Here is a 115,343-nt window from a genome sequence, read left to right on the forward strand (position 1 = left end):
GGCGTATTCCATTGTTACCGACCATTATAAGCCCAACCCGGACCGTTTAAAGGACTTTTTGAGCACGCCGCGGGCGAATGGCTACCAATCCCTGCACTCCACGGTGATGAGCAAGAGCGGCCAATGGGTGGAGGTGCAGATCCGCACCTCGCGCATGGACGAGATCGCCGAGAAGGGTTACGCCGCGCACTGGAAGTACAAGGGAAATGATACCAAGGTGAAAGGTAATATCGAAACCTGGATCACCCAGGTGCGGGAAACATTGGAGAATGGATTTGGGGACAAAACGGCCGCTATCGAGTTTCTGGACGAGTTTCGCAGCAACCTTTTCAATGAGGAGGTATTTGTATTTACCCCAAAAGGCGAGCTGAAAGTATTGCAGGCAGGTTCAACTGCGCTGGACTTTGCATTTGACATTCACTCCGAAGTAGGCGCGCATTGCATGGCCGCCAAAGTGGGCGGTATCCTAGTGCCGATCAGCTATGTGCTAAACAATGGCGATCAGATCGAGATCATCACGTCCGGCAAGCAGAAGCCGAACGAGGATTGGCTGCGCATTGTGGTCACTTCCAAAGCCCGGGCGCGGATCAAGGATTTTCTGAAAGAGGAAAACCGCCGGTACGAAACGGATGGGCGCCAGTTAGTGGAGAAAAAGTTGAAAATACTGGGCGTGGACGCCACCGCGGAGGTAATGAACCAGCTCCGGGCGTTTTTTGAATGCAAAACGACGACGGATTTCTTTTACCGCATCGGCAAAGGCTACATTCCCATCGACGACCTCAAACGCTTCAAGCGCGACCGCGATGCGAAGGAGAAAAAGGCCGCCGAGAACGGCGCAGCGAGCAATACACCGCCCGCAGCCGGCAGCGATGGCAAAACGCTGACCAAATATTTGAAACAAATCCACGGCGACCGTGCAGATAATGACATGCTGCTCATCGGCGACGATATGGATAAAATAGATTACAAGCTAGCTCAGTGCTGCAACCCGATCGCCGGTGACGACGTGTTCGGCTTCGTAACCATCAACGAAGGCATTAAAATACACCGCACCACCTGCCCCAATGCGGCCGAGCTGATGTCCAAGCACGGCAACCGCATTATCAAGGCCAAATGGTCGGGTAAGGAAGAGGCGTTCCTGGCGGGGCTGTACCTTTCAGGCACCGATCGCGTCGGCCTGGTGAACGATGTCACGCGGATAATTTCCAACGAGCTGCACATCAATATGCGCGGGCTCACGATCGATACGAAAGACGGCGTTTTCAACGGCGATATCAAACTTTATGTGCAGGATACGAGGCACCTGGACATCCTGATCGCCAAGCTGGAACAGGTGGAAGGCGTGTACAATGTGCAGCGTTTCGACACCAACCTGGGCGGCAAGTGACCATTTTGAACCATTGCCGCTCCAATATGTTATTGAATTGGTAATTAATGAGGTAGCAGCACTAAGCTTGCGAATGTGAGAGTGATTTAAGTAAAAAAGCGTATTTTCGCGCAAGATTATCAGAGATATGCCACAAGCCAGCAAACCAAATTTCGAGGCCGCTAAGAAAATATTAACGGCTTACCTGGAAAATAAGGGACTTCGTAAAACGCCCGAGCGCTTTGCGATTTTGGAGGAGATTTACACCCGGGAAGATCATTTCGATGTAGATGAGCTGTACATCAGCATGAAGAACAAGCGCTACCGCGTAAGCCGTGCCACCGTTTATAACACGCTCGACGTGCTCGTGGATTGCGACCTGGTTACCAAGCATCAGTTCGGCAAAAACCTGGCGCAATTCGAAAAATCGTACGGTAACAAGCAGCACGACCATTTGATTTGTACAGATTGTCATAAAGTAATGGAATTCTGCGATCCGCGTATCCAGTCGATCCAGAACATGGTAGGGGAAATGCTGAATTTCAGCGTCATGCACCACTCGCTTATTTTCTACGGAAACTGCAATAAGGAAAATTGCCAGAACCGCACCGATGCACCGCGGGAAACCGCCGTTTTCGAAGACAGATAATTATCACGATCAGGCCCGGTAATGCACCCATTACCGGGCCACTTACACCATATAAGTTTCAGTAATCCAATATTTGAATGAAAGTTGACGTACTACTTGGTCTTCAATGGGGAGACGAGGGAAAAGGAAAAATTGTGGATGTCCTGGCGCCGCGCTATCAGGTTGTAGCCCGTTTTCAGGGTGGCCCTAATGCCGGACACACATTGGAGTTCGACGGTATCAAACACGTGCTGCACCAGATTCCGTCGGGGATTTTCCGCAGCGATATCCAGAATATCATCGGAAACGGCGTCGTGCTCGACCCGGTTGTTTTCAAAAGAGAAATTGAAGGCCTTGCGAAATACAACCTCGACCTGATCAGCAACCTGTTCGTGTCGAAAAAAGCTTCGCTGATCGTCCCTACCCACGCCCTGCTCGACGCCGCTTATGAGCGTTCGAAAGGTGATTCCAAGATCGGCTCAACTTTGCGCGGAATCGGTCCTGCTTACCAGGATAAAGTTGCCCGCCTCGGCTTGCGTGTAGGAGATATTCTTTCTCCGAATTTTGCAGCCAAATACAAAAAACTCGTTGATGCCCACAAGGTTATCCTCGATTTCTATTCGTTCGATTACTCGGAGACATTGCCGGCGGCAGAGGGAAAATTTACGGATGCCATCGAATTCATGAAGCAATTTACGCTCGTGAACAGCGAATATCTCGTAAACGACGCATTGACAGAAGGTAAAACCGTGCTCGCGGAAGGCGCGCAAGGCTCATTGCTCGACATCGATTTCGGTTCATACCCATTCGTAACCAGCTCTACCACCATGACTGCCGGTGCTTCTACCGGATTGGGCATTGCGCCGCGTCAGATTGGGGAGGTGTTTGGTATTTTCAAAGCTTACTGCACGCGTGTGGGAAGCGGTCCGTTCCCGACTGAATTGCATGATGAAACCGGTGAACAGATCCGTCAGGAAGGCCGCGAGTTCGGTGCTACTACCGGTCGTCCGCGCCGTACCGGCTGGCTCGATCTGCCTGCATTGAAATACGCAATCATGATCAACGGCGTAACGCAGCTGATTATGATGAAAGTAGACGTGCTGACCATTTTTGATAACATTAAAGTGTGTACCCACTACCGCCTCGCGGATGGTACGCTCACCGACCAACTGCCTTACGACCTTTGCGACGAGGCTGTTGAACCGGTTTACAAGGATTTCAAAGGCTGGCAAACTTCCCTGGACGGCGTTCGTGATTTCGACGCAATCCCAGCGGAACTGAATGCCTACGTGAAGTTTCTCGAAGAGGAATTGAACCTGCCAATCACATTCATTTCAACCGGTCCAGACCGCGAAGCGCTCATCAGCCGGGAAGCGGCTGCCGCGCAAGCTTAGGGGGAAATCCAGAATAATGGTACTGTCAGCCTGAGCGGAGTCGAAGGCGTCCACGCAAGACGCCTTCGACTCCGCTCAGGCTGACAGTCGTTTTAAGACAACAAGTTCAAAACATCCTCCCGCGTCAGCGATTTAATAAACCCTTCCTCGCTCGAAATCAGATCATCCGCCAGCTGCTTTTTGGAGCGCTGCAATGCGAGGATTTTCTCTTCCACGGAGTTTTTAGTAATAAACTTATAAGTGAATACCGTCCGGTCCTGGCCAATGCGATGCGCGCGGTCCACGGCCTGCGCTTCGATGGCCGGGTTCCACCACGGATCGAGGATGAAAACGTAGTCTGCCGCGGTGAGGTTAAGGCCTAAGCCGCCGGCTTTGAGGGATATGAGGAAAATCTTGATATTTTCGTCGTTCTGAAACGATTCTACCTGCTCCTGCCGGTCACGCGTGGCGCCGTCGAGGTAGGCATAGTTGATCTCCTTTTCATCGAGGTAATGCCGGAAAAGGTCGAGGTGTTTAATGTATTGGCTGAAAATCAATATCTTATGATCTTCGCTCATGACCGTTTGCAGCTTGTAAAGGACGTCCTCGAACTTGCCCGAGTCGTGTGCATATTCCGGATCAACCATGACCGGGTGGTTGGCAAGCTGCCGCAGCCGGGTAAGGCCCTGTAACACCACCAGCTGGGATTTGGACATACCTTCCGAATCGATGCTTTGCAGGATGAGGTTGCGGTAATAGGCCTTTGCCTCTTCGTACGCTTTTTCCTGCTCGCCCGACATGTCACAGTATTGAATGCTCTCCACTTTCTCGGGAAGATCCGTCGCAACCTGCGATTTTAACCTCCTCAATATGAATGGCTTGATGAGATTGTAGAGTCTCTTCGTTTTCTCCTCGTCGCCTTTCTTTTCGATCGGAACCTGAAATTCATCCCTGAAAAACGTCTGACTGCCCAGTAATCCCGGGTTTACGAACGACATTTGCGACCAGAGATCGAGTGTGTTGTTTTCAATGGGCGTGCCCGTCAAAACAAGCCTGTGGGCCGAATTGAGCCGTCTTACAGCTTTGGTGATGATCGACGACGGGTTTTTAATCGCCTGCGATTCGTCGAGGATCACATAATTGAACCGGTAATCCTCCATGAGGTCGATATCCAGCCTGATAATGCCGTAGGAGGTCAAAATGAGGTCGTAGTGATCAAACTGCGCCGTGTCCTTCTCGCGGTTCGTGCCGGTGTACAAGAGCACGCGCAGGTCGGGTGTGAATTTGCTCGCTTCGAGCTGCCAATTATAAAGCAGTGAAGTAGGCATGATGAGGATCGACGGGCGATCGGCGCCACCTTCCTTTTCCGATTGCAGCAAAGCGAGCGTTTGTACCGTTTTTCCCAAACCCATATCATCGGCCAGACAGCCGCCAAACCGGTATTGTTTCAAAAAGCGGAGCCAGTCATAACCCGTTTTCTGGTAAGGGCGCAAGATGCCCTGGAAATGATGGGGGGCCTCTGCGGGCTCTATTTGCTGGAAATTGCGAAGGTTTTCGAGCTTCCGGCTGATCACCGCTGTCGCCAGATTGTCCTCTTTTAACTCCTGAACCAATGCGAGATGATGCATGCGCAGGCGCAGCTGGTCGTCGTCGTCGTGGCTGCTTTCCGTGAATGAAAAGAACTCCGAATATTTGGTAAACCACCATTCCGGAATGACGGCTATTTCACCGCTGGGAAGCAGAAATTCCTTTTTCCGGTTCAGAATGTAGTTGCGAAGCTGAATAAAAGGAATCTCAAATTCGCCGAACCGCACTTTGGCATTGATATCGAACCAATCGCGGCCTTCCTGGATCGAAATATCTAGTGACGAATAGCCGAGGAAATAACGTTTGGCATCGGCGGTGTTTTGCCGGACGCTGATTCCGCTCGCATCGAGCGCGATCGCATTGCCTTGCAGCCAGCCGAATGCCTCCGATTTCGGCATCTGGACCTTCCCGTTACGGATATTAAGGCCCATGTCTTTCAAAGTCCGGACATGCTGGCCTTCGGTTTCGATATTTCTTTTAACCTTATTGAAAAAATACTCATTGCCCCTCTTTTCCATGTGCACGCTCGAAGCGTGCGCGAAGCTGTCGTAATGGAAAGAAAAGCCGGCATATTGGAACGAGAGCTCGAATGTAACGTCGTTGTCTTCTTCTTCGAGCACTTCCACGTCCTCGCTGTCCTGGAAAAGCACGGTCGATTTTTTAGGGTTCGCCGTTGAATATTCGGAGATCGTAAGGATCGTTTTGGGGACCGACGACACGTTTCTGATCTCAAACCCGCGGGCTACCACATCATAGGAAGCAATGAGCGGCGCCACAAAGCGGCCATAATACTGCTCCTCGACCTGCCCGGGAATGGCGATAAACTTCTTCGCCAGAAATGGTTTGATCTTCTTGCCGTCCACATTGCCTTCGAAGTGGTACAAATGGCCGTCCAGCACGAGCCAGGCGGGATCTTCGCAGATCAGGAATGCATTTTTGTACTGGAAATCCAGCTTCTGCATTTTGTGGCGGATCGTCGGGAAGTAATGCGTATTATCCTCATTCCGGATGAAATGGAAGCGGATGGTCGCCTTTTCGGGCTCCCAGCTAACGGGCTTCCACAGCGGGTTGCCATCGTTACCCATGATGAAAATCTCTTTCCCATCCAGCCTTTCCAGAATGCGCGATTTGCAGTTTTCGAGGTAGCCGGCGATCGTCTCCTGAACGGCCTTGTCGCCTTTTTGCGGGTCATACACTTTCAGGAAGAAATCGACCGCATTCAGTTTTTTGGGATTATATTTTTTCAAAACGGCATCCTGCTGGATGTCGTCGATGAGCTTAACGAGTTCAAAATCCCGGGTATCGAGCCCGGACCGGAACTCTTTGATATTTTTGGAAGAAATATTTTGAATCTGAAACGAAAAGTCGCCCTGGCTGGTCAGCTGTACCACAAAGGCTTCGAAGATATACCCCAGATACTCATGGTTAAGAATTGAATAGACAATTTTAAACGGCTCTGCGGGAGAAACTTTCATTATGGTATCGTTGGCTGAGATTCGTGTTGATGCCGAAAGAGCCCTCGCGGAAATGAGCAGGGAACTTTCCATTTGGGAAACTTCAAATATAAATTAAATGGGGCCGAAAAGAAAGGGGCATTTGGCCGTTTCCTAAAAAATGTTGTAGAATAAATTGGATTTTCGAGGGGCGAAGATGTTGCCCGGGCGGCCTGTTTAAATCAAATGCCTCTCACCGCGAAGTAAGAGGCATGGGTACCGGGGACGGGAATCGAACCCGTACGGGCGTTTCGGCCCACAGGATTTTAAGTCCTGCGTGTCTACCAGTTCCACCACCCCGGCAAGGCCAGGTACCAGTACCAGTGAAGAGAAAAAAAGCACCGTCTCCGGTGCTTTGCTCTCTCTGAGCGAAAGACGGGGTTCGAACCCGCGACCTCGACCTTGGCAAGGTCGCGCTCTACCAGCTGAGCTACTTTCGCGTATTTTTTGTCTAACCGTTTCCGATTATTGTGGTGCAAATGTAGGGACGTCTCCTATTTGACGCAAGTTTTTGGGGAAAATATTTTCACAAAAAATCTCGGCAAAACATTAACAAATTGTAAATCAATCGGTCGGGCGCTGAAAAAAAATTAATGCAAAAGTGCTTCCGGGTGCGGATAGGGGATATTCTGATTCAACGCCTGTTCGTCAGTGCTGAATTTGCGTAATGTTCGCATCATTTACCGTCCGTCCGATTTCACCTTTCCACATCATATTTTGCTTACCTTTGCCTCCTTTAAGCCGTTGACGCCGGGAACCGCCGGCATGGCCCGGTTTTAGTATGAGCTCGGCCCGTCTGTTCAAACCTAAATTAGCTTGTTCATGTTTTCTAACGAAGTGCTGTTTTTTGGAGGTTTTATTCTGGTAATCAGCGTAATGCTGTTGCTCGACCTCGGGGTTTTCAACAAAAAGGACCACGTGGTCAAGTTTGGAGAAGCAGCCGCCTGGACTGTCGCCTGGATAGCGCTGGCTTTGGCGTTTTACCTGATCATTAATACACATGGCGACCTCGTACACGGAATGGACAGTTACGCGGAGCTGGAAATCATAAAAAATAAATATGCCCCTCATCTGAAGCTGGTGCCCGGGGATTTCGCGGAAAGCCTCGAAATCTACCGGAAAAACATGTCGCTCGAATTCATTACCGGCTATTTGCTGGAATATGCGCTGTCGGTCGACAATATATTTGTGATTATCCTCATCTTCTCGTCGTTCGGTGTAAGGCCCAAGTATTTCAAAAAAGTGCTTTTCTGGGGCGTTTTGGGTGCTATTGTGATGCGGTTTGTGTTCATCTTCGTCGGTTCGGCGCTAATGCAGCGTTTCGAATGGATCATTTACATCTTCGGACTTTTGCTCGTTTACCAGGGTGGCAAGATATTCTTCGAAGGCGGGGAAGAAGAGAAGATCGATCCTGCGAAACACCCCGTCGTGAAGTTCGCTTCCAAATACCTGCCCGTGTTCCCGCGCTACGTGCGTGAGCATTTCTTTGTGCTGAAAAAGGGCAAATGGATGGTAACGCCGCTGTTTGTAGTGGTGTTGATCGTCGAGTTTACCGACCTCATTTTCGCGGTCGACTCCGTGCCAGCGGTTTTTTCGGTGACCAAAGATCCCTACGTGGTATTCTTCTCCAATATCTTCGCCATCATGGGCTTGCGGTCGATGTTCTTCTTCCTGAGCAATATCATGGGGCTTTTCCGCTTCCTTAAATACGGCCTCGGTGTGCTGTTGGTCTTTATCGGAGGCAAAATGCTGGCGCATCATTACCTCGAAACCATCGGGTTCAAAACGGTGTATTCGCTGTACGTGATCCTGGGTATCCTCGCGGTGAGCATTCTGGCGTCGGTTATTATTCCGGAAAAAAAGGAGGTGGGAGACGAGGTGTTATCCAATAGTTAGGCGTCAGGCAGCGTTTTGAGTACCTATGAGCCGGATTCTTAAAGCCTATCTAAAACGACTTACCAACCTCAGTACCCGCAACAAGTCGCTGTTACTTACAGCCTTGTCCGCCGAACAATTCCTGGATTTTCACGACACCGATTTCCTGCTGTCGAAGCCGTCGGTCGACGTCCTGAAACAGGTAGTTTCGGGCAAAGGCCGGGTTGCCTTGTGCGACATGGCCGATCCGCGGTTCGAGAAAGTGAACGAAACCAGCCGGCGTTTGCGCAAAATAGTGCGCACGGAGCGGTTTATCGAAGAAGAAAGGGGCTCGCGCGACTTATATGTAGGGTACCCGTTTATCAAAGGCAAGCTGTCGGACGGCACGCCCATTCACGCGCCATTACTGTTTTTCCCGGTAACGTTGCGCCTCGACCGCGAGCAATGGTGCCTCTTTGAGCGCGACGATAGCAGTGTGGCGCTAAACCAGAGCTTTGCGCTGGCCTACGGGCATTTCAACGAAACCAAAATTCCGGACGAAGTGCTGGAAAAGTCGTTCGAGGATTTCCCGGACGACTTCCTCGAATTCCGGACGCAGCTCTATGAATGGCTGAAAACGACGCCTTTCAAAATCAACTTCAATCAGCAGCTTTTTGAGGATAAGCTCGTTGCATTCTCCGCTGAGAAAAGCGCAGACATTGCAGCTAATGAACGCAATGGCGAGCTGAAACTCTATCCCGAGGCTGTTCTCGGCATATTCCCACAAGCTGGATCATACCTCGTTCCCGATTATAACCGGCTGCTGGATTTGGCTGATGATCCGCATTTCAACATTCCGCTGGTCGGTTTCGAGGCCTATCATGCCAGTGAAAGCGGTCCGCAGGAGCCGGCAGGTGACGTGCGGCCGACCAGGGAGGAGGATATGCTCACGCCTTTCGCGATCGACGAGTCGCAGGAGGAAATTATGCTGGCGGTGAAATCGGGACGGTCGGTGGTTGTGCAGGGGCCGCCGGGGAGTGGAAAATCACAGCTGATTTGTAATCTGATCGCCGATTTCGCTTCCAAAGGCAAGCGTGTGCTGCTGGTGTGCCAAAAACGGGCGGCGCTGGATGTCGTTTACCAACGTCTGGCCACGACCGGCATGAAGGATTTTACCGGACTCATCCATGACTTCAAAAACGACCGGTCGGCATTGTATGCGCAAATCGCCTCCCAAATCGAAAAGGTTGAGGCGTACCGGCAGCAGAATTACAGCCTCGACTCGGTTTTTCTCGAACGACAATTTACCCAGGAAAGCCGGGCAATTGATAAAACGGTGTCCGAACTCGACAGTTTTCGGGCTGCATTGTTTGATGAAAACGAATGCGGGGTGAGTATCAAAGAGCTGTACCTCACCAGCGACGCGCAGGCTCCTCACGCGGACCTGCGACCGTACTACCGTCATTTTCGGATAGATGGTTGGGACGGTTTCAAGCGGCATTTGAAAACCTATTCCGACTATGCTTTCCTGATCCGCCCCGGCCATCCGTGGCGGACGCGCCGGAGCTTTGCGGCATTCGGGATTGCGGAGCTGCGGACAATGGAGAATATGCTTTCAGAATGGCCGGCCGCAATGGAGAAGCAGCGCCTTGTATTTGAAGCATTGTCGGGGCAACCTTTTTCCAAAGCATACCTGTCGAATCGCAAGCAGATTAGCGAGCGCCTGGCCGACATTACCGATCTGCTTACAGAAGAAACGTCGTGGAAGCTGGTTGAAAAATATGTTGATTCTCCCATTCAACCGCACGAACGGCTGGCATTGGTACGGCAGGCGGTGGATGCTTTGGAGGGATTCATTAATGAAGAAGGCATTGAAATGTCCTTGCCGGTAGATCAGCTGGGTGCTTTTGGGATCATGCTCAAAAAGTCGCTCGAAACAAAGCAATCTGCGGTTTCAGGGTTTTTCTGGGATGTTTTCAGCAAAGAGAAGAAAGAAATCGAGCGGGTGGCATCGGCCAATGGCCTCACTGTTTCCCTCGACCACTTAATGCGGCTCGAAGCGCGTTTGCGCAATCGTACCCAACTCGAATCTTGGCTGCGGAATGCCAGTGTGGGTTTTGAATCAGCGCTTATCGATGATTTTTCGGCCAACCGCGCTGAGGCATACCTCTCTTTTTTCCGTTCGGCAGAACGCGCGGCGGATGCGGTTGCACGTATGGATGCGGGCATTTGGAAAGTGGTTTTTCATGAAACCGTCCGAAAGAGCGGCCAGCTAACAGATTTTGCAAACACCATTCAAAATCTGGCGCAATGGTTGCAAGTGTGGGACAGAATGGAAAAAGCGATGCTGTCCTACCTGTTGCCGGAGCAGATTACTGCGCTGGTGGACGATCCGGCGTACAGCGGCATCTTGCTCGATTCGCTGCGGAATGACTTCGATTCACTGGCCGATATGGACCGGCTTTGGGAAGAAATGTCGGAAACACAGCGCGGCGCTACGCAGGCTACGCTTGCCAAGTGCGGAGAGCTAGGCTTCTCCCAGTCGCAGCAAGCCGTTGATTTGTTTGAAAATAGCATCAAACTGGCCTGGATCGAGCATATTGAAACCAAATATCCCGCATTGCGCTCCGTTACGTCGCTCAAAATGCAGCAATGGGAGAGCCAAATTCAGGGTAGCATTACCCTGAAACAAAAGCTGAGCGCCGACATCTCGAATATCAAACTGCGGGAAGCGACCTATGAAGACGTCGAAAAAAACAGGCTCGGTAACCGGGTAACGTATCGTGAACTGGGGCACCAGGTGACGAAGAAACGCAAGATATGGCCGATCCGAAAGCTGCTTGAAAGCTATGCCGACGAGGTTTTTGCGCTCATACCGTGCTGGATGGCGTCGCCCGAAGCGGTTTCCGCCATTTTTCCGATGGAAAGCGGATTGTTTGACCTGGTGATTTTCGATGAGGCCTCGCAATGCTATGCCGAATACAGTTTGCCCGCGGCGTTCAGGGGTAAGCAATGGGTGGTTACCGGGGATAGCAGGCAGCTTTCGCCGAGCGATCTTTACCGCGTGCGGTTCGAAGATAGAACGGAAGACGAGGAATACTTCGCCGCCATTGAAATAGAATCACTGCTTGACCTCGCAGGGCAGTCGCTCGACCATTACCAGCTTACAGGCCATTATCGTAGCCTGTCGCTGGATCTGATCGATTTTTCGAATAGAAACTTTTATAAGAAAAGTCTCAAACTGCTTCCTGATTTTCATAAAGTGAACGACCGGGAACCCGGTATCGAATACATCAAAACGGAGGGTAATTGGAAAAACAATACCAATGCCGTGGAAGTGGAGGAGGTGCTGCGGCTCGTGCGCCAGCTTGGCGAAAGTGGCAAAAGTATCGGCGTGGTGACTTTCAATTTTTACCAGCAGGCCGCCATCCAGGATGCGCTGGAAAAGGAAACCACATTACCGCAGGGCCTTTTTGTGAAAAATATTGAAAACGTGCAGGGCGATGAGCGCGATGTGATCATTTTCTCGATGGGCTATGCGCCGGATGAGAAGGGCCGCATTTCAATGCAATTCGGCAGTTTGAATATGCAGGGAGGCGAAAACCGCCTGAATGTGGCAGTAACGCGCGCGCGAGAGAAGATCTACTTCATTACGAGCCTGTGGCCTTCACAGCTGCAAACCGAAAGCACAGCGAACGAGGGACCGAAGCTGCTCCGGGCGTACATGGATTATGCATTGCAAGTGTCGGAAGGCAGGTTTGTGCCGGCGCCGCTTGCTACCGGGCAATTCCGCTCGGAATGGCTGCTGAAAGAGCGGTTGGTGAAACAAAACGAAGCGTTCCGTAAGGAGCTGCCTTTCGGCGACATTACCGTAAAAGAAGAAGGGGCCTACAAGGGCTTGGTTCTGACGGACGACGATCTTTACCATTACAGCAAGTCGTCCAAAGAGCCTCACGCTTATTTGCCCCTTCTGTTGCGGATGAAAAACTGGCCGTTCAGGCGTGTTTACAGTCGCGAATATTGGTCGGGAAACCTGAAAAACGGTTTGTTATAGTTCCTTGATGCGGATGTTGCGGTAAGAAACTTTGTCGCCGTGGTCCTGCAATGCAATCTTGCCTTTGGAAGAAGCACCGAAGCCCTGCCAGGTTTTGAACTTGCTGTTTGCAACGAGTTTGTCCCATTCAGCGCCTTGTGTAGGGAATTCAACCACTTTTTTGCCGTTCAGCCAGCTTTCGCCTTTGCCGCCTTTGATCACGACTCTCGCCTTGTTCCATTCGCCCGCAGGTTTTACGGCCGAGAAGTCGGAAGGAGGGAGCATGTCGTACAATGAACCGGATTTGTGGTTACCTTCTTTACCGGCTTTCGCATCGGGGTGTTTCACATCGTCGAGCACCTGGATTTCGGGGCCGGTAGAGTAGGGGCAGCAGTATTTCTTGTCTTCTACGACGTGGTAAATGATCCCGCTGTTACCTCCTTCTGAGATTTTCCATTCGAGTTCGAGTTCAAAATCGCCGTATTCTTTATCAGTTACGAGGTCTTTGCCGCCTTTTTCAGCCAGTACCACTGCACCGTCTTCGATTTTCCATTGAGGCAGGACTTTATCTTGCTGCCAGCTGTGCCAGCCGTTCAGGCTTTTGCCGTCGAAGAGGGTTACCCACTTTCCTTTTTGCGCTTCTGCGTCATTTGAAAAAGCCAGCGCGGCCAGGGCGAGAACGGACGCTTTTCCGAAAGCCTTCCATTTTGTACAATTCATGTTTCGCTTGTTAAAGTTTTAGTCCACAATATTAAGTACTTTTTGAGTTTTCAAAGGCATATTTGGATCGAAAGTTGACGGCTCCTATTTTTGGGAGTAGCGCAAATTAATCTGACATTCTATCCACATGGCTTCTATATTTTCAAGGATCGTAGCAGGCGAGATCCCCGCCCATAAAATTGCCGAAACAGAGGATTTTCTCGCGTTTCTCGACGCATTCCCCATAACAGAAGGCCATACGCTGGTTATTCCCAAGAAGGAAATCGACTATCTGTTCGACCTCGACGACGCGCTTTATACAGGCTTGTTCCAATTTGCCAAAAGCATTGTTCCTGCGTTGGAAAAAACCGTCCCGTGCCTGCGCATTGGCGTGAGTGTGATCGGTCTGGAAGTGCCTCACGCGCACGTACATCTGCTTCCGCTGAACAGCATGGATGATGCTGATTTTACCAAAAAAATAAAAACGTCGCAGGAAGAACTTGCGACGTTGGCGGAAAAGATCAGAAGTAACCTGTAATCCCGGGCTCAGTAAAAGGAAATGTCTTTCCGGACGCCGAGCATAAAACCGTAAGTTTTCCGGTAAAGGTCGCCTATGTCGGCGGCGTAGGCGCCTTTGACGGTCAGTCCGCCCAGCACGTCCAGTTTGGATTGCATCATGATCATGCCCGAAAATTGACGGGGATCGCCCTCGAATTTTTCGAGCCATGCGCCGCTGTTTTCGGAGAAGGAGAACTTCCCTTGCCATTCTATTTTCCGGAATAATGTACCTTTCAAGCCCAGGTGAAGCATCATCACGCGGTTGTTGCTCGTGAAGTTATCGGCATAGTTGGGCCATCTCCATTTGGTTTGGGACGTAGGCGGAATGAACGGCGTGCCGATCGTCCTGTCGAAATAGCCCCAGCCATCACGCACCTGCTGGTTGTTGAAATAATTATCACGACCTCTTCTCTTACCGTCGCCGAGCACGAAATCGTCCCCGCCCTGGTCTTTGGTGTAAAGGAATTCGAGTACGGCTTCCATGATCTCAAAATTGGCGCCGTAGGAGTTTTTTCGCTTCAAACGTGCACCATAAAGTCCGTCGACGATCCCTTTCATGTAAAACAGCGAGCCGTCTTCGTACACGAATTGCTTATAAAATAAGAGGCTGTTTTCATAAGTTTCGATTTCCGCCGCGACGTCTATCGAACCCAGGTGGTTCCCGATGCGGCTCGTGCTGTCGAAATGCGTAATGTCGTCACCGCTGCCGCCGATGGCCCCTATCACAGCGTGAAAGTAGTTGGAAAGGCCGTTAGGCATTTGTCCGTTTTCACCGGCCAAAGGAATTTTCGTTTTCCCGCCCCATTGCACCTGGTGGTTGAAACCGCCGTACAATTTCAGGAGCGAATGCGGCTTTCCGATGCGGAGGTAGAATGCTTTCTGGTGGAATTTCAGTTCGCTGGTAATGGGCCTTGAGTTTTCAAAAAGTCCGTCGGAGTAGAATGCCTGGAACGATAGCCAGCCTTTGGTCAAAGGTACGGCTACAAAGCGCGTGGTACCGAGGGATATTTTTGGAATAGGCAATGCATTCCCCGACCACGCATATGAGCCCGAACCGATGGTCGAATCCGCCAATCCTACCCATTGTTTTTTCCGGCCTACAAAAAGCTCCCAATTCTTATAGCGCAAGGTAACGTGTGCCTGCGGCAGGAGGAAGTTTTGGGTTTGAACAAAATTCCCCACCGCTTCCACGCCAGCTCCTACGCGCAGCTCGTTCCGCGTTTTGTTTTCTGAAAGTGTCCAGTAATGTTCCAGGCCCACACGTGCGCTCAGATTCGGGCCGGTTTTCGGCACGATCCCAAATTGGTTGGACTGAATCCAGAACGGTGTATAGCCGTTGGTGCTGCCCATTCCCACAAATTCGGCATAATTGGTGGTGGAGTCGGAATAGATGACTGGTTCTTTGGTCTCGGATTGAGAAAAGCCAATGAAGGGCACCGTTAGTAGTATGAATAGAAGAAATCTCATAGGTGTGCCCTCATGCATGGTTTATAATGTGTATAATAGCCAATAAAAGTAAGTATAACTTTTCTATTATCATATTGCACATCCGCATCATGCATGCATTCAGATCAATCCAGGAAACCAGTTTTACGAATTCCGACGGCCAGGCCGTAGGTTTTTTGATATAGCCTCCCAATATCGGAGGATAAGGTGGAATAAACACTGCAGCCGTTCAAGATATTTACGTTTTTTTCTGCACTCAGCAATAATGATACCTGATGCTTTACGCGCTCGAATGGGCTCAGGAAAGATCCCGAGTTACGCGAGTAGGTTCCCCGGAACGAGAGTTTCAAATGCATCCAGGTTGCGGTTGCTCCTGTATGAAACGCCCAGAATCGATTATTATTCGTGAATTCTGAATTATTCCGCGGTAAATCATCACGCGTGGTGCCGGCTGCCGGAGCCAGCGGCGTGCCGATTCCCGAGCCATAATACGACCATCCGCGCTGATAAAGGTAGCTGTTGAAATAGTTGCCCCGCTCGAATATCGCAAGTCCTGAAAGCGGCGCGCTGTTGATCTGGTTGCGGGTTCCAACCACTTCCAGCAGAAATGAATGGAATGCAAAATAACTAGACCCTTTGGGAAGTGGTTTTAGCCTTTTGACGCTGATCCCGTTGAGACCATCCTCAAAATTGGTGATGCTGAACAGAGAGCCGGTTTCATAAATATTTTGTCGGTAAGCGAAGAAAAGCCAATCTTTTCCACGCCATTCCGCCCCGAGATCGACCGTCCCAAAGTGGTTTCCGATTTTCCGGTGGCCGACAGTTTTGCCGATCAGCATGTCGAGGTAGGCGTCGGACAGTTTGAGGTCGTACAGCGGATTGAGCTTATCCTCGCTACCCCACATTGCCTGGTGGTTCACGCCGAGGTAAACCTTGTAGCGGTCGGCGCGGCGTCCAATGCGCAGGTAAAGCATCTTTTGATGAAGGTAGGTGGATGGGACGCGGGGAGCGCTTCCGTAATTGATATTGCTAGCCCCGAGGTAACCATCGGAATAGGAAAACTTGAATGCGAGGATATTTCCCGTAAAATAGAGAGGCAGGTAATCCTGAATGCTGATCTGAATGCGGGGATGCGGCCTTGCATTGCCGGCTATGGCGATGGAGCCGGATGTCATGCTGGAATCCACAAGACCGGTGATCATCTTCTTCTGCCCGGCCAGGATCTCCAATTTGCCCAGTCGGGCGGCTACGTAGGCGTCGGAGATGAATGCATTGGCCGATTTGCCATAGCTGGCAACGCCTTCTATCCCGCCACTCCACTGGAAAAAACGCGGATTATGGGGATTGTAAACTTTATACAGTCCCGCATTCGCAATTCCGTAGTTCCCGTTGAGGGGAATGCTCCCGAATTGGTTGGCATGCTGCCAGAGAGGGGTCTGAGCGGTGGCGCCGGCGGCTGAGACCGACGCTTTGTAATACAATGTAGAATCCTGAGCGTGTGTGAAAGACGCGATACAACTAATGGTTAGGATCAGGAAGTTTCGAATCTTAGAGAAAGGGTGCGACATTTAAACAATAGAATAGAACATCCGTTGGTCGGCAACATTAAATCAAAGTTATCGGATAAAACCGGATTTCCTCCATCCGACCATCACGGCCATGTTGTTGGGGTAGATTTTGCCGATATCTGCTGCCAGGTTGAGGGTAATGTGGTCGTTGAGCTTCGCTGAAACGGGCCTCTCCGCCCGGAGCATGAAGGATGTTTGATGCAAGGTTTCAGTAAATGGTCTTCGATAAGTGCCGGAATTAACAGAATGCGTGGCTTTCAATGAGAAGTTCATCGAGTTCCATGAGAGGTCTGTGCCGAGGTGGTAGGCGATGAGCCTGTTATTAGGCGTGAATTGCGTACGCGACGATTGTAGTTCGCTCCTGAATGCATCCTGTGGTGCGATGAGCGGGCTGCCTAATGTTCTTCCTTTGTACGACCACCCTTGATTATACACGTAATGGTTGAAATAATCGTCCATTCCAAACGTCCCGGTTTGCAAGTCGAACACGGCACCGCCCTGATTCTTGGTGTATGCGAATTCAAACAGGATCGTGTTTAGTCTGAGACCGGTAGAGCCTGTTGGTACTCTTTTAAATCTTAGTCCACTCAGACCATCCGCAATGCTTGAAAGGTTACTCAATGAGCCGTCTTCGTAAATGGTTTGACGATACAGAAGAACATTCCATTGGGGACCTCTCCAAACGGCAGCCAAATCAATTGTTCCGAAATGATTGCCCACGCGACTTCTCTGCCAGGGTTTTCCGAAAACCACATATTCATAGGCTTCCGACCTTTTTAAGCCACCGGAAAAAATCTTGTCTTCTCCTCCCCACATCGCCTGATGATTGAAACCAGCGAATAGGTTTAACTTTCCACGTCTTCTGCCAAGTCTGAGATACAGGGATTTATGATGCAGATAAATCTCCTTGACACGCGACACATTCCCATAATGCACGCCGCCTGCTCCCAGGATGCCGTCCGAATAGGAAAATTTAAAACCCAGGAAATCCGTACCGGGAATGAGGTTTACGAAATTGGGTGTAGATATCTGAATTTTGGGGTAGGGGCGATAATTCTGTGACAAGGCGAAAGAGCCGCTTGTCAGGCTGCTATCGCCCAAACCTATCGTCTCTTTACGCTGGCCGACGCTCAATTCGACAGGACCGGCTTTTCCGGCTAAAAACAGATCGGTCATGAATGCAGTGGAACGCTTTCCGGCGATACCGATTACTTCTGCACCTCCCGACCATTGGAAAAAGCGAGGGTTATTAACATTGTAGACCCTATGAAAACTGGCTCTCCCTGTCAGAAAAGAGCCAGTAGTGGGGATTGTTCCGTGTTGATTATTTGACAACCAAAAGGGCGTTTGGGGCGTAGAAGCAGCTCCCAACATCGTGGCGGAATAGAAAAAAGTTGAATCTTGAGCGTACGTTCTGAAATAGCCTGCTATGCAAAACAATAGCACATACAAGTAAATCCTCATTCAGGGTTCTACATAAGAGGGTGTCAGTATTACCTTCCCTTTTTTCCTAGGATGACGACAGCAGTCATTAGAATGATCTTGAGCTCCAAGTATAAACTCCAATTCTTGATGTAATATAGATCATACATCAGCTTGTGCCGTGCGTCGAAAACCCCAGCACCATACGAGTACATTACCTGTGCGTAGCCGGTAATTCCGGGTTTGATGTTGTGTCTGAAATTGTAGTAAGGGATAGTCTCGTCAAATGTTTCCGTAAATACAGGTCTTTCAGGGCGTGGCCCGATCAGTGATAAATCTCTTCTGAAAATATTGATGATCTGAGGCAGCTCGTCAATGCGGGTAAGTCTCATGAAAGAGCCGTAAGGAAAAATACGGGAGTCATTCTTCTTTGAAAATGAGGCTCCGTTTTGTTCCGCATCCAAGCGCATCGATCTGAATTTGATACAATTGAAAAGCTTGTTGCGCATCCCGACGCGTTCCTGGTAGTAAAATACCGGGCCCGGAGACTGGAATTTGATGCGGAAATAGCTCAGAATCCAAAGGGGAAATGTAAAAAGGAAAAGAATAATCGAAATCGATACGTCTATGATCTTTTTCGGATACCGGACTCTTCTGCCGAAAACAGGAACAGTGAGCAGATTCGGATTAATTTCGGTAATGTCGTCTGGAATGTAGACTTTTTTGAGGTGTTTTTCGCAGAAGTCGTATACGGGAGTAATCCTTATTGACTTATTCTTTCTGACCACCAACTCGTATATCACCCTGTTACGCTTGTCGTAGACAGGATTGGTTACCAAATGGACCTTTTCGAACTTGTCGAGTAATGGCCTTACAGTGTGATTTAGCAGGTAGTCATCGTCGTCCGAATGCGGAATCAGTATGATCTCTTTGTACTTTCTTAACAGTAACGATAAATCGCGTTTTTGCAAAAAATAGTCATAACTCGTTACGATTAGAACCTCCTCAGAAACAGCTGTTTTACTAAGAAGCCGGTGAACATACCTCCGGTTAGAGACGTAGGTGTTTTTCATATGTGTGCGCAAATGTTGGAAAAATTATACAGGTAGTGTGCTCGAAAGTCACAAGTTTAAACATAAACTTTGAATAATCAAAACTATAATTCCATACCAGGTTTTGCAACATCTGCGGATTATGTCCAGACGTTGGGCTATTAGTAGCACTGATTAGCAGCTTAATAGATGCTGATAGCCAAGAGAGGGAGAGGCTTAGAGTTCTTAAAAGGAGATGCTGTTTAGGTTTCTACTTACCGAAGTCTTAATTTATTTGAAATATTTTTTATACCAACTGGCAAAGAGTTCTACACCGTGCGCTATATCCGTTTGAGACTTGTAGCCAGTTGACGCTTCCAGCTGCGTTGTATCAGCCCATGTCGACACAATATCACCGGGAACCATCGGGTGCATTTCCTTAACCGCCTCTTTCCCAAGAGATTTTTCCAGACATTGGATGAAATAAAGGAGATCTACCGGCTTCCCGTTTCCAATGTTGAAAACTTGATAGTATTCTGAGAGATCGGCACTGATTACCGATGCGATCCCATCCACAATGTCATCCACATACGTAAAGTCCCGTTTCATTTGCCCGTTGTTGAACACTTTGATAGGCCGGTCGTTCAATATGGCATCCGCAAATAGGAAAGGTGCCATATCGGGCCTGCCCCATGGGCCGTATACCGTAAAAAAACGCAGGCCGACCGTCGTGAATTTGTACAAATGACTATACGCATGTGCCATCAGCTCGTTGCTTTTTTTGGACGCCGCGTAAACGTTAATCGGGCTATCGACTTTCTGCTCAGTGGAGAACGGTTGTTCCTCATTCAGTCCATAAACGCTTGAACTGCTGGCAAAGACCAGTTTTCGAGGTGGATACTGACGGCAGCATTCCAGAATGTTAAAGAAGCCTTCTACATTTGAATTTAAGTAGGATCTCGGGTTTTCGATGCTATACCGGATACCTGCCTGTGCTGCCAGATTGACAACATAATCAAACCGATGTTCTTCAAATAGTTCAAGAAGCCGGTCCATGTTGAGCAGATCGACCCGCTGGAATGCATAGTTTCCTATACTACTGTTATATATGTTTTCCCACGGAGCTGCGAGGTCAATGTGCTTAATGCCGCATTCTTTCAAGCGGTCGATCTTGAGACTAGTGGCGTAATAGTCGTTTATATTGTCGATACCGAACACCTCATGCCCTTCGCCGATCAACTTTTTCACCAGGTAAAAGCCAATAAACCCGGCGGCACCTGTCACTAAAATTTTCATTGGGCGTATAGTTTTACAATCTCACTAAATATCTTATTCTCAGAGAATTCTGATACTGCCAACTCACGACTTGCTTTTCCCATTCCGCCCCAGGCTTCTTTGTCGGCAAGCATTTCTATTACAGCAGTCCTGATCGTTTCCACAGAGCGCGGCTGGATTAACTGTCCGTTTGTCTCCGGGATGATGGTCAGGTTGCAGCCAGGGACATCTGTGGTAATGACTGGCAATCCGCTCGCTAGGGCTTCCAGCACGCTTCTTGGGATACCTTCACGATAGTAGCTGGGGAGAATGAACACGTCGGCATTCCTGAGATGTTCGTGAATGCCGTCTTGCCTGCCAAGAAAGCGTATGATCGTACTTGTTTTGTATTGTTCGATGTACTGAGGTGTGACGCCCCGCGGGTTCTTCGTGTCGGGTTCTCCGATAATCCGTAGTTCAACTTGCGATTTAAGGTGATCCGGTAATGTCTCAAACGCTTCGACCATTTCCCGTATTCCTTTTTCCCAAATCAATCGCGTAGTACACAGAAAAACCTTCCTATCCGTTTCGTAGCGCTGACATTCCGGCTTGGGGGAGAATTTTTGAATATCCACCCCGCTGCCTTTCACGACCTTGATCTTTTTGCGGAAATACTTTTTGAACAGGAAGTCCTTGTAATCGTCCGGATTTTGAATGATGATCAGGTCGGCCCGGAGAAATTGAAAGAAAAACAGGATTTGCTGTATCCATTTCAAGAGCTTAAACTTCAAGCCCGGATTGGCAAATGCTATCCCCAGGCCCGCAATATGGAGAACAGTTTTTCGTCGCGTCAGGATATTCGCCCCGAAGTTCATCAGGTTAGGTACAAACTTGAAAGAATGCACGATGCCTGCATTGCATACGCCGGCATAATTGCGAATTTCAAATATGGCCTTGATGAGCTGTATCGGATTGGTGTTATCTCTTTCAATACTCGAATTGCGGACTTCAAACCCTTCGTTACGAATGAGGTCGGTATACTTGTCCTTGGGGAGTATGACGAAAACCTTATAGCCTTGATTTCGGAGGAAATATGCAAAAGGTAGTCTGGCTTTGTAGAAATCTTCTCCGTCATGGGCAAGAAGAAGTATATTCTTGTTGCTCATTTTAAAGGTAAGGCTAGTGGGGAAAAGCAGAATTTTTCTGCGTTGCCTGGTAAACGAAATTGCATGAACTCTACCTTAGTGTGTTGGTTTCGAAGGCGAAAATAAGCCATTCATTACTTATTTCAGCAAAATTCGTTAAGAAATATCACCCTGTGCAATGAAAAGGCCGCTCAAGAATCTGAGACGGCCTTTCGTTATCATCCTTAAATGATTTCGCCAACCTTACGGCTCCACCGTCCACGTCCCAACCATTGACACAACATGCCATGAGTTGTCTGTGGTTTTTCTAAGTACAATCCTGCTGCCCACCACGTTGCTTGCGATGTATTTAAAGTTTACTGGTGAAAGCGGGAGAATGTTGTCTGTCGAAGCAGGGAGTATCCTGACCTGGTAAGGGGAGCGTACCTCTACGATCACTTCCGGAAAATTAGGGTTCACCTTTTCCAGTTTAAGGAATCTTACAGCTGTGGATGTCTGATTGTGGTAGAGGTAGCCGTAATAGGTATAGCCTGCAAATCTGGTAAAATTGCCTATGTCCGTAGAAAAATAGCCAAGTTTGTCGGAAATGGCGACTTCCGCGTTGTGGACTATCAAATGCCGGTTTGGCGGAGCCGACGCTGCGAGCACCGGGTCGGTAATAGAGCAATTATATATTCTGGCTCCCGAGCCATTCAAATCTCTGTAACAGAATGAAGATGTAAACTTCTGTGTAGGACGGGAATCCTGGATAGTCGGACTGAAAATGTGTATGTTCCCAATGTTTGGATCGCCCGGGTCTCCGACGGCTTTGTAGATCAGGAAAGCAGCTCCGAGGTTGGGCGAAGTGCTTCCGGTCGTATTAGGATTGATTGCGATGGGATTAATAACCTGTACAATCGGTCCTCTCGAGCTCCAATTTCGTGCGTTAAAGGCGTTCCATCTGCTATTATCCCAAACAGGGTTTTTGATGATGACTGTCCCAGCCAAAGGCGCGGTGACCGACGCCGTGCCTAAACCGTAATGACTGCCATAATCATAATGATTTTCAATTGTAATGTCTACCACGCGATCGGTTCCCGATAGCGGTGCCGGGGCGATCAGGATCCCTACTCCCTGGTTGTTCCTTGTTACCGGATTGATAATGCGAATTTTTTCCAGGTAATGGTTAGGTGTGTTAGGTTCAATATCAATACCAGCACAAGGTCCTTCACCCTTTGAGTTGGTGAATGTACCGTTTTGAACAAGGATGTTCTTGCCCGAAATAATTGACAATCCCTGCCGACGGTTATTATCGGCTTTTACGTTTAGGAGGGTCACATTTTCACTAAACATGATGGCGCTTGTTGCACCAATGTAAAAGCCATCACCGCCGCCGTCGTTTGCCGAAATCCCTTCGATCGTGACATTCTTGACACCTTGCATGATGATTACATGCCGTTGCTGCCCAGATGTGTATTTTTCACGATGGTCCTTGAATGTGACATTGTTTCCTTTTATGGAGATATTTGACACTGCAATCATGTAAACCATCGGTTCGGTTATCCCTAGTGTGCCCATTCCTTCCACTACTACGTTGTCGCCAAATTCCAGCGATTTGTTCGAGAGGATTCTTATCGCCCGAATCCGGTATGATGAGGCGGATGATGGGAAGTAAAGTTTTGGATATTTGCTATTGTTCAACAAGGATTGCCATAGCGCGGTTTGATCTGTAACGCCGTCCGCTACGATACCGAACCAGTTGACGTTCACAACACCATCGTAAACCCGCTCATATCTCCTTCCACCGGGTGCGATTATGGTCATGGCTCCATCATCCGCTCCGGTTGCCGACGGATTATGTTTGAAAGTACCTTGTTTGAGATTGTCGGTGATGAAAACGACCGAAGTTGTATCTGCCGAGCCGGCTCTCAACTGAGCGATGGTTAGGTATTTGACGTACGAAGCGGCCGTTGCAAGATTGATGCGGGCAGCTGGCTCAGATTCCCCTTCGTCGACATTGAATGTAAGTCGATCAACTTCGACAAAGTTGCTTTGGTTTGTCGCACTTTTATGTCCTCTCAGCAACGCGAATGAACCTTCCGGGCCCGATGTGGTAAACTTCCCGCGTACGGTGTAGGTAACGGTACGGTTACTGGATGTCAGTTCAGCGCCAATCAGATCAGAAAATGTTCCTCCGGTTTGTTGAAAGCCTTGTGGGGCTATCAGTTTCAATCTAAACGAGTTGGAATTTTCAAAAACGTAGACCGTATTCGCAGGAATATTCATCAACTGCGCAGTTATTGTAATCTCAAACTCTTCATTTACAGATACCTGGCTAGCGTCAGTTTTAAGTTCAAACCGAATCGGGTCAATCTTGGGCGCCGTTCCTGCTTGCGTAGCGTTGGCTGCGAGCAGGAGCGTTGTTATGGCCAAATAGTGTACTAATCGTTTCATATTTAGACGGGCGTTATAGTTCTGTAAATACTACCAGTAGAAGTAGTTTTACAATACTACAAAAAAATCACAAAAAGTGTTACAAGGTAGCAATTATTTTGCTACAAATTTTCTCAAAAGCTCGTAGAATGCCCAAATATCTTACTATGAGAGTTGTAGTATCCGGTCGGATATGTGACAGTAATTGTACGGCAAGGAATGAAGTTGATGTATTACGGGAGATTACAGTATGTTGCTCAGAACGTTACGGAATGGCCCTGTGGAACTCCATTCATGGATAGAGATGAGTTTCAGATGTGTAGAATAATTACTTAAAGAAATAAAACTAGTTTTGTGCGTGAACCGTTGGAGTTGGCGGTGCGTAGCAATGGGGAGCCGCATGACACCGATGAGCGGTGACACGAGTCAATTCATGAAAGGAGTGTGAAATTCCGCTACGGGATATATTCGAAGGCAGGCAGCGTTTTGATCTTAATGCGGGGAAAGTAGTGCTTGATATAGCTCAATATGGTTTTTTGCCATTTGAAGCAAGCTGTTTCGGGACGCATGGTCAACGCCCGTCTTGATGAGTGAAGTGAGCTCTGATGAATCCATTTTAGCTATATGCTGTATTTTCGCGGAGAGAATTTTTGCGTCCCCTGCGGGAAATACCATATCTGATGATGGTACAACGTCGTTGATACCCGGAACATCAGAACCTAAAAAGGGCCTTCCCGCTGCAAGTCCTTCCAGCGTTACACCCGACATTCCCTCGTATGCGGAGGATAGGATATTCAGATCAACAGACTTCATCAATCGGGGAACATCGCTCCGGAAGCCCAGGAAGAAAACGCGGTTATTGATGCCCTTTTCGTGAGCATATGCCTCAATAGCCTGTTTGTCCGGGCCGTCCCCGGCAATAAACAAATAGAAGTGAGCAGGTAGATAACTGAGTGCCTCAATCACCGTTTTGTGATCTTTGGGATACTGTATCCTTGCGGTCATCATCACCTTGAATGCATTGGCAGGAAGATTATATTCTTCCTGCCAAAAGGATTCCGGATATTTTTCAGCTTTGTGAAATGCATCGGTATCGACACCATTGTGGATAACTCGGACTTGCTCCGGGCGGCAAACCCGTCCGTCAAGGAAAGCCTTTACCTTTGATGAAATGGCTACTACCTGGTCATATTGCGCATAAATCCGTTTTTCCAATGGCCGAAGATACTCCTTCCCGGCGCGCTTGTTTTGCGTACTGTGTTCTGTGTAAACCAGAACCGGGTTACCAGTAGTTAACTTTGACGCCAGAGCAGTCCAGTAAAGCGATGGAAATAAATGCGCGTGGATAATATCGAACTTATTATTTTTTAAAAAGCGCGTTAGACCGACAACATGTTTTGGAGAATAAACACTGGCGTCCGATAGGCTAAAACATTCTACTCCCTGGTCAACCAATGCCTTAACATGGGAAGGCTCGGCCTGCCGCGCGGATAGTTGAAGGACCGCGATGTCAAGCCCGAGCCTTTTATACACGGGGAGTATGTTCACCAGCAATTTTTCTGCACCACCTCGGCCGAGATAGTTGATAACATGAAGGACTTTCAATGTCGTGTTAGTTGAGGGAATTTCCTTTGATGGTAACGTTTGCCTGATCTTTTAAATCCATATATCTTTTCATGACAACGGGCGCATTTGTTCTTGCAGCCACTGCCTGCTTCGGCATATTTTTGGATTGGATGGTCATCTTGTTATTAAGAATCTGCAACCCTTTAAGCATGTCATTCGGCTTGTATATGTAAATGAAGGCAAAGGTGGACCTTGGGATTTTATAGGTGGCGACCTCATCCTTGTAAATCATCGTGTTATTCTTGATCACAATGGGGCTGAATTGTCCCTTCAAACTATCGGGCTGCGCACAATCTTCGGATAAGACAACGGCCACAGAACTTTGCGTAAACTTATTCTTGTCTATCACATGCCCGCCCCAGTCACATTCAATATGGACGTTTCGGGTATAGCCACCAATCTGGTTGTTTCTAACTATCCCTTTTTCGGTATTGTGCTCAAGAACGACACCGACACGACCCATGTATTTGGTTTCTACCAGGTTGTTCAATATCACATTGTTTTCTACCAACGGCTTGTTTGCAGAGTAAAATTCAATTGCATCGCCGGAGTCGTCTTTCTTACTATATGCCCATACGTTAAAAATTTTACAATTTCGGACAACAGGTGATTCTACCCGGTTTCTTCTATCGTATTTCCGATTGTAATAATTGGCGATCATGATCCCGCGCCCGTAGAAGTTGCGAATTGTTACATTCTCAACTTTCATCGTAAGTATGTTCAAGCCCGATAATGCGTGTTGATAACTGAGCTCGGCTTTGCCAAAAAAAGGATGGGTAGGCGAGCGTGGAACATTATTGCCAATAATCTCGATATTAGAAATAGAAACGTTCACTCCCAGGCGGTTGGCCACACCCCGGAACATAAAGAAATGATGTGGCGCCCGCGTAGAATCTGTATCCTTGAAAATGGGAAGCTTCCCCTTGCTGTTTTTCAGGCCGGTCAAAGTGATTTGCGGACTGCCCGTTTTGGTGTCTATCACAACCGGAGTTAGCAGCGGGTAAACACCATATTTAAATTTCACCGTGCCCTTTCCTGCCTTAACAACCTCTTGAAGGGCCTTTGTTATGATCGGACCATAGTCCTTAACAGTATCGGAATAGGTGATTGTTTTTATTAATGTCTGGCTAAATGCCGGTGATTCAAATCCGAAGAGAACTACTACAAACGCCAACAGACGCAACAAATTGACTCGTTTCATATACTATCAGGTTTTGTTGGATATCGTTTTTGGTACAAGGCCATAACCAGACGGCGCAAAAAATGCGTTCCAGCCTGTTCAATAGACGCCAATATTTGCTTGTTTTTTAAAGTCAACAGCAATGTGTTCGGCACTATGCATTCGCTTGAATTTGTCCAGATTGGCGCATTGCTCATCATACTGTCCCACCACCGCAGGATCTCTGTGAGCAATACGGGCCACAATCGATGCCATTTCCTCAAGGTCTTTGCAAAGGAACCCAATATTCCCCACTTCACTCGATAAGTAATCGAAGAAAGGATGTTGAAGCGCCACAATCGGCCTGACGAAATCAATCACATCCATGATCGATCCGCTTGCCCTGAAAATGAATTGGTGCGGTTCATAGAAGAAAACAGCATAATCGATTTTTTGAGTTTCGCTGGTAAATGTTTCGCGCGATATGTATTCTGAGGGGTTTTCACTGATAAAGTCCTCCACCAGATCATTTTTGTACGGCTGGGCGTCCTTGTCGATCGGGCCTATTGTTACAAATCTCAGCAAGCCGTCGGCGATTTCTTTCGAAAGCATTTCGGCCAATTTATAAACCAGATGAGCATTCTTTCGGGTCGCTAAGCTGCCGACCTGACCGATATTAACAGGCGACGGTGCAGTATGGAGTGGCGCATGTGGCCTATCCGAATAAGGGTAGGGATGGTCAATTTCGATTACTTCTTCAGAATAGAGATGGCCGTCTTGCACCAGCCTTTTTTTAGAAATTTTGTTCAGTAAAATGTAACGAAGGTTTTTTGCGTGAGTTTCAATAAGTCTTTTGTAAATCGACCCCATCTTTCGTTCCCAGGAGTTATCGGCAGAATATATGAATTCTATTTCGCCGTGCATGACCAGCATTATCTCCGTGTTCTTGTAAACCTTTTTGAGATATTTAATCATCAAAAGCGACACAGGGTGGGCTTTAAATACAAAGACCTTACCTGTTTTAGACTTATTGGCATTCGCGAATATTCTGATAAATAATAGTAGGTCTGATACGGTATTCCGGGTTGTTTTAATGATTTTCCCAATCTTATCATTTCGAACAGTCTTTTTTCTGATTGGAAAAAATTGTAATCGCACCTTCTCCTGACCACCTAAAAAGTCTTTGACCCGGTCCTGGTGATCGCTCTCCGAGTAGAACACAATTTGATCTTCCGGATAGACGTTCGTCAACACTTTGAGCATAGAAGCATTAAATACGGCATGTGTGTGGTTAAGGGAATTAGCATCAATTGCATAAATCATATTAGTAGACGTATCGATACGTATTTTCAGAGAAAATCCAGATGTAAGGAACAAGCAAGCCATATGCACCTAAAATGATAGATATCATTTTGAACAGCGCATAGGTGATAATGATGATAAACCAAACCGACTTGCTCTTGACGTTAATGTATATGATGCATAGCATCAAAATTTCGAAAGTATAAAAGTAGGTAGCTGCTCTCTGTAATGTCAAAAAGTCAACTACAAAGAAAAATACGACGTTCCCGAATGTGTACAAGTTGAGAAAGCCTTTGTATTTATCCTTTGAAATGGTAAATCGTTCTTGAAAATAGAAGAAAATTGGAAGCATTACTGCCCGTTTTGCCAGGGCCGCCACTAGCCGCTGCATCTTACTCAATTCGGCCGTAGAGCCTATTTCATTTCCAATTTCAAGATAGGCCAGTGCTTTCTGATTCACTCGGTCTAATCCCACCCCCGCTGGAACCAGCCTTGTCAACAATTCTAGTATATTTTCAGAAATGCTGAATGACCCGAATATGATGGAAATGACGAGAAATACATATTTGTACCGAACGCTCCAATTTGCGTAATAAATAGGATAGGCTAGTAAAAATATGTAAGCGGTAACGTGTACTTGTGCTGCTACGATGGTGCAAATAATAAAATACCAGGCACGTCGGGTAATGATAAAATGGGTAGCAAGCACACAGAGACTAATGGCTATTGACTGCCGGACAGCCATCACATCGCCTAAGAATGTTCCCCAATAGAGTACGAGCGCAAGAAACACAGCACCAGCATATCTATAAAAAAATATCGTCTTGATGCTTACCGTAATGATCGCCAATGCCATCAAATAAAACGTGAAGCTTGCAGAAAATATCCTGAGAAACTTGACAAACTGGACATACCCAGGTTCCATTCGCAGCAGGAAGACAGGGTCGTCGGCTGTAAATCTTGTGAAGAAAGAATAATATGGTTTCCAGTCGTTACCTGTATTCCAGCGCAAACCACTTATCATTACAAATATTATGCACATCGTTATGTAAATCGCTTTCTTAATCCGTTCAGGAACGGTCACCATTTCCAGCAGGGCAATTAGTGTAAGGACACTGAATATGATGTAATAGAGCATTATTGGCGATTTATTGTAATGATTGAATTTCTATTCAAGCTTTTCTACGATTGAGAAGCTGCTTGATCTTATCTTTTCTTTCGATACCTATCAGTTTGATGATTTTGTTATTAAAAGTTATTCTGAATGCGGATTTGAACCAGCCGTAGGAAGGTATTCGTTTGTAAATGCCGTTGTTTATCTGCACGCGGCGTATTTCGCTGAGTAAGAGTCTATTGCTGGAAGTGGCACTTACCCCTTCAGTCCGCATTTGTGCAATCGTCAATGGCAGATATTCGGCATCGTTCTTGTTGAGGTAACTCAGAAGGAGGTCATAATCACCGGCAATCCGAAAGCTGGTATCGAACATCCGATTTGCAAAAAGCTGTTTTGAATGAAATGTCCCCTGATGCGAGATGTTCATTCTGATGTTTCTGCAATAATGCTTCAACTCCGACCATTCTGAGCCTATTACCTGATTCGACCCTTTTGAATAGACCCGCAATACTTTACCGTAGACCACCAAGCTCTTGGATTTCCCCAGTGCCGGCGCAGCATTGGCAAGTACGTCGTTATCGAAAAGGAAGTCGTCAGCATTGATGAACAAGAGCCAGTCCCCCGTAGCCGCACGAACACCTTTGTTCATGGCGTCGTAAATGCCTTTATCCGCCTCGCTTATCCAGTAAGAGATTTGCGATTCGTACTTCCTGATGATATTCAAGGTATTATCGGTGGACTTGCCGTCGATAACTATGTATTCAAAATTGTCGTAAGTCTGATTTATAATACTTTGAATCGTATCTTCAATGTATCTTTCACCGTTTCTTACAACAGTTATGACTGATATTTTCGGGCGATCTTGATTCATGAGGAGATCGATTGTTACTAGGAATTTAATTTTCTTTGTGTGATTTTCATGATTTTCTTCGCCATGAACGCAACACTCACATATCCATCAATGCTTTTCAATAGGTTCTGGCCATAATGGTATTTGTAAGTATTGAAAAGAATCCGCGCCTTGAATTGCTGTTTAACCTTAGTTTGGTTGTAGTAATTTTTAATAAAATACCATTTAGCCCAATCATAGTAAATTTTTAAGGTCGTGCTATTTGTTGTCGTGATAGATTCCTGGTGATGTTTGAATTTAGATAGGTATTTGTTAACGCAGGCGATGCGCGAGTACGAAGGATTCCGGGTTGATAGCAGAAAAATCAGCAAATCATTACCTGCACCGTATCTTGGGAAATTTAAATTGTCGGAATTTGGAATGTCGATCACAAGACTTTCTACAATGTCAGATTTCCGGAAAATGGCGCATCCGGGAGAGTCCGGAAAGGAGATATTGTTGATGTACAATTTCTCGTCCCGATACTTTGAAATCGAAATGGTCGTGTGTTGTTGGTAAGTGGACTTTTCCAATACCTTCCCATCGCTCGTAATCTCCTTATAACCTGTCATTACAAAAGCAACATCAGGTGCGAATACCGCCATGGTCTCCGAAAGGAAATCACTTTCAATCAGGTCGTCGGACCATAGAATTTTTACGTACTCACCCTCCGCCAGGTTAAAGCAGCGCTCCCAGTTTCTTACCGGGCCTACATTGGTTTCATTCTGAAATATTCTGACCCTTTCATCTTTTCGGGCAATTTCTTGCAGAATAGCCCACGTGTTGTCGGTACTTTGATTATCCACCACTACTACCTCAAAATTGGGGTAGGTTTGGGAAAGTGCCGATTCCAATGTTTCCGTTATCAGCTTTTCACGGTTGTAGACTGGAATTGCGATTGAAACGAGGGGGTTATTGTTCATGTTTCCTCAGTATTTTATAGCTGGTGATAGGTCCGACAAATGCAAAAAATGCAAGTGATATAACCGAGGCTAGGACTACACCATTCACACCCATTTCCATATATTTTCCCAGGAAGACCGCAAGCGGCAGGTTCAGGACCATGGCAATGATGGAGGTGACGAGTTGTTCCTTAGTGCGTGAAATACCATTCAAAAAATAGGCATATATATTATTCCAGATCGTTATGAGCGTATAAATGCCCATTAGCAACGGAAGATAGGCAGGGGTCTCAATTTTCGTCTTCATCCAAAACTCCACGATTTGATCGAAGAACAGGATGGTACCCACAATTACAACGAATACTGGAACAATCAGTGTGTTGAGCAGCCTGAGACGACCGCGTATCCAGGAATAATCCTTTTTCAGATAAGCTTCCGTATACGCCGACCAGAGCGGGGTCATTACCATCGCGAGTATGATGCTGATCATGTTGAACACCCGGAACGTGATGTTGAAATAGGTCACATGAGCAGGCCCGAATAGTCTGGTAATGATGAAGTTGCTTGTTGAGAAAATGATAATGGCCGCTACCTGAATGATAAAGAAATTCAAACCGATGTTCAGGATGCTCTTGACGTGCCTACGCTTAAAAAGTTTCGCGGAGGGCGTCAGGTAAGGCCATGTTTTGTAAATAAAAATCGAGAAGCCTAAGAATGAAACAATGTAGAGCGTCGAGTATGTGAAGGCAACCGCGCCCAGATCGCCATTGATAAATCCTGGGAAAAGGTATATTGAACCAATGAACAGCGAGCCGAAGATGATATTCGGCCACGCTGTCAGGGAGTTTTGCTGAATTGCATTTAATACCTGATTGACGAGGGCAAGAATGAACCCAAGCAATGTCGATGCTACGATCCACGAGAGTGTGATTCGCAACGTGTTGTTGGATAGTGACTTACTTGTATTAAAAATGCTTTGCCAATCTAAAAAGGGAATTACGGCTAGACATAACACCAAAACCGTCAGGATGATCGAACCCAGGCATAAGTAGGCTGTCGATACATACTCTTTGGCGGCCGATTGGTTGTTTAGTGCCAGGGATTCGGCTACCCGATTTCTCAGACCGTTACCGATACCGATATCGGAGAGGCTAAGCCAGGATACTACTGAAAGAATGGTCAACCAAATCCCGTATGACTCATTCCCAAGATGTTTGAACAATAACGGTACCTGGACCAACGAGATAAGCATAGCAATGCCTTTCGCCAGAAACGAAAAAAGAATCTGGCGGTTTATGTTCCTGCTTCGCTCACTCTGTTCGATCCGCAACAAACCGGTTAATTGCCCGAAACCCATTCTATCATTTTGTCAATACCTTCATTTTTGCTGATCAGCGGAGCCCATCCGAAACGTGAATAGGCTTTCGAAGTATCTGCAACGAAGACCTTCTGATCGCTCTGCCGCCATGGAAGTTCTTCGTATGACATTTCGACTCCCAGCTTGCCTTCAAGAATTTTAAACAATTCTAGTAGAGATAAACTGTTTTCCATTCCTCCACCAATATTAAATGCCTCTCCGACAGTTTGATCCGTGTTTGAAATGGCGGAAAAATAGCAGTTGATCAAGTCGTCGGCAAACAATAGATCGCGAACCTGTTTTCCGTTCCCGGAAATGGTAAATTTGTCCTTCAAGACACCGTTCTTGATATCGACAGCCTGCCGGACAAACCAGCCGACCCATCCCTGATCAAAGGTAGAAAATTGCCGACCTCCGAAAATAGACGAATGTCTGAAAACGATTGTTTTAAGACCAAACATTTTGGCGTAATCCAGCATGTATTGATCTGTGGCACCTTTCGAACAGCCGTAAGGTGACTGGAATTGGAGCGGAATATCTTCCTTAAAGCCGTTTTCAAAGTTCTGAGCTTCGAATCGGGTAGGGGTTTCCTGGAAATTTACCCAATCAAAATCCCCGTATACTTTATTGGTAGATGAGTAAGTTACGATGGCTTCCGGCGCATATTTACGGACCGATTCCAACAAATTGTTTCCGCCAAGGACATTGATTTCGAAATCCAGTCGCGGGTTTGCCAGAGAGGTCGTCATCGCCACCTGGCCGGCCAAATGGAACACGACATCAGGCTTGGCATCACGAATGGCAAACTCGACGTCGTTGTAAGACCGGATATCCGCATGGTAGAACTTGAAATCACCTTGTTGCCGTAGCCAGGCCAGGTTTTGCTCGGAGCCGTAGCGGAACAAGTTATCGAATACGAAAAGCTCGTCGCCTCTTTTGAGGACCTCTGCCCCAAGATTTGAACCCAAAAAGCCGCAGCCTCCGGTTATAAGATAGCGCATAGTTATAGTGTAGATATGTATTGACGGATCGTTTCTGCGATGTAGTCGTAGTGATTCTGGTTCAAACCCGGCCAAACGCCCAGCCAGAATGAATCGTTCATGACAATATCGGTATTAGTCAGGTCGCCTTCAATGCGGTGTACAATGCCCTTGTAGGCCGGCTGGCGGATAAGGTTACCTGCAAACAGCAAACGCGTTCCGATTTTTTGTTCTTCCAAATACTGCGTTAGGTCGCTTCTGTTGATTTTGCTGCCCGGCCGAATCGTGACCATAAAGCCAAACCAGCTTGGATTGCTGTGTGGCGTAGCTTCATGCAGAATGAAATGCTCTTCGAATGGCTTGAGAACGTTGTACAGAAGCTGGTGGTTAATTCTGCGCTTCTCAACAAATGCATCGGCCTTCTGCAATTGGCTCAAACCGATTGCAGCCTGCATATCAGTCACTTTAAGGTTGAAGCCGATATGTGAATACGTGTATTTGTGGTCGTAGCCAAAAGGAAGATCGCCGAGCTGCCATTCAAAACGTTTACGGCAAGTGTTGTCTTTGCCCGTTTCGCAATAGCAATCGCGCCCCCAGTCGCGGAAGCTCTCTACAATCATTTTCAATCTGGCATTGTTGATCAGTACAGCTCCGCCTTCGCCCATCGTAATGTGGTGAGCAGGGTAGAACGACACCGTTGCCAGATCCCCGAAAGTTCCCGTTTTCTGATCACGATACGTTGCGCCCAGTGAATCGCAGTCATCTTCGATAACCCACAAATTGTACTTTTTAGCAACCTCCATTACCACATCCAGGTTGAACGGGTTACCGAGCGTGTGGGCAATCATGATTGCCTTTGTCTTCGGAGAGACGGCCTGTTCAATGCGTTCTGCCTTGATATTGTAAGTAGGAATATCTATGTCGACAAATACCGGCACCGCACCATACTGGATCATTGGATTGACGGTGGTAGGAAAACCGGCCGCTACCGTGATAACCTCGTCTCCGGGCTTGATCTGCCTGTCACCTAATTTGGGTGAAGTAAGGGCATAGAATGCACAAAGGTTTGCTGAGGACCCTGAGTTGACAAGAATGGATGACTTCGAGCCGAAATATTTGGCGAACTGGTATTCAAATTTCTTTCCAAAACGTCCTGTCGTCAGCCAGCCGTCAATCATCGAATCTACGCCATATAGAAGATCCTGTTCGTCTATTACCTTACCGGTAACCGGTATGTAGCTTTCGCCGGGAATGATCTCTCTTTTGATCTTGGCCTGAATAACAGGAAGCAGTGCGTTTAACAGATTTTGATCTATATTGGCTAGCTGAGCTAATAATTGTTCCATAGTTAGTTAGTGTAATAAAATTTTACCGTGTTTCTGATCGCCTCCTGTAAGTTATAGTTTTTGAAGCCTAGAGACACGGCTTTTGTGGATGCATTGTAAAACTTGTCATTCTCTCCTGAGCGCTGCGGAATGGCACCCCAGTTCCAGAGTTCAGGGTTAAAATCGGGGATTTCCTTCGCAAAACGCTCTGCAAGGTCCCTCAGACTATGGCAAGTTCCTGAGCCAAGGTTGATGACCTGGTTCTCAATCTCCTGTAAAGGTCGGGAAGTAATTTTATGAAGTACGAATGAGGCCAGGTCGCGCACATACATATAGTCCCTGCCTTGCGAGCCATCCGAGAGATCAATGGATTGCTTATCCTTCTGAGCGTTGATTAACAGGGGAAAGAATTTCGAATTGTCTTCGCCCTCTCCAAACATGCCGAATGGGCGGAGTATTGTGAAGCGTATGCCCGGTTTGTGAAGTAGGTACTGCGAAAACATCATTTTTGAAATTCCATAGTGTGTTTTTGGTAAACAGGGGGTCTCTTCGGTTAAAGTTTCCTGCTCCAATTGATATTCAAATGCGGTCCCAACCTGAACCCAGAACACATTCGGGTGGTTCTGAGCAACATAATCGAGAAAATCCCTCTTTTTTAGATAATTAATGTCGTAAAGAAGGTGCAGGTCCTGCTGGTATTTGACTATTCCGTAACCACTCGCATCGATTACAATGTCTGGCTGTAAGTGGACCAGGTTCTCCCAGGTGTCGGGTTTAAGAATGTCGAGCCACAAATGGCCTGGCTTTTCGGAACTGGAACCTGGAATTGCTTCGATAGACTCATTTTCTCGAAAAACTTCCATCAGATTACGTCCTACAAACCCCGAAGCGCCGAGAATAATGACTTTGATCTTATCCATAACTAAATTGTGCAATCTGTTGTGTTGTCAAATCCGCCGCTTGCTCTCCTTGCTCTGTTTTCAAGTACCATTCAAGTGTGTTTTGAATGGCCACACGCGCAGTGAATTTAGGCTTCCAGCCCAGATTAGCCACTGTCTTACTGATATCTAGTTTTAATAATCCGGCTTCATGTGGCTGACCGACCAGTCCTGGTTTATCGTAAGCTCCCTTACCCCAGGCTTTCAAAGCAATGTTGACAAGCTCTTCAACGGTCAGGTTGTCTTCCGACAGCGGGCCAAAATTCCAGGCATCGGAAAATGTGGTAGGATCATCGATCAGTTTCGTGCCCAGGTGCAGGTAGCCGCCGAGCGGTTCAAGCACGTGCTGCCATGGGCGTACCGATAGCGGATTTCTAACCGACACCGGCTGATCCTGGCGCAATGCACGAATGATATCAGGTATGATCCGGTCTTTTGCCCAATCACCTCCGCCAATAACGTTTCCAGCCCTGGCGCTGGCGATGGCCTTTTGATGCGCGGAATGGCTGTTGATGTTGAAAAATGAATTTCGATAGGAACTGATAATCAGTTCAGCACATGCCTTGCTCGCGCTATACGGGTCATATCCACCCAGGCGATCATTTTCCCGGTAGGGATATTGCCATTCCTGATTTTCATAAACCTTATCAGTAGTAATGAAAATCCCGGCACAGGGCTTATCAAGGAACCGTATCGCATCGAGCACATTGGCTGTTCCAACTGCATTGACATCGAAGGTTTCTGCGGGTATTTCGTACGACAGCCTGACGAGTGGTTGCGCAGCCAGGTGGAAAACGAAATCGGGAGAGAACGAGATGATTTCATTCTTTAAACGTTCTCTATCGCGAATGTCGGCGATAACCGACTCACACATGTCATCTCCATTGATAACATTGTATAAATCGTATTCATTTTCGGGAGCAAGGGAATATCCTTTTACCTGAGCGCCCAGGGCGTGCAGCCAGGAGAGCATCCAGGCACCTTTGAATCCGGTATGGCCGGTGAGGAATACCTTTTTTCCCTTATAGTATCTTTCGAGATGTTGATAATTCATGACCTTCGTTTACCAGTTTTTCCAGGGTGCATTATTTGAACCCCAAAGATTTTCCAGCTCATGCTTATCACGCAGTGTGTCCATCGGTTTCCAGAAGCCGGTGTGTTTGTATGCCACCATGTGGCCGTCGGCGGCAATTTGTTCGAGCGGTTCTGCTTCGAATACGGTGCTGTCTCCTGTGATGTAGTTCAGTACTTCCGGCTCACAAACGAAGAAACCACCGTTGATCCAGGCACCGTCACCTTTTGGCTTTTCTAAAAACGAGTTTACCTGATTCGCCTCGCTGATGTTCAATGCTCCAAAACGACCGGACGGTTGAACTGCGGTTACAGTCAACAGCTTCTTATTTTGTCGATGGTATTCAATAAGGCCTGAAATATCTACATTACCGACACCGTCCCCGTATGTTAACAGGAATGGTTCGTTGTTGATATATTGCGCTACTCTTTTTACGCGTCCGCCCGTCATGGTTTCATAGCCGGTGTCCACCAACGTCACTTTCCAGGGTTCGGCCTGGGAGTTATGGATCACCATTTTATTCTCTATCATATCGAAAGTAACATCCGACTGATGGAGAAAATAGTTGGCAAAGTACTCTTTGATTACATAACCTTTATAGCCGAGGCAGATTACAAAATCGTTGAACCCGTGTGCTGCATAGATTTTCATGATGTGCCAGAGAATGGGTTTTCCCCCAATCTCTACCATCGGCTTGGGCCTTGAAACAGTTTCTTCTGATAATCTGGTCCCGAGACCACCCGCAAGTAAGACAACCTTCATAGATTAATATTGAGCGTTAGTGTGAAATGAAAATATGAACTGGATTAATGACGGTAGGTCAGTCCTTCATTAATATTAGATGAAATTTCTCTCTGATAATGGCGATGTAAAGCAAAGCGGCAAACACACCGAGTCCGCCAAAAATTATTGCAAATATTAACCTTCTTGGGCTGCTCGTATTGAGAGGGACCTTTGTAGTTTCCAACACTTTGAAAACCGGTTTTTCCTCTTTCACTTTTATCCGCATTTGTTCCTGTTTAAATACGAGATCGGAATAAATGGATTGTGCTAATGTGTATTCTGCTTGCAGCCTTTGTTCTTCTATTCTCGCCACATTGAGAAATGGATTGCGGTTTTTATCCCGGTAACTTTGTAATGCATATTCGGCATTCTTAAGACGTTTTTTCGCTTCCTCGGTGCGGTTTGTCAAAAAATCCAGCTGCTGATTCAATTTGGCAGTCCTGACATCCTCCACATAGTCTACCAGATAGGTTTTTGCGTCTTCCACCAGGATCGCTGCCAAAACCGGGTCGGTCAGTTCCGATTCGATGGAGATCAGGTTATTCTTTTGCTCAATCGACGCCGATACCATCCCTTTTGCTCCGGAAATCAAACCGTTCTCCTCCCTGGAATAATAGGAAACGCCGCTTCCTTTGAGATCGAGCTTAGGCCCGCCAGGTTCATTAGTCGGTTTACTGAAAGAGAAAAATGACCGAATCCTTGCGAGCAAACTTAGTGGGGCAGGTTTGGACAAATATTCTTTAAGTGTAGGATATTTTTGGCCGGATTGAGTGACGACTGGCTGCTTCAATAGGTATTCACCGAAAGACGTACTTTCCAGCACCGTAGGATAAAGATCAGGGGTAAGGTTTCCCGGACCATCAGCATTGTTGTTTACTGCCAGACTAAAAAACGACGACCGGGAGGAACTGTACTCCGGCAGTAAAACGGTTTTTGCAGTATACTTTTTTGTTTGCGTATAACTCAACAGATAACCTAAAACTGCGGCCACTGCCCCAGCAATAGCTATAAATAAAATATACTTGCGAAAGAAGGCGATGACATCAGTCAAGTGTATTTCAAATGCCGGCTCGTACTGTTCTCCCGTTTCAATTTTCTGAGACATAGTGTTACTGTGTAAAGCTAGCTGATAGTTAGAGGAATCGAATCGCGGTAATTGCCAACGTGCTGATCAACGAAATGATAGCAATCCTTTCACCAGGGCTCATTTGGCGATCAGGCCTTTCCACTTTCATTGGAATTGTAATCACAGATCCCGGTTCTACTTTCGGATAAGAGCGGAAAAACAGCAATCGCGTGGTGCGGTAAGTCCTCCCGTTTGGATAAGAGACATAAGTGCGACTTTTTCTTGCTCTTTCGGTAAACCCTCCTGCCTGGGAAATATATTCTTTGAAAGTGAAGTTTTTGTCGAAGTTGACGAGCGACGGGTTATAAACACCGCCCTGAATCCGGATGGTTTCGGACCTTTTGGGGATTACAAGTGTGTCCCCGTCGGCCAGAAGCAGATTGGCAGGGATCGAAGGCTTGTCGACAATGGCTTGGAGATCCAGGGCAACCAGTTCCTGGTTCCTGTAAAATTTAGCTCCTTTTAGATAACCCTCCTTTTTTATTCCTCCAACTTTCGGGAACAAATCGGATATTTTCTCGAAGTTGTTTCTGATCGTGTACGTACCTGGATACAATACCTCTCCAACTACCGTAACTGTTTTCTGAGCTTCATATCTCGGAGACTTTCTTACCAGAACAATGTCATACGGCAGAAGTTTGAATTTCTGGTCATTTTCATTCAGAACAAGATTATCCGCCACATCCAATGTGAAAATCCGCACGTTCTGATTTTCAGGTAAGCCAGTTGTATCATTTTTAACACGGCGGGAAACCTCAATGCGATAGGGAACCCCTCCTTCGGTGTAGCCACCAGCCTGGAATATGAGGTCAGCAATCGTGATATCTTTATAGTAGTAGTAAGCCCCGGGATTAATTACCGAGCCGCCTATGGAAAGATAAGTGAACTCACGTAGATCCTCGACCGATTTAATGGTCAGAATGTCTCCCGGTTGAAGTTGAATATCGGGGATTTCTCCGTTCAAAAGTTTCCTGAGATCGATGGCAACAAGGCCCGTTTGAGTGTCACCGCTTGCTCTTTCCAGGAGGGCACGGTTCAAAAAGGCTCTTGGCCCCGTTCCCTGGGAAATGGTGATAAGGTCTTTGACTGTCTTGGTCCTTTCGTCGAGCGGATAAATGCCCGGGCGGGTGACCGCTCCTCTTATCTCTACCTGGTTCACCACCACTTCGAGAATCCTTTTTACTTCATAAATATCGCCATTTCGAGGCTGAAAGGTCGCTACCTGCGAAGAATCAATAGAGCCGATGACAAAATTATTGCCTGTATTGCGCTGGTATTGTATAAGGTCGGTAAATGCTTCCGGCGTATAGCCCCCTGCGTAACGAAGAACATCTTTTAACGTCTCGCCAGGCTTGGCTTCAAAGATTCCTGTCTTTTTGACTGCACCATTCAGCTCTAATTTAGTTTCATAAGGGCGGATCAAAATAATGTCCTGGTCTTGCAGCGCAATGTTGTCTTGCAGATCTGCATCTACCAGAAATCGGTACAAGTCAATTTTCTTGACCAGTTTATTGTTCCTGATGACTTCAATATTGCGATACGATCCATTAATTCCAGGACCTCCGGAGACATATAATGCATTAAAAGCAGTCGATAAAGAAGAAACCGTGTAAGTTCCAGGCCGGACAGCTTCCCCAACCACCATCACACGAATGCTTCGCACATTGCCTAGCGTGATGGTCGAATATGTCCCGGAGCCGGGCCTGTTCAAAGTTGAATAAGCTTGTCTTAACCGATTTACAATCCGCTCGCTAGCCTGTTCGATGGTAAGTCCGTTGATATAAACGGGAGCCAGGTTAAGCATCTTTACGGTTCCTTCGGGACTAACTTTCATCCGGAAATTGTCGACGGAATTTCCGTAAATATCCACAACGAGCTCGTCGTCCGGTCCAAGAACGTAGTTCTTGGGAGTAGGTATCCGAAGATTCGGCTCGAAAGTCACGGTGGACCGTCCGAAAAACGACGATCCAAATGTCCGGCTCAAAATGCGGGATCTGGCATTTCTGGATGCCGTCGAATCCTTGTCGTTATTGGTCTCTTCGTCCAGCTCGTCCTGGTCGTCCTGTTCGCGGGTTTCGTCCAGTGCATCGCGGTTAGGGTCCCTTTTTGTATTGTCCTGTGAAGTTTGCTGCAAACGCCTGCGAATGGTTGAAATATCGTCGAGCGTATATCCTTTTTGCAACGCAGCCTTCTCAATATCCATATCTGACATCCCGGCGCTTTTTGCCTGGTTGTAGAATTCAACGGCCTGATTCGTGTTTACTGGGGCTGTTCCCGGGGATTGGGTGGGAGCCGTAGCAGGTGCAGTGTTTTGGGTGAAGCCTTGAAAACTGAATAAGATAAGAAACACAAAGTATATAGCAACAATGTATTGTCTGGTCATAGATGGATAATGCATGCAGTGTATTTATATAAGGCTTAAATTTTCACGAATGTCAATCTAACAAATTCCCAATATGTGGCAAAGCTACAAAAACTTCGAACAAATCAGGCTTATCGTCTCCGATCAGGATTATTGAGCGGTTTCTGCCACTTTTATCGCCAGCTCCTTCAACTGTGCATCCGAAATCGCCGAAGGTGAATCGATCATTACATCGCGGCCGGAATTGTTTTTAGGGAATGCGATGAAGTCGCGGATCGAGTCGGCGCCGCCGAAAATCGAGCAGAGACGGTCGAAACCGAAGGCGATGCCGGCGTGCGGTGGTGCGCCGAATTCAAATGCATTCATCAGGAAGCCGAATTGCTCCTGCGCCTCTTCCGCCGAGAATCCAAGGATTTCGAACATCTTACGTTGAAGTTCCTTTTCGAAAATCCGTACAGAACCGCCGCCCACTTCAACGCCGTTGATGACCATATCGTATGCATTGGCACGCACCTGACCAAGATTTTTGTCGAGCAAGTCCACGTCTTCCGGTTTCGGGCTGGTGAACGGGTGGTGCATCGCGAACCAGCGGTTTTCTTCTTCACCAAACTCCAATAGCGGGAAGTCGATCACCCATAATGCACGGTATTCATCGGGATTGCGAAGTCCCAGGCGTGAGCCTATTTCGAGGCGAAGTTCGTTGAGTTGCTTACGTGTTTTGTCGCCTTGTCCCGAAAGGATCAGCAGCAGGTCGCCCGGCTTGGCATCAAACGCCTCCACCCATTTTTTAAGCTCTTCTTCGGAGTAAAATTTGTCTACGGACGACTTGATTGAACCATCGGCATTGTAACGAACGTATACCAAACCTTTCGCACCAATTTGCGGGCGTTTGATCCAGTCGGTCAGTTCATCAACTTGCTTTCTCGTGTAACCCGCGCAGCCGGAGGCATTGATACCCACCACCAGGCCGGCATCGTCGAATACGCCGAAGCCTTTGCCGGAAGTGAGGTCGCGGTCGTCGCCTTTCAGCTCCACGAATTGCATTTCGAAACGGGTATCGGGTTTATCGGAACCGTAGAGGCGCATTGCATCGGCGTACGTCACACGCGGCACTTCCGGCAGGTCTATACCTTTTACTTTGGAGAAGAGCTCGCGGATCATGCCTTCGAAGGTGTTGAGCACGTCTTCCTGCGTCACAAACGACATTTCACAGTCGATTTGGGTGAATTCAGGCTGGCGGTCGGCGCGCAGGTCCTCGTCGCGGAAGCATTTCACGATCTGGTAGTAACGGTCGAAGCCGGCCACCATCAGCAATTGTTTGAATGTTTGCGGGGATTGCGGCAATGCGTAAAACTCGCCCGGGTTCATACGGCTCGGTACCACGAAATCGCGGGCGCCTTCCGGCGTGGATTTGATAAGTACCGGCGTTTCTACTTCTATGAAATTCAGGTTATCGAGGTAAGCGCGGGTGTAACGCGCCACCTGATGACGTAATTGCAGATTTTTGCGTACCACATTCCGGCGAAGGTCGAGGTAGCGGTATTTCATGCGGATGTCGTCGCCGCCGTCGGTCTCGTCTTCGATCAGGAACGGAGGCAGTTTCGCAGGGTTGAGAATGGTGAGTTCCGCCACGCGGATCTCGATGTCGCCGGTTGCGATTTTGTCGTTTTTGGCCAGTCGCTCGATAACCGCACCTTTGGCGGAAATGACGAATTCGCGGCCCAGCGAACGGGCAGTTTCCAACACATTTGCAGGGGTTTTGCCTTCTTCGAAAAGCAGCTGGGTGATGCCGTAACGGTCACGCAGGTCGAGCCAGATCATGCCTCCCTTGTCGCGGACGCGCTGAACCCAACCACATAATACAACGTCTTGATTTACATGTCCTAAGCTTAATTCCCCGCAGGTATGTGTACGTAACATATAACTTTTTTAATACTGAGATAATGAAAGTCGCTGATAATAAATGCGGCAAAAGTACGTATTTTTAGCAAATCTAACATGAAGTGTTTTTTATGAAAATATATGACCGCGCAGGCGGACGGGCAAGGCTGATCCTTTCTTCACTGATTTTCTGCGTAACCTTTTCATGCGGAGATCCCGAGCCGTCGCCGGGTGGGGGAGGGCTTTCGGACCAGTTCGAAACCGCTCCCGAACAGTCGCCGATCACTCCGGGCATCATCGACGAAGCATCCGGCCTGGCCGCGAGCGCAACAATGCCGGGTTACCTCTGGACAATACAGGATTCGGGCCAGCCCAACTCGCTTTACCTCATCAGCAGGGATGGAAAAACGATCAAGGAATATAACTTGCCGGGGAGCAACAACCGCGATTGGGAGGAAGTAGCGATCGGCCCCGGCCCTGAGAATGGCGTTTCCTACGCCTACATCGCGGATATCGGCAATAATAACCAGCCGATAGCTCCCACCAACACCATTTACCGCATTCCCGAAATCTCCGGAGCTGACGGCTCGTTTAGCCAGAATGCATTGCAAAAGATCACATTCAGCTATCCCGACGGCCCCCGCGATGCCGAGGCGCTGATCGTAGACCCGCAAACGAGAGATATTTTTGTGTTATCGAAAGAAATGACGGGCACCAATATCTACCGCCTGGGCTATCCGCAATCGATCACCGACGTGAGCGTGGCCGAAAAAGTGGGATCAGTACCCGGCGTGCTGCTCACCACTGCCAGCAGCATTTCCAAAGACGGCAGCGAAATCCTCGTACGCAGCTATCTGGGCGTTTATTATTGGAGAAGGAACAATGGCGAAAGCGTAACCCAGGCACTCACCCGGTCGCCCAACAAAACCTTGACGGTCGCTGCCGAACCGCAGGGAGAGGCAATCTGTTTCGAGCATGACAACAAAGGCTTTTACACTTTGAGTGAAAAAGGGAATGCCGCGAGTGTGTCACTTAATTTTTACAAAAGAAAATAATTGCAGCTACATGTCATAGGCCGCTTCCGGTTCGCCGGAAATTAAGATTTGTCGTAAAGCGGCCGTGTTTTATATGAATTCAAAAATTTTTCTGATGAGTTTGATTACAGCATCGGCATTGTCGGAGTACGGCAATACGCAGCGACTTGCCTATCCCGAAACGCGGAAACAGGCGCATTTCGATGAATATCATGGCGTGAAAGTGGCAGATCCTTACCGCTGGCTTGAAGACGACCGTTCGGAAGAAACGGCCGAATGGGTGAAAGCCCAGAATGAGGTTACATTTGGTTACCTCCGTGCCATCCCGTTCAGAGAGAAGATTATCCGGGATTTGGAAAAAGCTTACAACTATCCCAAATATTCCGCGCCGAGGAAGAAAGGCGAATATTTCTATTTCTATAAAAATGACGGCTTGCAAAATCAGGCTGTACTTTATCGCCAGAAAGGCCTCGACGGCACACCGGAGGTGGTGGTGGATCCGAACAAGCTTTCGCCCGACGGCACCACGCGGCTTACTGTTTTCAGCCTCTCCAAAGACGGTGCATATGCCGTTTTAGGATTTTCAAAAGGCGGCTCCGACTGGCAGGAATATCAGGTAATGAAAATGCAGGACCTGTCTAAGCTTTCCGAAAAGGTGGAATGGGTGAAAGTCTCAGGCGCGGCCTGGCAGGGCGACGGCTTCTATTACAGTCGCTATCCCAAGCCCGACGGCAGTGCGCTTGCGGCCAAAAACGAAAACCACCAGGTATTTTTCCACCGCATCGGCACGCCTCAGACGGACGACAAGCTGGTATTCGAAGACCCCGCAAACCCGCAGCGGTTCCATACAGTAGGCACGACCGAGGATGAGCAATACGCCATTCTGAGCGTGAGCGATCGCGGCAAGGGCAAAGATGGTAACGCGATTTGGGCGCTCAAAAACGGCGCAACCCGTTTTGTGCCGCTGCATGAAGAAATAACCGATTCGCAATTCCGGGTGATCGACAACATCGGCACCGACTTCCTTATCGAAACAAACGACCAGGCACCTAATGGCAAAGTAGTGCTCTTCAAAACGGCTGACCGGACATGGCAGCCCATTCTCCCGGAGCGCGAAGAGCCATTGGAAAACGCGGAGCTGGCCGGCGGTAAACTTTTCGCGTCGTATCTGAAAGACGTCACTACACGCACATATGTGTACAACCCGCAGGGCGTCCTGCAAAGTGAAATCGCATTGCCCGGCCTTGGCGCCGCGGCCGGTTTCGGGGGTGAGAAGGACGATGCATTCGTGTTTTACACCTTCACTTCTTTCAATTACCCTTCGACTATTTTCCGCTACGATATCGCCAGCGGGAAAAGCAGCGTATTCCGCGAGCCGGAAGTCGCATTCAAACCGTCGGATTACGAAACGAAGCAGGTTTTCTATCCAAGCAAGGACGGCACCCGCATTCCGGCATTTATAACTTATAAAAAAGGCTTGAAACTGGATGGCACCAACCCGACGATCCTCTACGGCTACGGCGGCTTCAATGTGAGCCTGCCGCCTGCGTTTAGCCCTACCCGTATCCCGTTTTTCGATCAGGGCGGGGTTTATGTCCAGGCCAACCTGCGTGGCGGCAGCGAGTACGGCGAGAAATGGCACGAGCAAGGAATGAAGCTCAAAAAGCAGAATGTGTTCGACGATTTCATCGCAGCGGCAGAATTCTTGATCCGCGAGAAATACACTTCACCTGAGCGCCTGGCCATTCAGGGTGGTTCCAATGGCGGCTTGCTTGTTGGCGCGGTGATGAACCAGCGCCCCGAGCTTTTCAAAGTGGCTTTCCCGGCGGTAGGCGTAATGGACATGCTCCGTTTTCACAAATTCACCATTGGCTGGAACTGGATCGCCGATTACGGGAGCAGCGACAATGCAGAGGAATTTAAAGTCCTGTACGGCTACTCGCCCCTGCACAATATCCGGGCAGGCGGCCATTACCCGGCAACCATGATCACCACCGCCGATCACGACGACCGCGTGGTGCCTGCGCATTCATTCAAATACGCGGCGGAGTTGCAAGCCAAAGCAGGCAATTCTTCGGCTAACCCGCTACTCATCCGGATCGATACCAACTCCGGCCACGGCGCTAGTAATACTAAAAAAGCACTTGAAACGCAGGCGGATATTTATGCGTTTTTGTTTCGGAATATGGGGCTGACGTGGAAGTGACGGGTAACCAGCTTATCACCGTTTTATGTTTAATAATTTTTGTAACCGATGTGCAATCCAATTGCACATTCGGTTACATTTACATATAAGTCTGCATAACAGAACTATCTGTCGGTCAAGGCATCCGCTCAACGTTTTTAAGGAGAAACATTCACCTTTGTATATAACGCTATGAAAAAATGTCTACTCGGGCTTTTATGCTGTTTTATCACAATTCAATCTTTCGCGCAGACGCTGGAAAACGATCGGCTAGCGTTGGTGGCGTTCTACCAGGCAACCGGCGGAGACGGCTGGTTCGACAAAACAGGCTGGGTAGTGCCGGGGAATCCGGGGGATAATCCATGTGGCTGGTACGGAGTAACGTGCGAAGGAGGGCGTGTCACCAGATTTGTGATGGAACAAAATGACCCTTACGGCGCGATACCCGCCGCAATCGGAGGGCTTACGGCCTTGAAGCACCTGGACCTCTCCGGAGCAGGAGAGGAGTTTCCGCAATTATTTGGTTTGATCCCCGCCGAGCTGGGTAACCTCACTAATCTGGAATACCTGGATCTTAGTGAAAATTACCTATTCGGTCCTAATATCGCGGTGATAGGTAATCTTACAAACCTTAAACATTTATCAATTACACCATACGAGAATATCCCCGCGAGTTTTGCCAACCTCACGAACCTGGAATATCTGCGATTGGCAGCCGATGACTACCCAATGGGTGTAAACACAGACGTAGGCCCTATCCCTTCCTTTTTCGGCACGTTCACTAAGCTGAAATCACTCATCATGCGTAATGCAGGCGCTACGGGCACGATTCCGTCCTCTTTAAGCGCACTGTCAAACCTGGAAGTGCTGGATTTGAGTAATAACGAACTAACAGGGACCATCCCCGGTGTTACCAACTTTACGAAGCTGACAAATCTGGATTTGTCGGGGAATGACCTGGAAAGTATGATCCCGGACTTGTCTGCTATTCCAATCGCTGCAAATGTGAATATTTCGAACAACAGGTTTACATTTTCGGGGATGGAAGGAAACGTCGCGTATCTCGATACATATTCTCCGCAAAAAGAGATCGAGGTTGTATCTTTCAATGGTCTGCCGCCAGTTGCAGTGTATGCACTTGCCGGAGGTACTCCCGGCAACATTTACAAGTGGTATTTCGAAAACCAATTGATTGCGACCCTTGACGGAACCAGCAATGGCCAGCTCCTGATCGCTGAAACGGGGCTATACGAAGTAGAAGTGACCAACACGCTGGTTCCCGGACTGACCTTGAAAGGCCACATTAACGTTACCAGTCTACCGGTCACCCTCGTCTCCTTCGACGGTAAATCCGAAAACAATCAGACCAAACTCACCTGGATAACTACTTCCGAAACGACCAATAAAGGCTTCGAAATCGAACGCAGCGCCGATGCAAGGAAGTTTGAAAAAATTGGATTTGTGGATGGGAATGGAAATTCGAATGAAACAAACACCTATCACTTCACCGACCTCAGTCCCCTGGCAACGGGCTACTATCGATTAAAGCAACTGGATTACGATGGGAAGTCTGAATATTCCAGAACGATTGCCGTGAAGACGCCGACGGAGCCAATCGAGATTTATCCTAACCCTGCGCAGGCGGAGCTGACGGTAGCCGGTGCTTCGCACAACGCACCCATATCAGTCTTCACCTCTACGGGCAGGCCGGTGATGGCGGATGCGAAATTGTCGGGCGGTAAATTCAATGTGCAGAGTTTGAAAGAAGGGCTCTACACGATCCGGATAGGGGATACCGTGAAGAAATTGCTAATAAAGCGGTAGGTCAGTAAGGTTATTTTCCTTTTTCATGGTCTGAATGGGTGTAGCGCCGGTTCAGACCATTTGTTTTTTATGTCAAAACTTCCAAATCTCACATTAATTCTCGATTTATTTCAACATGCAGGATACAACAGGACGGTGTGCACTGGTAAGTTTCCTAATCTTGCACATATGTTCAGAGTAGTATTAATCTGTTAAAATACTTTCAGCAAAGAAGAATTTCTTACCTCAAAATTGATAAATAATCAGGAAACAAATATGAGCAGTTCAAATGTAAGCCAGTACAGGTATGTAAGCTATTTATGGGATGAAGAGAAAGCCGCTTCCCTGGGTGATGATCAGGTGGCGCTTCTTCTTTACCGTTCAAATCTGTTGGGTGCCGATCTTCGCCTGACCAACTACGCTGGTGGAAACACGAGCTGTAAAACCATCGAAAAAGATCCGCTCACGGGCAACCCCGTGGAGGTAATGTGGATCAAGGGATCGGGCGGCGATATTGGTACTTTAACAAGAAGCGGACTGGCCGGCTTGTACGTCGACCGCCTGCATAGCCTCAAAAACATCTACCGCGGACTGGAATTTGAAGATGAGATGGTGGAACTGTTCAACCATTGCATTTACGACCTGAAATCCAAGGCACCATCTATCGACACGCCGCTGCACGGCCTGCTGCCTTTCAAGCATATCGACCACCTGCACCCCGATGCATTGATCGCCATCGCGGCATCGAAGGAGGGTGAGGCCATTACCAAAGAACTATTCAACGGTGAACTCGCGTGGGTACCCTGGCAACGCCCCGGCTTCGACCTCGGTTTGCAGCTGGAACAGGCATTGAATGATAATCCGGGCATTCGCGGGATCGTCTTGGGCGGTCACGGCTTGTTTACCTGGGGTGATACAGCTTACGAATCATACATTAACACGCTCGATACGATCGAAAGAGCGTCGGATTACCTGGCTCAGAACTATGGCAAGAGCCGCCCGGTTTTCGGTGGCGCACGCCTGGAAAGCGAGCCGAAAGAGCGCCGCGCATCTATCGCCGGCAAGTTGGCGCCTTACCTGCGCGGACTGGCTTCCGAGCAGCAAGCCATGATCGGTCACTTTACCGATGACGAGCGTGTATTGGAATTCATTGCCAGCAATGACCTTGACAAACTGGCGCCACTCGGTACCAGCTGCCCCGACCACTTCCTGCGCACAAAAATCCGTCCGCTGGTACTCGACCTGCCATTTGAGAAACTCGATGCAGCCGATTCCGAAATCCTCGAACACATCCGTCCGCAATTCGAAGCTTACCGTGCCGACTACATCGCCTACTACGAGCGCTGCAAGCATTCCAACAGTCCCGCAGTGCGTGACCCGAACCCGGTGATCATCCTTTTGCCAGGCGTGGGGATGTTCTCATTTGCAAAAGACAAGCAGACTGCGCGTGTAGCGGCTGAGTTTTATATCAATGCCATTAACGTAATGAAAGGTGCTGAGGCGATTTCTTCTTACGTATCATTGCCGGAGCAGGAAGCATTCGACATCGAGTATTGGTTGCTCGAAGAAGCGAAATTGCAGCGTATGCCGAAAGAAAAATCGGTATCCCGCAAAGTAGCATTCGTGACCGGCGGCTCGGGCGGCATTGGCAAGGCAATCGCTCAGAAATTGTTGCAGGAAGGTGCCTGCGTCGTGATTTCGGATATTGATGAAAATGCATTGGCTGAGACCAAGGCGGAATTCGATGCGAAATTCGGCAAGGACTTCTCCGATACGACCGTGGCGAATGTGCTCGACGACGAGGCGATCAAAGCGGCATTGCATGCTACCAAACTGAAATACGGTGGCGTGGATATCGTGGTAAACTGCGCAGGTCTGTCGATCTCGAAGCCATTGGCAGATACGACTATCAAAGACTGGGATATTTTGCAGGATGTGTTGGTCAAAGGCCAGTTCCTTGTATCGCAGGAGTCAGTGGCGATCATGCGCCAGCAAGGCCTGGGGGGTGATATTATCAACATCGCGAGCAAGAATGGTATCGTTTCCGGCCCGAACAATGTGGCTTACGGAACGGCCAAGGCGGCTCAGCAGCATATGTCGCGCCTTTTGGCTGCGGAACTTGGTCCGGACAAGATCCGCGTAAACGTGGTAAATCCCGACGCGGTAATCGCCGGTAGCAAAATCTGGGAAAGCGGCTGGGCTGCCGGACGTGCGAAAGCATACGGCATTAAAGTAGAAGAACTGCCCGCTTACTACGCGAAACGAACGGTACTCAATGCAGAGATCCATACGGACGACATCGCAAACGGCGTATATATTTTCGTGAGCGGCTTGCTCAACAAGAGCACCGGAAACGTGATCAATGTCGACGGAGGTGTTCCTGCGGCATTCCTTCGCTAATTATTTCAAAACAGATGTTCAATCAGACTTGGCCGGTTTTCCAACTTGCCAAGTCTTTTTAATACTATCCCGATGAAAATCGAACAATATCAAATCGACCAGCACAACGACAGCCTCTTTTCGCGGCATAACAACCAGTACATCTTCCTGCAAGAGCAGTTGGGCGAGCAGGGCATTCATGCCAAAGACATTGTAAAGCAGCTTGAAGCATTTCAGGTGGCGATCCCGAGTTGGGCATTGGGCACCGGCGGCACGCGCTTCGGCCGTTTTTCAGGTGTAGGCGAGCCGCGTTCGTTGGAAGAAAAAATCGAAGATGTGGGCCTGCTGCACGCATTGAACCGTTCAAGCGGCTCTATCTCACTGCACATTCCTTGGGACATTCCCGGCCAGGCTCAGCCCATTATCGACCTCGCCACCTCGCTGGACCTGAAATTCGACGCCGTTAATTCCAACACATTCCAGGACCAGAAAGACCAGGAGCTTTCTTACAAATTCGGCTCGCTCTCGCATGTGGACGCCAACGTGCGCAAGCAGGCGGTGGAGCATAATATCGAAGTGATCAAGCACGGCGTGAACCTGGGTTCCAAAGCCTTGTCGATCTGGCTTTCCGACGGCTCCTGCTTCCCCGGCCAGTCGAATTTTGTAAGAGCATTCCAGAACACGCTCGAATCTTTGCAGGAAATCTACGCCGCATTGCCCGACGACTGGAAGGTTTTCGTAGAATACAAAGCCTACGAGCCGAATTTCTATTCAACCGTCATTCAAGACTGGGGCAGCTCGCTGCTTTTCTGCCAGAAACTCGGCCCGAAAGCGGATGTACTCGTGGATCTGGGCCACCATTTGCCGAATGCGAACATCGAGCAGATCGTAGCGACATTGATGATGGAAGGCCGCCTCGCAGGTTTCCATTTCAATGATTCAAAGTATGGTGACGATGATCTAACGGTAGGCGCCATTCGGCCTTACCAGCTCTTCCTGATCTTCGTGGAGCTCGTGGAAGGCATGAAACGCGCCAACCGCGCCGCCGATACTTACGCATGGATGATCGATGCGAGCCATAATGTGAAAGATCCGCTGGAAGATTTGCTGCAATCGGTGGAAGCGATATTGATCGCGCAAGCCCAGGCATTGCTCGTCGATCGCAAGAAACTGGAACAGGCCCGCAACGAAAACGACGTGGTATTGGCCCAGCAAATCCTGCAAAACGCATTCCGCACCGACGTGCGCCCGCTCGTGCGCGAGGCTATGCGCCTGAGCGGCGGCTCCCTCGACCCGATTGGTTTGTACCGCCACCTGGGTGTGCGCAACGAGCTGCTCAACGAGCGCGGGAAGTTGACGGTCGCGACAGGACTTTAAGAAGATGTCAATGTCACGCTGAGCGGCCCGGTCCGCTCAGCGTGACATTCCTCAAAGCGATTTCCGTTTGATCAGCGTAAACGGGTTCTTGATCAATGCCCTTTTTCCGTCCTTGATGATTTCTGCGGCCGTTTTGCCCATTTGCTCGTGGTCGGTTGAAATAGTCGTAATACCGTCGAGCAGTATTTCTTTCAGGGGCGTTTCGTTGTAGGAAATAATGCCAATGTCCTTTCCGATAACCAGTTGCTGCTCCTTACTCTTCTTGATCAGGTTCACCAGGTCGTTTTCCTCGACCACCACATAAGCCGTATCCTTCACCGCCGCGCTGTTTTCATGGAAATCGTACATGATTTCGTGTTCAAACTCGTGCTGAATGCAGAAAATCCGGAAACCTTTGAGGATTTCTTTCGGATAGCGGATCATTGTCGGGAAAATGAGGACCAGTTTTTTGTACACTTTCAGCAAATCCACCGCCTCGTTCAGCGCGTGCACAATGTCCTTTTCAAAGTTCTGGTAAACCGATGAATGCTTTTTGGTCGTGAATTCAATGTCCTTATCGAGCAGGATCAGCTTCTCCGGCGGGATCATTTTCAATGTCTCGATCGCCTCTTCCATTTTCTCGTAGAAGTGCGGCATGATCACATAGTAATCGTATTCACCGAGGCTGTTTTTGATCAGGTTTTTGAAAATGTTGGTATTCGAATGATGAATATGGAGGTCCACATTTACATTACGGCCGATATTCTCGACGAATGCATTGTAAACCTGTTTTTTGTAGTTACTTATTTTGTTGAAAACCAGCAGGATACGTACCGATGTTTCAATATCCACGCGGTTGATAAAATAGCCCTTACCGCGGACTGAAATCAGCACGCCGTCCTTGATGAGGTGCTTGTAGGCCTTTTCGACGGTATCACGGGAAAGCAGATACTCCTCACTCAGCTGGTTAATGGAAGGGATCTTATCGCCGCGTTTCAGCTTTCCTTTACTAATCGCCTGCAAGAGCGATTTGATAATCTGCATGTACTTGGGTGCACTCTCCTTGAACTCAATGTCAAATTGTATTTCCATTCAATGCCGTGGGTTGGGGAATCAAGCTAAAAATAGCATTTTTATCTGTTTTCGACGCTTAAATCGTAAGTCTTCCTAAACAAAAAACAACCCGACAAAGAATACTACTATCCTGCCGGGTTGTTTTTATGTTAAGGCTTGTATTTATCTCGGACCTCTGCCGCTGCGCTCGCCGCCACCGCCTCCGCGGTTACCATTGTCGCCGCCGCGGTTGCCTCCGCCATTATCGCCGCCTCGGTTACCGCGGTCGTTGCTGCGCGGTTCGGGGGCGTTTCTTTCCTGGCGCTCTGCCCGCGGCGCGGGTTCATAGGAGCGGTTGCTGCGCTCCTGGCGTTCCGGCCGCTCGATGTTCGGGCGTTCTATCCGTTGTTCCGAACGGTTGGCACGTTCAGGCGCATTACCCGGGTTGTATTCGCGGTTTCGTTCGGGGCTGTTGCCCGGATTGTATTCGCGGTTACGTTGCGAGCGGTTAGGTGCTTCGTTGCGGTCACTGCGGCCTGGATTCGGCGCTTCGCTGCGATTATCGAACGGCGATGATTCACGGTTACGCTCGATTCGGTCGTTACCACGGCCATAGGGAGCGGCGTCGCGGTTACGGTCGTTGCGGCTGCTGCGCTCGTCGTACGGGTTGCGCGAGCCACGTCTCGAATTATCGCCCGGTTCAATGCGGTTGTCGTCATTGCGGTTGCTTCGGTCGGTGCGCGGGTAGCCGTTGCTGCGGCCGCCGCGGTTACCGTAGTCGTAATTGCCATTTCCGCGGTCCGCGATAATGACCCGGCCTCTGCCTCTCGGGCTGGCATCGATCGTCCGAACAGGTACGCTTCTGCGGGTTACGCGCTCGATTTCATCGCGGCGCGGGCCGAACACATAGGTGCGGTTGTCGCTGCGGTAGTAGTTGTTGATCACCACCGTGTTGTTATAATAATGCGACACACGTCGCGCAGGGGCGCAGTACGAATGCCAGCGAGGGCTGGTAATGTAACGTTGCGGCACGAATACCCACCAGAACGACGGGATGTTGATCGACACATTGATATTAACCCCCGGTCCCAGCGGTGCCCAGCCGTAGTAGCCGCCACCCGAGCGCCAGTTCACCCACGCAGGGCCCCATTCGTAGTCCGGCACCCAAAACCAGCCGTAGTAATCGTCGTAGTTCCAGCGGCCGTAGTGGAACGGCGCCCAGCCCCAGTCATATTCCGAAACCCAGGTATTACCGTACTCGGTCTGTTCCCAGTAACCGGCGGTAGAGTAAGGTTGAAAACCCCTTGGCACATCGGGAATCCAGACGGAGCCGAACTGCGGATTACGCACCCAGCGGCCATAGGGGGCGAGTTCGTCGTAAAAGGTCTCAAAAGTGACCCGGAACCCGGGTTGCGCCTCGGTTTTGTTGGATACCGAAACGCCGACGAACATCAAAATGAACAGGCCGAGTATTCTTAGTGTACGCATGGTGTCCATGGCTTTATGTTTTAATTGTTTTCCTGTTATTAAAAATCGGTTCTTGGACGTTACTTTTAGATTCTGGTTTAATGGCTCAGCCGGACATTAACACGTGTTAACAAAACTTCCATGACCCATGATCGATCCTGAAATCCTGCATGCCGAACTGGTGTTCCAGACAGCCCGGAGCGGTGGGAAGGGAGGGCAGAATGTGAATAAGGTAGAAACAAAGGTAGAACTGCGTTTTGACATTCCGAACTCGCAATTCCTGACCGGCGAGGACAAGCAAAAGCTGACCGAAAAATTATCCAACCGATTAACGAACGGTAAAGTGCTCGTATTATACCACCAGACCGAGCGCTCGCAGCTGGCCAACAAGGAAAAGGTCGTGGAGAAGTTCGACAGGCTTATCCGCCAGGCACTTATTGTTGAAAAAGACCGGAAAGCGACCAGACCTACGTTGGCTTCCAAACTCGAAAGATTGAAGGCCAAGCAGCGCAATGCGGCCATTAAGTCGATGCGCCGCAAACCTTTTGAAGAATAAACGAAAACACCTTTATGACCGCCGTCACTCCTGTTCAACCCAAGCTCAGCGCCGTTTTCACATTGCCTGTAATCGTAGCCTCGCTGGGCTATTTTGTGGATGTGTATGATCTGCTGCTTTTCAACATCGTGCGCGTGCCGAGTCTGAAAGACCTCGGGCTATCGGAAGAGGAAATCTCGCAGATCGGCGCGAACATTTATAATTGGCAGCAGGCGGGGCTGCTGATCGGCGGCTTTTTGTGGGGGATTTTGGGTGATAAACTCGGCCGGCGGTCGGTGCTTTTTGGCTCTATTCTCACCTACTCGCTTGCCAATATCGCCTGCGGATTTACACAAAACGTCGAAATCTACGCCCTTCTGCGGTTTATCGCCGGTTTCGGATTGGCGGGTGAGCTTGGTGCCGGCATTACGTTGATTGCCGAGATCCTTCCGAAAGAACTGCGTGGTTATGGTGCGTCGGTGGTGGCGAGCGTGGGCCTTGCCGGGGCGATCGCGGCATTTTTCGCCGTCAAACTGACCGACTGGCGCATGGCTTATTTCATCGGCGGCGGAATGGGGCTGATCCTGCTTGTGCTCCGCGTGAATGTGCTGGAATCCGTCGTGTTCAACAAAAGCCTCGAAAAGCGCGGCTCGAAACCCGTTCCGTGGTGGACGATATTCACGAGCTGGTCGCGATTTGTGCGTTACATGCGCTGCATGGGCATCGGGCTGCCTACGTATATGGTTATCGGTATTTACTCCACATTCGGGAATGAATTCGCGAAGGCGCTGGGCATTGCGGAGGAAGTTCAGGCGGGCACGTGCGTGCTGTACACGTACATAGGTGTGGTCACGGGCGACTTTTTCAGCGGGATACTCAGCCAATGGCTTCGTTCGCGCCGGAAGGCGATACTATGGATGATGCTGATGACCCTTGCCGGTGTGGCCTGGCTGCTTTCGGGAGGCATTCACACGGCTACCGCGCTCTACATTTGCTACATGTGGCTCGGGTTTTCGATTGGCTACATCGCCATGTTCCTCACCACAACGGCCGAGCAATTCGGCACCAACCTGCGCGCAACAGTCACGACTTCCGTTGCCAACAATGTACGCGCCACGGTGCTGCTTACATTGCCCCTGTTCCAGTTCCTGAAAAAGGACTCCGGCGTGCTGCATTCGGGCGCGATCGTGGGCGCGTTGTGCTTTTCGCTTGCATTGCTTTCGCTCTGGCGGATGGAGGAAACTTATGGCAAAGAGCTGGATTATGAAGAAAAATGAGCCATTCGGTAAGTCTTATCAGCAATTTGTCTGGGCAAATCGCCCGATTATCCCTCGGGCGTTTTGCCGAAAATTAGCTTGTCCGGTGTCGGGTATTCCAGCAATTTGGTAAAATCTACCTTCCAGAAATCAAGGTCGAGCAAATGGCCCTCGGTATCCTGAGTTAATGTGATCACTACCGGTGTGTCGTCGATATCCACATATTCGGCCTGAATGAGGTCGCCGGCGTAGCCATTTACATTGCCTCCCAAACTGATACTGCCCATTTTTCCGCCCTCATATTCGTCTACCATTTCATTCACCGGGTAGTCGATCGGGTCGAGTTCCAGTTTTTCGAGCAGGAAATGGATGAGGTCAAGTTCCTCGCCGCGGATCGGTCTGATATTACTCATTGTATTGATTTAAACTAAAATGAAAGGGCTCATGCCGCCGTTTTGCCTCGCCATTGCTCAGCTTTTTTGGCGACAAACCAGAAGGATAACGCCAGCAATGCAAAGAAAATCCCCGCATTGGTACGATCCCAGAAATATTCAAAATAGCGGGTATAAATGTTCAGCAGGAAGAAAATCAGGCACAGGTCCCGCAAAGTTTCCTGTTTGTATTGAAATGCATAATAGAGCATTGCCGCGAGTACAAGCGTAAAGCTGAGCGCCCAGAACCAGAAATGGCTTTGTTTCAATACCTTCCAGCCTTCATAATCGGCATAATTCCCAAAAATAGAAAGCGTCCAGCCAGCCACCAGAAAAAGCAGTAACCCAACAGTGTAGGTTGCCTCTTTCAAAAACGCCAGCGACCGCACCTGCCCGACCAACCACGACGAGCCCCAGATCGCCATTCCGAACACCGTCATACGCAGCGGGTAATTCATACCGAGAAACCGGAAGCTTCCACTTGACCAATAATGCGTTTGCGCGCCCCACCAGCCTGCGAGGGCAATAATGGCGCTTACCCAAAGCAGCGTCGACCGCAGGAAAACGGCAATGCCGGCATAGGCCAGCGAGGCGAGCAGCAACGGAATCGCGTAGTTTCCGGTGCCGTCCAGCAGCCCGCGCGTCCAATACGTAATCGCGATCGCGACGGTGAGGATAATGGCGATATTATACACTTCGTTGCTCGCTTTCACCTTCGAGCGATTGATGCGCCGTTTAGCCAGATACACCAGCAGGCCTGCCAGGAAAGTGAACAAAATGCCGACGATATTCTCCGAAAAGCCCCAGCGTTTGCGCAGCAATTCAATCCATTTTTCATCCAGTACCAATGCCCCAAAAGCAAGCAAGCCGCACGAAACCGCAGAAATCAATGCATAAATGGCGATTGCATCCACGTTCGCATTCCTGATGCTGTAACTCCCGCGAAGTTCCGCGGCCAGCTCCTTCGAAATGCGCGCCTCCTCCTCCCAAGACTGAATAGCCCGGTTAACGACCTCCGCTTCTTTTTTGTCGAGTTCCATTCAATTTTTTCGTGTTGATGAATTAAAATCGTGCCTGGGCGGATCAGTTGAACGCTTCTATTTTATCATCGAAGATCACTACCAGTTTGTAGTTTTCGCTCAATTCAATCGCTTCGTTCCATATTCCGGCAACGAGTGAATGGAATGCTTTCATCGTGATGTTACCGACGCGAAAATGTATCACGCGCGGCGGAGGGAGGGAAACCAGCATTCTATTGGAAAAATCTGAGTCTTTGGTAACGATCGTCATCGCACCACGCTGTGCATACGACCAGATATCCGAATCCTTCGCAGTACGTTCAATATCCAATTGATGAATATATTCCGGATTATTCCAAAATGAGAAGTAGTAAGGTAAATTGACGTCGATCAGATATTTAGGCGACATGCTTTATGTCTTTGATGAAATAATTTCGGTTCATCATCTCAATAGTAAATTCAAAGCATGCGTCTATATCCTCATTTTCAAGCGCAGGATATTGGTACAGCAATTCGTCACGTGTAGTTCCTGCAAAAAGAAACTCTAGTACAGTTTGAACCGTGATTCGCATTCCTCTTATAATCGGTTTGCCATTGCAAATGTCGGGATCAATGGCTATTCGCTCAGTGATGTAAGTCGTCATAATCAACTTTTTTCAAATATACCCAAATCATCAGGATAACAATACAGAAGGTACAATTGTCCATTTGCTGAAAAAATAAACCCCGGAATCGTGAAATCCCGGGGTTTAGCAATGCGATTCAAAACTGTCACTTTTTCAATGTTGAGAGGAACTCCACCACATCGCGGATTTCTCTTTTCGACATGATATGTCCCATCGGAGGCATGCTCGATGGCACGTTCTCACGCTTCGCAATGCGGGAAACGGCGATTTTTAGCGGTTCGGCTTCCGAGGTCTTCAGCACCAGCTCGTGCTCGTTTTCCTGCGCCAGAATGCCGGCAGCGGACGTACCGTCCTTCAATGTCAGCATCACCATTCCGAAGCCCGGTGAAAGGCGTGCGCTTGGTTCGATGAGCGCTTGAAGGAGTTGCTCGCGCGAGAGGACGTTACCGATGTTCGAAAGGTTAGGTCCTACTTCGCCGCCCTGTCCGCCGATCGAGTGGCAACGCACGCATTCCGCGGCGGAGCTCGTCAGGAAGTAGCGACGGCCGGCCTGCGCGTTTCCGCCGAACAATGCATCCTGGTAATCGGCGGCGGTGTTGCCCTGCTTGCGAAGCGGTGCAATTTTGGCGATCAATGTACTGGATTTCGTTGAATCGACAGCCTCGCCGAGGTCGAGCAGCAGGTTTTGAGGCAGTTTGTTATCCGCCATTTTACCGATCAGGCCGTTGAAAATCGGTTCGGTTTTGTCTACGGGCAGGCTACCGAGCACTTTCAGTATCTGCTGCTGCTCGCGCACGCTGCCTTTTTCGAAGATGGTGTTCGAAATGTCAGCCAATGCTTCTTTCGACATATTCACACTTCCTACCATGCCCAATGCGGCTGTGCGCACATCGGCGTCGGAGTCGCTCATTCCTTTTTTCATCACGGTTTCCATATCCGTGTATTTCAGTTCGTTCAATGCGGTGAGCATTGCTGCGCGTACTTTTGGATCGGAGCTGTCGTTCAGGATTTTGGCCAGTGTGGCGTTGTTGTCGCTTACGCCGAGGTTAGTCAGCATTTGCGCGGCGGCGATCCGGATAGCCGGTTCGTTTTCCTGCAAAATGTCTGCGACCATCGGTTTGATCTTCGCTTTCACACCTGCCGGGTCACGTTCGATCGGGCCGCGGTAGCGTCCGTCGACGCGGTCCATGAGCGATGGACTAGCCCAGGTTCCGAGCGTTGCCAGTGCTTCCGCACGCATTTCCTGATCCACGTCTTTTCTTTTCGCAAATGCAATAAGGTCGTTCAGTTGCGTTTCACCACCCACGCGCAATGCGGCATTGATAGCGCGGCGCAGCAATGGTTCGGACTTGAAGCCTTTTTCATTTAAAACTCCCGCCAATGCAGGCAATGCAGCTGGAATAGACAGGTCGTCGTTGATACCGCGGGCGGCTTCCGTTACGATGTATTCGTCCTTGTCTTTCAGGAATGCGCTGATCTGCTCGTTTTTCATGCGGCGCAGCACGAGTACGCCGGCAATCCGCAATGATTTTTCTGGGCTGCTAGCCAATGCCGCCATCGGTGCCGCATCGCCTATGCGCGAGAGCGCCAGTACGCCTGCGTGACGGATGTACACATCCTCATCATTGTTTGTTTTGATCATCTCGATCAATGGCTGCACGGCATTCTTGTCTTTTACGCGGCCGAGTGCCTGCGCAGCGAAGAATTGCACACGCGGATTTTTGCTTTTCAGCATTGGGATCAGCATCGGCGCGGCCTCGGCAATTTTAGCGTCGCCCAGCACCTTAGCCGCCTGCACGGTAATTTCTTCGTCGGAATCCTTCAACAACGTCATGAGCACATTGGCATACGACTTATCCTGCCGCGCCAGTTGTCCCATTCCCCAAATCCCGTGAATGCGGCCGAACTGATTGTTTTTTTGCTCAATGGCTTTGGTCAATACCGCTGCGCCCTTTGCGCCTCTGGAAGCGAGTTCGAACTGTGCTTTCTGGCGGATACGCATGTCTTCGTACGAAAGCAATGGCAGCAATGCATCGTCGGATTGTTTGGGATAATCCAATTGCATTAAGCGCTTCGTTTCCGTGCGGACTGCTTTCAGGTCGTTTTTCTCGTCGGTCACGTCCAGTTTCCACACGCGGCCGTAGTTTTTGGTATCCCAGCCATTGATCCAGTCGGCCACGTACAAGGCACCGTCCGGACCGAAGCGGATACCGGTCGGCAGGATACCCGTCAGGATGTTCTTCTCGCCATCCAGCACGAACGAAGCGCCTTTTGGTTTCAAACCGAATGACCAGATCGGCGAACGCGCGGGGTTACCGACGAATTCCACGAGGAAGAATTTGTTTTTCCACTCCTTACCCAATGCCGTTCCCGGGTTGTACTGCATTCCGGTTGGTCCGTTGTGGTAGTTTTGGATTGGAGGAATGATATAGGCCGCCTGACCGTCCCAGCGTGGTTTGAACAACTTTTCGTCCATCCAAACCTTGTAACTATTGTTTTTGGGATCGGTGTATTTGCCATATTGCCAGTTGGAGCGCCAGCCGGCATCGGAGCCTTCCACTATGTGCACCAAACGCTCGCTTTCGCCGGGGTGATCGCCGTCGTTGTCGGAGCTGATGAGATTGCCGTATTCGTCGAACACAAACTCGTGCGTGTTACGCAATCCGTGCGCGAAGATTTCGAAATCGGAGCCATCCGGGTTGGAGCGGGCGATGATACCTGAATTTGGATGCTCATGTTTCACGCCTTCGGCAGTAGTGATATTAGCACCAATGTCGCCGATATTCCAGTAAATCTTACCATCCGGGCCCTCGATCGGGTTGGACATGCCGTGCCCGCTGAAACCGATATGCACGCCATATCCGTGGCTGATAGAAGTCTTTTCGTCGAGCACACCGTCGCCATTGGTATCTCGCAAACGCCACACATCCGGCGCGATCGTCACGAAAACGTCCTTTGCCCGGACGAGCAGGCCGCCCGCTACGTCGGAAACTTCATCGAAGAAATCGTCGAGAATGCGCATCGATACGTCGGCGATGCCGTCGTTGTCGGTGTCTTCAATGCGCCAAACCTCATCTTTTTCAACCGCGAGGTCTTTCCAGTCGTGCGAACCGTCACCGTTGAGGTCTTTTACCCAGTTATTTTCTTTGCTTTTTTCGGGAGCGAAAGTCTTGTGCAGAAATTTCCGGCGGTCTTCTACGGTTTGCAAGGCGATGGATTCAGTGATCCAGTTGCGGTGCCCGCGGATATCGAATTCGGAATTCTTCTGGCGGTTGGTTCTGTTCAGGTACACGCGGCCGGCGTCGTCCATCGCGATCGCCACGGGATCGGGCGCCAGGGAATCGGAGGCCCAGAGGTCGAGTTTCAGACCGTCGGCCAGCTTCACGACTGTCTTTTCACGGATTTCCCTTGCCCTGGCTTTGCCAGTTGCGGGGTCTTCCTTCACAACCACTTTGGTACTGTTGGTCTTCACCACCGGCCCGGACGACATCGGGGCCATTTTCATACACGACACTACCGCCACCGTGGTAGCCGCCATCAGGGTTAGGGGTGTTTTGAGATGTTTTTTGGAGATCATTGAGGACGTTGCTTGATGCAGATTATTCAGGTTCCGTCATGAACCGGATACAAAGGAATTAAAAATGGAGCTAATAATTGCTTTTGCCGACTGGAAAGAATGCAGATAAACCTTGGAAAGGTAACTTATTTGGCAATATGGGTCGTCAGCAATTCGCGCACTGAAATTTCGAAATCTTCCATCACCGGATATGCCGAGCAAACATCCAGTTCTGTGCAGATTTTGACATTTTTGCGGGAAGTGTACACATATACCACTTCATTGTCTGGATAAATATGCCAAACGACCCTGACTGAGGAATTAAAATATTCGGCCAGCTTTTCTTCAACCTTTTCAGCGTCGTCGGTGGGCGAGATCACCTCGATCAGAAATTCGGGGATAGGTTCCTCCTCTGATGCGGCAGACGCGTCGATCTGTTCGCCGGAGAAAAAAGAAAGATCGGGGCGTCGCATCTGGATGGCGCTCAGAATGACGTCTTGCTCCATGATCAGTACGCCGCCTTTTGAAAAGGCAGCTGTGCCGAAAAATAATTGTTGAAGTCTTCTGATGATGAAGAGGTGTCGTTTCTTCACTTTCCCGGATCTGATGATTTTACCGTCGTTCCATTCATATTTAAAACCATCGACGGTTTCCCACCGGACGAATTCATCCAGCGTGCGGGGCAAAACCGAAGATGCGGAACGGAGTATCATAGCTTTGGGTATCAGTTTATTCTACTTGATATTGAGGTACAAATACCATTCTAATTTACAAAATCAAACCTAGACAATCAAAACAAGCGCGCGCAAGCGATATGTGAGCAAGGCGGGCACTGCACGATCATGCAGGGGGTAGATTAGCATAGCCACTTTTTATCAGGGATTTCAATTTGCAAAAAATCCAACGGTACGGCGGGTAACCGCTGCTGTATTAATCAGGCCGAAGGTTTCTCTGTGGTATAATTTTTTGCTAAAATGCAGCTCTAAAATGCGTTTTCATTCCTAATCTGATATCCGGCCTTTATGGTTTTACAGCTTGTTATTACCGTTGTACTTGTTCTTTTAAATGGGTTTTTCGTGGCGGCTGAGTTCGCGATCGTTAAAATCCGGGCGTCGCAGCTGGAACAAAAGGCCCAGGAAGGAAACCGGATGGCCATTCTTTCCAAACAAATCGTGGCCAACCTCGACGGTTACCTGGCCGCAACGCAGTTCGGGATCACACTCGCGAGTCTTGGGTTGGGTTGGATAGGGGAGCCGGTGGTTTCGAAGATGATCATCGGTGCCATGGACCTGGTGGGGCTTTCCATCGATCCCGAGGTGGCGCACCACATCGCATTGCCCACCGCATTTGCCATTATCACGGTGCTGCACATTGTATTCGGAGAGCTGGCGCCAAAATCGATCGCGATCCAGCGGCCGGAATCGACTACCCTGGCTTTGTCCTATCCGCTGCACGGTTTTTTCCTGATATTCCGACCGGTCGTGTGGCTGCTGAACGGCATTGCCAATGTGATTCTGAAAGGTTTCGGCATTACGCCGTCGCATGGCAGCGAGGTGCACAGCAGCGATGAGCTGCGTTATCTGGTTCAGCAACAGAAAGATAGTGGAATGATTGAAGCGGCTGATTATGATTTGATCAAGAATGCATTCGACTTTTCGGAACGGATAGCACGACAAATCATGATCCCCAGGCCGCAGGTTGTCGGGATAGATGTCAATGATTTCACGGAGGCAAAACTTGAAAAAGTAATAGAAGAAGGCTATTCGAGAATGCCGGTTTACGAGGATACGCTCGATCAGGTGATCGGTGTGCTGCATTTGAAGGATCTGTTGCTGAAAATGCGGCAGGGCAAGGATATCGTCCTGCGTGAGCTGATCCGCCCCATCGCGACGGTGCACGGTTCGAAGCCGATCGGGGCGCTGCTGCGTGAATTTCAGGTGAGCCGGCAACAAATGGCCGTGATCGTGGATGAATACGGAGGCGTGGACGGCATTGTGACAATGGAGGATATTCTCGAAGAGCTCGTAGGGGAAATTCAGGATGAGTACGATAACGAGGCACCGATCGTGAAAAATGAATCGGACAATACGTACACTGTGCAAGGTGCGGCTTCCATCGCGGATTTGAATGACAAACTCCCGCACGACATCACGCGTCGCCCCGACTATGAAACGCTCGCCGGTTACCTGATCTGGAAATGCGGTCGGATTCCGGCAGTGGGCGAGAAGGTCAAAACAAAGCATTACGAATTTACGGTGCTCAAAAAGCAGCGAAGCTCGGTTACCCAGGTGAAGATCGCCGTGCTGGAAAGTTAGCGGGAGGGGAGGGTCAATAAGTGGGCGGCTTCGGCTCGTGGTAACGGTGATCAGTTGTTGCCAGGAATAGTCAGGAATAGTCAGGTATTGTAAACTGTTTCTCAATGGGCAGAAATGCGGTTTTCTTGGGATTTCTTGCCGTCTTGACCATGGCTCAGGTTGGGTGTAGCCGGAAGAATGCTTCCACAAATGACGACAATTTTCCTACCTACGAACAGATTCGAGGCAACAAACAGTATTGGCATGATCAGGTGTTGCCTCATACCGCGCAAAGCGACTATTTGCCCAGAACTTCCAACAATTCCGCGATCATCAGATCCAGGTATTTCGGAGCATTCGATTTTCCCGGCGACAGCGTCGTTTACATCGTGAACGGGCGACAGGCGAAGAATAAAAAGTCTGCTGAAACGGAAGTAAAAAAGCACGCTTCCAAAATCGACCGCGTGTCGATCAGCGAAGTGGGGCCGGACGGGAAACGTTTGGTGGAGATCAGCTTTTCGGAAGATGACAAGGGCGACGACATAGTCGTTCCCTAAGCGGTCAGGCCTCGTTATAGAGCTTCAATACGGTTTGCCGCAGCTTTTTGCCCGTATCACTCAGCACGAATGCAATGCCTTCGGCCATGTCCGCGGCGGGAATCCATTTGCTGAAATCGGAGCCTGGCATGGCGGCGCGGTTATCAGGCGTGTCGATAATGCTCGGGACAATCACCGTGGCCGTGATATGCTTCGATTTGCCTTCTGCATTGATGAGATCGGCCATTTGGAAGATCAATGTTTTGGAAAGGGTGTAGGCAAAGCTGCCCGTACCCGCCTCGGCTACCAGCGCCGGCCGTGCGCCGATGAACACGAATTGCCCGCCCCCGTTTGCCTCAAAATGCTTCATGAGCGGCTTTACGACATGGAAAGCCGTTTTGAAATTGATCGACAGCATTTGCTCGATGTCCGAGTCGGTGGTATCAGTCAGTTTGGCCATCGCAAAACCGCCTGCGAGCAATATCCCGGCCTCTATTTTGCCTGCATTGGCAATGGCTTCTGCGACAAATACGTCAGCCTGTTCGGGATGGGCGAGGTCGGCCAGGTAACTGGAGACATTCGCATTATCCGCGTAAGCATCCGTTTTCCCTTTGCGCACATTGATATGCAAGCCATAACCAAACTCCGTGAGTTTTTTGACAACATCTTTCCCGAGATTTCCCGTGGCTCCGCTGACGATGACTTGTTTGGGCATGGTTATGGCTTTTAAATGCTATTTGTTCAGGATATCAACGAGGAATTTCCGGAATGGTTCAGCAAATTCCTTTCTTTTCAATGCAAACTCGACGGTTGTTTTGAGGTAATCCAGCTTGTCGCCGATATCGTGGCGCTTGCCTTCGATATGGTGTGCGAAAATATTTTCGCGTTTCAAAAGCAGCAACAGCGAGTCGGTGAGTTGGATTTCGTTGTTCTTGCCTTTGGGCGTCTGCTCGATGGTGTTAAAAATTTCGGGCGTGAGCACATACCGGCCGGCAATGGCCAGGTTGGAAGGTGCCTTGTCGATAGCCGGCTTTTCGACTAATGTGCTCAGTTCGAGGATGGAGTCGCTGAGTGAGTTACCGCCTACGATGCCGTAACGGTTTACTTTATTGGCAGGCACTTCCTCCACCGCGATCACCGAGCCGCCGTATTGTTCATACGTGTCCATCAGCTGCTGGGTCACCGGAATCACCGAATCCATGATGGTATCGCCCAAAAGTACCGCAAATGGCTCATTACCAACGTGGTGACGCGCATAGTAAATGGCGTCGCCGAGGCCGTTGGCTTCTTTCTGCCGTACGAAATGCACATTGGCCATGTCTGCCAAACGGCGCATTTCATTGAACCAAAGGAGATCTTCCTTTTCTTCGAGGCGACTTTCGAGTTCCACATTGCGATCGAAATGGTCCTCGATAGCCCGCTTTCCTTTCCCGGAAATGATCAGGATATCTTCAATCCCCGAGTCAACGGCTTCCTGCACTACGTATTGAATGGTAGGAATGTCGATAATCGGAAGCATTTCCTTCGGCATCGACTTGGTTGCCGGCAGGAATCGGGTCCCAAGCCCGGCGGCAGGTATAACGGCTTTACGAATCATGTCTTAGTTACTTCGGCTTTCGGCTTTCGGCCGTCGGCCTTTTTTGTTTTAAATGAGTATGTTAATTGTATTGAGTAAATTTTCGATAGCCGATAGCCGATAGCCGATAGCCGATAGCCGACAGCCGACAGCCGACAGCCATCAAACCACAAACGGCCGTATCACCCGCGCATTGAACTTCTTCAACTGTACAAACAGCTGGTTCAGCATGTCGTCGTCCTTGTAAATGCCGATGATCGTGCCGCCGGAGCCTGCAAATTTGGCGGAAGCGCCGCATGCACGGGCAGCGTTGATGAGCCTTTTGTTGGATTCGGGGACGTTGTAAATTTTGCAGCGCAGGTCGAAATTCTCGTTCATGAGCGCATGCAGGTCGTCGGGGCGGTTTTCGAGCAATGCCGTGCGGCCGTCTTCCGCTTTCTGGGCGATCTGGCCCAGGACGTCGATCACATCCTGCTCACCCCGGTCGTAGCGCGTGCGCACGTCGTTGTGCACCTTGCCCGACACCTTGCTGAGGTTGGTATTGTAAGCCACGTACAGTTTTGGCAGCAGTTCGGGGTTAATGCGCTCGTAGCGGCCATGTCCCTGCGTCTGGATCATCGTTTTGTCAAAATCCATATACACACAACCCTCGTAGCACTGGATCACGCGGTCCTGCAAGCCGGCAGTAATGCCCAGCTCCTCGGTTTCGGTCACCATCACGAGCTGCGGCAGTATTTCAATCGGTATTTCGACCTTGTAAAACTGCATCAATGCGCGGAACAAGGCGACGATGATCGCACTCGAACCCGACATGCCCACCTGCCGCGGGATGGATGAGCGGTACCGCACGGTAAAATTCTTGTTGGGAAGCCGGATGTTGTTCTCCTCGCAATAGTCGCCGAACTTCTTGATGCCGGCCTTTATGAGCGGGATACCGCCATTATAGCCCAGCATATTCACCGAATCGCGGAGGTGGAAAATGCTCCGGAACGTGTTCAGGTCCTGCGGTTGCGGCTCGATATGCAGCTCGGGCGACTCGTACAGCGAAATGGAAGCGCCGAAATTTCTTACAGATATGGAAATCGTTTTTCCGAAAAAGCCATCAGAAGGATTGCCCAAAAGCCCCGCACGGGCATAGGCGCGTGTTTCAATGATCAATGTAAATGCGTGTTTAGCCGGAAGTATTAACTAGCGGGACGACAAAATACCTTTTTAGCCCTTATAAGCAGGTATTTCAATTTTTTACCCAATGCACGTGAAATCTATGAATGAACCGGCTGGAAACAAAAAAAGCGGGATAAAATATTATCCACGCTTTTCGTAAGAGGAACGGTTTATGAATGTTATTGTTTCACTACCTGAACGTTCGCGATCAGTTTCACCTCATCGCCTACCACTACGCCACCGGCTTCGGTCACTGCGCTCCATTCCAGGCCGAATTCCTTGCGGTTGATTTTGCCGCTGAGCTCGAAACCTGATTTGTTGTTACCGTAGAAGTCGGTCATGTTACCGCCGTATTCCACCGCAAAATCAACAGGTTTGGTCGTGCCTTTTACGGTCAGTTCACCGTGGAGTTTGTAGCTGTCATCGCCTTTTTTCGCCAGTTTACCGGTGAATGACAATTTAGGATGGTTTTCAGCATCGAAGAAATCGGCCGATTTCAAGTGCTGGTCGCGCTGTTCCTGTTTGGTATCTATGCTTTCTACATCCGCAGAAAAGTGGACGGTAGCACCGTCGAAGTCTTCATTTTCAGTCTCTACACCGCCTTCGAAACTGTTGAATGCACCGGTAACGGTGGAGATCACCAGGTGTTTCACTTTGAACTGGATTTCTGAATGTGTTGGGTCAATCACCCATTTAGTAGTAGCCATGTCTATGTCTTTTTTAAATGTATTTACATTTAATGTATATACATCTAATTGTAAATATTAGTTTCAAATGCATAAAAAAATCCCGAAAAAAATTATTCCGGGATTTTTTAAAGTGCTTTGCTGGCTATTATTGAGGCATTTCGAAAATTTTGGGGTCCACTTTGGGGTTCATTTCAATTGCCAGGATTTTGAGCCCCATTTTAGTACCGGGCATTGCCGAGGTAGTTACTTCGGAAGTGAACGGATAATAAATGCCGTCCACCGCACGAAAATCCGACTGCACGTTTTCAGACATTATCTCCTGTCCGTTCACACTCGTTTGTGCCACGATTTTAAGGATATAAAAAGTGTCCTTCGAAATGTAATTGATCCTGCGCACGCCGTCGGGCAACGTCATGGTTACCTTATAAACCTTCGCGCCGGCCAGGTCCTCCTCGCCGTCGAGCGTCACTTTATAGCCTTTCTCCTTGTAGTTGTAAAGGCCAGTGAGATCGGTCTCGTTCGTGAGTGATTTTACGGCGTCGGCGGGCAATGCGGTTGCCTTGGAATTTCCGGTCATGGGGTTGATAGCCCAGCCTGTGGTGCCGCTTACGGCCTGCACGATCGTCGATCCCTGCACGGTTGTTTCGCTTCGGAAGCCTTTGTTCTGCACAATGGTGGTGGTGATGGGCACCTTCATGTTCATGATATCCATTTCAGCGGAGATTTTCATGCTCTGCAACTTGCCCAGTTTCTCGCCGCCCATGGCTTTGATGTGTTTGGCAATGATGTCGTCGACATTCTGCGCATTCGCAGCGCCAGCAAGGCAAGTAATAATCAGGAATGCGAGTAGTTTGAAAAGGTTTTGTGGACGTTGCATGTTCTTGTGTGGTTTGTTTGAGTCATTACGACAGAACTTCTATTCTATCGCGGAAAACGGTTACTAGCTTATGTTCTTTGCTCAGTTCGGCAATATTATGCCATTTTTGTGCAATATTTCAAAAAGTTCTGACGCTTTGATGTTACCCAGGCGAAAATGAATGACGTTCGGTGGAGGTACACTGGTGATCATCCGAGCAGAAAAGTCGGAGTCACGGGTCACAATGGTCAGCCGGTTTTCGCGAGCGTAGTCCCAGATCCGGGAGTCAAGCCATTCATCGTCCAAGCTTCGCTGATGAATAAACTCAGCACTGTTCCAAACCGAGCAGTGTTCTGGCAAGTTCACATCGATCAGGTATTTGGGCATGTCAGGCGGCAGTCGGGTAGCTGGCAAAGTTTCTTCCTGCCATTTGCGCCGCGAAATGCAGACATGCGTCTATATCGGCATTTTCCAGGGAAGGGAAATGGTAGAGAATGGTGTCACGCGTATCACCCGCTGCCAGATGTTCCAATACCGTCTGCACAGTGATTCTTTTGCCTCTAATCGTCGGTTTCCCGTTACATAAGTCGGGATTAACGGTAATTCTCTCAATCAAGTCGGCCATTGCAATTTCGTTTTAATAACGGATAGCGGATTAGTAAATAAACAAAAAAAACGGCCGGATTGTTGCAATCCGGCCGTTTGGAATGGTATTGAGGTAATCTTAGTTTTTCAATGCTTCGGCACCGCCTACGATTTCGAGGATTTCCTTCGTAATCGCAGCCTGGCGGGTACGGTTGTACACCAGGCGCAGGTCTTTCAAAAGCTCCTGGGCGTTTTCCGTTGCCTTGTCCATCGCGGTCATACGCGCTCCCTGCTCCGATGCATTGGATTCGAGAACGGCGCGGTACAACTGGATTTTCAAAGATTTTGGAATCAGCTCGGCAAGGATTTCATCCTCGTCCGGTTCGAAAATATAGTTAACCTCGGTCTTCTTCGACTTGGTCGATTGGTTTTCAGCTACAATCGGAAGGTACGGGTCGGTGTGGATGATTTGCGTGGCTACGTTTTTAAATTCGTTGTACACGATATCCACTTTGTCGTAACGGCCTTCCGAGAAATCCCTCATGATCTCCTCGGCAGCATTCTTCGCATTCACAAAGCTCAAACGGCCGAAGAGGTCGGTGTAAGCCGTGTTTACAGTGAAGCCGCGGCGAATGAGCGACTCAGCGCCCTTTTTACCGATAGCAAAAATCTCTACATTCCCTTTTGCCGCCTGAGCCGCATATTTCGACTCGATGAGCTGGATTGTAGCTTTAATAATGTTGGTATTGAATGCTCCGCACAATCCACGGTCGGAAGTTACAACTACGATGAGCACCTTTTCCACCGCGCGAACGGCTTTCAACGGGCTATCGGCAGCGCTTTCCGATCCTGACGAAACTGTCAGAAGCATTTCACCAAGCTTCTGTGCGTAAGGGCGCATTTGCAGAATGCTGTCCTGTGCACGACGCAGCTTGGCTGCCGCCACCATTTTCATGGCTTTGGTGATTTGCTGTGTGGAATTAACCGAAACGATACGGTTACGTACTTCTTTTAAGCTGGCCATTTTCTGGGTGTTTTAAGCGATCCGGTGATCCTATTATATGTGTACTAGGAAAATGCCGGAACGGGTGACGCTCCGGCATTTTTACCGGTGTTAACGATATTTTACAGCAACTTCCTTAGCTACTTTCTCGATAACGTCTGTTACGCTGTTGTCCAGTTTTCCGGCACGCAAAGCAGCGAGCGCTTCTTTATTCTGGCTAGCCAATACGGTGGTGAAATCCTTTTCGAATTCTTTCACACGGGCCACGTCTACGGTATCCAGCAAACCTTTGGTGGATGCGTAAACGGTTGCTACCTGCAATTCAACAGGAACCGGCGCGTATTGTGCTTGTTTCAAAACTTCCTGGTTGCGGCGTCCCCGGTCGATCGCCAGCTTGGTAGCGGCATCGAGGTCGGAGCCGAATTTCGCGAATGCTTCGAGCTCGCGGAACTGCGCCTGATCCAGTTTCAGGGTACCCGAAACTTTCTTCATCGATTTGATCTGCGCGTTACCACCCACACGTGATACCGAGATACCTACGTTGATCGCAGGACGGATACCCGAGTTGAACAGGTTGGATTCGAGGAAGATCTGGCCGTCGGTGATCGAGATTACGTTCGTAGGAATATAAGCCGAAACGTCACCCGCCTGTGTTTCGATGATCGGAAGGGCTGTGAGTGAACCACCACCTTTTACTTTACCTTTCAATGAAGGCGGAAGGTCGTTCATGTTCGCAGCGATGCTGTCGTCAGCGATTACTTTCGCAGCACGTTCCAAAAGACGGCTGTGGAGGTAGAATACGTCACCTGGGTAAGCTTCGCGGCCCGGAGGACGACGGAGGAGCAGGGACACCTCGCGGTAAGATACCGCTTGTTTTGAAAGGTCATCGTAGATCACGAGTGCGGGACGGCCGGTGTCACGGAAGTACTCACCAATCGCAGCGCCTGTAAACGGAGCGTAGAATTGCATGGGAGAAGGATCGGACGCACCGGCAGCCACGATCACGGTGTAGTCCATCGCGCCGTATTTGCGGAGGGTAGCTTCGATCGACTTGATAGTCGAAGCTTTCTGGCCGCAGGCAACGTAGATACAGAATACGGGCTCTCCTTTTTCGTAAAACTCCCTTTGGTTAATGATTGTATCGATCGCCACCGCAGTTTTACCTGTCTGGCGGTCACCGATGATCAGCTCGCGCTGTCCGCGTCCGATGGGGATCATCGCGTCGATCGCCTTGATACCGGTTTGAAGCGGCTCGGTTACCGGCTGGCGGTAGATTACCCCCGGCGCTTTGCGCTCGATAGGCATCTCAAAAGTTTCGCCAACGATAGGTCCGTTTCCGTCGATCGGCTCAGCCAGCGTGTTCACCACACGGCCGATGATTCCGTCACCTACTTTCACGGAAGCGATTTCTTTGGTACGTTTTACAGTAGCACCTTCTTTGATGTCACTGAAATCCCCCAGCAATACGGCACCCACATTGTCCTCTTCGAGGTTCAAAGCGAGGGCTTTAAGGCCATTCTCGAAAACAAGCAGCTCACCTGCTTGTACCTGGGAAAGACCATAAATGCGGGCAACACCGTCACCAACTTGAAGGACTGTTCCTACTTCTTCGAGTTCTGCTTCTGATCTAGCGCCTGCAAGTTGTTCGCGCAGGATGGCCGAAACTTCATCCGGTCTAACAGATACCATAGTATAATTGACTTATTTAGAGTATAGTAGTAAGTTTTCTGAAAACTGCCGCAAAGGTAGAGTTTTATTCTGGTAAAAACAGAATGATTTGACCAAAATCTGTGATATAAAATTAGATTTTTCCAAGGATAAGGGCGGAAGGGCTTCGCTGGACGCAAATTTACCGTTTATCAGCTTCTAATAACATTTTTAAAACTTTTTTAGGTACTGATTGTGTTTTTGTTGTAATTGAATTCGTTAATGACACTTATATATTAAATTTTAATCTTTTCGACCGTCCATCAGTACAATGTACAAATTAGAAAAAACCATTTTAGCAGCCCTGGCTTTTGGAGTATTGGCAATCGCGGAAGGCAACGCACAGACTATCAAGAAAACAACTAAACCCGCCGCAACTGTAAAGAAATCAGCGGCAACACCGGCGAAGTCAGCGGCATCACCAGCGAAAACAACGGCAGCCCCTGCAACATTAAAAACATCGGCCGACTCTTTGTCAGCAGCAATAGGGGTAAGCTTCGCCAATTCAATAGCATCACAAGGAATTACCGACCTGAACGCCGACCTGCTTACCCAGACGGTAAAAGCGGCCCTGAAAGGTGAAAAAACCGCATTTACGTCGGATGAAGCCAATATGTTCATCCAGGGCTACTTCACGAAAATGATGGAGGAGAAGGGCGCAGTAGTACGTAAGGAAGGGGAAAAGTTTTTGGAAGAAAACAAGAAGAAGGAAGGTGTAGTGACCACCGAAAGCGGTCTGCAATATCAGATTATCAAAACTGGCGACGGTCCCAAGCCGGCGGCAACAGACAAAGTAAAAACACACTACCACGGCACATTGACCAATGGAACGGTTTTTGACAGCTCGGTCGACAGAGGCGAGCCGGTTGAGTTCCCGGTCAATGGTGTGATCAAAGGATGGACCGAAGCGCTTCAGTTAATGCCTGTCGGATCGAAATGGAAGCTTTTTATTCCATATCAGCTGGCTTACGGTGAGCGTGCGGCAGGACCTCAGATACCGGCTTATTCAGCCCTCGTATTTGAGGTTGAATTATTGGAAATCGTAAAATAGCAAGCGAGCAAATGAAAAAGTATCTTATCACTCTTATTCCGGTTGTGTTGCTGGGTTGGCAGCGGGGCCCTGTTCAGGAACGAGTGGGGGCAATGGCACCAGCGGCCGCTTCCATGGATGAAGATATCAAGCCGATTCCAGCGCAATACAAAGCGGAGGAGCTGACAACGAGGATCTTATCCAGCTATCATTATAGAAAGACGAAGCTGAATGACTCACTGTCGGCAGCCATGTTTGATAAGTACCTTGATGCGATAGACCACGGAAAGCTTTATTACCTGGCTAGCGATATCGCGGAATTCGAGCAGTATAAGAACTCTTTCGATGATTATTTGCAGAAAAGAGAACTCGATGTCCCTTTTCAGATCTATAACGTGTTCAGAAAGCGCTACAAGGAGAGAAGTGAGTACATCCAGACGTTGCTGAAAGACACGAAGCCATTCGACTTCAGCGAGGATGAGTCGATGAACACCGACCGCGAAAAGGCGGCCTGGGCTAAAAACACCGACGAGCTGAACGACACCTGGCGGAAGTACCTGAAAAGCGAGGCATTAGACCTCAAACTGTCGGGCAAAGCGGACACTGCGGTAGTAACCACGCTCCGCGACCGTTATAAAACCCGCGACCGTGCATTGGGACGCATTCGCACCGAGCAGGTATTCCAGATGTTCATGAACGCATATGCCGAGTCGCTCGACCCGCATACGAGCTACATGGCGCCAACTTCGGCCGATCGTTTCAAACAGGAAATGAGCCAGTCGCTGGAAGGCATCGGTGCATTACTTCGTGAGGAAGATAATTATATCAAAATCGTAGAGGTAATCCCTGGCGGACCGGCATTCAAAGGAAAACAGCTGAAAAAAGAAGATAAAATCGTGGCTGTGGCGCAGGGCGATGAAGGCAAGTTCGTCGATATTGTCGGCTGGTTTGTGGACGACGCCGTGAAGCTGATTAAGGGCCCAAAATCGACCGTGGTACGTTTGCAGATCATTTCTGCCGATGCATTGCCAGGTTCGCCCCCCAAAGAATACCGTCTCGTTCGCGAGAAGATTAAGCTGGAAGAACAGCGCGCGAAGAGCGAGATTGTATCTATCAACAGCGGAAACAAGGCTTACAAAATCGGGGTGATTGACATCCCATTGTTCTACCGCGATTTCGAGGGGGCGCAGCATCGCGAGAAGGAGTTTTCAAGCACTACCCGAGACGTGCAGAAACTGATCACTGAATTGCAGGCGTCGAATGTGGACGGGGTCGTGATTGACCTGCGTAACAATGGAGGCGGCTCGCTTACGGAGGCCGTTTCGCTCACAGGCTTGTTCATCAACCGCGGACCGGTGGTTCAGGTGAAAGAAAGTCAGGGAGAGATCGAAGTGCAATCGGACAACGACCCGAGCATTGCCTACGACGGCCCGCTGGCTGTGATGGTAAACCGTTTCAGCGCATCGGCATCTGAAATCTTCGCTGCCGCGATCCAGGATTACAAACGCGGCCTTATCGTAGGTGAGCAAACCTACGGCAAAGGAACCGTTCAAACACTGATCGACCTGAACCAATGGGTGCCGAAAGAGCAAGATCAACTAGGCCAGGTGAAACTGACCGTAGCGAAGTTCTACCGCATTAATGGCAGCAGTACGCAGCTGAAAGGCGTCATGCCGGACCTGGAACTGCCCACTGCATTCAAAGTAAATGAATACGGCGAAGGCTCGCAGCCAAGCGCACTGCCCTGGGATCAGATTCCTTCGTCGCGCTACGAAGTGGCAACGAATATCAATCCCAAAATCGTGGATCAAATCCGCGACAAACACAAGCACCGCCTCAGAACCGACGAGGAACTGAAAACGCTGGTTAAAACACTCGACGATTTCAAACAGGCACGTGAGAACAAAATCGTGTCCTTGCAAGAATCCAAACGGAAAGCGGAGCGTGAAGAAGCTGAGAAGAAGCGCGCAGCAATGAAGCAGCTCGGCGAGGATAACGTGGACGGCGACGAAGAGGAAGAAACCGATTCAAAAGTAGCCGAAGCGCCGAAAGACGTGAAGAAGAAAAAGGATATTTACCTCACTGAAACCGGCCGGATTTTGGCGGATCTGATTGTGATCTCGAAGGAGCCTAGCCTGGCGGGGACTAAGAAGAAGCAGTAACAAACACAAATAATGTACAAGGGGTATCCAGCCGGGTACCCTTTTTTGTTTAATCAATCTGATCAAGCTTCCGGTTCACGATGTTTATTTCTTGAAGAACCATGGCTAAATGCTGTTTCGACCCGGCTTTAAATGCCGGCATGCTGATTAGGGAGTCCAATTTTTTAAGACTATCCGATGGAAAGTCCTTTTCGTTGTGCATGACCATGTCCAGATATTGCCATTCCTGTTTCACATCCTCCATCGTGTTTAGGGCTTTATCAATGTCTCCCTGGATGCATTCCTGCCTGAGATGGAAGAGGAGTTTGTTGATGACAATGATATGCGCAGACAGCCCTGTGTGGGCAGGCGGGGATTGTGATATAGCGAGCCATGTTCCAAGTGCAAGTAAGAAAATGATGCAGATAAGCCAGCCAGATTTGGTTTTAGGCACCATAAAAATATTGTAGGGAAGTAATCAAGAATGAACAACCTTGCCAAGTTGCATATTCATTTGAATTAAATAGTTGGCAATGAGCATTGGAGTTATTTTGATTATCAGAAGGCGGCTCACTGCTTATACTCATTCATTCAGGGACCTTGTTTTTGCTAATGTGCCTCTCGTGAAAGGCCTCCATTTCGAATTGATCATCGAACCCGAAGTACCTGGCGATCTTATCTGCAACTGTTTTATCTATTCGTATTTTTCCATTCTCGATTTTGCTGATGGACTGCTGCTTTACATTCAGAAGTCGGGCAATTTCACTTTGTTTTATTCCTCTCATCATTCGGATAGCCCTGATCTTCTCGTTAAATCCTGTTGGCATGGTGAAGGGTGTATGTTAAGTGTGCGATATATCAATGCAAAGTAAAAGAAATCAATGCCCCGGTCAAGTTGTAAAATACAACCTGACAAGGAGTACTTTACAACTGTTTAGATTCTTCGAAATGCCCTAAAGTCAGTCTTTTTGTGCCATATAATTTAAATCACTTCAAAACATGCTGACCCTAACTTCCCAGTTTCGACGGTTCATGGGCATTGCTCTGATGACTGTTGCAATTCCCATTTCATGCATGACGAAGGACGATGCGGTGAATAATCTGTTGCCAGCATCATCTATCGAAAAGATCGAGACATCCTATATCGAAGGGTGCCAAAAAGTTGAGCGTGGATATTTTAATGAAGAAGAGACAAGCGCATCAGCTGAAATGATGGAAGAAGTGCGAAGTAAGCTGTTATCCTATCAGAAATCATTCGAATTAAGGTACAAAGTCGCTAGGAACCTTTCGGAAGGCTACCCGGTGGGTGTAATTCCTGCTGTGGACGCGTGCCAGGTGGGATCGGAGCGGGTGAAGTTTTTTATGGATAACCAGGATAGTGGAAACACGTTGAGCACGGGCTGGACGGGTTCGTGGTCAATAGACGGCAATGGTAACACATGGCATACATTCTGCGTGGTTTATGGTGCAGCCTTCCGGTTTATGACATTCAATGCGCCGACCGAGTATTTGTTGTTAAGGTTAGGCAACAATAAAACGATTTACATGGAGCCGAGGGTTTGGAATGTATACATAGACAACGAGGATAACAACAATAAGAATGTCTTGGCCGATGGAGACTTTAATCCCAACCTCATTAATAAAAATGGTACTAATCTGCAATTCTGGGCCATATCCGGGAAAAACACACCCGGGCAGAACCAGGATTCTCAATTTCCGGACATGGGTTTCAGTTATGGCGTTCTGGGTACATTTTCATCTCCGGTTTTAGGAGGTGCCGCTGGCATTGGACAATTAAAGACGGATGATGAAAATAGTAATAATTCTAATCAACTTTATTCGGTAGACTGGGTGACAAATGCAGTTACGGGTGATTCACATGTACAGGGTTACGGAGTTGATAGAACGAATGATCCCGGAAATACAACCTTTAACCTCAGGAGGGTCAGGTAAGAATGCAAGTCATGAAATTTGACATGTGCTACATTTGTTTGGCGTGCTTTTGTATCTACGTGAGTGGATGTGAACGATCGAACAACAGGCAGATTGCTGGCGAGGTGGAGGGCGAGCGCATTTACCTGGATGAGGTGGACGGGATGATTACCAATTCTCTATATGAATACTTATTTGCAATATCCGAGACAAGGATTATTGCGGCGAATGAATTAATTAATCTTAAAGTTTTAAAAATCGAAGCAGGAAGCCGCCGCATCTCCGTCGATTCATTACTCTCAATGGAAATGCGGCGAATAAGTATGCAAGAAACAAAGTTGAAATACATCCGGGATAATGCGCTGCAAGGCGGTGTGGTTGACGAGCGGAATCCTTTCAAATTACACCCTTTGGATACTCCGGCAGGTGCTGAAATACTGAATAATAGCTATCAGAAATTCCTGAGAATCCGGCTCGTCGATGAGCTTCGGGTTAAATACCGCGCAAGGATATTGCTAAGCAGGCCACAGCCACCGCAGGTAGATTTGACCAACGTAACATCGCACGCACGTGGAAATCTGAAAGCTCTGCACTCCGTCACCATTGTATCTGATTTTGATTGTCCGGTTTGTCGTGAGGCATATCCGGAATTAAGTAAATTATTTGAACGTTACAGTGACCACGTACGATTTGAGGCAATTAGCCTGTCATCCAGTGTAACGCCACCAATCCTTTTCGCGGAATGCGCAGCCAAGCAGCAGAAATTTTGGGAAGTTTACGGGTATTTGTATGGTCAAAAGGGTTATGATTTTAATATCGATTCTCTGATTGCGCAATTTGAGTTAAATAGAGAGGAATGCAAATCCTGCCTCGAATCAAGAGATCAGCATAAGATAATTGAGACAGATATGAATCGTTTACGCCAGGTGGGAATTGAAGTGACGCCAACTGTGCTAATTGATCATCGCGTTTATCATGGGCCGCTGACAGATAAAGCGATTGGACGCTTTCTTGACGACTTGTTCAAGGAAACGCCCAATCCAGGTAATTAGGAACTGATTTTACTCCCAACCCCCTCCAAGCGCCAAATATCCTTTTAACCTGACGGGCCTGTCATCAGGAACCTATATATGCAGAGCTAAGATTGGGGATTTATTTTTGAATAAGAAGTTTGTCAAACTTAGCAAGTAAAGTGTATGAGTTCTTTGACAATCGATAGGTGTTGGTTTTTGTTGATGCGAATTCTGCTATGGTGTTTCGCACTCTGCAGTGCTTGCGATAGAAAAAATGTTCTTCCGGACGACAAGCCACGTATCCTGGAAATGGAAGTTGTGGGAATCGATAAAGAGGAAGTCGTCGTCGATCAAATAAAAAGAATGATTATCGTGGAATTACCCGATGAGATAAATCACCCATTGTTGTACACGAGGATTAAGTTGACAAAGGGAGCAGAGCTAGTAACCCGGCAGAATGCTGCACTCCCACCGGATACCGTTAGATACGGGTTTCAATTTAATCGTAAAGCGCCCTTGTCGATCGAGCTTGCAGATGAATACAAGGGAAATAAATGTCCGATTGCTGGTGACGAATCATTTTCTATTAAAATGAAAAATTTTTTCGATGGATCCCCCGGCGAACTGCATTTGAAGCATCAGCTTGATCTGTCTGCTCCCGAAATTGTCATCAATAGTTGTCAGATTGCATTTAGTGATGGTCCATCTGACGAAAAATTCAATGTAAGCATACCCCTCCGATCCCGTATTGTACCCGGACCGTACAACATCTCTTTCCATAAGCAAAATGGCCGAATGGCAACCGCTTCAAAACCACTTATTTTAGATAAAGGGTCTATCCGACTGACGTGGACCGGTTATTTGTTGGAGCGTTCGATTAATGGAGCGCCAGTTAAGATCACCGGATTTAATTTGTATGAAAGCAGCAATCTGGCCATCACCCTTACCGATGCCGATGGGAAAACGTACCAAACAAAACTGACAGGATATGACCCGTTCGGACAAAGTGTGACACTGCACCCTGACCGGAGCATCAGGGCAGGGTACTATACGCTGCAAGTGCTCACAAACGGGAAATTGGCATCCTATTATGATGGTGCGAGAACTTTTCAGAATTACCGATTTGCGGTGACTAAAACACCTCAACAGCCATTTATCATGATGTTTGAGGGGGCTGATATTAAGCATCACGAGTATTCAGATGTTTTTTTATACCGCGATAAACCATTGACTTTCGAAAAGGAAAGAGCTGCTGGGTATATGATGTGGGGTTTCGCGAATCGAAAAACTTCAATACTCTGGTTCGATGTAGAGATGGAGTCGATTACACAGCCTGGCTACGTTTCGCGAAAGTATATTGGAGTGAGAAATTTAGTTAAGTATCAGGAAGGGGTTGAAGAGCAATTGGAAGATCAAGCTTACCTAAACTGCCCGCCCGGGAAATACCGGATGCGTGTAGTCGTTACAAACCCCGAAACAAGGGAGGAGTATAAAAGCGAGCCATTTGAGCGTGTGGTGGAAATCAGGTGAGGTATAACACCAGGAAGAGGTGGTTCTTCCTGGTGTAAATACGGAGATGTTATTCCCAGCCACCTCCCAAAGCCCGGTACAGCTCGACCAATGCCAGAAATTGTTCCTTCTGAACATTCGTGAGGTTCAGCTCTTCCTGCAACACGCCGCGTTGGGCGGTGATTACTTCGAGGTAGGAAGCATAGCCGGTCAGGAACAGGTCTTGTGACGTGGCGACGGCTTGTTGGAGTACTTCCACTTCCTGTCTTTTGAGCTCGCCGATTTCGCGGGTGTTTTCCAGCTTTTTCAGGCTCGTGCTTACCTCGCTGAAACCAGTCAGAACGGATTTGTTATAGGCGTAAAGCGCTTCCAGGCTGGCGGCTTCGGCGCGTTTTTGTCCGGCTTTTAATGCCTTCCGGTTGATCAGCGGGGCGGTGAGGCCGCCGAGGGCGCTGTACGCGAGAGATCCCGACGAGAAGAGCAGGTTACTTTTAAATGCATTGAAACCCAGAAAAGCCGTAATGTTCAGCGACGGGAGCAGCGCCAACTGAGCGGCTTGCTGTTCGGAATAGTTCGCGAGCAGTTCCAGCTGGGCCTGCTGGATGTCTGGTCTTCTGCGCAGCATTTGCGCCGGTACACCAGCGCTGATCGACTGTGGAACGGCCTGCCCCATAGCGCTGCTTCTCGTAACAGGCTGCGGGAAACGGCCTGCGAGCAGGTTTACATTGTTTTCGATTTCAACCACCTGCTGGCGCACTTCGTATTCCAGGCTGCGCGTGTTGAGTAACTGTGCCGTAAGCTGCTGCACGCCGAGTTCGTTGGCGCGGCCGGCTTCCTTCTGGATTTTGATCGTTTCTACCGCCGATTCCTGCAAGTCGATGTTCTTCTGAATGATGTCCAATTCGGTGTCCAGCGCCAGCAATTCGTAGTAGGAACGTGCGATTTCAGCTATCAGGCCGGTTACGATCGCCTGGCGGCCTTTTTCGCTTGCCAGGAAACGCGTGTATGCAGCTTTCTTCTGGTTTTTGAGTTTACCCCAAATATCAATTTCCCACGAACTTCTCAACCCCAGGAAGTAATCGGGCAGGAAAGGGGCGGGGAGACGCCGGTCGTCGTCGAGATTGCTGGAGAAGTTGGTATCATAGTTACCTACGCCGTCCATCGTGTAATCCCCGAACTTGCGACCGCCGCCCGACACATCGCCGGTCACGGAGGGTAGCATTGCGCCGTGGGCGATCATGATGTTGGTTCTGGCCATTTCAATGCGCTGGACGGCCATTTTGAGGTCGAGGTTGTTCTGCAAAGCGGTGTCGATCAACGCGACCAGGTGCTGGTCGTTGAAGAACGTTTTCCATTGCAGCGAAGCAACGCCCGTGGAATCGGCCTGCCCCGCGAAGGTTTCCGGTGTTTTGATCTGTGCGCGCTGCTCGACGGGTTGCGTCAGTTTACAACCCGATACGGTGATCAGGATTGCAGGGAATAGCAAACCGTATATATGCTTGAAATTTCTTTTCATCAATATTGAATGTGATTTGAATGGCCGCGGAGCACGCCCCGCGGCCGGAACTGAACGTAGAGGGGGCTTAGTGCAGCATTGCCTCTTCCTCCGTCGCCACTACCGGAGGGGGTGTTTTTTTCTCCCTGGCCATGCCCGCGAATACCACATACAAGCCCGGAATGATGATCACCCCGAAAATGGTACCGATGAGCATCCCGCCGGCAGCCGCAGCCCCGATGGACCGGTTCCCGATTGCTCCTGCACCTGAGGCCATTACGAGCGGGATAAGTCCCGCGACGAATGCAAAAGAGGTCATCAGGATCGGACGCAGACGTTCCGTGGCACCTTCCAGCACCGCCTCGATCACCGTTCGGCCTTCTTTCTGCCGGATAATGGCGTATTCAACGATCAGGATCGCGTTTTTACCTAAAAGACCAATTAGCATGACCAGGGAAACCTGTGCGTAAATGTTGTTCTCCAATCCCATCAGTTTCAATGCAAGGAATGCACCGAACACCCCTGTGGGCAAGGAAAGGATTACCGGCAGCGGTAGCAGGAAACTTTCATACTGTGCCGCTAGCAACAGGTACACGAATATGAGACAGATCGCGAAGATGAACACAGCCTGGTTGCCCGACAGGATTTCTTCACGCGTCATACCCGACCAGTCGTAGGTGTAACCTTTCGGAAGGCTGGTAGCCGCTACGCGCTCCACTGCTTTAATGGCGTCACCGCTACTGAAACCGGGCGCAGCGTCACCGTTGATCATCGCCGACGTGTACATATTGTAACGCGTGAGCAGCTCAGGGCCGTATACCCTTTCAAGTCGGATGAATGTCGAGAACGGCACCATTTCGCCCCGGTTGTTTTTGACATACAATTTGAGAATGTCTTCCGGGTTTTTACGAAAGCTCGCATCGGCTTGCACCATTACCTTGTACATCTGCCCGAAACGGATGAAGTTGGATGCGTAGTAGCTACCGATCATCGTTTGGAGCGTGCTCATTGCGACGTCGATGGAAACGCCTTTTTTGGCTGCAATATCCGAATCGACGTGGATCAGGTATTGCGGGAAGCTCGCATCGAAGCTACTGAATGCCGCAGCGATCTCGGGCGTGGCCATGAGGTCTTTGACAAACTTATTGGTGACCTCGGCCGTTTTTTGAAGGTCTTCGTTACCGGAGCGGTCCTGCAAGCGCAGCTCGAAACCGGAAGAGTTACCAAACCCGGGCACGGTAGGAGGCGGGAAGAACTGGATCTCCGCATCTTTAATGTGCTTGGTTTTGGCTTCCATTTCCCTGATAATGTCCTGCACCGAAACGCTCCGCTGATCCCAGGGTTTCAGGTTGATCATCGCCATACCGTACGACGAACCGGCCGATTCGGTGAGAAGGCTGTAACCCGATAGTGAGGATACCGATTCGACGGCTTCGAGGCTCTCCGCTACTTTTTGGATCTCATCCAGCACCACCTCGGTCCGTTCGACGGTTGCGCCTACGGGCGTCGTTACGTTCACGTTGATTACGCCCTGGTCTTCGGTAGGGATAAATCCGCTCGGGAGAATGGTGTTAATGCCAAATGTAGCTACACAGAAACCGATGAGCAATCCGATCGTAATCATCCGGCGGCCCACGATCGCGGTCAGCAGTTTGCGGTAACCGCTCTGAACGCCGTTATAGCCTTTATTGAACCCGTTGAAAAATCTTGTCAGAGGATTGTTTTTTACAGGCTGCCCGTGGGTATTCTTCAACATCAGCGCACATAATGCCGGCGTGAGCGTAAGGGCATTGATACCCGATATGACAATGGAAATGGCGAGGGTGATCGAAAATTGCCGGTAGAATATCCCGACCGGCCCGGACATGAATGCCACCGGTACGAATACGGCCGACATTACCAGCGTGATCGCGATGATTGCGCCACTCATTTCCTTCATCGATTCGATGGTCGCCTCGTAGGCGTTCAGGTGCTTTTCGGCCATCTTGGCGTGCACTGCCTCGACGACCACAATGGCATTATCGACGACAATACCAATTGCAAGTACCAATGCAAAAAGCGTAAGCAGGTTAATCGAGAATCCAAACAGCTGCATGAAAGCAAACGTACCGACCAATGCCACCGGCACCGCCAGGGCCGGGATCAGCGTGGAGCGGAAGTCCTGCAAAAACAAATACACAATGAGGATTACGAGAATAAATGCCTCGATGAGCGTGCGAATAACCTCGTGAATGGAGGCATCGAGGAAGCGCGAAACGTCGTAGGAAACGAAATAATCCATTCCGGGAGGGAATGTTGCGCCTTTCAGTTCGGCTACTTTATCCTTGATATTCTGGATTACTTCCTGCGCATTGGAACCGGGGCGCTGCTTGATCATGATCGAAGCCGATGGGCGCCCGTTCGATTTCGATGCCATATCATATTCCAAAGTACCGAATTCGATCTTGGCGACGTCTTTCAGTTTCAGAATGGAACCGTCGGGGTTCGAGCGGAGCACGATATTCTCGTACTGAGCAGGTTCGAACAGTTTTCCGGTGTATTTCAAAACATATTGCAATACATTCTTTTCACGGCCGGAGCTCACACCGGTTTTACCTGGTGCCGCTACCACGTTCTGGTCGCGGATGGCCTGGATCACCTCGTCAGCGGAGACATTGTAGCTGTTCATACGATCCGGTTCCAGCCATACGCGCATGGAGTAGTCTTTGCTACCCATAATTTGCGCGCGGCCCACGCCGTCGATCCTTTTCAGCTCTTTGAGGATATTGATATCGGCGAAGTTGTACACAAAATCCTCGCCTACGGTGGTGTCGGAGCTCATGATATCGAGGTACATGAGCATACTGTTTACCTCTTTTTCCGTGGTTACACCGGCCTTGATTACCTCTTCGGGAAGTTCGTCAATAACCGTCTGAACGCGGTTTTGCACGTTCACCGCGGCAAGGTCGGGGTCCACGCCGACATTAAATGAAATATTGATGGTGGTAACACCGTCGTTACCGGACACGCTGGTCATGTAAGTCATGCCGGGCACCCCGTTGATCGCCTTTTCGAGCGGTACGGCCACGGCATCAACGCACACCTCGGCATTGGCACCGGTGTAGGTGGCCGTTACGACCACCGACGGCGGTACGATATCGGGAAACTGGGATACGGGTAGTTCCAGCACAGCCAGAACGCCGAGTAGGGTTATAAAGATAGAAATGACCAGCGAGAGCACTGGCCGCTCAATGAATTTTTGAAACATAATCTACAATTCAAGTGGGAGAACAAATGCTACCGCGAGGTAAGCTCGATTTTTTCGGTCGGTACGTCGGTGCTGTCAACCGTTACATTCTTGGGATTGATGGTAGCACCATCCCGCAATGATTGAAGACCTTCGTAAACGATCGTTTCTCCGGGTTCGAGGCCCGATTTCACCACGTAAAAAGTAGATAGCCGCGACTGCGGTACGAAACTGCGGGTTTTGACCTTATTGTCTTTGCCCAATACATACACAAAGTTCTTATCCTGAATCTCGAACGCCGCTTTCTGCGGGATCAGGATTGCATTTTCCACCGTGTTGGTCAGGCGGATCGTTCCGGTTGAACCGTGTTTCAGCAGTTTTTCAGGGTTCGAAAAGCGTGCGCGGAATGCGATGGAGCCTGTTCCTTCGTCGAATGCACCTTCCATGGTTTCAATGGTTCCTTTGTGTTTGAAAAAGGAGCCATCTGCAAGTTCAAGCTCTACGACCGCGTTTTTAGTGGCCGCATTTCCTCTTGTTTTAATGTATTCCAGGTATTCGTTTTCAGAAACATTGAAATAAGCATACACCGTTTTGGTGTCCGACAGCGTCGTGAGCAATGTTCCTTCGTCGATGAGGCTGCCCATTTTGTGCGGAAGACGGTCGACGACGCCGTCGAAAGGCGCGCGGATTACCGTGTAAGCGAGCTGAATAGCCGCATTCGATTTCTCGGATTTGGCTTCCTCTATTTTCGCATTGGCCGCTGCGAGCTTGGCCTGCGCCACGTCGAGTTCGGTTTTGGAAACGACATTTTTATCAACCAGTAATTTCACCCGCTTCACTTCCAGCTCGGCACCTTTGGCTTCGGCAATGGCGCTTTGCAGGTTCGCTTTGGCCTTGGCGAGTTGCGCTTCGTATTCTTCGTTATTGATCCGGAAGAGCGTCTGGCCTTTTTTTACCTCCTTACCTTCATCCACATATATTTCTTCGAGGTATCCCTTCACGCGGGCATAGATCTCTACGTTCCGCACGGCATGGATGTCGCCCACGTACTCGCGGTGCAATGAGGTTTTTTGGGGCCTGAGTTCCGTTACGGGGATGGTCGGAACACTGTCTTTCGACTCCGATAGCGTCTCACTTTTGGAAGCGCAGCCGTATGCGAAAACGCTTATGAGCAAAAGGAGCGGCCATTTTAAATTTTTCATGATGATGCGTTTGTATAAAATTGGTTGGCGGTAATGCAAGAGAATAGGAATAGCCCTTTGACTGTCCCGAAGGGCAGCAAAGGAATAGCAGTAATGTCCGGAATGAGCCCGCGTGTGCACGAATGCACGGCATGGCTGTCCGTCAGCTATAAAAATTGGGGATTAAAAGAACGCTTGCGGCGAGTTCAAAATGGGCAGAGCCGATGGAGAAAGCTGTAATAATCAGGCAGCGTGGTTTCTCCATTACTCACGGGAAGTAGTTGTACGGATTCCCTGACAACTTTGGGAATTCTGGTAATCTCATATTGCGGCACCGCCTGGGAAACCAGCGTGAGGAACCGGTAAGTGGAATGCCGGTGGCTCAGCAGATCGGATAGTGTTTCCTTCCATTCGACCTCATCGGCCCGGACGATCGTTTCGTTTTTGCAGATCGTGTCGTCGATTAACACAATATCACCCGTGCCCGACCGATCTTCGACGGCAAAGGGCGAAAACGCCTCCGTTCCGATGTCAATCTTGCACGCGAAAGCCCTGTGCTGCCCGAAAAGCAGCGAAAAAGCAAATTGCGTTAGCCAGAAAAACAATACAAAAGTTCTTTTTGTCATGATGCTGATAGCAATCAGTTCATTAAAAAATTCATACTTTTATAATGAATCCAAGAATGAATGGAACTATAAAAACGGAAATGTGATACAATCGGGCAATAGTTCAAATATAACGTTTCAAATGTAGATTGCAAACCTTATTGAATGTTAATGAACGTTAACACAATTGCCATCACATTGAAACTCAAAAAATTATGCCGGTGAATTGTAATCAAAAAAACCGTTTGATGTTTCATCCGTGACAATCGGAAAGTGTAGTTTTCGAATGGCTGCATCTGTCTGATAAAAAATGTATCTTTAAACTGGCCTCATCCCGGGGAGAAAACGCAACGATGCAGCCATGGCCGTGCTACCTATCCATACCGAACATTTTGTACTCACGAAGATGACGGCCGGAGACGGTGACAAGTATTTTCGGCTCAGCAATAATGCCAATGTCATGAAATTCGTGACCGGCTACTCGCTCACCCGCGAGGAGTCGGACCAGATGCTGGCAGGCTTCCTGGCCGAGCACGGCGCAGATACTTACCTGGGCAGGTATCTGATCGAGGACAGGTTTTCCGGCGAGCTGATCGGCGCGGCCAAGCTCGATAAGGTTGGGGCGGCGATCGAGATCGGGTATCGGGTAATGGAGGAATTCTGGGGGCGGGGCGTGGCTACGGAGATTGCCAGCGGGCTGATCCGGTTTTCGAAGCATGTGCTCAAAGCCCGCGATGTGATCGCGTTTGTGAATGTCAATAACGCAGCGTCCATCAGGGTGCTGGAAAAGGCCGGTATGATCAATACCGAGACGATAGAAGATCTTGACGAAGTCAAGTACAGGTTTAATTATTCACCCAAAAATACCTCTTCTATGAAAAAAGTGCTCTACGTTGTACTGGGACTCATTGCGCTGGTCCTCATTGCCGCTTTCATTTTGCCCAAAGAGTATGCCGTCGAACGGGACATTACGATCGCCAGGCCGAAAGCGCAGGTTTTTGAATATGTGAAATCGCTGAGAAAGCAAAACGACTGGAGTGTATGGGCGCGCCGCGATCCCAATATGCGCCAGAACTTTTCCGGGACGGACGGAACGGTCGGGTTCGTTTCGATGTGGGAGGGGAACGATGAAGTAGGGAAAGGAGAGCAGGAAATCACGAGGATCGACGAGGGCAAAAGGGTGGATACCCAGCTGCGGTTTCTGAAACCGTTCGAGAGCACCAGCGATGCCTACATCCTTACCGAGGCCATTGATTCGACGTCTACCCGCGTTCGCTGGGGTTTTACAGGCAAAATGCCGATTCCGATGAACCTGATGCTTCCGATCATGAATATCGAAGAAGCAATCGGGAAGGATTTCCAGGATGGGCTGACCAATCTGAAAGGAATACTCGAAAAACAATGAGGAAACCATCCGGCACGCCGCCCGGATTGGAACAATACCGCAACTTATGAATAGCCACGACACGAGGATTGACGCTTACATTGTCCAGTCCGCCAGCTTTGCCATTCCCATTCTCGAATACCTGCGCGCGCTCGTGCACGAGACCTGCCCGGAAACGAAAGAAACCATGAAATGGAGTTTCCCGCATTTTGAGTACAAAGGAAATATCCTGTGCAGCATGGCGTCGTTCAAGCAGCATTGCGCATTCGGTTTCTGGCTGGAATCGCGACTCACCGATCCGCATAACCTGCTCGCCGCCAATGGCGAACGGGTAGGAATGGGAAGCCTGGGTAAAATTGCCAGCCTGGACGACCTGCCGGAAGAGCACCATCTCAAAGGTTTCATCCTCGAAGCCATGCGGCTGATCGACAACGGTGTGAAACTGAAAAAAGAAAACAAGCCCGGTGAACCGAAAGAATTGACCGTTCCCCGTTACCTCACCGAAGCGCTGGCAGCAAATGCACCCGCCGGGAAGGTTTTTGAAGGTTTTAGTTATTCCAATAAAAAAGAATATGTGGAATGGCTTGAAGATGCCAAAACGGAAACGACCCGTGAAAAAAGGCTGGGGCAGGCCCTGGAATGGATTGCGGAAGGGAAAGTGCGCAACTGGAAATATGTGAAGTAACAATGCAACTCCGGATCATAAAAATCCGGAGTTGCCTGCATTAAAACTGGCCGTCTGCTCCGGCAATTGTATATCTGAAAGTGTAGTAGCTCGATTTTTCCGTAGGCACATCTTCCGGCGCGCCTTTGTAATAGCTGATGATTTCCAGTTTGGCAATTTTGCCCTCAGCCGTTTTGACGAGCAATGTCCGGCCGGGGATGGGCAGGATCGCATGCACGCTCATATCATACTTATACCACGAGTTGCCGCTCCCGCCGGGAATGGCGAAACCCGCGTCGCCATCGGTTTTGTAGCCGTCTTTCGGCGCTTCGCTTACCTGGTCAAATGGTTTTTCCAATACAATGGCGCCGCCTTCGCCCGGGCCGCTCGTGCCGCCGTTGGTTGCGATGGTCGTCTTGCTGAATGCGATGTCCCAGTTTTTGGTCTTCGCGTCGCCGGGCGCAACTTCTTTCCCGGTAGCCAGGCTGAAATACACGTAGGATTTCGTGTTGGCATTCAAGTCTTTAATGACCGTAATTTCTGGTTTTGCTGCCACGATGGTCTTTCCTGTGGTTATTTCGGGTACTTCGGGGGCCACTGCCCACGCGAATGCCGCGATGATGATCTTTGTCAATAGCATATTTACAGTGTTTAGCACAAACGGCCACCTGTCAGGCAGCCGTTTGAAAAAATTGATACCTAGGCCCCTTTTTTAACGAGCTTGTATTCGAGTTTCGGCTTGCCGCGTTCGCCGCTGTCATCCGCGTGGAAGCTGATGAACCGCAGCTTATAAATGTTTCCGGCCGTATCCTTGATGAGGTAGAAACGGTCGGTTTTAACGCCGATCGGTCCACCAGAAGTCACGCGCCATTTGGAACCGATCGCATCGGCTGCCTTGCTGAATGTAATGCCGGTGAGGTTGGTTTCAGCAAATGCGTCGTAGGTGGCGGTGGTGGTAAGTACTTCGGCCGCCTCCACATTCGCGAGGTTGTTGGTAAACACGAGGTCGGAGAAGCCGTAAGGGATCAGCCCCGTCCCAAAATTGGTAAAGTACATGCTGTAACCCCATCTCAGGTCCCAGCGATCTTTGGCAGGTTCCACATTTACCGTCGCGCCTTTTTCAAGTGAAATGAACTCGAAATTGAATGCTGCGTCCTTGTTGACATCCAATGTCTTAAATGTAGTCTCATTCACTTTGGCATATTGCAAAGTATAGCCGCTTCCTTTGCGAAGGACGCGGATCTTGTAAAGATCTGCCGCGGGCAGTACATCCCTCGATCCGCCTTTGCGGTTCAAAATATACACCTTGTTGTCAGCGTCAGTAGCCGAAACCGCCGCGATGGCCGTTTTGGTGATGTCGCCCGCCGCATTGTCTACGAGCGAAAGCTTGCCCGCGCCCTGGCCCACAGCCAGCGAATCGGACACGAAATCCTTGTCGGAAACGGCATTAATGTCCGTTTTGGTGGTTGCCAATGCCGATGCGCCGTTTGTTCCGTTGATCGTCACGCGGAAGTCCTCTCCGTTGAAGAACCCAAGGTCCCAGCTGTTACGCAGGACGGGCGTCTGCACGTTGCTGCTCAGGTCGAGGAACACCGCGTTGGCTGCACTGCTTCCCGGTTCTTTGTCGGCGATGCCGTTCAATTGAATGCTGGTACCTTCGGAAACGATCGCCTTGAAGCTCAGTTTCAGGGCAGAATTTGTCCCTACCAGCACCGGGCTTCCCACCGATGCGATTTTGAATGCAATGCTTTCGTCGCCATCCAGCAGCACGCCTGCTTTTTTGGCTACCTTAAAAGAAACAGACGATTGCCCGGCCGGTACTGTTAATGCGATGGCGTTGTTGGCCGCTGCGGGCGTGGTCGTGAATTCCATGCCGTAAGTCAGCTGCGCAGGCGTGAGCGATACCGAGATGGGCGTAGCGGCGTCTACCGCTCTGGACAGCGCGATCTTGATTTCGGTTTCCTCACCTTCAAAACCCTTTTCGGTGCTTTCAAAAGCGGCCAGGTTATCCGGTAAAGGCGGTTCGTCGTCACTGCACGCGTTGAATGTTCCCAGGAAAGCAACCAGTAATAGTGACCGGACTATTTTCTTCATAGTTAATTGGAGTTATAATGAAAGGGTATTGATTGTTAATGCTTTGTCCATTGAAAACTAAGGCCGAGGAAATACGAACGGCCGAAAGACATTGGTACCGGGCCGCCTGTGCTGTGCGCCCCGCCGGTATCGATGGATGTGTTCCGGAGGTTGGTCACGTCGAACAGGTTTTTCACACCGCCCAGCAGGTTGATCGTCTTCCCGAGCGTCTTGCTGAGCGTGAGGTCGGCCATGTGGAAGCCAGCGGTTTCGGCCAGGTGTACGGTCACCAGATCGACGCTCTGGTAAACCGGGCGCTTGCCGGAGTATTTGTAGAACAGGTTAATGCTCGCACCGGCTTTTTTGAATGTGTAAAGCAGGTTGGTATTGATCTCGGCAGACCACACAAACTCGGGCAGCGAGCCGAAGTCCGAATCCGAAAACTCGTTGTAACGACCGATGTAAGTCGCGCCGAGCGTCGCTTGTAAATTTTTCCAGAAGAGCTTGTTATCCAGCGTGATACCGGTTGTTTTGTTCAAATGCACATTCATGTAAGTCGTCTGGGAGGCGTCGTTCGGGTCGGTGGCGAAGTCGATCATGTCGTGAAATACGTTGTAAAATCCGCCGAGCGTGGAGCTGATGCTCAGGCCCTCGCGGCGGGTAGCCTGCCATACGAGAAATGCGTTGTAACTGTTGGAGTACTCCGCTTTCAGGTTCACATTACCGTTAATGGAGTGCGAGGAGTCGTGAAAGTCGAAATACAGCTCACGCAATGCAGGCGAGCGAAATCCCCGCGCATAACCGAAACGGAAGTCGAGCGACTTGCCGAGCGTAATCTTACCGTTTATCGACGGGATCGCCGGCGGCGCGTCGTAAATCGAGTTTTTCAGGAAACGCAAACCCGGCGTGAGCTTGAAGAAATTGCCCAGGCGGATTTCAGGAGCTACAAATAAGGCATATTCGTTGATCGTGGGCGTGGCAAGAATGCGCGCACCCGATGCATTGTTGTTCGAATAATCGATTCCCGCCAGCAACGAAAGATAGTCAGTGGCCTTGTAGAATGCCGTTCCGCGGAAAAATCCGGTGGTGAAGACCGATTTATCCTGCGAGCCCGGTTCGAGTGACAGTGTCCGGCGGCCGGAGGAATCGAGGTTGGTACTTAATGTGCGGCGGGAGTAATCGGTGTAGGAGCCCACGGCGGTCAGATTTAGCTTGTCGCTGACCTTGATTTCCGATTGCAGCTGATGAAACCAGCGTTTGGTAATGTAATCCTTATCAGCTGCTTCGCCGACGGTATTCAGGTCGCCAAGAAATTGGATTGTCTCGTCGGTGCCGTTGAAACGGTACCACAGGTTCCATTTCTTTCCCGAAAAGCGCGCGCCGGTGGTGTAAAGCATCTGCTCTTTGGGCAGCCACGCTTTGGCCCGGCCGGTTGCGCCGCCCTGCCAGCCTCCGAAATTGTTTCGGGTTACATTGCCTGAAAGTTGCAGTTGCCCGGCCTGCCACACGATCCCCAGGCCCTGGTTATGAGTTCCTTTTTTGGTAAAAGGGTCATATTCGCCTCCCGCCGTTTCCTCCTGTAACCGCGCATTGACCGTCAGCGACGAGCCGTCGGTGCCTTTTTTGGTGATGATGTTGATTACGCCCGCCAGCGCATCGGTGCCGTACATGACCGACATCGGCCCTTCCACGATTTCAACGCGCTCGATCGTGTTGATATCGATCTGCCCAAGGCTCTCGCGCGTGCTGCCCCGGTCGACCATCGGAATGCCGTCGAGCAGGATCTTAACGCCCTGGCCCGACATTCCCATGAGCTGAATGTCGCTCGTGCCGAGGGTCAAATCGTTTGAAAACCGTATTCCAAGCTCTGTGTTGAGGATCGTTTGCAGGTTGGTAGCACCACGCAGCCGAATTCGTTCGCTATCGATCGTGCGCACCTGGTATACCGAGTTGCGCAGCGACTGCGGCTCTGACTGGCCGGTGATGACCACCTCGTTCAGCGCGCGCGAGCTGTCCATGGGTGTGGATTGTGCGGTAGAAGGTGTAAAAGCTCCGCTGACCTCCTGCGCCATCAGTCGGCTGATTGTCAGCAAAATCAGGGAGACGGTAAAGTAATATTTCACGGAGGATTTAATTTAGACTAATTATAATCGCAAATGAAAAGATTATTTAGACTAATTACAATTACACTAAAATAAATTTTTTGTGATTGACGGAAGAGCGTCTTCGGTCACAGGCGGGAAATGCTACCGGATGGTCGCTTGCAGCATTACGGTAACGATGTCTTTTAGTTTCCAGTCCTTCTCGCCGATCCGGTAGTCCAGCCGGTTGACTTCGAAGGTGCTGGTGAGTGAATAGGTGCCGTCGGCATTCCTGGCGGCGGCGAAGGGAAGCGTCACGTTTTTCGCCACGTCGCGCATGGTCAATGTGCCTGTTGCCTGGTATTTGTCGCCCTTTTTCTCGACTTTGGAAGATTTGAAACGGATATCGGGATACTTCTCGACCCAGAAGTATTTGTCACTTTTCATATCCTTATCCCGCGAATTGTTGTTCGTTTTGAATGTGCTGGCAGCGATTTTCAGGTCAAACGACGCATTTTCCGGGTTCTTTTCATTAAAAACCGCCTCACCGCGCGGTGCATCGAATGTGCCGTTGCAAGTGCCCAGAATGAATTTGACGCTGAATTTCGTAGAGCCTGAAACGATTTTAGAGGTTTGTGCGGACACACCGCCAGCCATTGCGAGCGTGAGCCATAATGCGGGGAGGAGCCGGGTGCGCATTTCGGTCGTGTTTTAAATGAATATCAGAGTTCTTCGAGCAACGATTCACCTTCCGACTGGTCGCCGGATGTCCATTGCCATTTCTCATGCATACGGATTTTGCCGTTCGGGAGTTGCTCGGGCGTGGATTTGCAAATGCCGGTGGTGATTTCGCCCTTATCGTTTACCTGGTGGTAGCGCATGTCGAGATTGCCCTGCTCGTCCACGAGCGCAATGAGGTGTCCCGCACGGATGCGACCGCCCGAGTAGGTGGATGTGACGATGTTGCCGGTTTGCTGATACACGAATCGCATGGAAAGATCCACTTCGCCGTTTTCAGAATTGGACAATGGGACGAATACTTTGTTGTTATAGTTGATCATCGTAAAAAGCAGTCTTAATGCGCTAAATATAGGCATTAAGACTGCTTTTTGATCAAAGGACGGACGTAATCCACCAGGTATTTCCGCAAGGATCGGCCACTCCGCAGCTGCGGCCATAGTCCTGGTCGGCGGGCGGCATCACGCTCGTTCCGCCGGCGTCGAGTGCTTTTTGGTAGGTATCGTCGGCATTATCGACATACACAAACAGGTTGGCAGGCTGTGCGGGCCATTCGGGGCGACTGTCGCAAAACATGATGGTGCTGTCGCCGATCCGCACCTCCGAATGTCGGATTTGCTCCGGATGATCCTCCTGGTATTGCGTGGCGCCGATCGTGCCACCGAAAACGGTGGTGGTGAAGTCTCTGAATTTCGGCGCACCGTCCAGCATCAGGTAAGGCATGATGGTCTGATGGCCGTTTGGGATTTTTGTTGTGCTCATGAATTTTTTGCTTTTGGTTTAAACAAAAGTAGACCGGCAGTGAACCTTGAAATTGGAAAAATACGACATCATACATCCCGATAACCCATGCCTTCCGCTTCGCCGGAAAAGTAGGTTTTGGGATGCTCGCCCGAGAATGCCTTGAAATCATGAATGAAATGCGACTGGTCGTAATAGCCGCATTCGTAGGCAATTTCGGTCAGCGATTTTTCCTTGTTGCCGTATTCGTTCAGCGCCGAGTGGAAGCGGATGATCCGGCTGAACAGTTTGGGACTAAATCCCGAAAACGCCAGAAACTTCCGTTCGAACTGACGAGTAGAGAGAAAACTTTGTGCCGCAAGATCAGGAATCCGCGCAAGGCCGTTGGAGCGGATCACACTGCCGATCACTGAGAACACGGCCGGTTCGTGCACGTCGCGACTGCGGATACATTTCCTCAGAAAATCCGAAATGATTCCGACGCGCCGGGCGTGGTCGCCGGCCAGCATGACGCGTTCTTCGAGCTCGGCGCCTTCCCGGCCGAGGAAAGTCGTGAGGTCGGGCATTTGGTTGCTGAGTTCCGCCGCCGAAATGCCGAACAGCGCCGGTATGGCGTAGGGGTACAAATAAACGCCCATTATTCCGAAGTCCTGCCCGATCACAAACCGGCGGAAGGATCGCGACTGCCCGTGAATGCCGGAACGGAATGAGCGCTCGGTTTCGTTACTTCGGAGGATTTCGTCGAACACCCCTTTGAAATGAAATACCATTTCTGCGCAGCCGTCGGCCATGGTCCGGTGGAAGTAGGGTTCGCTGTCGGCAAGGTCGTGTTCGAGCACCCAGAAAAAGCGGACGTACCGGGCCAGATCGGCAGAAGGCGGGATCGTAAAGTATTTCATGGCAGCCATTGGTGGTGAAGCGCTGTCTAAAATAAAGGATTGAATGCAAAAAGATCAGTGTCAGGAATAATATTAATAAACTATTAACCCTATCTGGCTTGAAGAGATACTTTTATTATGTTCAGTGAAATTTATATTTTTGAAATCTCTTTAATACATTTGAACGGCGTACGGACCTCTTAAAAAGATGCTTGTTCGCTGCGAGGGGGCGACCCCGGCAGTATAATAACTAGTTGATTACCTACTCAATTTCTTGCTATGAAATTAGTGCCGATAGAAAAGCGCACCGGACTTACGCGCGAAGAATTCATCGAAAATTATCTAAAACCAAGTCGCCCGGTCGTTTTTACCGACCTGGCAAAGGATTGGCCGGCTGTTCAGAAATGGACTTTTGACTGGCTCCGCGAGAACCACGGAAACCTGGATGTGCCTCTGGTGGACAACCACATTCACGACGCTGACAAGTATTTCCAGATCGCCAAAACCATGAAATTCGGCGATTACCTGAGCCTGATCGAGAAAGGCCCGACCGATCTGCGCATTTTTCTTTTCGATATTTTCAAGAAAATCCCTGAACTCGCGGACGACATCCGGTTCCCGACGATCATGGACGGCTTCCTGAAATCTTACAAATTTGTATTTTTCGGAGGAGAAGGTTCGATCACCAACCTGCATTACGATATGGACTGCTCGAACGTGTTCCTAACGCAGTTCCAGACCCGCAAACAGGTGATTTTGTTCTCTCCCGAAGAAAGCCGCCGATTGTATCACCACCCGTTCACGGTGATGAGCAAGGTAAATCCGATTGACCCGGATTATGAAAAATTCCCGGCATTGAAAGGCGCCACCGGCTATGAAACGATCCTTTATCATGGCGAAACGATCTTTATTCCTTCGCTTTGGTGGCATTATATCCGTTATGTGGATGGCGGTTTCAGCCTTGCATTGCGTGCCAACAACTCCATTTTCACAGCGGTGAAGGGCGGTATGAACCTCGTTCGTCACCAGTTTGTGGATAAAAGCATGACCAAGCTGCTCGGTCTCGACTGGCAGCATTGGAAAGAAAAGAAAGCCGTTGAAAACGCACAAGGGCTTTTGCAGAAGCAGGCCTGAGTAAATCGTGCAGGTTAACGATCCGTGAAACGCATTTTGAAGAAACTAATCTATCTTTGAAATGCGTTTCTCTGGTATTGCCTTACGACCTGTTATGAACTTCGAACTCACTTCAGAATACCAGCCGACGGGCGATCAGCCGGAGGCCATCAACCAACTAATACAAGGAATTGAAAACGGAGAACCTGCCCAGACGCTTCTGGGTGTGACGGGCTCCGGGAAAACATTTACGGTGGCCAATGTGGTGGCGAAAGTTAACAAACCCACTTTGGTCCTGAGCCACAACAAAACGCTGGCCGCCCAGCTCTACGGCGAATTCAAGCAATTCTTCCCCGGCAACGCTGTCGAGTATTTCATCAGCTACTACGATTACTACCAGCCGGAAGCATTCATTTCCAGCACCAATACCTACATTGAGAAGGACCTGATGATCAATCAGGAGATCGAGAAGCTCCGGCTCCATACGGTGTCGTCGCTCATGAGCGGGCGCCGGGATGTGATCGTGGTGGCGTCGGTATCGTGCATTTATGGTGCAGGTAACCCGCTGGAATACAAAAAGAGCATTGTGAGCGCCAAATTAGGGGACGTTGTGCCCCGTAACCAGTTTTTGTTCAGGCTGGTGGAGATCCTTTACAGTCGTACCGAAGTGGAGTTCAACCGAGGGACGTTCCGGGTGAAAGGCGACACCGTCGATGTGTTCCCGGGTTACGCGGATTTTGCCTATCGGTTCATCTTTTTTGGGGATGAAATAGAGGAAATTCAGCGTATTGAGCCCGAAACGGGGAAAAAGATTTCTTCCGAAAAAGCCATTGCCATATTTCCTGCCAACCTTTTCGTTACAGGGCGCGATGTACTGAACCAGTCCATCAAGGAGATCCAGGACGATTTGCAGATGCAGATCAAATACTTCATCGGCGAGGGCCGGCTGGCGGAGGCGGAGCGGGTGAAAGAGCGTACCGAATTTGATATGGAAATGATGCGCGAGCTTGGCTATTGCTCTGGTATTGAGAACTATTCAAGGTATTTTGACCGGCGGATGCCCGGCCAGCGGCCATTTTGCCTGCTGGATTATTTCCCGGAAGACTTCCTGATGGTGGTCGATGAAAGCCACGTGACGATGCCGCAGATCCGCGCGATGTGGGGCGGCGACCGCTCGCGCAAAGAGGCTTTGGTGGAATACGGGTTCCGGTTGCCGTCGGCGTTGGACAACCGGCCGCTGACCTTCCAGGAGTTCGAAGACATGACGCCGCAAACCATTTTCGTGAGCGCTACGCCTGCTGATTATGAATTACGCAAATCGGAAGGGGTTGTGGTGGAGCAGATTATCCGCCCGACTGGCTTGCTTGACCCTGAAATTGAAGTCAGGCCAAGCCTGAACCAGATTGACGACTTGCTGGAAGAAATTACCGAGCGAATCAAGCTCGGCGATCGCATCCTGGTCACAACCTTGACAAAACGGATGGCCGAAGAACTCAGCAAATACCTCGACCGTGTGGGTATCAAATGCCGTTACATTCATTCGGAAGTGAAGGCGCTGGACCGCGTGGAAATCCTCAGGGAGCTTCGATTGGGCATCTTCGACGTGCTGGTGGGCGTAAACCTGCTGCGCGAGGGCCTCGACTTACCCGAAGTATCACTCGTAGCCATTATGGATGCCGACAAGGAAGGCTTCCTGCGCGACACCCGCTCGATGATCCAGACGATCGGCCGCGCCGCGCGAAACGACCGCGGAAAGGTAATTATGTACGCCGATACCATTACCGGCTCGATGCAGCTCGCGATCGACGAAACGAACCGTCGCCGGAGCATTCAAATGGACTACAACCTGGCCAATGGCATCACGCCGAAAACCGTGCGCAAATCCAAAGAGGCCATTATGGAGCAAACCTCCGTGGCCGATTCCAAGGTCCGGAAAGTGTACGTCGAGCCCGAAGAAGTCCGCATCGCCGCCGATCCGGTCGTTCAGTACATGGGCAAAACCGACCTGCAAAAACTCATCGCCGAAACCCAGCGCAAAATGGAATCCGCCGCCAAAGATCTCGACTTCTTGGAAGCTGCGAGGTTGCGGGATGAATTGTTGCAGTTAAAGGCGCGGGTGCAGGAGCAGGGCTAGGTATAAAACTTTTTAGGATTGCGGCTGGTGTGAAAGATAGAGACAACGTGAATGATGCGTTTCTCTTCCATGGTCCGATAAGCGACAACAAACGGAAAAACCGGCAGTGGTGCAAAACGGAAAACCCGACCATATCTTTGGGCGAACTTGTACGGATTGTCCGCAACAGAATTCAAGCAGCCTGATATTTCTGCGATAAATCTGTTGCCTAAGCCGGTTTTTCGTTTTTCATACCATTCGTATGCTTCTTGAAGCTCGATTTCAGCAGTTTGCAGAATGAGAATATTATATTGAGCCAAAGTCTTTTTTTATGTCGTTCCAAGGGCGTGCTGATAACTCACCGTCCTCGAATGCAGCTAACCTTTTGACGAGCTCATCTAATCCTTCGCCACACAGCTTGAAATCTTTTTGCAGGGTGCTATCAGCCTCATTTGTATTGGTCTTTTCAATATCCTTGACAAGATCGGCGAGCTGCTCCTGGGAAAGTTGTTGCGTATCCATAAGATGGTGATTAAGCTCCAAGATAGTTGGCGAAACTACATAAAGTTACTAAAAAATACGCGAACTAACCGGTTGGATGATCAGCCGGCAATTACACAAGTTCCGAAGTGAGCAGCTCCAACACCTCTTCCCAACTATTCACCCGCGTATGCTTATCAATTCCCCTGTTATGCCCGGCGGTGAACAGAATAGGCTTGCCTTTATGAAAATCCAGGTTTTTTAAATGATCGTCAATGAGATAGTCGGTGTTGATCACGCTTTTGTCGCCGCAGAAAATGATATTTCGCCAGGTGATGCTTGGGAAATGCTCGGCTAGCCAGTCGTACTTTTCGGGCAGGGAGTTGGGGAATTCCATAGCGGCCGACACGATGTACACTTCGTAGTTTTCCTGTAATTTGATAATTGCTTCCTGTGCGCCGGGCATTACAGGCGCGTTGCGGAAGAACCCTGGTTTGTAGAGCAGGCTCCGGGCCGCCAGCGGGTCGGGAAAGGCCTGGTCTTCCGGGATGCCATGCATTGCCTCCTTCGTGACCGTTACGCCAAAAGCCTCGGCATACCAGTTGATCCAATTCGCTTCAATGTCGACGATGACATTGTCCATATCTACCGCAATCGTCTTTTTCATGATGAGTTAAATTCTATTTGCAATTATTTGCAACAAATGTAATCCATTGGTGCAATATTTTGCAATATTAAATTTAAAATGTTTGTTAAATTTGCAAGCATTAATCGGGATACCATGTTAAAAGAAGAGCGATTTCAGATCATACTGAATCAGTTAGGGCACGAACAGAAAGTCTATCTGGGGCATTTGAGTACACTTTTGAATGTCTCGGAGGATACCGTGAGGAGGGATATCAAGGAGCTGGCGGACCAGGGACTGCTGAAATCGGTGCGGGGAGGAGCTGTGCCGCATTCCCCCGGGCCGCACCATTTCCGTGACCGGATGAAGTATGACAATGAACAGAAGCAAATTATCGCAACAAAAACGCTGCCGTTTCTCAAAGACGGCCAGGTGGTCATTTTCGACGGGGGTACATCTGCTTTGCTCATCGCTCAGATGCTACCCAAGGATCTCAAACTAACCGTCATTACGAACAGTTTTCCCATTGCCTCCATTCTGGAAGAGCACGAGCACGTGGATGTGCTTTTTGCCGGCGGCCGTTTGTTGAAGGATTCTTTCGTTACCATTGGCAATGATTGCATTCAGTTTTTCAAGAAGTTCAGGGCGGATATTTGCCTGCTCGGTATTTGCAGCATCCACGCGGACCTGGGTGTAACAGGCCCCGATTTTGAAGAAAGTGAAGTAAAACGCACGATGATCGAATCTTCCAAAGAGGTAATCGCCCTGGCGACGACCGAAAAGCTGGGCACAGCGGAAGCCTATTATGTTTGTCCGACGGAACGTTTATCGACGATCATCACCGACAAGGAGCCTGAAAGCAGCGCATTCGATATTTACAGAAAACTGGGGATCAGCATGGCCTGACCCCCGGGATTTCGTTATTTTTTGGTAGTTTCTTCAATTTTAAAAAAAGTGTCGTCAATGCTCTTCGAATCGTGGTTGATTGCATTCGAAAACCCGAGCATAAACGAGATCGCGATCCGCAGAAGCCATTTCCGCAGAAAGAAAAGCGTTCGTTTGATTCCCATTATCCATTCGGTTTATGTCAAGAAGCGTTGGGGCGGGCATAGCACGGCCCGTATGTGCTTTGGCGCACCGTTACAAGGCATCGGCGAAATGCAGAATGCCGGTTAGGAATGGAAAATGAATAGATCGTCGCAGGCATGCGTGCGGCTGCGGAAATGCTGGTTTTGTATATGAAAGCGGCTAAGCGTAGGACGAAAGCTGAATGCCGGATTGTTACCGGCCGCATTGCTTAGCGAGGTTGAAAGGCATTTAAAAATGTGCAATTGTACATTCCTGAAATGAGCAGATTGCGTTTTTTGATTATCAGAGGGTGTAGAATGTTTAAAACTGAAAAGCTCCCGACTACCATAATGTTGGCGCTCGGATACCTGCTCAACGCGGTAACGATCAACTGGGACAGCGTCTCGGAAATGCAGGACGCTGACGGACAGCACCGTCAGAAACAGCCATTTCAATAAATAATGTCCTCTCATAACCGCATTGTTTTAACTATTTGGGAGCCATCCGGATTGCTCCGTCCAAGCGGATCACCTCGCCGTTCAGCATCGGGTTTTCCACAATAGATTTGGCCAGTAATGCATATTCAGAAGGCTTTCCCAGCCGGGATGGAAATGGAATCTGCTGCCCCAATGAAGCGCGCGCTTCTTCGGGCAGGCCCATGAGCAGCGGCGTTTCGAACAGCCCCGGCGCAATCGCCATCACCCGAATGCCGGATTTCGCGAGGTCTCGCGCCACCGGCAGCGTCATACTCACAATGCCGCCTTTGCTGGCAGCATAGGCAACCTGGCCCATTTGGCCGTCATAAGCCGCTACGGAAGCCGTATTAATGATCACACCACGCTCACCTTCCGCATTCGGCTCGTTCTTTTCCATCGCAAAAGCCGCCAGTCGCATCACATTAAATGTGCCCATCAGGTTAATGCGGATGGTTTTTTCAAAAAGCTCAAAAGCATGCGGCCCATAAATGCCATCCGCTTTCCCCACGATCTTTCGCGCCGGCGCGATGCCCGCACAGTTCACCACAATCTGAATGCTGCCAAAAGTTAGCAATGCAGCATCCAAAGCGAGTTGGACTTCGCTTTCGCTGGTAACGTCGGTTTTGATGAATTTGATTTGATCCGGGAATTGGCTTTCCAGTGCCTGTCCGGCTGCTTCGTTGAGGTCAAGGATGACCACTTTTGACCCTTGACTTACAAATAATCGCGCAGTCGCTTCGCCAAGGCCGGAGGCGCCTCCGGTGATGAGGGATGTGGAGGTAGATAGTTGCATAGGAAGCTATTCCCCTCTTAACAGATGCTCGGGAATGGGGCTTTCTTCGAGTATTTTGCGTGCCCGCTCGATTTTTGCTTTTACCAGCGGATGGTTGGATAAATCTGGCAAAGAATTATCGATTGTCTTGCAAGGCGATAAGTTTGCAGGAATATGTAGTTTCTTTTCCAGGACTTTCATTTTTCCACTAGCTTGTTTTTACTAATCTAGTTACTTTCTTGCTATCAAAAAACTTTCATAGGATTGATTTGGTTCAAAAACACGCCATCTTGCGTGTTGATAGCCCAATATGATGAGTTGACGCTTGACGTCATCTCCAATCTTATTAATGGCAATTTGGTAGAGACGGTTTCTTGAACGACTATTACCAGTGATAATAATATTGCTTTTTGGAAATTGGGAAAGATGATCCAAAACCACAGCCAGCACCGTTGCAAGGACTTCCGGCATGTCACCGTTGTCTGTGATTGAATCATCAACATAATCTTGCGTTACCGGATCAAAATCCAGCAACGCAAGATTGTATATACCAGGTGCCATCTGGGCGAGTTCTATCGCTTTGTCAATGGTGCCGCGCTTACCCACACTTTGGAACTTAAAGTGACCGGTCGCCTCATTGGCTGTGTATGGATAAGCCTGATATTGCTTCATCAGCCAACCACCTCAATCTTCACCTTCAACAAAAACTCATCCATCTCAATTTCCGTCGCTTCGCCATTCAGGTCGCCTACGAGGTTGAGGTCCAGGGCTTGTACTTCCTGGCAGATGTAATCTTTGTTGGCGGTTACTGCGCTGGCGAGCAGGCCGTCGTTGTTTTGTAAGGTAATGCGGATCTTGTCAGTCACTTCGAAGCCGCTGTCCTTGCGCAGGTTCTGCACGCGGTTCACGAAATCGCGGGCGATGCCTTCAAGGCGCAGGTCTTCGGTCACGGTGATGTCGAGGGCGACCGTAAGGCCGTTTTCACTCGCTACGAGCCATCCTGGCACGTCTTCTGCGATGATTTCCACATCGGTCAATGCGATTTCGATCGGGCCGCTGGCTGCGGTGAGCGTAATGGCGCTGCTGGCTTCGATTTCGCGGATCTGCGTTTCGTCCATCGCGGAAATGGCGGCCGCTACCTCCTTCATTTTCGGTCCAAATTTCGGGCCGAGCGTTTTGAAGTTAGGTTTGATTTTCTTTTTCAGAATACCGCTGTCGTCGTGCACGAACTCGATGTTTTTCACATTTACCTCGGAAAGGATAATGTAAGCCACCTGCTCGATCTGACGCTTGGTTTTGTCACTCAAAACCGGGATCAGGATTTTGGACAATGGCTGACGGACTTTCAGCTTATGCCCCTTCCGGATCGAGTGAACAAGTGAGCTGATACGCTGCGCGAGCTCCATTGCCTCTTCCAGATCGGTATCCACCACTTCCGCCTCGATTTTTGGCCAGTAAGTCAAATGCACTGAGTCATATTTAAATGGCGCATTGTGCTGGATCGAAGCTTCGCGGTCGCTGTCTGTCAGGTTTTTGTATAACCATTCACCGAAGAACGGCGCAATGGGCGACATGAGTTGTGAAACAGTTACCAAACAATGGTGCAAAGTCTCATAAGCAGCCGCTTTATCCTCTGTCAGGCCAGCGCCTTGTTCAGCCGAGGGATTCCAGAAACGGCGGCGGTTGAGGCGGATGTACCAGTTGGAAAGCTGGTCTGTCACGAAATCCTGCACGAGGCGGCCCGCTTTGGTGGGGTTGTAGTCGTCGAATTGCTCACCTACTTCCTTAATCAATGTATTCAGTTTGGACAAAATCCACCGGTCGAGCTCGGTGCGCTTTTCGATCGGCACGGAGTTCGCTTCGTGGAACTCGTAACCATCGAGATTGGCATACAATGCAAAGAAATTATAAGTATTCACAAGCGTTCCGAAGAACTTGCGCTGCACTTCTCCGATGCCGTCGATGTTAAATTTCAGGTTATCCCAAGGCTCTGCATTGGTGATCATGTACCAGCGCGTCGCGTCCGGGCCGTACTGCGCCAATGTCGCAAACGGGTCCACCGCATTGCCAAGGCGTTTCGACATTTTGTTGCCATTCTTGTCGAGCACCAAACCAGTTGAAACTACATTTTTGAATGCAACAGAATCAAACAGCATTCCTGCAATGGCGTGCAATGTGAAGAACCAGCCGCGGGTTTGGTCTACACCTTCCGAAATAAAATCGGCAGGATAAGCCTTGTCGAAGATTTCCTGGTTTTCAAACGGGTAATGCCATTGCGCATAAGGCATCGCGCCAGAGTCGAACCATACGTCGATCAGGTCTGGTTCGCGGTGCATGATGTGGCCGGTTTTACCTATCAATACTACATCATCCACGTACGGACGGTGCAGGTCGTAGTCGCCATGTTCCAGTTTTTGCAGGTATTCCGAGTTGTGCAATGCCTGCTCGCGGGTGAGGTGACCGGAGATAATGGCCTCTTCAAGCAAATCTTTCAGCTCTTCGATAGACCCAACGCACACTTCATCACCGTAATCGTTCCGCCAGATCGGCAGCGGCGTTCCCCAGTAGCGCGAGCGCGAGAGGTTCCAGTCCACCAGGTTTTCGAGCCAGTTGCCGAAGCGGCCGGTACCGGTGCTTTCGGGTTTCCAGTTGATGCTTTTGTTGAGCTCTACCAAACGGTCCTTTACCGCTGTGGTGCGTATAAACCAGCTATCCAGCGGATAGTAAAGCACCGGCTTGTCGGTACGCCAGCAATGCGGGTACGGGTGCTCGTATTTTTCTACTTTAAATGCCTTGCCTTCTTCTTTGAGCTTAATAGCGATGAGCACGTCGGTAGGGCGGAACTCGGGATCTTCCTGCTCGGCCTGCGAGTAGTATTCAGGTTTTACAAAACGGCCTGCATAATCCGTGATCTCTTTTACAAATCGTCCCTGGCGATCTACAATCGGCACTTCTTTGCCAATTTCGTCCTTCACCATGATGGCCGGGATGCCGTTTGCCTGCGCTACCCGGAAGTCGTCCGCACCGAAAGTAGGGGAGGTGTGCACCACGCCGGTACCGTCTTCGGTGGTCACAAAGTCGCCGAGGATTACTCGGAATGCGGGTGTTTCTGGCTGAATGTAAGGAAGCAGCTGCTCATACTCAATGCCTTCCAGGTCTTTGCCTTTGAACTCATTTACGACAGTCCACGGAAGCACCTTTTTGTCGCTGGCCGCATAGCCGTCGAAATCGCCGTCGTGGCCTTTTTCGGAGAAATATTTACCTACCAGATCCTTTGCGAGCACTACCTGTACCGGCTCATGCGTGTAAGGATTGAAGGTTTTTACCAATACATAATCAATATTGCCGCCCACGGTGAGCGCGGAGTTCGCGGGAAGCGTCCACGGCGTGGTGGTCCAGGCGAGAATGCGGATGTCCTCATCTGCGGAAACGGCCAATGCAGGCCATTTCGCCGCTTCTTTCACCTTGAACATCGCCACGATGGTCGTGTCCTTCACGTCTTTGTACGTCCCGGGCATGTTCAGCTCGTGTGACGAAAGACCCGTTCCAGCCGCCGGTGAATAAGGCTGGATTGTGTAGCCTTTGTATAGCAAGCCTTTGTCATACAGCTTTTTAAGCAGGTTCCAGAGGCTTTCAATGTATTCGCTTTTGTAGGTAATGTAAGGATCGTCGAGATCGACCCAATAGCCCATTTTTTCGGTCAGGTCATTCCATTGGTCGGTGAATTTCATCACCGTCTGGCGGCATTTTTCGTTGTAATCCGCTACCGAGATCTTCTTACCGATATCGTCCTTGATAATGCCGAGTTCCTTCTCCACTTGCAGCTCCACCGGCAATCCGTGCGTGTCCCAGCCGCCCTTGCGCTTCACCTGGAAGCCTTGCAGCGTTTTATACCGACAGAAAATATCCTTGATCGCCCGGGCCATTACGTGGTGAATGCCCGGCGTTCCGTTTGCCGACGGCGGCCCTTCGAAAAATGTGAAAGTCGGCGCGCCCTCGCGGGTTTCAACCGACGCTTCAAAGATCCTTTTGTCCTTCCAGAATTTCAGTACTTCGTCACCGATTTGCGGGTAACTCAGATTTTTATACTCGTTGTATTTCATATAAGTAGTAGCGTCCGGCACTCGCCGTGGCCGATCAATGTAAATAGCACTATTTATAACCCTCTCCGGATTTTAAGAGTGCAAAATTACGATTTTTTTTCCGCTAAAAGGATGTGCGCTTTTGAATGAATCTGGGAGAGATTGTATTATTTTGGTACTTCAACCATCAATCATAAAATGGAACTCATTAACCGTCTGCTTACCGCCAACAAATCCTGGGCAGCCAGCCAGCTTGAAGTTGACGAAACATATTTTGAGAATCTGGCCAAGGACCAGAAGCCGGATTTCCTCTGGATCGGATGCTCGGACAGCCGCGTGCCGGCCGAAGACCTGACGGGCTCGCAACCAGGCGAAATGTTCGTGCACCGCAACGTCGCCAACCTGGTGGTGCATACCGATATGAACATGCTCAGCGTGCTGCAATATGCCGTGGAGGTGTTGAAAGTGAGGCATATACTTGTAGTGGGCCACTACCAATGTGGCGGCGTGAAGGCCTCGATGATGCACAAAGACCTCGGGCTGATCAACCGCTGGCTCCATAATATCAAGGATGTATACGACAAAAATGCCGCTGAACTCGACGCCATCGAAGAAGAGAAAAAGCGCTTCGACCGCCTCGTGGAGCTCAATGTGATCCAGCAAGTGCAGAATCTCGCTCAAACGAGCATTGTCCAGGGCGCATGGCATCAGGGCCAGGAGCTGCATTTGCACGGCTGGGTATTCGGCCTGCACGACGGCCAGCTGAAAACCCTCGCCCACATGCCGCCGACCACGAAAGTCGAAGGGATTTATCGGTATGATTTTTAGTAATTAGCGCATATGCGTGAAATGTCAGTCTGAGCGGAGTCGAAGACAGTCCATACGGTATATTGTACCGCGGTGCAGATGCTTCGACCGCCCGGCGACCCGGTCCGCTCAGCATGACATCCGCCCTTTTTGGTAGTTTAAACCGATCCCATTATCTTCACAGTCTTAAATAAGTCTAAATAAGATAAATAGGGGCGGATCGATGAAAAAACTGATTGGAAAACTGCACTTGTACCTGGGGCTTGTCTCGGGGATTATGGTGTTTATTATTTCGATCACGGGGTGTATCCTGGCTTTCGAGCAGGAAATTAAAAGCATTACGCAGCCCTATATGTTCGTGAACGGCCCCACCGGCGGGAAGGTGCTGCCGCCTTCGGAGCTGGCCGAAATTGCCAAAAAGGCACTGCCCGGCAAGGTGGCCAAAGGTGTGCTTTACGACACGCCCGACCGCAATGCGCAAGTCGGATTTTACAACCTTGATCCTGAATATTATTACGTCGTTTACCTCAACCAGTACACCGGAAAAGTGGAGCATATCTGGAACGAGGACGACGATTTCTTCCATTTTATCCTCCACGGGCACTATTACCTGTGGCTCCCTGAAAAATACGGCCAAACCGTCGTGGCATCGGCGACGCTCGTTTTCCTGTTCATGATGATCAGCGGGATGGTGCTTTGGTGGCCCAGGAACAAATCGGCGGCCAAACAGCGGTTTTCGATCAAATGGAATGCTGCCTGGCGCCGTAAAAACTACGACCTGCACAATGTCCTTGGCTTTTACATGATGTCCATCGGCGTGGTTTTGGCGGTTACCGGGCTCGTTTGGGGCTTTCAGTGGTTTTCGCAGGGGCTCTACACGGCCACCGGCGGTGAAGGCTCGGATATGTACTATAATCCCGTTTCCGACACCGTTTCAACTGCCCGGGTAGCCGGACCGATGCAAGCCGTGGACAAGGCATGGTATCAGTTGCAGAATGAATATCCTAAATATTCAACTCTCAATATTTCCTTCCCAACCGAGAAAGCGGAGTCGATTTTCTCTTATGTAAACTTCCGCGAAGGCACCTATTACAATGTCGATTATAACTATTTTGATCAGTACTCTGTCAAAAAAATCGATGCAACGGGCCCCTATACCGGTAAATACAGCGAGGCGAATTTTGCCAATAAGCTGCGCCGCATGAACTACGACATTCACACGGGTGCCATTCTTGGGCTGCCGGGCAAAATCCTGATGTTTTTCGCCAGCCTGGTTTGCGCATCGCTGCCCGTAACTGGTTTCGTAATCTGGTGGGGCCGACGCAAAAAAGCGCCTAAAAAGGTGAGAAGGAGTGTGCCCGCTATGAAACCCGCGATTTAAACTCCCGCGACCACCGGAGCTCCCGGGCATTATTGCTTTTGATACACCCTCACATAATCCACTTCAAAGCGGGCGGGAAATTCTGTATTGGATAAATCGCCGCCATTATCGCCGCCTAGCGCCATGCCTAGCAGAATGTAATGCGGCTGCTTGAATGGGGTAATGTTCTTGTTTTTGGCATTAACGGCTTTGGCCTGATCCTCCGACGCCAGCAGCTCATCGTCCACATATATTTGGATGGAATTTTCGTCCCAATCCATTCGCCAGACGTGGAATTTGGACGACCAGTCCGGGTCTTTGGAAGTCGAAACCTGCTTTTTGTTGGTATTCCAAACCGGCTTATAACGCTCGTTGGAGCCCCAGGCGAGGTTAGCGAGCAGCATTCCCCGGTAAAACTCCATGATATCGATTTCGCCGTTATCCGGCCATTCGCCCTTCTCGCCGAGCGTCCAGAATGCCGGCCAGATGCCCGAGCGCGTGTCGATTTTAGCCCGCATTTCGAAACGGCCGTATTGAAAGCTCTTTTTGCCGCGGGTAATGATGCTGGCAGACGTGTATTCGGCATACTCGCGGCTTTCCTTCCAGTTGCTGCTGCCCGATTTGTAGTTCGGGTTTTTGACGCGCTCCTTTTTTGCTTCAATGATCAGGTAGCCGCCTTTGCAATAGGCATTGTCGCCCTGGTACCATTGGTCTTCGTGGTTTCGGGTGAAGCCTTTTTCAGGCTGCCACACATTCGGGTCGGGCACGCCGTCGTAGTCGAATTCGTCGGCCCATGCGAGCTTGTATTGCGCCGTTGCGGGCGCCAGGGATATGAGTGCCATCAGGATGGAGAGGAGTATTTTGTCAGGATTTGCCATGGAAAGTGAGGTGTTGTTGGAAAGAATTGACACTATTAATCGCCGTGTTGGGTTTTATTTCTGAGAGTTTTCCTTTTTCTTGTAAACAACAGTTTGCGGCATTTTACTGCGGGCCGCATCGTTTTTTAATATGCGTAAATTTATTGATACTGCTAAAAAAGCCGGTCTGGACGGTTTTATGCTCGCACTACTCAGCATGATCCTCCTCGCCTGGCTCTGGCCTGCACCCGGTATGCAGGACAGCCCGCTGCACCTTTCCACCGTTTCGACCTACGCCGTTTCGCTGATATTCTTCTTCTACGGCCTGCGCCTCAGCCCCGAAAAACTCAAAGCCGGGCTGGTCAACTGGCGCCTGCATGTGATGGTGCATTTGTCGACATTCGTACTTTTTCCCGTGCTGGCGCTGGCATTCAGGCCCTTTTTTCACAGCGCCGAGGGCCAAAATATGTGGCTGGCGATATTTTTCCTAACCGTGCTGCCGTCCACCGTGTCATCATCGGTGGTAATGGTGTCCATCGCCCGCGGCAACATTCCGGCGGCGATATTCAACGCGAGCATTTCGAGCCTGATCGGCGTTTTCATCACGCCGTTGTGGATGGGACTGGTGCTCGATGCCGGCCCCGGCCATTTTGATTTGCTTTCGGTAGTCGGAAAACTCGCATTGCAAGTATTATTGCCGGTATTCGCCGGGATCGTGCTCAACAAACGCTGGGGGCATTTCGCGGAAACCAACAAAAAGTACATCCGTTATTTCGACCAGTCGTCGATTTTGCTGATCGTTTACACTTCTTTTTGCGAATCGTTCGGAGAGCACCTGTTCGATTCGCTTGGAATAAAAGAAATTGTATTTTTAGGGATAGGAATGCTCGCGCTGTTTTTCGGCATTTATTTCCTGCTCACGTTCATCAGCGGTTTGCTGCATTTCAGCCGCGAGGACAAGGTAACGGCGGTGTTTTGCGGTTCCAAAAAGTCGCTCGTGCAAGGTGCCGTAATGTCGAAAGTGCTGTTTGCAGGGCCGGAAGCGGGGCTAATGCTTCTGCCGATCATGCTTTATCACGCATTGCAGCTTATTGCGGCGAGTATCATCGCCCAGCGAATGGCCCGGGAAGGCGAGGCGGCGGAGGAAGTTGTACTTAAAAACTGATCTATGCGTATCATATCGTGGCTTGTGCGGCTGTTTGTGCTGATTTTGCTTTTGGCAGGGATTAATGCATTGTGGTCGGGTTTTAAAACCGGCAGCTGGATGCCCGGCTGGCTGGGCGGCGAGGATGAGGTGGAAACAATGCACACCGTGGTGTTGCAGGAAATCAGCTCGATGGGCAAGCTGGAAGTGGTGAAATACAACTTCAAGGATGTGGTGGAGCAGGAAATCGTGAAAATGTGGCTGCCCAACGCGAAAGCAATCCTGATCGTGCAGGGTGAAGCCATCGGCTGTGTGGATTTAACCAAAATCGCGATGGAGGATATTACTTCCGACGCCGAAACGCTGGTGATCAACATGCCCGAGCCTGAGCTTTGTGTTTTTAAGATAGATCACAGTAAATCAAAGGTTTACAATACTGAATACGCATTCGCAGATGAAGCGAAGCTGGTGCAGGAAGCCTATAAGCAGGCCGAAAAGCAGATCCAGAAATCGGCCCTCGACATGGGTATCCTCGACCAGACAAAGGAAAACGCCCGAAAAGTACTGACGCCGGTGCTCGAAAAGGCATCTGGCAAAAAGGTGATGATGAAGTTTCCGATGCATGCCAAAATTGAGAAGTTGCGATAATGTAAATGCGCTAAACCAACCCTTTCTGATGAGTAAAAAAGGATTTCTGACGCTGGATGAACTTTCGGGCAAGATTGGAGGGGGAGAAATTGAAACCATTGTCGTTGCATTCACCGACCATTACGGCCGCCTGATGGGCAAGCGTGTCGACGCCGACTTTTTCCTGGATTCCGTTTCCAGATCGGGCACACACGGCTGCAACTACCTGCTCACGACGGACATCACGATGGAGCCGATCCCCGGCTACCGCTACGCCAACTGGGAGCTCGGCTACGGCGATTTCCACATGGTCCCCGACTTTTCCACATTACGCATCGCCGCCTGGCTCGAAAAAACGGCCATGATCCTTTGCGATGTTCACAATGACAAATCGCACGAGCTGGAATCCATCGCGCCGAGATCCGTCCTGAAAAAACAACTCGCCGCACTCGCAGCCGACGGACTCGAATGCTCCGCGGCCTCGGAACTGGAATATTACCTGCTGGAAAACAGCTACAAGCAGGCATTTGAACAAAACTACCAGAACCTGACGCCAGCCGGATATTACCTTGAAGATTACCACATTATGCAGGGCACGCGGAACGAGAAATTCACATCCGTGGTCCGCAGGCATTTGAAAAATTCTGGCATTCCCATTGAAACGTCCAAAGGCGAATGGGGCCTCGGCCAGCACGAGCTGAATGTAAAATACGCCGACGTGCTCGCGATGGCCGACAACCACGTCGTATACAAGCAGTGCTTAAAAGAAGTCGCCGACGCGATGGGTCTTTCGGTCACGTTTATGGCCAAGTTCGCAACCGACCAGGCTGGTTCGAGCAGCCATATTCACATGAGTTTGTGGAAAGATGGTATAAACCTCTTCGATGGCGACCAGCAATTCGGACCGGTTAAAGGCTCTGATATTTTTCGCTGGTTCCTCGGCGGTTGGATTAAGCACGTGCCCGATGTGATGCCTTTCTACGCCCCGACTGTCAATTCCTATAAACGCTTCGTGGACGGCTCCTGGGCACCTACGCGGCTGGCTTGGAGCTATGATAACCGCACGGCCGGTTTTCGCGTGGTAGGCAGCGGTGCCAGTTTGCGCATTGAATGCCGCATTCCCGGCGCGGATTGCAATCCGTACCTCGCATTTGCCGCATCGCTCGCTTCCGGTCTCGACGGCATCCGAAACCGCATTGAACCGCCGGAATGCTTCGAAGGCGACATTTACGCAGCCGCGCATTTGCCGCGCGTACCCTACACCCTGGGCGAATCCATTGCCTTGTTTGCGCAAAGCACATTTGCTAAAGAAGCATTCGGCCCGGAAGTGGTGGAGCATTACACGCATTTTTTCAAAACTGAGCAGCGTGCGTACGAGACTTCCGTAACCGACTGGGAGCGGAAGCGGTATTTTGAGCAGATTTGAGTGAGGGGTTTGGTGGCCGCGGAGCGGCTTCCTGTTTCTGGGGAGACGTTGCAAAATGATTTCAGGCCCCGGCGGGGCCTCCTTTTCCGTGACTCAATTACTATTTATTGTCAAACCATATCAATTCAACCCCATGCGCTTAGAAAACAAAGTCGCGCTTATTACAGGTGGTAGCGGCGGCATTGGCCGGGAAACCGCCATTTTGTTTGCCAAAGAAGGAGCTAAAATCGTAGTGACCGACGTGAACGACGTGGGCGGTCAGGAAACTGCCGATGAGATCGTAAAAAACGGCGGAGAGGCGTATTTTCTGCATTCGGACGTTTCCAAAGCAGCTGATTGTGAGGCGGCTGTCGCGTTCACGGAAGAGAAATTCGGGAAACTGAACGTCATTTTCAACAATGCGGGCATCATGCACAGCGACGACGATAATGCCGTAACGACGGAAGAAGCGATCTGGGACCTCACGATGAACATCAATGCGAAAGGCGTGTTCCTGGGTTGCAAATATGGCATACCGGCATTGCAGCGCGCCGGGGGAGGATCTATCATTAATACGGCGTCGTTTGTGGCGATATTGGGCGCCGCCACGCCACAGGTAGCTTACACGGCCAGCAAAGGGGCCGTTTTGGCGCTCACACGCGAGCTCGCTGTCATCCACGCGCGCGAGAACATCCGCGTGAACGCATTATGCCCGGGCCCGCTGCGCACGGAGCTCCTCATGAAATTTCTGAATACCGAAGAAAAGAAGCAGCGCCGCCTGGTACACATCCCGATGGGCCGTTTCGGCGAAGCGAAGGAAATGGCCTATGCCGCATTGTTCCTCGCTTCGGACGAAGCATCCTTTGTCACCGGCACCGACTTTCTGGTCGATGGCGGAATTACTTCTGCTTATGTAACACCTCTTTAAATGGAGGAAGGAGGATGAAGGAAGGGAGGATGGGATTTTCAAAGTCCGGTGCATTCCCTTCCTCCATTTTCCCCTTCCTCCCTTTTCTCCCATTAATCATGACCCAAAAAACAATAAGCCCGATAGACGGCTCCGTGTATGTGGAGCGCGAGCTGGCGACGCCGGCGGCTGTGGAAGCTGCTTTGGAAAAAGCGGTAGCAGCCCAAAAGGAATGGAAAAAATCGACATTGGCCGAACGTGAGGCCGTATGCCGGAAGGCGCTGGAATATTTCCTGAACAATGCCGACGAAATCGGCCTGGAACTGACATGGCAAATGGGCCGGCCTGTGCGCTATACCGCCAACGAGATCCGCCGTGGTTTCCAGGAGCGGGCCAATTACATGATTTCCGTCGCCGAAAAGGCGCTGGCGGAAGTGGAAGTCGATGAGGTTCCGGGTTTTAAACGATTTGTGAAGCGCGATCCGCTGGGTGTCGTATTCGTGGTGGCGCCGTGGAATTATCCCTATTTGACGTCCGTCAACTCGGTGATACCCGCGATTATGTCGGGCAATGCGGTGATTTTGAAGCACGCCCAGCAAACGCCGCTTTGTGCAGAGCGCTACGCGGCGGCGTTCGAATATGCCGGCTTACCCGAGGGTGTATTTCAATATCTGCATCTAAGCCACGACCAGGTGGCCCAGGTGATCGGCGACGCGCGTGTTGACTATGTGGCATTTACCGGTTCCGTGGAAGGTGGTCATGCTGTTCAAAAGGCTATTAATGAGCGTTTTATCATTGGTGGTTTGGAGTTGGGAGGAAAAGATCCCGCCTATGTGCGTGCGGATGCGAACCTGGCCGATGCCGTTGAAAACCTTGTGGATGGCTCGTTCTTCAATTCGGGACAATCGTGCTGCGGCATCGAACGCATTTATGTGCATCAGGATGTGTATGAGGATTTTGTCAAAGGCTTTGAAGCATTAACCAAAACCTACGTCCTCGGCGATCCGCGTGATCCTGAAACGACATTAGGGCCGATGGTGAGAACATCAGCCGCCAATTTTGCACAAAAACAAATCGACGACGCCATTGCCAATGGTGCCACCGCGTTGATCGACCCTGCATTGTTTCCTGCGCACCAATCGGGCACACCTTACCTCGCGCCGCAGGTGCTTGTGAATGTGAACCATTCGATGGACATTATGCAGGAAGAAACCTTCGCGCCGGTAGTCGGCATCATGCCCGTTTCGAGCGACGAGGAAGCTATTCGCCTCATGAACGACAGCCAGTACGGCCTCACCGCTTCCATCTGGACCTCGGACGTGGACGCCGCATTGCAAATTGGCGAGCAGGTCGAAACCGGCACCTGGTTCATGAACCGCTGCGACTACCTCGATCCGGCATTAGCCTGGACGGGCGTCAAAAATTCAGGCCGCGGCTGTACGCTTTCGGTAGTCGGTTATGAAGCATTGACACGGCCTAAGTCTTTTCATTTGAAAATAGGGTAACTTGGTTTGATGGACTATCTTTAATCCTAAATCATTCGAATTGAGACATGAGCAGCATCGACACACTCGACTTAAATGGAACTTACAGCTATGCCGATTACCTGAAATGGCAGTTCAAAGAGCGCCTGGAACTGATCAAAGGCAAGATCTTTAAAATGTCGCCTGCGCCAGCGACAAAACATCAAAAAATTGCCGGGATGCTTTTCGCTGAAATATGGCACCTGCTCAGAAATAAGGATTGCCAGGTTTTTGCAGCGCCATTCGACGTGCGGCTTCCGAGGTTTGACCTGAAATCGGACAAAGAAATTCTGACCGTGGTCCAGCCGGACATTTCGGTGATTTGTGACCCGCGAAAAATAGATGAAAAAGGCTGTATCGGCGCGCCGGACTGGATAATTGAGATACTTCCTCCCGGCAACACCAGGAAGGAAATGAATGACAAGTTCGAAGTGTACGAAGAGTCCGGCGTGAAAGAATATTGGCTCGTGGAACCCAACGATGAAGTGGTGCTCGTGTATGTGTTGAGGGATGAAAAGTACACCGGATTGAGGCCGTATACCGTGGGCCAGGCCCTTACGTCGGTTACCTTGCCTGACTATACCGTCGAACTGAGCCAGCTTTTTGATAAAAAGTAAAGAATAAGATGACAAAAGTCGGTTTACTGGAATGTGACCATGTGCGCGAGGAACTGCTGCCGATTGCGGGCGATTATCGCGAGATGTTTCCAGCCTTGTTTGCACAGGTGGCGCCGGAGTGGGAGTTTACATTTTATGATGTGTGCAACGGACATTTTCCGCGGTCGGTGGGTGAATGCGAGGTGTATGTTTGCACGGGGTCCAAATCTTCGGTTTACGACGATGAGCCTTGGATTGAGCAGTTGAAAGGTTTTGTGAAGGAAATTCACGATGCCGGCAAAAAATACCTGGGCGTTTGTTTCGGGCACCAGATGCTGGCGGAGGCTTTGGGCGGGAAGGTGCAGAAATCGGCCGTGGGTTGGTGTGTGGGCGTGCATAACTTTCAGGTTTTGAATCTCGAAGAATGGATGGTGCCGGCCCGCCCGTCGTTTAATCTGCTGATGATGTGCCAGGACCAGGTCATCGAATTGCCGCCTGACAGCACATTACTTGCCGAAACGCAGGATTGCCCCGTTAGCATGTTCCGGGTGGGCGAAAATATGGTCGGCATACAGGCTCATCCCGAGTTTCCGAAGCCCTATGAAAAGGCATTGATGGAAATCCGCACGGAGCGGATCGGTGCCGCGAAGGTTGAAATGGGCATTGTGAGCCTCGAACTGCCGCTGCACGAGTTGACTTTTGCGAATTGGTTAAAGAACTTCGCGGCGCTATGAAGTAGTCATGCGGTTTGTTATTTTTACCGCTGCTAAGATTTTAAATTATCCATTCCCGCAATGACCGAGAACAACACGGTATCCAGGCGTCAGATTTTGAGCGCGCACCAGACGAGCCAGAAAATACGCCGGATCGCTTTTGAAATATACGAACAGAATTTTGAGGAA

At 49.6% G+C, this 115,343-nt stretch carries 98 protein-coding genes and 2 tRNA genes (2 of these 100 only partly in view); 35 read left to right on the forward strand and 65 right to left on the reverse strand.

Annotation, left to right across the window (positions count from 1 at the left end):
* From DFER_RS22795 to DFER_RS22805, 3 genes are all read left to right on the forward strand, one after another.
* Positions 1-1,387 carry the 3' portion of a RelA/SpoT family protein gene (locus DFER_RS22795; RefSeq protein WP_015814019.1) on the forward strand. The gene continues 902 nt to the left of window position 1, outside the view, so the window shows 1,387 of its 2,289 coding nt (coding positions 903-2,289); its start codon lies beyond the left edge, outside the window; the stop codon is at positions 1,385-1,387.
* 127 nt (positions 1,388-1,514) lie between these two features.
* Positions 1,515-2,015, forward strand: coding sequence for a Fur family transcriptional regulator (locus tag DFER_RS22800; RefSeq protein ID WP_015814020.1), 501 nt, complete (start codon positions 1,515-1,517; stop codon positions 2,013-2,015).
* 77 nt (positions 2,016-2,092) lie between these two features.
* Positions 2,093-3,388: an adenylosuccinate synthase gene (locus tag DFER_RS22805; protein ID WP_015814021.1), complete on the forward strand. Its 1,296-nt coding sequence runs from the start codon at positions 2,093-2,095 to the stop codon at positions 3,386-3,388.
* Positions 3,389-3,480: 92 nt separating this feature from the next.
* Here DFER_RS22805 and DFER_RS22810 read toward each other — a convergent pair whose 3' ends face one another.
* The 3 genes from DFER_RS22810 to DFER_RS22820 form a co-directional block, all read right to left on the reverse strand.
* Positions 3,481-6,429: a DEAD/DEAH box helicase gene (locus DFER_RS22810; RefSeq protein WP_015814022.1), complete on the reverse strand. Its 2,949-nt coding sequence runs from the start codon at positions 6,427-6,429 to the stop codon at positions 3,481-3,483.
* A 235-nt stretch (positions 6,430-6,664) separates the two neighbouring features.
* A tRNA-Leu gene (locus tag DFER_RS22815) sits at positions 6,665-6,750 on the reverse strand.
* A 64-nt stretch (positions 6,751-6,814) separates the two neighbouring features.
* Positions 6,815-6,887: transfer RNA gene (locus DFER_RS22820), tRNA-Gly, on the reverse strand.
* A 382-nt stretch (positions 6,888-7,269) separates the two neighbouring features.
* On the opposite strand from DFER_RS22820, the gene DFER_RS22825 reads away from it, so the two are divergent.
* Both DFER_RS22825 and DFER_RS22830 read left to right on the forward strand, forming a co-directional pair.
* Positions 7,270-8,343 carry a TerC/Alx family metal homeostasis membrane protein gene (locus DFER_RS22825; protein WP_015814023.1) on the forward strand — a complete coding sequence of 358 codons (1,074 nt, stop codon included), beginning with the start codon at positions 7,270-7,272 and terminating at the stop codon, positions 8,341-8,343.
* Positions 8,344-8,368: 25 nt separating this feature from the next.
* A complete protein-coding gene (locus tag DFER_RS22830; protein ID WP_015814024.1) occupies positions 8,369-12,355 on the forward strand; it encodes an AAA domain-containing protein in 3,987 nt (1,328 codons plus the stop codon).
* Here DFER_RS22830 and DFER_RS22835 read toward each other — a convergent pair.
* Positions 12,350-13,054 carry a 3-keto-disaccharide hydrolase gene (locus DFER_RS22835; protein ID WP_015814025.1) on the reverse strand — a complete coding sequence of 235 codons (705 nt, stop codon included), beginning with the start codon at positions 13,052-13,054 and terminating at the stop codon, positions 12,350-12,352. The two genes, DFER_RS22830 and DFER_RS22835, sit on opposite strands and share 6 nt — an antisense overlap.
* Positions 13,055-13,181: 127 nt before the next feature.
* Here DFER_RS22835 and DFER_RS22840 point away from each other — a divergent pair, with 127 nt between their 5' ends.
* On the forward strand, positions 13,182-13,571 hold the full coding sequence (locus DFER_RS22840) for an HIT family protein (protein ID WP_015814026.1): 390 nt from the start codon (positions 13,182-13,184) through the stop codon (positions 13,569-13,571).
* Positions 13,572-13,579: 8 nt separating this feature from the next.
* Here DFER_RS22840 and DFER_RS22845 read toward each other — a convergent pair whose 3' ends face one another.
* From DFER_RS22845 to aspS, 22 genes are all read right to left on the reverse strand, one after another.
* Positions 13,580-15,058 (reverse strand): capsule assembly Wzi family protein, encoded by a 1,479-nt coding sequence (locus DFER_RS22845; protein WP_229206087.1) that lies wholly within the window; start codon positions 15,056-15,058, stop codon positions 13,580-13,582.
* Positions 15,059-15,162: 104 nt separating this feature from the next.
* Positions 15,163-16,605: a capsule assembly Wzi family protein gene (locus DFER_RS22850; protein ID WP_015814028.1), complete on the reverse strand. Its 1,443-nt coding sequence runs from the start codon at positions 16,603-16,605 to the stop codon at positions 15,163-15,165.
* A 48-nt stretch (positions 16,606-16,653) separates the two neighbouring features.
* Positions 16,654-17,940, reverse strand: coding sequence for a capsule assembly Wzi family protein (locus DFER_RS22855; RefSeq protein WP_229206088.1), 1,287 nt, complete (start codon positions 17,938-17,940; stop codon positions 16,654-16,656).
* A 158-nt stretch (positions 17,941-18,098) separates the two neighbouring features.
* Positions 18,099-19,100, reverse strand: a complete 1,002-nt coding sequence (locus tag DFER_RS22860) for a sugar transferase (protein WP_015814030.1) — start codon at positions 19,098-19,100, stop codon at positions 18,099-18,101.
* A gap of 249 nt (positions 19,101-19,349) precedes the next feature.
* A complete protein-coding gene (locus DFER_RS22865) occupies positions 19,350-20,354 on the reverse strand; it encodes an NAD-dependent epimerase/dehydratase family protein (protein WP_015814031.1) in 1,005 nt (334 codons plus the stop codon).
* Positions 20,351-21,478, reverse strand: a complete 1,128-nt coding sequence (locus DFER_RS22870; RefSeq protein WP_015814032.1) for a glycosyltransferase family 4 protein — start codon at positions 21,476-21,478, stop codon at positions 20,351-20,353. Before DFER_RS22870 ends, DFER_RS22865 begins: the two co-directional genes overlap by 4 nt.
* Before the next feature lie 222 nt (positions 21,479-21,700).
* The gene (locus tag DFER_RS22875) at positions 21,701-23,890 is read right to left on the reverse strand and encodes a right-handed parallel beta-helix repeat-containing protein (protein WP_015814033.1); all 2,190 of its coding nucleotides are present in this window, start codon (positions 23,888-23,890) and stop codon (positions 21,701-21,703) included.
* 471 nt (positions 23,891-24,361) lie between these two features.
* Positions 24,362-25,474 carry a glycosyltransferase gene (locus DFER_RS22880; protein WP_015814034.1) on the reverse strand — a complete coding sequence of 371 codons (1,113 nt, stop codon included), beginning with the start codon at positions 25,472-25,474 and terminating at the stop codon, positions 24,362-24,364.
* A gap of 7 nt (positions 25,475-25,481) precedes the next feature.
* The gene (locus DFER_RS22885; RefSeq protein ID WP_015814035.1) at positions 25,482-26,696 is read right to left on the reverse strand and encodes a right-handed parallel beta-helix repeat-containing protein; all 1,215 of its coding nucleotides are present in this window, start codon (positions 26,694-26,696) and stop codon (positions 25,482-25,484) included.
* A 78-nt stretch (positions 26,697-26,774) separates the two neighbouring features.
* A complete protein-coding gene (locus DFER_RS22890) occupies positions 26,775-27,977 on the reverse strand; it encodes a glycosyltransferase family protein (protein ID WP_015814036.1) in 1,203 nt (400 codons plus the stop codon).
* Position 27,978: 1 nt separating this feature from the next.
* The gene (locus DFER_RS22895) at positions 27,979-29,094 is read right to left on the reverse strand and encodes an EpsG family protein (RefSeq protein ID WP_015814037.1); all 1,116 of its coding nucleotides are present in this window, start codon (positions 29,092-29,094) and stop codon (positions 27,979-27,981) included.
* Positions 29,095-29,128: 34 nt separating this feature from the next.
* Complete coding sequence (locus tag DFER_RS22900; protein WP_015814038.1) at positions 29,129-29,941, reverse strand: glycosyltransferase family 2 protein; 813 nt, start codon at positions 29,939-29,941, stop codon at positions 29,129-29,131.
* A 17-nt stretch (positions 29,942-29,958) separates the two neighbouring features.
* The gene (locus tag DFER_RS22905; protein WP_015814039.1) at positions 29,959-30,882 is read right to left on the reverse strand and encodes a glycosyltransferase family 2 protein; all 924 of its coding nucleotides are present in this window, start codon (positions 30,880-30,882) and stop codon (positions 29,959-29,961) included.
* On the reverse strand, positions 30,872-32,218 hold the full coding sequence (locus tag DFER_RS22910) for a lipopolysaccharide biosynthesis protein (protein WP_015814040.1): 1,347 nt from the start codon (positions 32,216-32,218) through the stop codon (positions 30,872-30,874). The genes DFER_RS22905 and DFER_RS22910 overlap by 11 nt, the downstream gene beginning before the upstream one ends.
* Positions 32,200-33,219 (reverse strand): GDP-mannose 4,6-dehydratase, encoded by a 1,020-nt coding sequence (locus DFER_RS22915; protein WP_015814041.1) that lies wholly within the window; start codon positions 33,217-33,219, stop codon positions 32,200-32,202. Before DFER_RS22915 ends, DFER_RS22910 begins: the two co-directional genes overlap by 19 nt.
* Positions 33,220-33,221: 2 nt before the next feature.
* Positions 33,222-34,544: a lipopolysaccharide biosynthesis protein RfbH gene (rfbH, locus tag DFER_RS22920; protein WP_015814042.1), complete on the reverse strand. Its 1,323-nt coding sequence runs from the start codon at positions 34,542-34,544 to the stop codon at positions 33,222-33,224.
* A 2-nt stretch (positions 34,545-34,546) separates the two neighbouring features.
* Complete coding sequence (locus tag DFER_RS22925; protein WP_015814043.1) at positions 34,547-35,443, reverse strand: NAD-dependent epimerase/dehydratase family protein; 897 nt, start codon at positions 35,441-35,443, stop codon at positions 34,547-34,549.
* Positions 35,436-36,515 carry a CDP-glucose 4,6-dehydratase gene (gene rfbG / locus DFER_RS22930; protein WP_015814044.1) on the reverse strand — a complete coding sequence of 360 codons (1,080 nt, stop codon included), beginning with the start codon at positions 36,513-36,515 and terminating at the stop codon, positions 35,436-35,438. The genes DFER_RS22925 and rfbG overlap by 8 nt, the downstream gene beginning before the upstream one ends.
* A 9-nt stretch (positions 36,516-36,524) precedes the next feature.
* A complete protein-coding gene (gene rfbF / locus DFER_RS22935) occupies positions 36,525-37,295 on the reverse strand; it encodes a glucose-1-phosphate cytidylyltransferase (protein WP_015814045.1) in 771 nt (256 codons plus the stop codon).
* 58 nt (positions 37,296-37,353) lie between these two features.
* Positions 37,354-38,421, reverse strand: coding sequence for an LPS biosynthesis protein (locus tag DFER_RS22940; RefSeq protein WP_015814046.1), 1,068 nt, complete (start codon positions 38,419-38,421; stop codon positions 37,354-37,356).
* 28 nt (positions 38,422-38,449) lie between these two features.
* The gene (locus tag DFER_RS22945; protein WP_015814047.1) at positions 38,450-40,825 is read right to left on the reverse strand and encodes an SLBB domain-containing protein; all 2,376 of its coding nucleotides are present in this window, start codon (positions 40,823-40,825) and stop codon (positions 38,450-38,452) included.
* Between the two features lie 129 nt (positions 40,826-40,954).
* Positions 40,955-42,724 (reverse strand): aspartate--tRNA ligase, encoded by a 1,770-nt coding sequence (gene aspS / locus DFER_RS22950; protein WP_015814048.1) that lies wholly within the window; start codon positions 42,722-42,724, stop codon positions 40,955-40,957.
* 92 nt (positions 42,725-42,816) lie between these two features.
* On the opposite strand from aspS, the gene DFER_RS22955 reads away from it, so the two are divergent.
* The 5 genes from DFER_RS22955 (at position 42,817) to DFER_RS22975 (ending at position 51,463) form a co-directional block, all read left to right on the forward strand.
* Positions 42,817-43,740 (forward strand): YjiK family protein, encoded by a 924-nt coding sequence (locus DFER_RS22955; RefSeq protein WP_015814049.1) that lies wholly within the window; start codon positions 42,817-42,819, stop codon positions 43,738-43,740.
* 94 nt (positions 43,741-43,834) lie between these two features.
* Positions 43,835-45,925: a prolyl oligopeptidase family serine peptidase gene (locus DFER_RS22960; RefSeq protein ID WP_041736624.1), complete on the forward strand. Its 2,091-nt coding sequence runs from the start codon at positions 43,835-43,837 to the stop codon at positions 45,923-45,925.
* A 171-nt stretch (positions 45,926-46,096) separates the two neighbouring features.
* A complete protein-coding gene (locus DFER_RS29320; RefSeq protein WP_015814051.1) occupies positions 46,097-47,728 on the forward strand; it encodes a leucine-rich repeat domain-containing protein in 1,632 nt (543 codons plus the stop codon).
* A 255-nt stretch (positions 47,729-47,983) separates the two neighbouring features.
* A complete protein-coding gene (locus DFER_RS22970; protein WP_015814052.1) occupies positions 47,984-50,107 on the forward strand; it encodes a bifunctional rhamnulose-1-phosphate aldolase/short-chain dehydrogenase in 2,124 nt (707 codons plus the stop codon).
* A gap of 72 nt (positions 50,108-50,179) precedes the next feature.
* Positions 50,180-51,463, forward strand: coding sequence for a sugar isomerase (locus DFER_RS22975; RefSeq protein WP_015814053.1), 1,284 nt, complete (start codon positions 50,180-50,182; stop codon positions 51,461-51,463).
* A gap of 51 nt (positions 51,464-51,514) precedes the next feature.
* On the opposite strand, the gene DFER_RS22980 is transcribed toward DFER_RS22975, so the two are convergent.
* On the reverse strand, positions 51,515-52,534 hold the full coding sequence (locus DFER_RS22980) for a GntR family transcriptional regulator (protein WP_015814054.1): 1,020 nt from the start codon (positions 52,532-52,534) through the stop codon (positions 51,515-51,517).
* Positions 52,535-52,678: 144 nt separating this feature from the next.
* Positions 52,679-53,983, reverse strand: a complete 1,305-nt coding sequence (locus tag DFER_RS22985; RefSeq protein WP_229206089.1) for a DUF6600 domain-containing protein — start codon at positions 53,981-53,983, stop codon at positions 52,679-52,681.
* A 127-nt stretch (positions 53,984-54,110) separates the two neighbouring features.
* Between DFER_RS22985 and arfB the strand changes: the two genes are divergently transcribed.
* Together arfB and DFER_RS22995 are read left to right on the forward strand one after the other, a co-directional pair.
* Positions 54,111-54,518: an alternative ribosome rescue aminoacyl-tRNA hydrolase ArfB gene (gene arfB / locus DFER_RS22990; RefSeq protein WP_015814056.1), complete on the forward strand. Its 408-nt coding sequence runs from the start codon at positions 54,111-54,113 to the stop codon at positions 54,516-54,518.
* 14 nt (positions 54,519-54,532) lie between these two features.
* Positions 54,533-55,774 (forward strand): MFS transporter, encoded by a 1,242-nt coding sequence (locus DFER_RS22995; protein ID WP_015814057.1) that lies wholly within the window; start codon positions 54,533-54,535, stop codon positions 55,772-55,774.
* Positions 55,775-55,821: 47 nt separating this feature from the next.
* Here the strand turns inward: DFER_RS22995 and DFER_RS23000 are convergent, their stop codons facing one another.
* From DFER_RS23000 to DFER_RS23025, 6 genes are all read right to left on the reverse strand, one after another.
* On the reverse strand, positions 55,822-56,166 hold the full coding sequence (locus DFER_RS23000) for a DUF6984 family protein (protein WP_015814058.1): 345 nt from the start codon (positions 56,164-56,166) through the stop codon (positions 55,822-55,824).
* Positions 56,167-56,195: 29 nt separating this feature from the next.
* Entirely contained in the window at positions 56,196-57,224 is a 1,029-nt protein-coding gene (locus DFER_RS23005) for a hypothetical protein (RefSeq protein ID WP_015814059.1), read from the reverse strand.
* A gap of 43 nt (positions 57,225-57,267) precedes the next feature.
* A complete protein-coding gene (locus tag DFER_RS23010; RefSeq protein WP_015814060.1) occupies positions 57,268-57,612 on the reverse strand; it encodes a DUF5615 family PIN-like protein in 345 nt (114 codons plus the stop codon).
* Complete coding sequence (locus tag DFER_RS23015) at positions 57,602-57,847, reverse strand: DUF433 domain-containing protein (RefSeq protein WP_015814061.1); 246 nt, start codon at positions 57,845-57,847, stop codon at positions 57,602-57,604. The genes DFER_RS23010 and DFER_RS23015 overlap by 11 nt, the downstream gene beginning before the upstream one ends.
* A 127-nt stretch (positions 57,848-57,974) precedes the next feature.
* Positions 57,975-61,406 (reverse strand): PVC-type heme-binding CxxCH protein, encoded by a 3,432-nt coding sequence (locus tag DFER_RS23020; RefSeq protein WP_015814062.1) that lies wholly within the window; start codon positions 61,404-61,406, stop codon positions 57,975-57,977.
* A 125-nt stretch (positions 61,407-61,531) separates the two neighbouring features.
* Complete coding sequence (locus tag DFER_RS23025) at positions 61,532-62,098, reverse strand: Uma2 family endonuclease (RefSeq protein WP_015814063.1); 567 nt, start codon at positions 62,096-62,098, stop codon at positions 61,532-61,534.
* A gap of 363 nt (positions 62,099-62,461) precedes the next feature.
* On the opposite strand from DFER_RS23025, the gene DFER_RS23030 reads away from it, so the two are divergent.
* On the forward strand, positions 62,462-63,700 hold the full coding sequence (locus DFER_RS23030) for a hemolysin family protein (RefSeq protein ID WP_229206090.1): 1,239 nt from the start codon (positions 62,462-62,464) through the stop codon (positions 63,698-63,700).
* Positions 63,701-63,981: 281 nt separating this feature from the next.
* On the forward strand, positions 63,982-64,236 hold the full coding sequence (locus DFER_RS29970) for a hypothetical protein (RefSeq protein WP_143828788.1): 255 nt from the start codon (positions 63,982-63,984) through the stop codon (positions 64,234-64,236).
* 4 nt (positions 64,237-64,240) lie between these two features.
* Here the strand turns inward: DFER_RS29970 and DFER_RS23040 are convergent, their stop codons facing one another.
* The 9 genes from DFER_RS23040 to atpA all read right to left on the reverse strand — a co-directional run bounded on the left by DFER_RS23040 (position 64,241) and on the right by atpA (position 71,777).
* Positions 64,241-64,930 (reverse strand): SDR family NAD(P)-dependent oxidoreductase, encoded by a 690-nt coding sequence (locus DFER_RS23040; RefSeq protein WP_015814066.1) that lies wholly within the window; start codon positions 64,928-64,930, stop codon positions 64,241-64,243.
* 18 nt (positions 64,931-64,948) lie between these two features.
* Positions 64,949-65,812, reverse strand: coding sequence for a UTP--glucose-1-phosphate uridylyltransferase GalU (galU, locus tag DFER_RS23045; RefSeq protein WP_015814067.1), 864 nt, complete (start codon positions 65,810-65,812; stop codon positions 64,949-64,951).
* A 141-nt stretch (positions 65,813-65,953) separates the two neighbouring features.
* Entirely contained in the window at positions 65,954-66,949 is a 996-nt protein-coding gene (locus DFER_RS23050; protein WP_015814068.1) for a mevalonate kinase family protein, read from the reverse strand.
* A gap of 185 nt (positions 66,950-67,134) precedes the next feature.
* The gene (locus DFER_RS23055; RefSeq protein WP_015814069.1) at positions 67,135-67,662 is read right to left on the reverse strand and encodes a YceI family protein; all 528 of its coding nucleotides are present in this window, start codon (positions 67,660-67,662) and stop codon (positions 67,135-67,137) included.
* Between the two features lie 127 nt (positions 67,663-67,789).
* A complete protein-coding gene (locus tag DFER_RS23060) occupies positions 67,790-68,521 on the reverse strand; it encodes a LolA-like protein (RefSeq protein ID WP_015814070.1) in 732 nt (243 codons plus the stop codon).
* An 81-nt stretch (positions 68,522-68,602) separates the two neighbouring features.
* Positions 68,603-68,887 (reverse strand): DUF5615 family PIN-like protein, encoded by a 285-nt coding sequence (locus DFER_RS23065; protein WP_015814071.1) that lies wholly within the window; start codon positions 68,885-68,887, stop codon positions 68,603-68,605.
* 1 nt (position 68,888) lies between these two features.
* Positions 68,889-69,125 (reverse strand): DUF433 domain-containing protein, encoded by a 237-nt coding sequence (locus DFER_RS23070; RefSeq protein ID WP_015814072.1) that lies wholly within the window; start codon positions 69,123-69,125, stop codon positions 68,889-68,891.
* A gap of 99 nt (positions 69,126-69,224) precedes the next feature.
* Positions 69,225-70,109 (reverse strand): ATP synthase F1 subunit gamma, encoded by an 885-nt coding sequence (gene atpG, locus DFER_RS23075; RefSeq protein ID WP_015814073.1) that lies wholly within the window; start codon positions 70,107-70,109, stop codon positions 69,225-69,227.
* Positions 70,110-70,199: 90 nt separating this feature from the next.
* Positions 70,200-71,777: a F0F1 ATP synthase subunit alpha gene (gene atpA, locus DFER_RS23080; protein WP_015814074.1), complete on the reverse strand. Its 1,578-nt coding sequence runs from the start codon at positions 71,775-71,777 to the stop codon at positions 70,200-70,202.
* A gap of 289 nt (positions 71,778-72,066) precedes the next feature.
* Between atpA and bamJ the strand changes: the two genes are divergently transcribed.
* Together bamJ and DFER_RS23090 are read left to right on the forward strand one after the other, a co-directional pair.
* The gene (bamJ, locus tag DFER_RS23085; RefSeq protein ID WP_015814075.1) at positions 72,067-72,846 is read left to right on the forward strand and encodes a BamJ family beta-barrel-assembly machinery protein; all 780 of its coding nucleotides are present in this window, start codon (positions 72,067-72,069) and stop codon (positions 72,844-72,846) included.
* A gap of 11 nt (positions 72,847-72,857) precedes the next feature.
* Positions 72,858-74,987, forward strand: a complete 2,130-nt coding sequence (locus DFER_RS23090) for a carboxy terminal-processing peptidase (RefSeq protein WP_015814076.1) — start codon at positions 72,858-72,860, stop codon at positions 74,985-74,987.
* A gap of 49 nt (positions 74,988-75,036) precedes the next feature.
* On the opposite strand, the gene DFER_RS23095 is transcribed toward DFER_RS23090, so the two are convergent.
* Together DFER_RS23095 and DFER_RS23100 are read right to left on the reverse strand one after the other, a co-directional pair.
* Positions 75,037-75,423: a hypothetical protein gene (locus tag DFER_RS23095; RefSeq protein WP_015814077.1), complete on the reverse strand. Its 387-nt coding sequence runs from the start codon at positions 75,421-75,423 to the stop codon at positions 75,037-75,039.
* A gap of 130 nt (positions 75,424-75,553) precedes the next feature.
* Positions 75,554-75,793, reverse strand: coding sequence for a helix-turn-helix transcriptional regulator (locus DFER_RS23100; protein ID WP_041735453.1), 240 nt, complete (start codon positions 75,791-75,793; stop codon positions 75,554-75,556).
* Between the two features lie 172 nt (positions 75,794-75,965).
* Between DFER_RS23100 and DFER_RS23105 the strand changes: the two genes are divergently transcribed.
* From DFER_RS23105 to DFER_RS23115, 3 genes are all read left to right on the forward strand, one after another.
* The gene (locus DFER_RS23105; RefSeq protein WP_041735455.1) at positions 75,966-76,919 is read left to right on the forward strand and encodes a hypothetical protein; all 954 of its coding nucleotides are present in this window, start codon (positions 75,966-75,968) and stop codon (positions 76,917-76,919) included.
* Between the two features lie 11 nt (positions 76,920-76,930).
* Complete coding sequence (locus DFER_RS23110; RefSeq protein ID WP_187293401.1) at positions 76,931-77,950, forward strand: DsbA family protein; 1,020 nt, start codon at positions 76,931-76,933, stop codon at positions 77,948-77,950.
* Positions 77,951-78,220: 270 nt separating this feature from the next.
* Positions 78,221-79,441: a hypothetical protein gene (locus tag DFER_RS23115; protein WP_143828789.1), complete on the forward strand. Its 1,221-nt coding sequence runs from the start codon at positions 78,221-78,223 to the stop codon at positions 79,439-79,441.
* A 49-nt stretch (positions 79,442-79,490) separates the two neighbouring features.
* Here DFER_RS23115 and DFER_RS23120 read toward each other — a convergent pair whose 3' ends face one another.
* The 4 genes from DFER_RS23120 to DFER_RS23135 all read right to left on the reverse strand — a co-directional run bounded on the left by DFER_RS23120 (position 79,491) and on the right by DFER_RS23135 (position 85,948).
* Positions 79,491-80,936 (reverse strand): efflux transporter outer membrane subunit, encoded by a 1,446-nt coding sequence (locus DFER_RS23120; protein ID WP_015814082.1) that lies wholly within the window; start codon positions 80,934-80,936, stop codon positions 79,491-79,493.
* Between the two features lie 67 nt (positions 80,937-81,003).
* Positions 81,004-84,162 carry an efflux RND transporter permease subunit gene (locus DFER_RS23125; RefSeq protein ID WP_015814083.1) on the reverse strand — a complete coding sequence of 1,053 codons (3,159 nt, stop codon included), beginning with the start codon at positions 84,160-84,162 and terminating at the stop codon, positions 81,004-81,006.
* A 29-nt stretch (positions 84,163-84,191) separates the two neighbouring features.
* A complete protein-coding gene (locus DFER_RS23130) occupies positions 84,192-85,343 on the reverse strand; it encodes an efflux RND transporter periplasmic adaptor subunit (protein ID WP_015814084.1) in 1,152 nt (383 codons plus the stop codon).
* 185 nt (positions 85,344-85,528) lie between these two features.
* Complete coding sequence (locus DFER_RS23135) at positions 85,529-85,948, reverse strand: hypothetical protein (protein WP_015814085.1); 420 nt, start codon at positions 85,946-85,948, stop codon at positions 85,529-85,531.
* 340 nt (positions 85,949-86,288) lie between these two features.
* Between DFER_RS23135 and DFER_RS29325 the strand changes: the two genes are divergently transcribed.
* Both DFER_RS29325 and DFER_RS23145 read left to right on the forward strand, forming a co-directional pair.
* Positions 86,289-87,332, forward strand: a complete 1,044-nt coding sequence (locus DFER_RS29325) for a GNAT family N-acetyltransferase (protein WP_015814086.1) — start codon at positions 86,289-86,291, stop codon at positions 87,330-87,332.
* Between the two features lie 46 nt (positions 87,333-87,378).
* Positions 87,379-87,996 (forward strand): YdeI/OmpD-associated family protein, encoded by a 618-nt coding sequence (locus DFER_RS23145; protein ID WP_015814087.1) that lies wholly within the window; start codon positions 87,379-87,381, stop codon positions 87,994-87,996.
* A 40-nt stretch (positions 87,997-88,036) separates the two neighbouring features.
* Here DFER_RS23145 and DFER_RS23150 read toward each other — a convergent pair whose 3' ends face one another.
* The 7 genes from DFER_RS23150 to DFER_RS23180 all read right to left on the reverse strand — a co-directional run bounded on the left by DFER_RS23150 (position 88,037) and on the right by DFER_RS23180 (position 94,507).
* Positions 88,037-88,615, reverse strand: a complete 579-nt coding sequence (locus DFER_RS23150; protein ID WP_015814088.1) for an HmuY family protein — start codon at positions 88,613-88,615, stop codon at positions 88,037-88,039.
* A 59-nt stretch (positions 88,616-88,674) separates the two neighbouring features.
* Positions 88,675-90,069 (reverse strand): HmuY family protein, encoded by a 1,395-nt coding sequence (locus tag DFER_RS23155; RefSeq protein ID WP_015814089.1) that lies wholly within the window; start codon positions 90,067-90,069, stop codon positions 88,675-88,677.
* 35 nt (positions 90,070-90,104) lie between these two features.
* Positions 90,105-92,171 carry a TonB-dependent receptor plug domain-containing protein gene (locus DFER_RS23160; protein WP_229206091.1) on the reverse strand — a complete coding sequence of 689 codons (2,067 nt, stop codon included), beginning with the start codon at positions 92,169-92,171 and terminating at the stop codon, positions 90,105-90,107.
* Between the two features lie 123 nt (positions 92,172-92,294).
* Positions 92,295-92,828, reverse strand: coding sequence for a YceI family protein (locus tag DFER_RS23165; RefSeq protein WP_015814091.1), 534 nt, complete (start codon positions 92,826-92,828; stop codon positions 92,295-92,297).
* 23 nt (positions 92,829-92,851) lie between these two features.
* Complete coding sequence (locus DFER_RS23170) at positions 92,852-93,190, reverse strand: avidin-fold protein (RefSeq protein WP_015814092.1); 339 nt, start codon at positions 93,188-93,190, stop codon at positions 92,852-92,854.
* A gap of 52 nt (positions 93,191-93,242) precedes the next feature.
* The gene (locus tag DFER_RS23175; RefSeq protein ID WP_015814093.1) at positions 93,243-93,629 is read right to left on the reverse strand and encodes a VOC family protein; all 387 of its coding nucleotides are present in this window, start codon (positions 93,627-93,629) and stop codon (positions 93,243-93,245) included.
* A 68-nt stretch (positions 93,630-93,697) separates the two neighbouring features.
* Positions 93,698-94,507 carry a helix-turn-helix transcriptional regulator gene (locus DFER_RS23180; RefSeq protein ID WP_143828790.1) on the reverse strand — a complete coding sequence of 270 codons (810 nt, stop codon included), beginning with the start codon at positions 94,505-94,507 and terminating at the stop codon, positions 93,698-93,700.
* Between the two features lie 258 nt (positions 94,508-94,765).
* Here DFER_RS23180 and DFER_RS23185 point away from each other — a divergent pair, with 258 nt between their 5' ends.
* Together DFER_RS23185 and uvrB are read left to right on the forward strand one after the other, a co-directional pair.
* Complete coding sequence (locus DFER_RS23185) at positions 94,766-95,620, forward strand: cupin-like domain-containing protein (RefSeq protein WP_015814095.1); 855 nt, start codon at positions 94,766-94,768, stop codon at positions 95,618-95,620.
* A gap of 94 nt (positions 95,621-95,714) precedes the next feature.
* Positions 95,715-97,733, forward strand: coding sequence for an excinuclease ABC subunit UvrB (uvrB, locus tag DFER_RS23190; protein WP_015814096.1), 2,019 nt, complete (start codon positions 95,715-95,717; stop codon positions 97,731-97,733).
* Here the strand turns inward: uvrB and DFER_RS23195 are convergent.
* The 3 genes from DFER_RS23195 to DFER_RS23205 form a co-directional block, all read right to left on the reverse strand.
* Positions 97,730-98,032, reverse strand: a complete 303-nt coding sequence (locus DFER_RS23195) for a type II toxin-antitoxin system RelE/ParE family toxin (protein ID WP_015814097.1) — start codon at positions 98,030-98,032, stop codon at positions 97,730-97,732. The two genes, uvrB and DFER_RS23195, sit on opposite strands and share 4 nt — an antisense overlap.
* Complete coding sequence (locus DFER_RS23200) at positions 98,019-98,234, reverse strand: hypothetical protein (protein WP_015814098.1); 216 nt, start codon at positions 98,232-98,234, stop codon at positions 98,019-98,021. The genes DFER_RS23195 and DFER_RS23200 overlap by 14 nt, the downstream gene beginning before the upstream one ends.
* 91 nt (positions 98,235-98,325) lie before the next feature.
* Positions 98,326-98,859 (reverse strand): 5' nucleotidase, NT5C type, encoded by a 534-nt coding sequence (locus DFER_RS23205; RefSeq protein ID WP_015814099.1) that lies wholly within the window; start codon positions 98,857-98,859, stop codon positions 98,326-98,328.
* Positions 98,860-98,973: 114 nt separating this feature from the next.
* Between DFER_RS23205 and DFER_RS23210 the strand changes: the two genes are divergently transcribed.
* On the forward strand, positions 98,974-99,723 hold the full coding sequence (locus DFER_RS23210; RefSeq protein WP_041736635.1) for a DeoR/GlpR family DNA-binding transcription regulator: 750 nt from the start codon (positions 98,974-98,976) through the stop codon (positions 99,721-99,723).
* Positions 99,724-99,737: 14 nt separating this feature from the next.
* Here the strand turns inward: DFER_RS23210 and DFER_RS30200 are convergent, their stop codons facing one another.
* The 5 genes from DFER_RS30200 to ileS all read right to left on the reverse strand — a co-directional run bounded on the left by DFER_RS30200 (position 99,738) and on the right by ileS (position 105,236).
* Positions 99,738-99,887, reverse strand: coding sequence for a hypothetical protein (locus DFER_RS30200; protein WP_187293402.1), 150 nt, complete (start codon positions 99,885-99,887; stop codon positions 99,738-99,740).
* 487 nt (positions 99,888-100,374) lie between these two features.
* Positions 100,375-101,154 carry a 3-hydroxyacyl-CoA dehydrogenase gene (locus DFER_RS23215; RefSeq protein ID WP_015814103.1) on the reverse strand — a complete coding sequence of 260 codons (780 nt, stop codon included), beginning with the start codon at positions 101,152-101,154 and terminating at the stop codon, positions 100,375-100,377.
* A 6-nt stretch (positions 101,155-101,160) separates the two neighbouring features.
* Positions 101,161-101,334 (reverse strand): hypothetical protein, encoded by a 174-nt coding sequence (locus DFER_RS30205; protein WP_015814104.1) that lies wholly within the window; start codon positions 101,332-101,334, stop codon positions 101,161-101,163.
* A gap of 30 nt (positions 101,335-101,364) precedes the next feature.
* Positions 101,365-101,805 (reverse strand): DUF6934 family protein, encoded by a 441-nt coding sequence (locus DFER_RS29330; protein ID WP_015814105.1) that lies wholly within the window; start codon positions 101,803-101,805, stop codon positions 101,365-101,367.
* Positions 101,805-105,236, reverse strand: a complete 3,432-nt coding sequence (gene ileS, locus DFER_RS23225; protein ID WP_015814106.1) for an isoleucine--tRNA ligase — start codon at positions 105,234-105,236, stop codon at positions 101,805-101,807. The genes DFER_RS29330 and ileS overlap by 1 nt, the downstream gene beginning before the upstream one ends.
* Positions 105,237-105,413: 177 nt before the next feature.
* Between ileS and can the strand changes: the two genes are divergently transcribed.
* Positions 105,414-106,043, forward strand: coding sequence for a carbonate dehydratase (gene can / locus DFER_RS23230; RefSeq protein WP_015814107.1), 630 nt, complete (start codon positions 105,414-105,416; stop codon positions 106,041-106,043).
* Positions 106,044-106,245: 202 nt separating this feature from the next.
* Positions 106,246-107,403 carry a PepSY-associated TM helix domain-containing protein gene (locus tag DFER_RS23235; RefSeq protein WP_015814108.1) on the forward strand — a complete coding sequence of 386 codons (1,158 nt, stop codon included), beginning with the start codon at positions 106,246-106,248 and terminating at the stop codon, positions 107,401-107,403.
* Positions 107,404-107,432: 29 nt separating this feature from the next.
* Here DFER_RS23235 and DFER_RS23240 read toward each other — a convergent pair whose 3' ends face one another.
* A complete protein-coding gene (locus tag DFER_RS23240) occupies positions 107,433-108,260 on the reverse strand; it encodes a glycoside hydrolase family 16 protein (RefSeq protein WP_015814109.1) in 828 nt (275 codons plus the stop codon).
* A 130-nt stretch (positions 108,261-108,390) separates the two neighbouring features.
* On the opposite strand from DFER_RS23240, the gene DFER_RS23245 reads away from it, so the two are divergent.
* The 8 genes from DFER_RS23245 to DFER_RS23280 form a co-directional block, all read left to right on the forward strand.
* Positions 108,391-109,404, forward strand: a complete 1,014-nt coding sequence (locus tag DFER_RS23245; protein ID WP_015814110.1) for a bile acid:sodium symporter family protein — start codon at positions 108,391-108,393, stop codon at positions 109,402-109,404.
* 3 nt (positions 109,405-109,407) lie between these two features.
* Positions 109,408-110,031, forward strand: coding sequence for a DUF4230 domain-containing protein (locus DFER_RS23250; protein WP_015814111.1), 624 nt, complete (start codon positions 109,408-109,410; stop codon positions 110,029-110,031).
* A 28-nt stretch (positions 110,032-110,059) separates the two neighbouring features.
* Positions 110,060-111,436: a glutamine synthetase family protein gene (locus DFER_RS23255; RefSeq protein WP_015814112.1), complete on the forward strand. Its 1,377-nt coding sequence runs from the start codon at positions 110,060-110,062 to the stop codon at positions 111,434-111,436.
* Between the two features lie 133 nt (positions 111,437-111,569).
* The gene (locus DFER_RS23260) at positions 111,570-112,343 is read left to right on the forward strand and encodes a glucose 1-dehydrogenase (protein ID WP_041735462.1); all 774 of its coding nucleotides are present in this window, start codon (positions 111,570-111,572) and stop codon (positions 112,341-112,343) included.
* Positions 112,344-112,441: 98 nt separating this feature from the next.
* Positions 112,442-113,827 carry an aldehyde dehydrogenase family protein gene (locus tag DFER_RS23265; protein WP_041735463.1) on the forward strand — a complete coding sequence of 462 codons (1,386 nt, stop codon included), beginning with the start codon at positions 112,442-112,444 and terminating at the stop codon, positions 113,825-113,827.
* A gap of 47 nt (positions 113,828-113,874) precedes the next feature.
* Positions 113,875-114,462 carry a Uma2 family endonuclease gene (locus tag DFER_RS23270; protein WP_015814115.1) on the forward strand — a complete coding sequence of 196 codons (588 nt, stop codon included), beginning with the start codon at positions 113,875-113,877 and terminating at the stop codon, positions 114,460-114,462.
* Between the two features lie 8 nt (positions 114,463-114,470).
* Positions 114,471-115,175 carry a glutamine amidotransferase-related protein gene (locus tag DFER_RS23275; protein ID WP_015814116.1) on the forward strand — a complete coding sequence of 235 codons (705 nt, stop codon included), beginning with the start codon at positions 114,471-114,473 and terminating at the stop codon, positions 115,173-115,175.
* A gap of 60 nt (positions 115,176-115,235) precedes the next feature.
* On the forward strand, positions 115,236-115,343 hold the 5' portion of the coding sequence (locus DFER_RS23280; protein ID WP_015814117.1) for a phosphoribosyltransferase family protein. It continues 411 nt past the right edge of the window; the window shows 108 of its 519 coding nt (coding positions 1-108); its start codon is at positions 115,236-115,238; its stop codon lies beyond the right edge, outside the window.

Source organism: Dyadobacter fermentans DSM 18053 (genome assembly GCF_000023125.1).
In the GTDB taxonomy this organism is placed as follows: domain Bacteria; phylum Bacteroidota; class Bacteroidia; order Cytophagales; family Spirosomataceae; genus Dyadobacter; species Dyadobacter fermentans.

Bases quoted from the DNA above. Each gene is read 5' to 3' on its own strand.
- DFER_RS22800 (WP_015814020.1), top strand. From the start codon at position 1,515: ATGCCACAAGCCAGCAAACCAAATTTCGAGGCCGCTAAGAAAATATTA.
- DFER_RS22805 (WP_015814021.1), top strand. From the start codon at position 2,093: ATGAAAGTTGACGTACTACTTGGTCTTCAATGGGGAGACGAGGGAAAA.
- DFER_RS22810 (WP_015814022.1), bottom strand. From the start codon at position 6,429: ATGAAAGTTTCTCCCGCAGAGCCGTTTAAAATTGTCTATTCAATTCTT.
- DFER_RS22825 (WP_015814023.1), top strand. From the start codon at position 7,270: ATGTTTTCTAACGAAGTGCTGTTTTTTGGAGGTTTTATTCTGGTAATC.
- DFER_RS22830 (WP_015814024.1), top strand. From the start codon at position 8,369: ATGAGCCGGATTCTTAAAGCCTATCTAAAACGACTTACCAACCTCAGT.
- DFER_RS22835 (WP_015814025.1), bottom strand. From the start codon at position 13,054: ATGAATTGTACAAAATGGAAGGCTTTCGGAAAAGCGTCCGTTCTCGCC.
- DFER_RS22840 (WP_015814026.1), top strand. From the start codon at position 13,182: ATGGCTTCTATATTTTCAAGGATCGTAGCAGGCGAGATCCCCGCCCAT.
- DFER_RS22845 (WP_229206087.1), bottom strand. From the start codon at position 15,058: ATGAGATTTCTTCTATTCATACTACTAACGGTGCCCTTCATTGGCTTT.
- DFER_RS22850 (WP_015814028.1), bottom strand. From the start codon at position 16,605: ATGTCGCACCCTTTCTCTAAGATTCGAAACTTCCTGATCCTAACCATT.
- DFER_RS22860 (WP_015814030.1), bottom strand. From the start codon at position 19,100: ATGAAAAACACCTACGTCTCTAACCGGAGGTATGTTCACCGGCTTCTT.
- DFER_RS22865 (WP_015814031.1), bottom strand. From the start codon at position 20,354: ATGAAAATTTTAGTGACAGGTGCCGCCGGGTTTATTGGCTTTTACCTG.
- DFER_RS22870 (WP_015814032.1), bottom strand. From the start codon at position 21,478: ATGAGCAACAAGAATATACTTCTTCTTGCCCATGACGGAGAAGATTTC.
- DFER_RS22875 (WP_015814033.1), bottom strand. From the start codon at position 23,890: ATGAAACGATTAGTACACTATTTGGCCATAACAACGCTCCTGCTCGCA.
- DFER_RS22885 (WP_015814035.1), bottom strand. From the start codon at position 26,696: ATGAAACGAGTCAATTTGTTGCGTCTGTTGGCGTTTGTAGTAGTTCTC.
- DFER_RS22890 (WP_015814036.1), bottom strand. From the start codon at position 27,977: ATGATTTATGCAATTGATGCTAATTCCCTTAACCACACACATGCCGTA.
- DFER_RS22895 (WP_015814037.1), bottom strand. From the start codon at position 29,094: ATGCTCTATTACATCATATTCAGTGTCCTTACACTAATTGCCCTGCTG.
- DFER_RS22900 (WP_015814038.1), bottom strand. From the start codon at position 29,941: ATGAATCAAGATCGCCCGAAAATATCAGTCATAACTGTTGTAAGAAAC.
- DFER_RS22905 (WP_015814039.1), bottom strand. From the start codon at position 30,882: ATGAACAATAACCCCCTCGTTTCAATCGCAATTCCAGTCTACAACCGT.
- DFER_RS22910 (WP_015814040.1), bottom strand. From the start codon at position 32,218: ATGGGTTTCGGGCAATTAACCGGTTTGTTGCGGATCGAACAGAGTGAG.
- DFER_RS22915 (WP_015814041.1), bottom strand. From the start codon at position 33,219: ATGCGCTATCTTATAACCGGAGGCTGCGGCTTTTTGGGTTCAAATCTT.
- rfbH (WP_015814042.1), bottom strand. From the start codon at position 34,544: ATGGAACAATTATTAGCTCAGCTAGCCAATATAGATCAAAATCTGTTA.
- DFER_RS22925 (WP_015814043.1), bottom strand. From the start codon at position 35,443: ATGGATAAGATCAAAGTCATTATTCTCGGCGCTTCGGGGTTTGTAGGA.
- rfbG (WP_015814044.1), bottom strand. From the start codon at position 36,515: ATGAATTATCAACATCTCGAAAGATACTATAAGGGAAAAAAGGTATTC.
- rfbF (WP_015814045.1), bottom strand. From the start codon at position 37,295: ATGAAGGTTGTCTTACTTGCGGGTGGTCTCGGGACCAGATTATCAGAA.
- DFER_RS22940 (WP_015814046.1), bottom strand. From the start codon at position 38,421: ATGTCTCAGAAAATTGAAACGGGAGAACAGTACGAGCCGGCATTTGAA.
- DFER_RS22945 (WP_015814047.1), bottom strand. From the start codon at position 40,825: ATGACCAGACAATACATTGTTGCTATATACTTTGTGTTTCTTATCTTA.
- aspS (WP_015814048.1), bottom strand. From the start codon at position 42,724: ATGTTACGTACACATACCTGCGGGGAATTAAGCTTAGGACATGTAAAT.
- DFER_RS22955 (WP_015814049.1), top strand. From the start codon at position 42,817: ATGAAAATATATGACCGCGCAGGCGGACGGGCAAGGCTGATCCTTTCT.
- DFER_RS22960 (WP_041736624.1), top strand. From the start codon at position 43,835: ATGAGTTTGATTACAGCATCGGCATTGTCGGAGTACGGCAATACGCAG.
- DFER_RS29320 (WP_015814051.1), top strand. From the start codon at position 46,097: ATGAAAAAATGTCTACTCGGGCTTTTATGCTGTTTTATCACAATTCAA.
- DFER_RS22970 (WP_015814052.1), top strand. From the start codon at position 47,984: ATGAGCAGTTCAAATGTAAGCCAGTACAGGTATGTAAGCTATTTATGG.
- DFER_RS22975 (WP_015814053.1), top strand. From the start codon at position 50,180: ATGAAAATCGAACAATATCAAATCGACCAGCACAACGACAGCCTCTTT.
- DFER_RS22980 (WP_015814054.1), bottom strand. From the start codon at position 52,534: ATGGAAATACAATTTGACATTGAGTTCAAGGAGAGTGCACCCAAGTAC.
- DFER_RS22985 (WP_229206089.1), bottom strand. From the start codon at position 53,983: ATGCGTACACTAAGAATACTCGGCCTGTTCATTTTGATGTTCGTCGGC.
- arfB (WP_015814056.1), top strand. From the start codon at position 54,111: ATGATCGATCCTGAAATCCTGCATGCCGAACTGGTGTTCCAGACAGCC.
- DFER_RS22995 (WP_015814057.1), top strand. From the start codon at position 54,533: ATGACCGCCGTCACTCCTGTTCAACCCAAGCTCAGCGCCGTTTTCACA.
- DFER_RS23000 (WP_015814058.1), bottom strand. From the start codon at position 56,166: ATGAGTAATATCAGACCGATCCGCGGCGAGGAACTTGACCTCATCCAT.
- DFER_RS23005 (WP_015814059.1), bottom strand. From the start codon at position 57,224: ATGGAACTCGACAAAAAAGAAGCGGAGGTCGTTAACCGGGCTATTCAG.
- DFER_RS23010 (WP_015814060.1), bottom strand. From the start codon at position 57,612: ATGTCGCCTAAATATCTGATCGACGTCAATTTACCTTACTACTTCTCA.
- DFER_RS23015 (WP_015814061.1), bottom strand. From the start codon at position 57,847: ATGACGACTTACATCACTGAGCGAATAGCCATTGATCCCGACATTTGC.
- DFER_RS23020 (WP_015814062.1), bottom strand. From the start codon at position 61,406: ATGATCTCCAAAAAACATCTCAAAACACCCCTAACCCTGATGGCGGCT.
- DFER_RS23025 (WP_015814063.1), bottom strand. From the start codon at position 62,098: ATGATACTCCGTTCCGCATCTTCGGTTTTGCCCCGCACGCTGGATGAA.
- DFER_RS23040 (WP_015814066.1), bottom strand. From the start codon at position 64,930: ATGCCCAAACAAGTCATCGTCAGCGGAGCCACGGGAAATCTCGGGAAA.
- galU (WP_015814067.1), bottom strand. From the start codon at position 65,812: ATGATTCGTAAAGCCGTTATACCTGCCGCCGGGCTTGGGACCCGATTC.
- DFER_RS23055 (WP_015814069.1), bottom strand. From the start codon at position 67,662: ATGGCTACTACTAAATGGGTGATTGACCCAACACATTCAGAAATCCAG.
- DFER_RS23060 (WP_015814070.1), bottom strand. From the start codon at position 68,521: ATGCAACGTCCACAAAACCTTTTCAAACTACTCGCATTCCTGATTATT.
- DFER_RS23065 (WP_015814071.1), bottom strand. From the start codon at position 68,887: ATGCCCAAATACCTGATCGATGTGAACTTGCCAGAACACTGCTCGGTT.
- DFER_RS23070 (WP_015814072.1), bottom strand. From the start codon at position 69,125: ATGGCCGACTTGATTGAGAGAATTACCGTTAATCCCGACTTATGTAAC.
- atpG (WP_015814073.1), bottom strand. From the start codon at position 70,109: ATGGCCAGCTTAAAAGAAGTACGTAACCGTATCGTTTCGGTTAATTCC.
- atpA (WP_015814074.1), bottom strand. From the start codon at position 71,777: ATGGTATCTGTTAGACCGGATGAAGTTTCGGCCATCCTGCGCGAACAA.
- bamJ (WP_015814075.1), top strand. From the start codon at position 72,067: ATGTACAAATTAGAAAAAACCATTTTAGCAGCCCTGGCTTTTGGAGTA.
- DFER_RS23090 (WP_015814076.1), top strand. From the start codon at position 72,858: ATGAAAAAGTATCTTATCACTCTTATTCCGGTTGTGTTGCTGGGTTGG.
- DFER_RS23095 (WP_015814077.1), bottom strand. From the start codon at position 75,423: ATGGTGCCTAAAACCAAATCTGGCTGGCTTATCTGCATCATTTTCTTA.
- DFER_RS23100 (WP_041735453.1), bottom strand. From the start codon at position 75,793: ATGCCAACAGGATTTAACGAGAAGATCAGGGCTATCCGAATGATGAGA.
- DFER_RS23105 (WP_041735455.1), top strand. From the start codon at position 75,966: ATGCTGACCCTAACTTCCCAGTTTCGACGGTTCATGGGCATTGCTCTG.
- DFER_RS23110 (WP_187293401.1), top strand. From the start codon at position 76,931: ATGAAATTTGACATGTGCTACATTTGTTTGGCGTGCTTTTGTATCTAC.
- DFER_RS23115 (WP_143828789.1), top strand. From the start codon at position 78,221: ATGGAAGTTGTGGGAATCGATAAAGAGGAAGTCGTCGTCGATCAAATA.
- DFER_RS23120 (WP_015814082.1), bottom strand. From the start codon at position 80,936: ATGAAAAGAAATTTCAAGCATATATACGGTTTGCTATTCCCTGCAATC.
- DFER_RS23125 (WP_015814083.1), bottom strand. From the start codon at position 84,162: ATGTTTCAAAAATTCATTGAGCGGCCAGTGCTCTCGCTGGTCATTTCT.
- DFER_RS23130 (WP_015814084.1), bottom strand. From the start codon at position 85,343: ATGAAAAATTTAAAATGGCCGCTCCTTTTGCTCATAAGCGTTTTCGCA.
- DFER_RS23135 (WP_015814085.1), bottom strand. From the start codon at position 85,948: ATGACAAAAAGAACTTTTGTATTGTTTTTCTGGCTAACGCAATTTGCT.
- DFER_RS29325 (WP_015814086.1), top strand. From the start codon at position 86,289: ATGGCCGTGCTACCTATCCATACCGAACATTTTGTACTCACGAAGATG.
- DFER_RS23145 (WP_015814087.1), top strand. From the start codon at position 87,379: ATGAATAGCCACGACACGAGGATTGACGCTTACATTGTCCAGTCCGCC.
- DFER_RS23150 (WP_015814088.1), bottom strand. From the start codon at position 88,615: ATGCTATTGACAAAGATCATCATCGCGGCATTCGCGTGGGCAGTGGCC.
- DFER_RS23155 (WP_015814089.1), bottom strand. From the start codon at position 90,069: ATGAAGAAAATAGTCCGGTCACTATTACTGGTTGCTTTCCTGGGAACA.
- DFER_RS23165 (WP_015814091.1), bottom strand. From the start codon at position 92,828: ATGCGCACCCGGCTCCTCCCCGCATTATGGCTCACGCTCGCAATGGCT.
- DFER_RS23170 (WP_015814092.1), bottom strand. From the start codon at position 93,190: ATGATCAACTATAACAACAAAGTATTCGTCCCATTGTCCAATTCTGAA.
- DFER_RS23175 (WP_015814093.1), bottom strand. From the start codon at position 93,629: ATGAGCACAACAAAAATCCCAAACGGCCATCAGACCATCATGCCTTAC.
- DFER_RS23180 (WP_143828790.1), bottom strand. From the start codon at position 94,507: ATGAAATACTTTACGATCCCGCCTTCTGCCGATCTGGCCCGGTACGTC.
- DFER_RS23185 (WP_015814095.1), top strand. From the start codon at position 94,766: ATGAAATTAGTGCCGATAGAAAAGCGCACCGGACTTACGCGCGAAGAA.
- uvrB (WP_015814096.1), top strand. From the start codon at position 95,715: ATGAACTTCGAACTCACTTCAGAATACCAGCCGACGGGCGATCAGCCG.
- DFER_RS23200 (WP_015814098.1), bottom strand. From the start codon at position 98,234: ATGGATACGCAACAACTTTCCCAGGAGCAGCTCGCCGATCTTGTCAAG.
- DFER_RS23205 (WP_015814099.1), bottom strand. From the start codon at position 98,859: ATGAAAAAGACGATTGCGGTAGATATGGACAATGTCATCGTCGACATT.
- DFER_RS23210 (WP_041736635.1), top strand. From the start codon at position 98,974: ATGTTAAAAGAAGAGCGATTTCAGATCATACTGAATCAGTTAGGGCAC.
- DFER_RS30200 (WP_187293402.1), bottom strand. From the start codon at position 99,887: ATGGGAATCAAACGAACGCTTTTCTTTCTGCGGAAATGGCTTCTGCGG.
- DFER_RS23215 (WP_015814103.1), bottom strand. From the start codon at position 101,154: ATGCAACTATCTACCTCCACATCCCTCATCACCGGAGGCGCCTCCGGC.
- DFER_RS30205 (WP_015814104.1), bottom strand. From the start codon at position 101,334: ATGAAAGTCCTGGAAAAGAAACTACATATTCCTGCAAACTTATCGCCT.
- DFER_RS29330 (WP_015814105.1), bottom strand. From the start codon at position 101,805: ATGAAGCAATATCAGGCTTATCCATACACAGCCAATGAGGCGACCGGT.
- ileS (WP_015814106.1), bottom strand. From the start codon at position 105,236: ATGAAATACAACGAGTATAAAAATCTGAGTTACCCGCAAATCGGTGAC.
- can (WP_015814107.1), top strand. From the start codon at position 105,414: ATGGAACTCATTAACCGTCTGCTTACCGCCAACAAATCCTGGGCAGCC.
- DFER_RS23235 (WP_015814108.1), top strand. From the start codon at position 106,246: ATGAAAAAACTGATTGGAAAACTGCACTTGTACCTGGGGCTTGTCTCG.
- DFER_RS23240 (WP_015814109.1), bottom strand. From the start codon at position 108,260: ATGGCAAATCCTGACAAAATACTCCTCTCCATCCTGATGGCACTCATA.
- DFER_RS23245 (WP_015814110.1), top strand. From the start codon at position 108,391: ATGCGTAAATTTATTGATACTGCTAAAAAAGCCGGTCTGGACGGTTTT.
- DFER_RS23250 (WP_015814111.1), top strand. From the start codon at position 109,408: ATGCGTATCATATCGTGGCTTGTGCGGCTGTTTGTGCTGATTTTGCTT.
- DFER_RS23255 (WP_015814112.1), top strand. From the start codon at position 110,060: ATGAGTAAAAAAGGATTTCTGACGCTGGATGAACTTTCGGGCAAGATT.
- DFER_RS23260 (WP_041735462.1), top strand. From the start codon at position 111,570: ATGCGCTTAGAAAACAAAGTCGCGCTTATTACAGGTGGTAGCGGCGGC.
- DFER_RS23265 (WP_041735463.1), top strand. From the start codon at position 112,442: ATGACCCAAAAAACAATAAGCCCGATAGACGGCTCCGTGTATGTGGAG.
- DFER_RS23270 (WP_015814115.1), top strand. From the start codon at position 113,875: ATGAGCAGCATCGACACACTCGACTTAAATGGAACTTACAGCTATGCC.
- DFER_RS23275 (WP_015814116.1), top strand. From the start codon at position 114,471: ATGACAAAAGTCGGTTTACTGGAATGTGACCATGTGCGCGAGGAACTG.